The sequence below is a fragment of the Roseobacter sp. GAI101 genome (assembly GCF_000156335.1).
Taxonomy (GTDB): domain Bacteria; phylum Pseudomonadota; class Alphaproteobacteria; order Rhodobacterales; family Rhodobacteraceae; genus Sulfitobacter.
Genome location: NZ_DS999213.1, coordinates 2,929,123 through 3,040,901 on the forward strand (window position 1 = coordinate 2,929,123; position 111,779 = coordinate 3,040,901).

109 protein-coding genes and 1 tRNA gene (2 of these 110 only partly in view) are annotated in these 111,779 nt (G+C 59.5%); 49 read left to right on the top strand and 61 right to left on the bottom strand.

Annotation, left to right across the window (positions count from 1 at the left end):
• From RGAI101_RS13660 to pssA, 4 genes are all read left to right on the top strand, one after another.
• On the top strand, positions 1-94 hold the 3' end of the coding sequence (locus RGAI101_RS13660; protein ID WP_008227765.1) for an NAD(P)/FAD-dependent oxidoreductase. 1,115 nt of this gene lie to the left of the window's left edge; the window shows 94 of its 1,209 coding nt (coding positions 1,116-1,209); its start codon lies off the left edge, out of view; the stop codon is at positions 92-94.
• Positions 91-642 carry a 16S rRNA (guanine(966)-N(2))-methyltransferase RsmD gene (gene rsmD / locus RGAI101_RS13665; RefSeq protein WP_008226710.1) on the top strand — a complete coding sequence of 184 codons (552 nt, stop codon included), beginning with the start codon at positions 91-93 and terminating at the stop codon, positions 640-642. The genes RGAI101_RS13660 and rsmD overlap by 4 nt, the downstream gene beginning before the upstream one ends.
• Positions 643-718: 76 nt before the next feature.
• Positions 719-1,384, top strand: coding sequence for a phosphatidylserine decarboxylase (locus RGAI101_RS13670; RefSeq protein ID WP_037228307.1), 666 nt, complete (start codon positions 719-721; stop codon positions 1,382-1,384).
• Positions 1,385-2,146 carry a CDP-diacylglycerol--serine O-phosphatidyltransferase gene (pssA, locus tag RGAI101_RS13675; RefSeq protein ID WP_008225559.1) on the top strand — a complete coding sequence of 254 codons (762 nt, stop codon included), beginning with the start codon at positions 1,385-1,387 and terminating at the stop codon, positions 2,144-2,146.
• Here the strand turns inward: pssA and map are convergent.
• Together map and sfsA are read right to left on the bottom strand one after the other, a co-directional pair.
• On the bottom strand, positions 2,143-2,958 hold the full coding sequence (gene map, locus RGAI101_RS13680) for a type I methionyl aminopeptidase (RefSeq protein ID WP_008226711.1): 816 nt from the start codon (positions 2,956-2,958) through the stop codon (positions 2,143-2,145). The genes pssA and map overlap by 4 nt on opposite strands.
• Positions 2,959-3,022: 64 nt before the next feature.
• Entirely contained in the window at positions 3,023-3,727 is a 705-nt protein-coding gene (gene sfsA / locus RGAI101_RS13685; RefSeq protein ID WP_008228096.1) for a DNA/RNA nuclease SfsA, read from the bottom strand.
• A 48-nt stretch (positions 3,728-3,775) separates the two neighbouring features.
• On the opposite strand from sfsA, the gene RGAI101_RS13690 reads away from it, so the two are divergent.
• The 4 genes from RGAI101_RS13690 to RGAI101_RS13705 are packed head-to-tail and all read left to right on the top strand — an operon-like array spanning position 3,776 to position 6,722.
• Complete coding sequence (locus RGAI101_RS13690; RefSeq protein ID WP_008225693.1) at positions 3,776-4,495, top strand: competence/damage-inducible protein A; 720 nt, start codon at positions 3,776-3,778, stop codon at positions 4,493-4,495.
• Positions 4,492-5,205: a GNAT family N-acetyltransferase gene (locus RGAI101_RS13695; RefSeq protein WP_008227767.1), complete on the top strand. Its 714-nt coding sequence runs from the start codon at positions 4,492-4,494 to the stop codon at positions 5,203-5,205. Before RGAI101_RS13690 ends, RGAI101_RS13695 begins: the two co-directional genes overlap by 4 nt.
• A gap of 12 nt (positions 5,206-5,217) precedes the next feature.
• Complete coding sequence (locus RGAI101_RS13700) at positions 5,218-5,787, top strand: peroxidase-related enzyme (RefSeq protein WP_008226778.1); 570 nt, start codon at positions 5,218-5,220, stop codon at positions 5,785-5,787.
• Positions 5,784-6,722, top strand: a complete 939-nt coding sequence (locus RGAI101_RS13705; protein ID WP_008227643.1) for an OmpA family protein — start codon at positions 5,784-5,786, stop codon at positions 6,720-6,722. The genes RGAI101_RS13700 and RGAI101_RS13705 overlap by 4 nt, the downstream gene beginning before the upstream one ends.
• Positions 6,723-6,828: 106 nt before the next feature.
• Here the strand turns inward: RGAI101_RS13705 and RGAI101_RS13710 are convergent, their stop codons facing one another.
• Entirely contained in the window at positions 6,829-7,734 is a 906-nt protein-coding gene (locus tag RGAI101_RS13710; protein WP_008227612.1) for a LysR family transcriptional regulator, read from the bottom strand.
• Positions 7,735-7,881: 147 nt separating this feature from the next.
• Positions 7,882-8,823 carry a zinc transporter ZntB gene (locus RGAI101_RS13715; RefSeq protein WP_008227503.1) on the bottom strand — a complete coding sequence of 314 codons (942 nt, stop codon included), beginning with the start codon at positions 8,821-8,823 and terminating at the stop codon, positions 7,882-7,884.
• Positions 8,824-8,974: 151 nt separating this feature from the next.
• On the opposite strand from RGAI101_RS13715, the gene RGAI101_RS13720 reads away from it, so the two are divergent.
• The gene (locus RGAI101_RS13720) at positions 8,975-9,412 is read left to right on the top strand and encodes a DUF4399 domain-containing protein (protein ID WP_008225111.1); all 438 of its coding nucleotides are present in this window, start codon (positions 8,975-8,977) and stop codon (positions 9,410-9,412) included.
• Between the two features lie 46 nt (positions 9,413-9,458).
• Here the strand turns inward: RGAI101_RS13720 and RGAI101_RS13725 are convergent, their stop codons facing one another.
• The gene (locus RGAI101_RS13725) at positions 9,459-11,486 is read right to left on the bottom strand and encodes an NADPH-dependent 2,4-dienoyl-CoA reductase (RefSeq protein ID WP_037228310.1); all 2,028 of its coding nucleotides are present in this window, start codon (positions 11,484-11,486) and stop codon (positions 9,459-9,461) included.
• 153 nt (positions 11,487-11,639) lie between these two features.
• Between RGAI101_RS13725 and RGAI101_RS13730 the strand changes: the two genes are divergently transcribed.
• Positions 11,640-12,131, top strand: coding sequence for an RNA pyrophosphohydrolase (locus RGAI101_RS13730; RefSeq protein ID WP_008227524.1), 492 nt, complete (start codon positions 11,640-11,642; stop codon positions 12,129-12,131).
• 203 nt (positions 12,132-12,334) lie between these two features.
• Positions 12,335-13,219 (top strand): formyltetrahydrofolate deformylase, encoded by an 885-nt coding sequence (gene purU, locus RGAI101_RS13735; RefSeq protein WP_037228312.1) that lies wholly within the window; start codon positions 12,335-12,337, stop codon positions 13,217-13,219.
• 20 nt (positions 13,220-13,239) lie between these two features.
• Here purU and RGAI101_RS13740 read toward each other — a convergent pair whose 3' ends face one another.
• From RGAI101_RS13740 to nth, 3 genes are read right to left on the bottom strand one after another with little or no spacing between them, the layout of a single operon-like run.
• Positions 13,240-13,833 carry a GNAT family N-acetyltransferase gene (locus tag RGAI101_RS13740; RefSeq protein ID WP_008225866.1) on the bottom strand — a complete coding sequence of 198 codons (594 nt, stop codon included), beginning with the start codon at positions 13,831-13,833 and terminating at the stop codon, positions 13,240-13,242.
• Positions 13,834-13,836: 3 nt separating this feature from the next.
• Complete coding sequence (locus RGAI101_RS13745; RefSeq protein WP_008228744.1) at positions 13,837-14,826, bottom strand: adenosine kinase; 990 nt, start codon at positions 14,824-14,826, stop codon at positions 13,837-13,839.
• Complete coding sequence (gene nth / locus RGAI101_RS13750; RefSeq protein ID WP_008228375.1) at positions 14,823-15,467, bottom strand: endonuclease III; 645 nt, start codon at positions 15,465-15,467, stop codon at positions 14,823-14,825. Before nth ends, RGAI101_RS13745 begins: the two co-directional genes overlap by 4 nt.
• Positions 15,468-15,640: 173 nt before the next feature.
• Here nth and RGAI101_RS13755 point away from each other — a divergent pair, with 173 nt between their 5' ends.
• The 4 genes from RGAI101_RS13755 (at position 15,641) to RGAI101_RS13770 (ending at position 18,671) form a co-directional block, all read left to right on the top strand.
• Positions 15,641-16,270, top strand: a complete 630-nt coding sequence (locus RGAI101_RS13755; RefSeq protein ID WP_008228306.1) for a Hint domain-containing protein — start codon at positions 15,641-15,643, stop codon at positions 16,268-16,270.
• A gap of 61 nt (positions 16,271-16,331) precedes the next feature.
• Positions 16,332-17,213: a methylated-DNA--[protein]-cysteine S-methyltransferase gene (locus RGAI101_RS13760; protein ID WP_008227188.1), complete on the top strand. Its 882-nt coding sequence runs from the start codon at positions 16,332-16,334 to the stop codon at positions 17,211-17,213.
• Between the two features lie 125 nt (positions 17,214-17,338).
• Positions 17,339-18,004, top strand: coding sequence for an OmpA family protein (locus RGAI101_RS13765; RefSeq protein WP_008227418.1), 666 nt, complete (start codon positions 17,339-17,341; stop codon positions 18,002-18,004).
• 124 nt (positions 18,005-18,128) lie between these two features.
• The gene (locus RGAI101_RS13770; RefSeq protein WP_008226281.1) at positions 18,129-18,671 is read left to right on the top strand and encodes an NADPH-dependent FMN reductase; all 543 of its coding nucleotides are present in this window, start codon (positions 18,129-18,131) and stop codon (positions 18,669-18,671) included.
• Here RGAI101_RS13770 and RGAI101_RS13775 read toward each other — a convergent pair.
• Positions 18,668-19,084: a VOC family protein gene (locus RGAI101_RS13775; RefSeq protein ID WP_008226633.1), complete on the bottom strand. Its 417-nt coding sequence runs from the start codon at positions 19,082-19,084 to the stop codon at positions 18,668-18,670. The genes RGAI101_RS13770 and RGAI101_RS13775 overlap by 4 nt on opposite strands.
• Before the next feature lie 41 nt (positions 19,085-19,125).
• Here RGAI101_RS13775 and RGAI101_RS13780 point away from each other — a divergent pair, with 41 nt between their 5' ends.
• The gene (locus tag RGAI101_RS13780; RefSeq protein ID WP_008228118.1) at positions 19,126-19,908 is read left to right on the top strand and encodes an acyl dehydratase; all 783 of its coding nucleotides are present in this window, start codon (positions 19,126-19,128) and stop codon (positions 19,906-19,908) included.
• Here the strand turns inward: RGAI101_RS13780 and RGAI101_RS13785 are convergent.
• Positions 19,905-20,936, bottom strand: a complete 1,032-nt coding sequence (locus RGAI101_RS13785; RefSeq protein WP_008225587.1) for an NAD(P)/FAD-dependent oxidoreductase — start codon at positions 20,934-20,936, stop codon at positions 19,905-19,907. The two genes, RGAI101_RS13780 and RGAI101_RS13785, sit on opposite strands and share 4 nt — an antisense overlap.
• Positions 20,937-20,997: 61 nt before the next feature.
• On the opposite strand from RGAI101_RS13785, the gene mnmD reads away from it, so the two are divergent.
• Positions 20,998-21,669 (top strand): tRNA (5-methylaminomethyl-2-thiouridine)(34)-methyltransferase MnmD, encoded by a 672-nt coding sequence (mnmD, locus tag RGAI101_RS13790; protein WP_008228345.1) that lies wholly within the window; start codon positions 20,998-21,000, stop codon positions 21,667-21,669.
• Positions 21,666-22,565: a DMT family transporter gene (locus RGAI101_RS13795; RefSeq protein WP_037228314.1), complete on the top strand. Its 900-nt coding sequence runs from the start codon at positions 21,666-21,668 to the stop codon at positions 22,563-22,565. Before mnmD ends, RGAI101_RS13795 begins: the two co-directional genes overlap by 4 nt.
• On the opposite strand, the gene RGAI101_RS13800 is transcribed toward RGAI101_RS13795, so the two are convergent.
• Positions 22,530-24,503: a lytic transglycosylase domain-containing protein gene (locus RGAI101_RS13800; protein WP_008228886.1), complete on the bottom strand. Its 1,974-nt coding sequence runs from the start codon at positions 24,501-24,503 to the stop codon at positions 22,530-22,532. The genes RGAI101_RS13795 and RGAI101_RS13800 overlap by 36 nt on opposite strands.
• Before the next feature lie 120 nt (positions 24,504-24,623).
• Here RGAI101_RS13800 and dapA point away from each other — a divergent pair, with 120 nt between their 5' ends.
• Positions 24,624-25,499: a 4-hydroxy-tetrahydrodipicolinate synthase gene (gene dapA / locus RGAI101_RS13805; RefSeq protein WP_008225063.1), complete on the top strand. Its 876-nt coding sequence runs from the start codon at positions 24,624-24,626 to the stop codon at positions 25,497-25,499.
• Positions 25,500-25,608: 109 nt separating this feature from the next.
• Positions 25,609-26,772 carry a M20 aminoacylase family protein gene (locus RGAI101_RS13810; protein ID WP_008226601.1) on the top strand — a complete coding sequence of 388 codons (1,164 nt, stop codon included), beginning with the start codon at positions 25,609-25,611 and terminating at the stop codon, positions 26,770-26,772.
• Between the two features lie 3 nt (positions 26,773-26,775).
• On the opposite strand, the gene RGAI101_RS13815 is transcribed toward RGAI101_RS13810, so the two are convergent.
• The 9 genes from RGAI101_RS13815 to RGAI101_RS13855 all read right to left on the bottom strand — a co-directional run bounded on the left by RGAI101_RS13815 (position 26,776) and on the right by RGAI101_RS13855 (position 40,120).
• Positions 26,776-27,648, bottom strand: coding sequence for a dimethyl sulfoxide reductase anchor subunit family protein (locus RGAI101_RS13815; protein ID WP_008227745.1), 873 nt, complete (start codon positions 27,646-27,648; stop codon positions 26,776-26,778).
• Positions 27,648-28,394, bottom strand: coding sequence for a 4Fe-4S dicluster domain-containing protein (locus tag RGAI101_RS13820; RefSeq protein WP_037228317.1), 747 nt, complete (start codon positions 28,392-28,394; stop codon positions 27,648-27,650). The genes RGAI101_RS13815 and RGAI101_RS13820 overlap by 1 nt, the downstream gene beginning before the upstream one ends.
• Before the next feature lie 80 nt (positions 28,395-28,474).
• Positions 28,475-31,306 (bottom strand): molybdopterin oxidoreductase family protein, encoded by a 2,832-nt coding sequence (locus RGAI101_RS13825; RefSeq protein WP_037228320.1) that lies wholly within the window; start codon positions 31,304-31,306, stop codon positions 28,475-28,477.
• A complete protein-coding gene (locus RGAI101_RS13830) occupies positions 31,296-32,402 on the bottom strand; it encodes an acetate/propionate family kinase (RefSeq protein ID WP_008228254.1) in 1,107 nt (368 codons plus the stop codon). The genes RGAI101_RS13825 and RGAI101_RS13830 overlap by 11 nt, the downstream gene beginning before the upstream one ends.
• Before the next feature lie 2 nt (positions 32,403-32,404).
• Entirely contained in the window at positions 32,405-34,183 is a 1,779-nt protein-coding gene (gene xsc / locus RGAI101_RS13835) for a sulfoacetaldehyde acetyltransferase (protein WP_008228387.1), read from the bottom strand.
• Positions 34,184-34,280: 97 nt separating this feature from the next.
• On the bottom strand, positions 34,281-35,744 hold the full coding sequence (gene pdxR / locus RGAI101_RS13840; protein ID WP_008228820.1) for a MocR-like pyridoxine biosynthesis transcription factor PdxR: 1,464 nt from the start codon (positions 35,742-35,744) through the stop codon (positions 34,281-34,283).
• A 120-nt stretch (positions 35,745-35,864) separates the two neighbouring features.
• Positions 35,865-36,122, bottom strand: a complete 258-nt coding sequence (locus RGAI101_RS13845; protein WP_008228328.1) for a YMGG-like glycine zipper-containing protein — start codon at positions 36,120-36,122, stop codon at positions 35,865-35,867.
• Between the two features lie 138 nt (positions 36,123-36,260).
• Complete coding sequence (locus tag RGAI101_RS13850; protein ID WP_008226472.1) at positions 36,261-37,652, bottom strand: aminotransferase family protein; 1,392 nt, start codon at positions 37,650-37,652, stop codon at positions 36,261-36,263.
• Positions 37,653-37,966: 314 nt separating this feature from the next.
• Positions 37,967-40,120 (bottom strand): DEAD/DEAH box helicase, encoded by a 2,154-nt coding sequence (locus RGAI101_RS13855; protein ID WP_008225752.1) that lies wholly within the window; start codon positions 40,118-40,120, stop codon positions 37,967-37,969.
• Between the two features lie 189 nt (positions 40,121-40,309).
• On the opposite strand from RGAI101_RS13855, the gene RGAI101_RS13860 reads away from it, so the two are divergent.
• Positions 40,310-40,822, top strand: coding sequence for a MarR family winged helix-turn-helix transcriptional regulator (locus tag RGAI101_RS13860; protein WP_008227662.1), 513 nt, complete (start codon positions 40,310-40,312; stop codon positions 40,820-40,822).
• A gap of 61 nt (positions 40,823-40,883) precedes the next feature.
• Positions 40,884-41,798: an extracellular catalytic domain type 1 short-chain-length polyhydroxyalkanoate depolymerase gene (locus RGAI101_RS13865; RefSeq protein WP_008226086.1), complete on the top strand. Its 915-nt coding sequence runs from the start codon at positions 40,884-40,886 to the stop codon at positions 41,796-41,798.
• On the opposite strand, the gene RGAI101_RS13870 is transcribed toward RGAI101_RS13865, so the two are convergent.
• On the bottom strand, positions 41,785-43,356 hold the full coding sequence (locus tag RGAI101_RS13870) for a gamma-glutamyltransferase (protein WP_008228241.1): 1,572 nt from the start codon (positions 43,354-43,356) through the stop codon (positions 41,785-41,787). The genes RGAI101_RS13865 and RGAI101_RS13870 overlap by 14 nt on opposite strands.
• A gap of 163 nt (positions 43,357-43,519) precedes the next feature.
• Between RGAI101_RS13870 and RGAI101_RS13875 the strand changes: the two genes are divergently transcribed.
• Genes RGAI101_RS13875 through RGAI101_RS13885 form a run of 3 tightly spaced genes read left to right on the top strand, consistent with a single transcriptional unit; the run spans position 43,520 to position 49,061 of the window.
• Positions 43,520-44,254 carry an ImuA family protein gene (locus RGAI101_RS13875; RefSeq protein ID WP_008227260.1) on the top strand — a complete coding sequence of 245 codons (735 nt, stop codon included), beginning with the start codon at positions 43,520-43,522 and terminating at the stop codon, positions 44,252-44,254.
• Complete coding sequence (locus tag RGAI101_RS13880) at positions 44,145-45,689, top strand: Y-family DNA polymerase (protein ID WP_037228325.1); 1,545 nt, start codon at positions 44,145-44,147, stop codon at positions 45,687-45,689. Before RGAI101_RS13875 ends, RGAI101_RS13880 begins: the two co-directional genes overlap by 110 nt.
• 60 nt (positions 45,690-45,749) lie before the next feature.
• Positions 45,750-49,061, top strand: a complete 3,312-nt coding sequence (locus RGAI101_RS13885; protein ID WP_008227242.1) for an error-prone DNA polymerase — start codon at positions 45,750-45,752, stop codon at positions 49,059-49,061.
• On the opposite strand, the gene RGAI101_RS13890 is transcribed toward RGAI101_RS13885, so the two are convergent.
• The 13 genes from RGAI101_RS13890 to RGAI101_RS13950 form a co-directional block, all read right to left on the bottom strand.
• Positions 49,058-49,675: a CHAP domain-containing protein gene (locus tag RGAI101_RS13890; protein WP_008225400.1), complete on the bottom strand. Its 618-nt coding sequence runs from the start codon at positions 49,673-49,675 to the stop codon at positions 49,058-49,060. The genes RGAI101_RS13885 and RGAI101_RS13890 overlap by 4 nt on opposite strands.
• A 133-nt stretch (positions 49,676-49,808) precedes the next feature.
• Positions 49,809-50,438 (bottom strand): urease accessory protein UreG, encoded by a 630-nt coding sequence (gene ureG, locus RGAI101_RS13895; RefSeq protein ID WP_008226932.1) that lies wholly within the window; start codon positions 50,436-50,438, stop codon positions 49,809-49,811.
• Complete coding sequence (locus tag RGAI101_RS13900; protein WP_008228743.1) at positions 50,435-51,070, bottom strand: urease accessory protein UreF; 636 nt, start codon at positions 51,068-51,070, stop codon at positions 50,435-50,437. The genes ureG and RGAI101_RS13900 overlap by 4 nt, the downstream gene beginning before the upstream one ends.
• The gene (locus RGAI101_RS13905) at positions 51,070-51,522 is read right to left on the bottom strand and encodes an urease accessory protein UreE (RefSeq protein ID WP_008226961.1); all 453 of its coding nucleotides are present in this window, start codon (positions 51,520-51,522) and stop codon (positions 51,070-51,072) included. The genes RGAI101_RS13900 and RGAI101_RS13905 overlap by 1 nt, the downstream gene beginning before the upstream one ends.
• An 8-nt stretch (positions 51,523-51,530) precedes the next feature.
• Positions 51,531-53,240, bottom strand: a complete 1,710-nt coding sequence (gene ureC, locus RGAI101_RS13910; RefSeq protein WP_008227376.1) for an urease subunit alpha — start codon at positions 53,238-53,240, stop codon at positions 51,531-51,533.
• Positions 53,241-53,275: 35 nt separating this feature from the next.
• Positions 53,276-53,581, bottom strand: coding sequence for an urease subunit beta (locus tag RGAI101_RS13915; RefSeq protein ID WP_008225261.1), 306 nt, complete (start codon positions 53,579-53,581; stop codon positions 53,276-53,278).
• Positions 53,578-53,763 carry a hypothetical protein gene (locus RGAI101_RS13920; protein WP_008228388.1) on the bottom strand — a complete coding sequence of 62 codons (186 nt, stop codon included), beginning with the start codon at positions 53,761-53,763 and terminating at the stop codon, positions 53,578-53,580. Before RGAI101_RS13920 ends, RGAI101_RS13915 begins: the two co-directional genes overlap by 4 nt.
• A 12-nt stretch (positions 53,764-53,775) precedes the next feature.
• On the bottom strand, positions 53,776-54,078 hold the full coding sequence (locus RGAI101_RS13925; protein WP_008227618.1) for an urease subunit gamma: 303 nt from the start codon (positions 54,076-54,078) through the stop codon (positions 53,776-53,778).
• A 1-nt stretch (position 54,079) separates the two neighbouring features.
• Positions 54,080-54,862, bottom strand: a complete 783-nt coding sequence (locus tag RGAI101_RS13930) for an urease accessory protein UreD (RefSeq protein WP_008225864.1) — start codon at positions 54,860-54,862, stop codon at positions 54,080-54,082.
• Positions 54,863-55,138: 276 nt separating this feature from the next.
• A complete protein-coding gene (locus RGAI101_RS13935) occupies positions 55,139-56,452 on the bottom strand; it encodes a TRAP transporter large permease (RefSeq protein ID WP_008226469.1) in 1,314 nt (437 codons plus the stop codon).
• Entirely contained in the window at positions 56,449-57,015 is a 567-nt protein-coding gene (locus tag RGAI101_RS13940) for a TRAP transporter small permease subunit (protein WP_037229612.1), read from the bottom strand. The genes RGAI101_RS13935 and RGAI101_RS13940 overlap by 4 nt, the downstream gene beginning before the upstream one ends.
• 112 nt (positions 57,016-57,127) lie before the next feature.
• Entirely contained in the window at positions 57,128-58,165 is a 1,038-nt protein-coding gene (locus RGAI101_RS13945) for a TRAP transporter substrate-binding protein (protein ID WP_008228488.1), read from the bottom strand.
• A gap of 199 nt (positions 58,166-58,364) precedes the next feature.
• Positions 58,365-59,249 (bottom strand): helix-turn-helix domain-containing protein, encoded by an 885-nt coding sequence (locus tag RGAI101_RS13950; RefSeq protein WP_008225189.1) that lies wholly within the window; start codon positions 59,247-59,249, stop codon positions 58,365-58,367.
• Between the two features lie 58 nt (positions 59,250-59,307).
• On the opposite strand from RGAI101_RS13950, the gene pobA reads away from it, so the two are divergent.
• Positions 59,308-60,477, top strand: coding sequence for a 4-hydroxybenzoate 3-monooxygenase (gene pobA / locus RGAI101_RS13955; protein ID WP_037229615.1), 1,170 nt, complete (start codon positions 59,308-59,310; stop codon positions 60,475-60,477).
• An 82-nt stretch (positions 60,478-60,559) separates the two neighbouring features.
• Here pobA and RGAI101_RS13960 read toward each other — a convergent pair whose 3' ends face one another.
• Complete coding sequence (locus RGAI101_RS13960) at positions 60,560-61,540, bottom strand: zinc-binding dehydrogenase (RefSeq protein ID WP_008226497.1); 981 nt, start codon at positions 61,538-61,540, stop codon at positions 60,560-60,562.
• A gap of 21 nt (positions 61,541-61,561) precedes the next feature.
• A complete protein-coding gene (locus tag RGAI101_RS13965; RefSeq protein WP_008226364.1) occupies positions 61,562-62,155 on the bottom strand; it encodes a TetR/AcrR family transcriptional regulator in 594 nt (197 codons plus the stop codon).
• 613 nt (positions 62,156-62,768) lie between these two features.
• Between RGAI101_RS13965 and RGAI101_RS21295 the strand changes: the two genes are divergently transcribed.
• Positions 62,769-63,752, top strand: a complete 984-nt coding sequence (locus tag RGAI101_RS21295) for a hypothetical protein (protein ID WP_157044685.1) — start codon at positions 62,769-62,771, stop codon at positions 63,750-63,752.
• Positions 63,753-64,779: 1,027 nt separating this feature from the next.
• On the opposite strand, the gene RGAI101_RS13980 is transcribed toward RGAI101_RS21295, so the two are convergent.
• The 9 genes from RGAI101_RS13980 to RGAI101_RS14020 form a co-directional block, all read right to left on the bottom strand.
• On the bottom strand, positions 64,780-66,126 hold the full coding sequence (locus tag RGAI101_RS13980; protein WP_008226891.1) for a phospholipase D family protein: 1,347 nt from the start codon (positions 66,124-66,126) through the stop codon (positions 64,780-64,782).
• 358 nt (positions 66,127-66,484) lie between these two features.
• Positions 66,485-70,591 carry a hypothetical protein gene (locus tag RGAI101_RS13985; protein ID WP_157044686.1) on the bottom strand — a complete coding sequence of 1,369 codons (4,107 nt, stop codon included), beginning with the start codon at positions 70,589-70,591 and terminating at the stop codon, positions 66,485-66,487.
• Positions 70,503-71,888 carry an IS1182 family transposase gene (locus tag RGAI101_RS13990; protein WP_008225512.1) on the bottom strand — a complete coding sequence of 462 codons (1,386 nt, stop codon included), beginning with the start codon at positions 71,886-71,888 and terminating at the stop codon, positions 70,503-70,505. Before RGAI101_RS13990 ends, RGAI101_RS13985 begins: the two co-directional genes overlap by 89 nt.
• Positions 71,889-71,973: 85 nt before the next feature.
• The gene (locus tag RGAI101_RS13995) at positions 71,974-72,942 is read right to left on the bottom strand and encodes a site-specific integrase (protein WP_083792053.1); all 969 of its coding nucleotides are present in this window, start codon (positions 72,940-72,942) and stop codon (positions 71,974-71,976) included.
• Entirely contained in the window at positions 72,939-74,039 is a 1,101-nt protein-coding gene (locus RGAI101_RS14000) for a hypothetical protein (protein WP_008228005.1), read from the bottom strand. The genes RGAI101_RS13995 and RGAI101_RS14000 overlap by 4 nt, the downstream gene beginning before the upstream one ends.
• An 849-nt stretch (positions 74,040-74,888) precedes the next feature.
• Complete coding sequence (locus RGAI101_RS14005) at positions 74,889-75,755, bottom strand: hypothetical protein (protein ID WP_037228339.1); 867 nt, start codon at positions 75,753-75,755, stop codon at positions 74,889-74,891.
• Positions 75,752-77,497 (bottom strand): site-specific integrase, encoded by a 1,746-nt coding sequence (locus RGAI101_RS14010; RefSeq protein ID WP_008228792.1) that lies wholly within the window; start codon positions 77,495-77,497, stop codon positions 75,752-75,754. The genes RGAI101_RS14005 and RGAI101_RS14010 overlap by 4 nt, the downstream gene beginning before the upstream one ends.
• A gap of 92 nt (positions 77,498-77,589) precedes the next feature.
• Positions 77,590-77,665 (bottom strand) — tRNA-Ala (locus RGAI101_RS14015).
• A 118-nt stretch (positions 77,666-77,783) separates the two neighbouring features.
• Positions 77,784-78,110 (bottom strand): TIGR02300 family protein, encoded by a 327-nt coding sequence (locus RGAI101_RS14020; protein ID WP_008229401.1) that lies wholly within the window; start codon positions 78,108-78,110, stop codon positions 77,784-77,786.
• Positions 78,111-78,222: 112 nt separating this feature from the next.
• On the opposite strand from RGAI101_RS14020, the gene RGAI101_RS14025 reads away from it, so the two are divergent.
• Complete coding sequence (locus RGAI101_RS14025; protein WP_008229126.1) at positions 78,223-78,912, top strand: M48 family metallopeptidase; 690 nt, start codon at positions 78,223-78,225, stop codon at positions 78,910-78,912.
• A 308-nt stretch (positions 78,913-79,220) separates the two neighbouring features.
• Positions 79,221-79,871, top strand: a complete 651-nt coding sequence (locus RGAI101_RS14030; RefSeq protein WP_008227002.1) for a GntR family transcriptional regulator — start codon at positions 79,221-79,223, stop codon at positions 79,869-79,871.
• A 59-nt stretch (positions 79,872-79,930) separates the two neighbouring features.
• On the opposite strand, the gene RGAI101_RS14035 is transcribed toward RGAI101_RS14030, so the two are convergent.
• The 3 genes from RGAI101_RS14035 to RGAI101_RS14045 form a co-directional block, all read right to left on the bottom strand.
• A complete protein-coding gene (locus RGAI101_RS14035) occupies positions 79,931-80,893 on the bottom strand; it encodes an acetyl-CoA carboxylase carboxyltransferase subunit alpha (RefSeq protein WP_008228448.1) in 963 nt (320 codons plus the stop codon).
• Positions 80,894-80,958: 65 nt separating this feature from the next.
• The gene (locus RGAI101_RS14040; RefSeq protein WP_008228969.1) at positions 80,959-81,558 is read right to left on the bottom strand and encodes a LysE family translocator; all 600 of its coding nucleotides are present in this window, start codon (positions 81,556-81,558) and stop codon (positions 80,959-80,961) included.
• A gap of 101 nt (positions 81,559-81,659) precedes the next feature.
• Complete coding sequence (locus RGAI101_RS14045; protein WP_008227028.1) at positions 81,660-82,619, bottom strand: L-malyl-CoA/beta-methylmalyl-CoA lyase; 960 nt, start codon at positions 82,617-82,619, stop codon at positions 81,660-81,662.
• Positions 82,620-82,869: 250 nt separating this feature from the next.
• Between RGAI101_RS14045 and dgcN the strand changes: the two genes are divergently transcribed.
• The 3 genes from dgcN to RGAI101_RS14060 are packed head-to-tail and all read left to right on the top strand — an operon-like array spanning position 82,870 to position 85,746.
• Entirely contained in the window at positions 82,870-83,871 is a 1,002-nt protein-coding gene (dgcN, locus tag RGAI101_RS14050; RefSeq protein WP_037229623.1) for an N-acetyltransferase DgcN, read from the top strand.
• Between the two features lie 45 nt (positions 83,872-83,916).
• The gene (dgcA, locus tag RGAI101_RS14055; protein ID WP_008225288.1) at positions 83,917-84,882 is read left to right on the top strand and encodes an N-acetyl-D-Glu racemase DgcA; all 966 of its coding nucleotides are present in this window, start codon (positions 83,917-83,919) and stop codon (positions 84,880-84,882) included.
• 3 nt (positions 84,883-84,885) lie between these two features.
• Positions 84,886-85,746, top strand: coding sequence for a D-amino-acid transaminase (locus RGAI101_RS14060; protein WP_008228304.1), 861 nt, complete (start codon positions 84,886-84,888; stop codon positions 85,744-85,746).
• Positions 85,747-85,907: 161 nt separating this feature from the next.
• Here RGAI101_RS14060 and RGAI101_RS14065 read toward each other — a convergent pair whose 3' ends face one another.
• From RGAI101_RS14065 to RGAI101_RS14075, 3 genes are all read right to left on the bottom strand, one after another.
• Positions 85,908-86,354: a BLUF domain-containing protein gene (locus RGAI101_RS14065; protein ID WP_198133702.1), complete on the bottom strand. Its 447-nt coding sequence runs from the start codon at positions 86,352-86,354 to the stop codon at positions 85,908-85,910.
• 309 nt (positions 86,355-86,663) lie between these two features.
• Positions 86,664-86,975: a DUF1244 domain-containing protein gene (locus RGAI101_RS14070; RefSeq protein WP_008226556.1), complete on the bottom strand. Its 312-nt coding sequence runs from the start codon at positions 86,973-86,975 to the stop codon at positions 86,664-86,666.
• Positions 86,976-86,995: 20 nt separating this feature from the next.
• Positions 86,996-87,733 carry an N-formylglutamate amidohydrolase gene (locus tag RGAI101_RS14075; protein WP_008229338.1) on the bottom strand — a complete coding sequence of 246 codons (738 nt, stop codon included), beginning with the start codon at positions 87,731-87,733 and terminating at the stop codon, positions 86,996-86,998.
• Between the two features lie 154 nt (positions 87,734-87,887).
• Between RGAI101_RS14075 and pyk the strand changes: the two genes are divergently transcribed.
• From pyk to rplT, 4 genes are all read left to right on the top strand, one after another.
• A complete protein-coding gene (gene pyk, locus RGAI101_RS14080; RefSeq protein ID WP_037228346.1) occupies positions 87,888-89,333 on the top strand; it encodes a pyruvate kinase in 1,446 nt (481 codons plus the stop codon).
• 49 nt (positions 89,334-89,382) lie between these two features.
• Entirely contained in the window at positions 89,383-89,610 is a 228-nt protein-coding gene (locus RGAI101_RS14085) for a hypothetical protein (RefSeq protein WP_037228349.1), read from the top strand.
• A gap of 129 nt (positions 89,611-89,739) precedes the next feature.
• Positions 89,740-89,940 (top strand): 50S ribosomal protein L35, encoded by a 201-nt coding sequence (gene rpmI, locus RGAI101_RS14090; protein ID WP_008228149.1) that lies wholly within the window; start codon positions 89,740-89,742, stop codon positions 89,938-89,940.
• Between the two features lie 15 nt (positions 89,941-89,955).
• The gene (gene rplT / locus RGAI101_RS14095) at positions 89,956-90,321 is read left to right on the top strand and encodes a 50S ribosomal protein L20 (RefSeq protein ID WP_008229343.1); all 366 of its coding nucleotides are present in this window, start codon (positions 89,956-89,958) and stop codon (positions 90,319-90,321) included.
• Between the two features lie 61 nt (positions 90,322-90,382).
• Here rplT and RGAI101_RS14100 read toward each other — a convergent pair whose 3' ends face one another.
• Both RGAI101_RS14100 and RGAI101_RS14105 read right to left on the bottom strand, forming a co-directional pair.
• The gene (locus RGAI101_RS14100; protein ID WP_008227493.1) at positions 90,383-91,588 is read right to left on the bottom strand and encodes a YbfB/YjiJ family MFS transporter; all 1,206 of its coding nucleotides are present in this window, start codon (positions 91,586-91,588) and stop codon (positions 90,383-90,385) included.
• A 2-nt stretch (positions 91,589-91,590) separates the two neighbouring features.
• Positions 91,591-91,998, bottom strand: coding sequence for a GFA family protein (locus tag RGAI101_RS14105; RefSeq protein WP_037228352.1), 408 nt, complete (start codon positions 91,996-91,998; stop codon positions 91,591-91,593).
• A 245-nt stretch (positions 91,999-92,243) separates the two neighbouring features.
• Between RGAI101_RS14105 and pheS the strand changes: the two genes are divergently transcribed.
• The 6 genes from pheS to RGAI101_RS14135 all read left to right on the top strand — a co-directional run bounded on the left by pheS (position 92,244) and on the right by RGAI101_RS14135 (position 99,061).
• Complete coding sequence (gene pheS, locus RGAI101_RS14110; RefSeq protein WP_008225447.1) at positions 92,244-93,317, top strand: phenylalanine--tRNA ligase subunit alpha; 1,074 nt, start codon at positions 92,244-92,246, stop codon at positions 93,315-93,317.
• Positions 93,318-93,343: 26 nt separating this feature from the next.
• Positions 93,344-93,622: a YrhK family protein gene (locus RGAI101_RS14115; protein WP_008224938.1), complete on the top strand. Its 279-nt coding sequence runs from the start codon at positions 93,344-93,346 to the stop codon at positions 93,620-93,622.
• 51 nt (positions 93,623-93,673) lie between these two features.
• Entirely contained in the window at positions 93,674-94,471 is a 798-nt protein-coding gene (locus RGAI101_RS14120; RefSeq protein WP_008228120.1) for an alpha/beta hydrolase family esterase, read from the top strand.
• A gap of 66 nt (positions 94,472-94,537) precedes the next feature.
• The gene (pheT, locus tag RGAI101_RS14125) at positions 94,538-96,937 is read left to right on the top strand and encodes a phenylalanine--tRNA ligase subunit beta (RefSeq protein ID WP_008228947.1); all 2,400 of its coding nucleotides are present in this window, start codon (positions 94,538-94,540) and stop codon (positions 96,935-96,937) included.
• A 12-nt stretch (positions 96,938-96,949) separates the two neighbouring features.
• A complete protein-coding gene (locus tag RGAI101_RS14130) occupies positions 96,950-97,405 on the top strand; it encodes a YtoQ family protein (RefSeq protein WP_008226302.1) in 456 nt (151 codons plus the stop codon).
• Positions 97,406-97,450: 45 nt separating this feature from the next.
• Positions 97,451-99,061: a GMC family oxidoreductase gene (locus RGAI101_RS14135; RefSeq protein WP_008226894.1), complete on the top strand. Its 1,611-nt coding sequence runs from the start codon at positions 97,451-97,453 to the stop codon at positions 99,059-99,061.
• Here the strand turns inward: RGAI101_RS14135 and RGAI101_RS14140 are convergent.
• Positions 99,058-99,765 (bottom strand): glutathione S-transferase family protein, encoded by a 708-nt coding sequence (locus RGAI101_RS14140; protein ID WP_008228883.1) that lies wholly within the window; start codon positions 99,763-99,765, stop codon positions 99,058-99,060. The genes RGAI101_RS14135 and RGAI101_RS14140 overlap by 4 nt on opposite strands.
• A 152-nt stretch (positions 99,766-99,917) precedes the next feature.
• Here RGAI101_RS14140 and mscL point away from each other — a divergent pair, with 152 nt between their 5' ends.
• Entirely contained in the window at positions 99,918-100,349 is a 432-nt protein-coding gene (mscL, locus tag RGAI101_RS14145; RefSeq protein WP_008226587.1) for a large conductance mechanosensitive channel protein MscL, read from the top strand.
• Between the two features lie 70 nt (positions 100,350-100,419).
• Here the strand turns inward: mscL and ald are convergent, their stop codons facing one another.
• Positions 100,420-101,538 (bottom strand): alanine dehydrogenase, encoded by a 1,119-nt coding sequence (gene ald, locus RGAI101_RS14150; protein ID WP_008228707.1) that lies wholly within the window; start codon positions 101,536-101,538, stop codon positions 100,420-100,422.
• 140 nt (positions 101,539-101,678) lie between these two features.
• On the opposite strand from ald, the gene RGAI101_RS14155 reads away from it, so the two are divergent.
• Complete coding sequence (locus tag RGAI101_RS14155) at positions 101,679-102,140, top strand: Lrp/AsnC family transcriptional regulator (protein ID WP_008226979.1); 462 nt, start codon at positions 101,679-101,681, stop codon at positions 102,138-102,140.
• A gap of 12 nt (positions 102,141-102,152) precedes the next feature.
• Here RGAI101_RS14155 and RGAI101_RS14160 read toward each other — a convergent pair whose 3' ends face one another.
• The 5 genes from RGAI101_RS14160 to dctP form a co-directional block, all read right to left on the bottom strand.
• Complete coding sequence (locus tag RGAI101_RS14160) at positions 102,153-103,667, bottom strand: malonate--CoA ligase (protein ID WP_008227606.1); 1,515 nt, start codon at positions 103,665-103,667, stop codon at positions 102,153-102,155.
• 12 nt (positions 103,668-103,679) lie between these two features.
• A complete protein-coding gene (locus tag RGAI101_RS14165) occupies positions 103,680-104,912 on the bottom strand; it encodes a malonyl-CoA decarboxylase (RefSeq protein ID WP_008229039.1) in 1,233 nt (410 codons plus the stop codon).
• Positions 104,909-106,225 (bottom strand): TRAP transporter large permease, encoded by a 1,317-nt coding sequence (locus RGAI101_RS14170; protein WP_008226846.1) that lies wholly within the window; start codon positions 106,223-106,225, stop codon positions 104,909-104,911. Before RGAI101_RS14170 ends, RGAI101_RS14165 begins: the two co-directional genes overlap by 4 nt.
• Positions 106,225-106,773 (bottom strand): TRAP transporter small permease, encoded by a 549-nt coding sequence (locus tag RGAI101_RS14175; protein WP_008227876.1) that lies wholly within the window; start codon positions 106,771-106,773, stop codon positions 106,225-106,227. The genes RGAI101_RS14170 and RGAI101_RS14175 overlap by 1 nt, the downstream gene beginning before the upstream one ends.
• A gap of 107 nt (positions 106,774-106,880) precedes the next feature.
• Positions 106,881-107,825: a TRAP transporter substrate-binding protein DctP gene (dctP, locus tag RGAI101_RS14180; RefSeq protein ID WP_008227074.1), complete on the bottom strand. Its 945-nt coding sequence runs from the start codon at positions 107,823-107,825 to the stop codon at positions 106,881-106,883.
• A gap of 143 nt (positions 107,826-107,968) precedes the next feature.
• Between dctP and RGAI101_RS14185 the strand changes: the two genes are divergently transcribed.
• Positions 107,969-108,616 (top strand): GntR family transcriptional regulator, encoded by a 648-nt coding sequence (locus RGAI101_RS14185; RefSeq protein ID WP_037229625.1) that lies wholly within the window; start codon positions 107,969-107,971, stop codon positions 108,614-108,616.
• A gap of 162 nt (positions 108,617-108,778) precedes the next feature.
• Here the strand turns inward: RGAI101_RS14185 and rpsU are convergent, their stop codons facing one another.
• A complete protein-coding gene (gene rpsU, locus RGAI101_RS14190; RefSeq protein ID WP_008226826.1) occupies positions 108,779-108,985 on the bottom strand; it encodes a 30S ribosomal protein S21 in 207 nt (68 codons plus the stop codon).
• 115 nt (positions 108,986-109,100) lie between these two features.
• Here rpsU and RGAI101_RS14195 point away from each other — a divergent pair, with 115 nt between their 5' ends.
• The 4 genes from RGAI101_RS14195 to RGAI101_RS14210 form a co-directional block, all read left to right on the top strand.
• Positions 109,101-109,817, top strand: a complete 717-nt coding sequence (locus RGAI101_RS14195; RefSeq protein ID WP_008226623.1) for a COQ9 family protein — start codon at positions 109,101-109,103, stop codon at positions 109,815-109,817.
• Positions 109,818-109,900: 83 nt separating this feature from the next.
• Positions 109,901-110,626, top strand: coding sequence for an energy-coupling factor ABC transporter ATP-binding protein (locus RGAI101_RS14200; protein ID WP_037229628.1), 726 nt, complete (start codon positions 109,901-109,903; stop codon positions 110,624-110,626).
• Positions 110,601-111,197, top strand: coding sequence for an energy-coupling factor transporter transmembrane component T family protein (locus tag RGAI101_RS14205; protein ID WP_008228232.1), 597 nt, complete (start codon positions 110,601-110,603; stop codon positions 111,195-111,197). The genes RGAI101_RS14200 and RGAI101_RS14205 overlap by 26 nt, the downstream gene beginning before the upstream one ends.
• Positions 111,198-111,290: 93 nt before the next feature.
• On the top strand, positions 111,291-111,779 hold the 5' end (the start) of the coding sequence (locus RGAI101_RS14210) for an NAD(P)H-quinone oxidoreductase (protein ID WP_037229631.1). 498 nt of this gene lie beyond the right edge of the window; the window shows 489 of its 987 coding nt (coding positions 1-489); it begins with the start codon at positions 111,291-111,293; its stop codon lies off the right edge, out of view.

The window sequence follows — 111,779 nt, forward strand, 5'->3', positions numbered from 1 at the left end:
GATCGGGCGGCGCCTGATCGAGGCTGGGAAATCCCCCGCGCCCGAATTGGTCGAAAACCCCGATACCGACCTCAAAGCATTGCTGAAGGCATGAGGATCATCGCAGGGAGATCACGCGGCACGAAACTGGCCGAGGTCGGCAGCGGCGATGTCGACGCGCATCTGCGTCCGACATCTGACCGCGTGCGTGAAAGCCTGTTTTCGATGCTTGCGTCGCATAGCGTCATTCAGGGTGCGCGGGTCCTTGACCTGTTTGCCGGGACCGGCGCGCTGGGGCTGGAGGCCCTGTCGCGCGGTGCGCGGCAGGTGGTGTTCGTTGAAAACGGGCGCGTGGCGCAAAAGCTGATCGACGAGAACATCAAGAAGCTGCGGGCAGAGGCCGAGACGACCCTGATGCGCACCGATGCCACATTGCTGGGCGACTGGATTGCGGCCCCCTTTGATCTGGTCTTTGTCGATCCGCCCTATGGCAAGGGGATGGGGCAGGTGGCGTTGTCCAAGGCCCTTGCGGGCGGCTGGCTGACCCCCGACGCGATGATCGTATGGGAGGAAAGCGCCGCTATGGACCCGCCCGACGGTTTCACCCGGATTGATAAACGCAAATACGGCGATACGTGGATCACAGTTTTGCGTGTGAGCTAGGCGCACGTCTTTGCGGCTTTGCATTCTTCTGCGCCAGGGCCTATGAGCAAAGGTATAGTTTACAGAAAGACGCCCCATGAGCCTAAGCATGACGAGTACCTTCATCAAACCGATGCACCCCGAGGGGCGCAAGTTTGTGGCGATCTTTGCCGCGATCACGCTGGTTCTGTTCCTGATCGCGGATGTTCTGGGGTGGATCGGTGTCGGGGCCACGATCTGGTGCTACTACTTCTTTCGCGACCCTGAACGTGTGACGCCCAAGGGCGACAATCTGGTGATCAGCCCTGCGGATGGCATCGTGTCCCTGATCGAACCTGCCGTTCCCCCGGCCGAACTGGGCATGGCCGACACCCCGCTGACCCGCGTCAGCGTTTTCATGAACGTGTTCAACTGCCACGTGAACCGCGCCCCCGTCGCGGGCGAGATTACGGCAATCGCCTACCGTCCCGGCAAATTCCTGAACGCATCGCTGGACAAAGCCAGCGTTGACAATGAACGCAACAGCCTGCGCATCCAGATGTCAGACGGGCGCGACATTGCGGTGGTCCAGATTGCGGGCCTGGTGGCACGGCGTATCGTCTGTTTCACCAAGGCAGGGGCCATGACCCAGGCGGGTCAGCGCTTTGGCCTGATCCGGTTCGGGTCGCGCGTCGACGTGTATCTGCCCGAAGGTGTCACCCCGCGCGTCAGCATCGGCCAGACCATGGTCGCCGGTGAAACCGTGCTGGCAGAGCTTTCATAAATGGCCAATCAAACCCCAGCCCCGGTCGAAAAGACCAAGGTCGAATTCTCGCTGCTTCAGCTGATCCCCAACATGCTGACCATCGCGGCGATCTGCGCGGGCATTTCCGCGATCCGCTTTGCCGCCGAAGGCAATTTTGCGCTGTCGGTCTTTCTGATTACGCTGGCCAGCATCCTGGACGGCATGGACGGGCGCGCTGCGCGCTATCTGGGCAGTGACAGCAAGATCGGTGCCGAACTTGATAGTCTTGCAGACTTCGTCAACTTTGGCGTTGCTCCGTCGCTGGTCGTCTATTTCTGGGGCTTGCAGGATTTCTACCGCGCTGGCTGGTTGGCCGTGCTGGTGTTTTCCATCTGCTGCGTCATGCGTCTGGCGCGGTTCAACGTGGATTCCCGGACCAAGACGACGCTGGACGACAGCGGCTATTTCACCGGTGTGCCGTCACCTGCCGGCGCGATGCTGGTGATGCTGCCGATCTATCTGCCCTATGCGTTCGGCCCGAATGTCGCGATGCCGGATTTCCTGGCCTGCGTCTACATCGTGCTGGTCGGCTGGGTCATGATCAGCCGCATTCCAACATGGTCGTTCAAATCGGTCAGCTTTTCACGCAGCAACGTCACCTATTTCCTGATCTTCTTCACCGGCTTCATCGCCTGTCTGGTCAGCTTTCCCTGGGCCACCTTGGTGATCTGCTGCTTTGCCTATGCGGGCAGCGTCCTTTGGGCAGTGATCGAATTCAAGATGGCCAAGCGCAAAGCCTAGTCCTGGGAGTAGGTCGGGTGGAACTTGCCTGCGGGCGAGAGGGTGAAGATCTCGAAGCCGGTTTCGGTAACGCCGAGGGAATGTTCGAACTGCGCTGACAGGGACTTGTCGCGGGTCACGGCGGTCCAGTCATCGGCCAGCACCTTGGTTTCGGCGCGGCCCAGATTGACCATCGGTTCAATCGTGAAGAACATGCCGGGCTCAAGGACCGATCCGGTACCGGGGCGGCCATAGTGCAGGACGTTCGGCGGGGCGTGGAACACACGGCCCAGACCGTGACCGCAGAAATCGGTGACGACGCTCATCCGGTGGCCTTCGACAAAGCTTTGGATCGCGTGGCCGATGTCGCCGAACGTGTTGCCAGGTTTGACCATGTCGATGCCGCGCATCAACGCGTCATGGGTGATATCAAGCAGGCGTTCGGCCTTGCGCGGCAGCTTGCCTGCGACATACATCCGCGATGTGTCGCCAAACCAGCCATCCACGATCACCGTAACGTCGATGTTCAGGATGTCTCCGTCCTTCAGCTTTTTGTCGCCGGGGATGCCGTGACAGACCACATGGTTGATCGAAATACAGCTCGCGTGTTGATAGCCCTTATAGCCGATCGTGGCAGATTTCGCACCTGCGTCCTCGACCATCTGGGTGATCAGGCCGTCGATGGCCCCTGTTGTCTGACCGACGAAAACATGCGCGGCGACATCATCAAGGATCTGCGCGGCAAGTTTACCGGCAGCATGCATACCCGCGAAATCCGAGGGGTCGTAAATGCGAATGCCATCTTTTGTCTGGCGTCCTCGGTGTTCATTCATCACCGGTATCTCCGTCATATTTTTTCTCTGTCTAGCGCGGGTTGGCCCCAAGGGCCAGTGCAGGTTAGCCGTTTAGTGGCATGCAATTGGCCAGGGTAACCCCTTGGGGGGTGATATGGGTACCGATCACAAGGGTTTCCAGCCCTGCGGCGCGGGCATCTGCAAAGGCTGCCGCATAGGCCGGGTCGATGTCGGCGGCCACGGAAAACGCGGTGCAATCCGTGCGCTGCACCAGATACAGCAGCAGGGCGCGGTTCCCGTTGCGGGCCATCTGCGCCAGTTCGCCAAGGTGCTTTGCTCCGCGCGCCGTGACGCTGTCGGGGAATTCCACCAGACCGGGGCAGCGCGACAGGGTGGCTGATTTCACCTCGATATAGGCGTCGGGCAGGCCGGGGTCGGTCAGCAGAAAGTCTATTCGTGAGTTTTCGCCGTATTTCACCTCGGGCCGCACCGTGCCGTAGTCAGCCAGCGCGTGAATCTTTTGCCCCTCAAGTGCGGCCTTTACCGCCCGGTTGGGCAAAGACGTGTCGACGCCTGTGAAGTGGCCGTTTTCATGGTCTACCAGCCGCCAGCCGTAGCGCAGTTTGCGTTTAGGGTCGTCATTGGGTTCCAGCCATATCTTCATGCCCGGCTCGGCCAGACCCATCATCGACCCGGGGTTGGCGCAGTGGGCCGTCACCTCGCGACCGTCATCAAGCGTGCAGTCGGCCAGAAACCGTTTGTAGCGGCGGATCAGGCGGGCGGGGACAAGTTCAGTTTGAAAGCGCATGGGGTGTGACCTATACCTCAATCAAACTGCCCTCAAGGAGACAGGCACATGCCGAACCCCACAGCCGCAATGATCGTTATCGGTGACGAAATCCTGTCCGGGCGCACCCGCGATTCCAACATGCACCATCTGGCAGGCCAGCTGACCAGCGTGGGTATCGATCTGAAAGAAGTCCGCGTGATCGGCGATGAACACGGCACCATCATTGCGGCGGTCCAGGCCATGTCCAAGGCCTATGACAGCGTCTTTACCAGCGGTGGCATCGGGCCGACCCATGATGACATCACGGCCGACTGCATTGCGGCGGCCTTCAACAAATCCATCGACGTGCGCGAGGACGCCCGCGCCATTCTGGCCGCCCATTATGCCAAGTCCAAGACCGAGCTGAACGAAGCGCGCCTGCGCATGGCCCGCATCCCCCAAGATGCGACGCTGATCGAAAATCCGGTGTCGGCGGCCCCCGGCTTCAAGCTTGAGAACGTCCATGTCATGGCGGGCGTGCCTGCGGTGTTCGAGGCGATGGTCGCCACTGTTCTGCCCACCCTGACAGGGGGTGCCCCGCTGCTGAGCGCCACCTTGCGGATCGAGCGGGGCGAAGGCGACATCGCAGGGCCGTTGGGGCAGGTGGCCAAGGATCACCCGACCCTGTCGATCGGGTCCTACCCCTTTCAGAAAGACGGAAGATACGGCGCGCATATCGTGATCCGTGGCAGTGACCAGACCGAAATTGATATCGCCGTCCAAAAACTCGAAGAGGCTTTTCCGTGACCCCCGATCTTCCCACTCTGTACGAAGCAATTGACCAGACGTGGCCCGCCGCGCGGCGCTGGACGGAACAGGGCTGGACCCTGCGCGACGGGCAGGGCGGTGGCAAGCGTGTATCGGCGGCGTCCCAAGCGGCCCCTGACGCAGATATTGACGTGGCCGAGGCCGCGATGCGCGCCATGGGGCAGACCCCGCTGTTCATGCTGCGTCACGGCGACGATGCCCTGGATGAGGCGCTGGCCGGGCGCGGGTATAGCATCATTGATCCAGTGAACCTTTATGTGCTGCCCGTCGATCAGCTGACCGATGTGCCGATCCCGCCCGTCACGGCCTTCGAGATATGGGAACCGCTGGCGATCATGCTTGATGTCTGGGCCCAAGGGGGCATCGGCCCCGACCGCATCAACGTAATGCACCGTGCCGCGCAGAAGACCGCGATCCTGTCGCGCTGGAAGGAAAAACCCGGCGGGGTCGCGTTTGCTGCGATCCATGACGGTGTGTGCATGGTTCATGCTGTCGAGGTGCTGGAACACCAGCGCGGCATGGGCGTCGGCAAGTGGATGATGCGCCGCGCGGCCCACTGGGCACAGGCCCAAGGCGCGACCCATATGGCGGTTCTTTGCACAAAGGAAAATGTGCCCGCGAACCGGCTGTATCAGGGGCTGGGCTTTGCCCATGTGGGCGATTATCATTACCGCCAATCCCCTGATTGAAGGAGCCCCAAGATGGCCAACGACGCCCCGACCGCCCTTGATCTGCCAATGGTCGATCCGCTGCCCGAAGCGACGCAGAAATATTTTGACGTGTGTCAGGAAAAGCTGGGGATGATCCCGAATGTCCTGCAGACCTATGCGTTCGACATCGACAAGCTGAACAGCTTTACCGCGATGTACAACGATCTGATGCTGGGCGCGTCCAACCTGTCCAAGCTTGAACGCGAGATGATCGCGGTCGTCGTGTCGTCGGTGAACAAGTGCTACTATTGCCTGACCGCGCACGGGGCTGCGGTGCGGCAATTGTCCGGCAACCCGATCTTGGGCGAACAGATGGTGATGAACTGGCGCGTCGCAGATCTGGATGCGCGGCAGACGGCGATGCTGGAATTTTCCGAAAACCTGACCGTCTCAAGCGCCAAGACGACCGAAGCAGACCGTCAGGCGCTGCGCGATGTCGGCTTCACGGACCGCGATATCTTTGACATCGCGTCGGTCGCGGCGTTCTTCAACATGACCAACCGCGTGGCAAGTGCGACCAACATGAAGCCCAACGACGGTTACCACGCGCAAGCCAGATGATCTGGCGCGCGGGCCTTGTCTGGCTGATCTGTACGGGAACAGCCGGCGCGGTTGACCTGTCCTTGCCACCCGCTGCCCGCCAAACCGTGGAACGCAACACCGGCCCCGACAGCTATGCCGCGCCTGTCGGTGTGTTTGCCGATGATGCCGTTGAAACCGTCATTGTCGAAGGCACTGTCGATCGTGCCGTGTGGCGGCTGGATGCGTCGGGGCTGACGCCGCTTCAGGTGGTGCGCCCGCTGCGCAGCCAGCTTGAGGCGGCAGGATATACCGTGGTGCTGGATTGCAGGGCACCAGCCTGTGGCGGTTTCGATTTCCGCTTTGCGACCGAGGTATTGCCCGGTCCGAACATGTACGTGAACATCCGCAACTATCAATTCGTCACGGCGGTGCTGGGACGGGTCGATGCGCCCGAGCATGCCGTGACGGTTCTGGCCAGCACGGCGGCGACGTCGGCTTATGTGCAGATCATACAGGCGCGGTCGCTTTCGGACACCGCGGCAGAGCCTACAGGGGCCGCCGATACGCAGGTTGCGGAAATCCGGCAGCCTGACGCCTTGGCGGCGACTCTGGTCAACACCGGCCGCGTCGTGCTGTCATCGCTTGAGTTTGAAACGGGGACATCAGGGCTGGGACCGGCAAAAGTCGCCGCGTTGGACAGCCTTGCGGCGTTTCTGGCGGGCGACCCCGCACTGCGCGTCGCCCTTGTGGGGCATACGGATACGGTTGGCGGGCTTGAGGATAATGTCGCCCTGTCGCGCAGCCGCGCCGCGTCGGTGCGGCAACGTCTGATCGACGCCTACGGGGTGTCACCGGACCAGCTTGAGGCGCAAGGCATGGGATATCTGGCCCCGATTGCCAGCAACCTCACGGCGCAGGGCCGCGAGGCCAACCGCCGCGTCGAAGCGGTTCTACTGCCCGAACCGGGGCAGTAACCGGCCTTTGGCAGCCGCAATCCCCCCACTTTTGCGGATCGTGGGGGAGCGGGGACCGAAAGGGGGCGATCACGTTCACTGGAGACAGGTATTAGGGCGGTCGTGGTTACCAGTCGGTAGGGCCCTTGTCTGCAAAGGCGTGGACCAGGAAATCAATAAAGGCGCGTACTTTCGGCTGCGTGAAGCGGCCCGGCGGGTAAACGGCGTAAATTCCCTGGGTTTCAAGCGGCAGATCGGGGATGGCGTCTTCGACCAGACCTTTCTCCATCGCGTCGGCGTACAGAAAGCTGGGCAGGTAAGCGATGCCAAGCCCCGATACGGCAGCATTCAGCAGTGATTGGCCGTCATTGACCGACAGCCAGCCAGCGGTGCGCACCTGACGTTTTTCGCCCGAAGGCGACGTCAGTTTCCACATGTTGCCGCTGGATTGGTTCGAATAATGCAGCAGTTTATGGTCATTCAGATCGTCGATCTTTTCGGGGCGACCGTATTTTTCAAAATACCCCGGGGACGCGATCATGCGTTTGGTGGTTTCCGTCAGCTTGCGGGCGCGCAGGGTGCTGTCCTCCAGCTCTCCGATGCGGACGGCCATGTCAAAGCCTTCGCTGATCAGTTCGACATAGCGGTTGTTCAGTACCATGTTGACGGTGATGTCGGGGAATTCTTCCAGAAATCCGGACAGCGCGGGTGACAGATGATTAACCCCGAAATCCGTTGCAACCGAAATGCGCAGCAAACCGGACGGGGCCGATTGCATCGACGTGACCAGCGCATCCGCTTCGCCCGCGTCATTCAGAACACGGCGGGCGCGGTCATAATAGGCCAGGCCGATTTCCGTCGGGCTGACGCGGCGTGTCGTCCGGTTCAGCAGGCGGGCCCCCAAGCGCGCCTCGAGCGAGGACACGTGCTTGGATACGGCTGACTTCGAGATCCCCATCTTCTTTGCGGCGTCCGTAAAACCACCTTGATCCACGACCGTGGCGAATGCTTCCATTTCTGTCAGGCGGTCCATGCCGTCCCCTTTTCAATCATCTGCTTCAAGGGTCGGTATGGCGACCAATTCAGGCAGGATCACGGCAGGGGTGGGACAGTCCTAAGGTAATTGAATGGATCGTTCGCGGCACGGAAACATCGAAATAGTGCTGCGGGTGGCCGGGTTTCAGATCCAGCGCACCAGCCTGAGCACAGCAATCATCACACCCGCCAGCGCCACCATGCCCAGACAGAGCAAGGCAAAAGCCCAAGGATCACCGGTGCCCGGCATGCCCCCGACGTTCACGCCAAACAGGCCGGTCAGAAAACCCAGTGGCAAAAACAGTGCCGCTGCCACGGACAGCACATAGCCATGCCGCGCCTGCCGTTGCGCGACATTGGCGTCATGTTCTTCCTGAACGGACACAAGGCGTTCGCGCAGTTCGTCCAGTTCTTCGACCGCGATCAGGGCACTGTTGGCTTGCTCATGCAGCTCAAGCTGGCTGTCTTGCGGAATCAGCGGCATATCAAGGGTGGCCAGTTTGCTCAGGGCGGCGCGTTGCGGTTCAAGATAGCGGCGCAGGCGGATCACGCTGCGCCTTATCTCGGGCAATTCATGCGGCATCGGGGTTTCTTTGTCTTCAAGGTCAAGCTCGAAGAACTCGGTCTTCTCGTCCAGGGTTTCGACATGTTCCTGAACCCGCTGGGTCAGGCGTAAAATCAGTTCCTCAAGAAACTCTGCCGGGCTTGGCGGCGCTTTCTGCGCCACGGCGGCGTGTCTGATCGCGTCGATCGCAAAGACTTTCTTGCGGCGCACCGTGATCAGCAAGTCGGAATCAACATACATCCGCACCGACACCATTTCATCTGCGGCCTGGCCTACGTTCAGGTTGATGCCTCGCAGGTTCAGGATCAAGCCGCCTTCAAAACGGTCACAGCGCGGGCGGGTCTGCTTCTGGACAAGCGACCCGGCGGGAATTTCATGCAGGTGTTTGCGCACCCAAGGTTCCAGCATCGGGTCCGTCAGATCGAAATGCCACCAGCGATAGACACCAGGCCCCGTGACATTGGTGTCTGCGGGAACGGCGGTCGTCCCATCGGCAAATATATCAAAAACGCAAAGCGGCATGCACGGGATCCGGAACAAAATCAGACAATGCGCATATTCTGACAGACTGCCCCGATGCGCAAGCGCTCCGCGAAAGGACGGCTGGAATATAAATACCCCTTGAACGGGAAAAAACTGTGCTATCATCAAAACTTCCAGAAGGAGAATTTACATGAAACATCTTTTAACCACGGCTGCTATTTTAACCTCGCTTGCCCTGCCGGTTTATGCGGGCGGCCCCACGCCGTCGAACGCTGACGCGGTGCAATATATTATTTCTCCGGCGGACGGGGCGACGGTATCTTCGCCGGTCACCGTTCAATTCGGGCTGAAGGGCATGGGCGTGGCCCCAGCCGGTGTCGAGAAAGACATGACTGGCCATCACCACCTTGTGCTCGACAGTGCGCCATTCGGGTCTGATGACGCCGAAGCGCTGAGCACGGCAATCCCGTCGGACGAGACGCATATTCACTACGGTGGCGGTCAGACCGAAGCCGTGTTGGAATTGGCCCCCGGCACCCACACGCTGCAATTGGTGTTGGGCGACTGGAGCCATACCCCCCACGCGACCCCGATCATGTCCGAAGTGATCACGATCACGGTCGAGTAACGCTGTGAGCTAAACAGTCAGGTGGGCAACTGGCCCACCTGATCCGTTACAGGGTCGCTGCCAGCCGTGTGCCCTGATCAATCGCCCGTTTCGCATCCAGCTCGGCTGCGACATCCGCGCCGCCGATCACGTGGCAGGGAATGCCCTTCGCCTCCAGCGCGTCGGCAAGGGACCGATCCGAGAGCTGTCCTGCGCACAGCACGATGGTGTCCGCCTCGATCAGCTGGGGCGTCTCGCGCGCTTCGCCAAAACTGATGTGCAGCCCGTCCGCATCTATCTTTTCGTAATTTACGCCGCCGATCATCCGGACATTTTTCATGGTCAGCGATGCACGGTGAATCCAGCCTGTCGTCTTGCCCAGACCTTTGCCGACTTTGGTTGTCTTGCGTTGCAGCATTGTGACCTCGCGTGCAGGCGCATGGGGTTGCGGACCTTCGGGGGCCAGACCGCTGCGATGGTCGGCTGGGTCCGTGACGCCCCATTCCTTCATCCATTCGGGCAGGTTGGTGGTGGTGCTGTCACCGTCATGGACCAGATGTTCCGACACATCGAACCCGATGCCGCCTGCGCCGATGACGGCGACTTTCTTGCCCGCTGTCACCTTGCCGTTAAGGATGTCGATGTAGCTGACCACATTGCCCGCGTTCTGCCCGGGTATCTGCGGATCACGCGGGACAACGCCCGTGGCGATGATCACCTCGTCGAAGCCCCCCAGATCGTTGGCGGATACTTCGGTGTTCAGATTGACGGTCACGCCACGTTCTTTGACCATGGCGCGGTACCAGTCGACCAGCCCCCAGAATTCTTCCTTGCCCGCGACCTGCTTGGCAAGGTTCAACTGCCCGCCGATTTCGGACGCGCGGTCAAAGATGGTGACCTTGTGGCCGCGTTCTGCCGCGGTGATGGCCGCCGACAGGCCCGCAGGGCCGGCACCGACGACGGCGATGGTCTTGACGCTGTGTGATGGTTCGACTTTCAGTTCAGTCTCGTAACAGGCGCGCGGGTTCACCAGACAGCTCGATATCTTGCCCCCAAAGGTGTGATCCAGACAGGCCTGATTGCAGGCGATGCAGGGCGCGATCTGGTCAGCCTTGCCTGCTGCGGCCTTGGCCACGAAATCTGCATCGGCCAGCATGGGCCGCGCCATCGACACCATATCGGCGCAGCCTTCGGCCAGCACGTCTTCGGCGACCTGTGGCGTGTTGATCCGGTTCGAGGTGATGATTGGGATACCCACCTGACCCATCAGTTTCTTTGTAACCCACGCGAACGCGGCGCGCGGCACCGATGTGGCAATCGTCGGAATACGCGCCTCGTGCCAGCCGATGCCGGTGTTGATGATGGTCGCCCCGGCGGCCTCGACCGCTTTGGCCAGTTGCACGACTTCGTCAAAGGTCGATCCGTTGGGGATCAGGTCGATCATCGACAGACGATAGATCAGGATGAAATCGGGGCCGACAGCCTCGCGGACGCGGCGCACGACTTCGACAGGCAGCTTCATGCGGTTCTCATAACTGCCGCCCCATTCGTCGGTGCGCTTGTTGGTGTGGGTGACCAGAAACTGGTTCAGGAAATACCCTTCCGACCCCATCACCTCGACCCCGTCATAGCCTGCCTGCTTGGCACGCAGGGCGCAGGCGGCGATGTCGGCGATCTGTTTCTCGATGCCTTCGGCGTCCAGTTCCTTTGGGGCGAACATCGAAATCGGAGACTTGATCGCAGACGGGGCGACGCAATCGGGGCTGAAGGCATATCGGCCTGCATGCAGGATCTGCATCGCGATCTTGCCACCTGCCTCGTGGACACGCTGTGTCACGATGCTGTGGTTGTCGACATCCTTTTGCGAGGTCATCATCGCGGCACCATGGGCCACTGACCCCTCGGGGTTCGGTCCGATCCCACCCGTGACCATCAGCCCCACATCGCCGCGCGCGCGGGTGGCGTAGAATTCGGCGACGCGGTTCCAATCGCCGGTCTCCTCTAGGCCCGTGTGCATCGACCCCATCAGCACGCGGTTCTTCAGCGTGGTAAATCCCAGATCAAGCGGGGCAAGCAGGTGAGGGTAGTCGGACATGGGGCAAACCTTTCGGGTGGACGGGTGCGTTGCGGCCAGCTTCATCCGATGTGCCGGGTTCTGTCACGCACAACGCTGCGTAAGCCAATATACAGGCGGCTGGCTTTTGTGCTAGGTCCCCGCCTGACAGTCCCAAGGAAAAGGCACGCCCCCATGACACCGGAAGAAATCACAAAACTACCCTACCGCCCTTGCGTCGGTGTGATGCTGGTCAACGCGGCGGGCCATGTCTTTGTCGGTCAACGCAAGGACCGCGATATGGATGCGTGGCAGATGCCACAAGGCGGCGTTGAAAAAGGCGAACACGCCGAAGTCGCAGCCCTGCGCGAACTTGAGGAAGAAACTGGCGTGTCGCCCAATTCCGTGTCGGTCGTGACCCAGACCGATGGCTGGCTGCCCTATGAGCTGCCCCATGATCTGGTGCCGAAAATCTGGAAAGGCCGGTACCGCGGGCAGGAACAGAAATGGTTCCTGTTGCGCTTTCACGGCTCCGACTCAGAGATCAACCTTGAGACGGATCACCCCGAGTTCTCGGACTGGCGCTGGTTGCCCGTCGACGATCTGGTCGCCAACATCGTGCCGTTCAAGCGTGACGTGTACGAGGCCGTCGTGGCCGCGTTCCGGCCATATCTTGTGCAAGCCTGAGGCGGCATCGGTTTTCATACTGCCTATTTCGTAGCTGAAGCTGACCAATGTGCATGATCGGAAACCATCGTGCCGAAACGGCTTTGTGCGGTGCGGCATAAGCGGTGGATTTCGCGGCGGACGCATTGACGGCGCAAACGGCATCGGAAAAACATCGCATGTCGGTGCCTAATGCCGATCCCCTTTGTGACAGGACCCCGACCATGAAAAACTACGCCCTGACCGTCACGTGTCCGTCGACCCGTGGGGTCGTCGCTGCGATTGCGAACTACCTTGCCGACAACGCCTGCAACATCACCGACAGTGCCCAGTTTGACGACAAGGAAACGGGGAACTTCTTTATGCGGGTCAGCTTTGAAAGCGATGGCACAGTCGATCTGGCCGCTCTTGCCGAAGGCTTTGTGGCAACGGCCAGCCCGTTCGACATGACCTATGATTTTCATGATCAGACCGAAAAGATGAAGGTCGTCATCATGGTCTCGCGCTTTGGCCATTGCCTGAACGACCTGCTGTACCGCTGGCGCATTGGCGCGCTGCCCATCGACATCGTCGCCGTGGTGTCGAACCATATGGATTATCAGAAGGTCGTCGTGAACAACGATATTCCGTTCCACTGCATCAAGGTGACCGCCGAAAACAAGGCCGAGGCCGAAGCGCGGATCATGGCCGTGGTCGAGGACGCAGGTGCCGATCTGATCGTGCTGGCCCGCTACATGCAAATCCTCTCGGACGAGATGTGCCAAAAGATGTCGGGGCGGATCATCAACATCCACCATTCGTTCCTGCCCAGCTTTAAGGGGGCGAACCCCTACAAGCAGGCGTTCCAGCGCGGGGTAAAGCTGATCGGGGCAACTTCGCATTACGTGACCGCCGATCTGGATGAAGGTCCGATCATCGAACAGGACATCGTCGGCGTGACCCATGCACAATCCGCCAATGACTACGTGTCACTGGGCCGCGATGTGGAAAGCCAGGTGCTGGCCCGCGCCATTCACGCGCATATCCACCGCCGCGTGTTTCTGAATGGCAACAAGACAGTCGTGTTCCCTGCCTCGCCGGGGTCCTATGCATCGGAACGGATGGGGTAAGGCCCCATTCGTCAGGGTGTTCAGTCGATGATCGGCACATGGGGGCCAGCGTCGCCCCCCAGCATACCCGTCAGCCGTGGATCGTCGGCAACTTCGATCTGCCGGCGATAGGGTGTGAACCCGCTGCGGATATAAAAGGACAAGGCCTGCGGGCTGTCTATGGTGCAAGTGTGGACGTGAAAGCGGCTGATGGGCCTGGACCATGCCGTCGTGATCGCGTGGTTCATCAGATAACGGCCCGCGCCCGCGCCGATCAGCGCCGATGTCAGTCCGAAATAGGCCAGCTCGCATTCACCGCTCTGGCGGAAATCCAGTTCAAGCAGGGCCTCGTCCCTGCCATCTTTTGACAGGGTATAGAACGCGACATCGGGGTCGTTCAGGATCGTGCCCAGTTCTGCATCCGACATCTTGAGCCGCCCGAACCACAGCCAGTCCTGTGATCCGACGCGGTTGAAGACATCCCGGTACCACTCAAGCGTCGGGGTCACCTGCCGCAGGGTTACCCCTTCGGGCAAGGCAATGTCCCGCATCGGCGCGGCGGCTTGCATCTCAAGGTGGGTGACCACCATCGCCAGTTTGCCCGCTGGCACATCGTGATAGCCGTCACCCAGCATAGATCACACCAACCCTTGGGCTTTGAACAGCGCCATGATGTCCGCCTCGGGGCGGGGGCCGACGTGGCTGATGACTTCGGCAGCGCAGATGTTGCCCATCTTGCCGCATGTCTCAAGATCGCGGCCCGTGGCCATGCCGTACAGGAACCCGGCGGCGAATTGATCGCCCGCGCCGGTGGCATCGACCGGAGTGATCTTGGTCACCGGGACATCGACACGTTCGCCGTCGCGGATCAGCGTGACGCCATCGCCCGACCGCGTACAGACGACCGTGCCGCACATCGCGGCGGTTCTGGCCAGAGCGTCTTCCAGATCGTCGGTTTCAAACAGGGATCTGATCTCGGCCTCGTTGCCGATGACGTAATCCAGTTCGTCGGCGATCATGCGCAGGAAATCGGCGCGGTGACGGTCAACGCAGAACGGGTCGGAAATCGCGATGCCGGCCTTGCCGCCCGCAGCGCGGGTCAGGCGGGATGCCTCAAGGAAGGCTTGCTTGCCCTGATCCTTGTCGAACAGATACCCTTCGAGGAACATGATCTTGGCCGAGGACGCCACGGCATCCGGCACATCCGCAGGCCCCAGATCGGTCGAGATGCCCAGATAGGTGTTCATCGACCGTTCGCCGTCGGGCGACACAAAGATCATCGACCGCGAGGTCGGCAGATCGCCACCCGGGACGGGGGCATTCACGAAATCGGTGCCGCCGTCGATCATGGATTGCGCATAGAACTTGCCCAAAGCGTCGTCATTCACCCGACCGATGAAAGCTGTCGGCAGCCCAAGCGCGCCAATCCCGGCGATCGAATTCGCCACCGATCCGCCGGGCGTTTGCAGCCGTTCCGTCATCTCGCCATAGAGTTCTTCGGCGCGGTCACGTTCGATCAGTTGCATGATGCCTTTTTCGATCTTCATGTCGCCAAGAAACACGTCATCGGCATGCGAGATTACATCGACAACGGCGTTGCCGATGCCAACCACTTCATATTGGGTCATTCAGTTTTGTCCTCATAGGGGCAGAGATCACGGATGATGCAGGTCCGGCACAAGGGCTTGCGCGCCTTGCAATGGTAACGACCGTGCAGGATCATCCAGTGATGGGCGTGTTGTTGGAAATCAACGGGAATGTTGTCTTCGATGGCGCGTTCGACCGCATCCACCGTCTTGCCGGGGCAAATGTTGGTGCGGTTTCCAACGCGAAAGATATGGGTATCAACCGCCTGCGCGGGGTAGTGCCACCACATGTTCAGCACGACGTTGGCCGTCTTGCGGCCCACACCGGGCAGCGATTGCAGTGCCGCGCGGCTGTTGGGCACGACACCTTCATAATCATCGACCAGAATCTGGCTAAGCTTAATGACATTCTTGGCCTTCTGGCGGAACAGGCCGATCGTCTTGATGTGTTCGATCAGCCCTTCAAGCCCAAGGTCCAACATCTGCTGGGGTGTCTCGACCACCTCGAACAAGGATTTCGTCGCCTTGTTGACGCCGGAATCGGTCGCCTGCGCGCTCAGCGCTACAGCCACCAAAAGCGTGTAGACATTGGTGTGATCCAGTTCGCCCTTGGGCTCGGGATCGACGGCGTGAAAGCGGGTGAAGATCTCGCGGATCGTGTGATAATCAAGTGGTTTGGCCATATCCAAGGGTATGCGGGGATTTTCCCGCCAGAGCAAGAACAAGAGCAGGACGGCGCGCGTCTTTATGATCTGTTTACCGCGAATCCAGATTCCCGTCGCTACAAGGCACGGTCAGTCGCTAAGCTGGTAACGTAGCTGTTATGCAAGTGCCCAGACGGCGAAAGTGAGGGACGATGTCGGTCGAATTGACTTTTTCAAAAGCTTCGGGCTTCGGCCCGGGCGCAATGATCATGACGATGGAGGGCGAATTGCCCGTCGAGTGGTTGGAATCGGGCGACCGATTGATCACCCGCGATCATGGGGCACAGCCGATTCTGGCGATCAAGCGGTCGCGCGCCATCGGGCCGGACGGCCTGCCATTGTTGCCACCGCTGCGTTTGCGCCCCCGTGAAAATGCCGCGACGGACGGCTTGCAGGAACCTTTGCGTCTGTCGCCGCATCATCAGGTCTTGGTGAATTCGCCCCATGTACCGCTGCATCTGGGCAAGCACGAGGTGATGGCGGAAATCGGGGCATTGTCACGGCGCATCGCACCAAGGCCGGAACCGGACGCGCCCGCCATCAGCTATCATCATATCATCATGGAACATCACGAACTGATCCTGACCTGCGGGATCTGGGCGGAAACGACAGGTCTGGAAACGGCTGCCATGCTGTCCGTACCGCCGGAAATCCGCCGCGCCAGCAAGGTGTTCATAGAGGATGCAAAAGCCCCGCGCATGTGTCTGAACCGGGTCGAATCCCGAATGATCCGTGACTTGCTGGGCCCTGACGAAACGATTTTGCATCTTCTGGCGGCCTAGCTGGGCGCTTTGGCGCATGTTTCGGGTCGCACGGATGACCCGCAGTGATTAGCTTGGGGGCATGACTCAAGGTATCGCCCCCCCGCCCCCCACGACTGATTCCGCGACGGAACATGGCTACCATTACGGCATCATGCGCCGGGCCATCGACCTGATCGATCACGCCACCGACCCCATGGCGCTGGACCAGATCGCCAGCGAAATGAACATGAGCACTGCCCATTTCCAGCGTCTGTTTTCCCGCTGGGTCGGTGTCTCGCCGAAACGCTACCAGCAATATCTGATGCTGGACCATGCCAAGACCCTATTGCGCGACCGGTTCACGACGCTTGGCACCGCCCATGCCGTTGGTCTGTCCGGGTCCAGCCGCCTGCATGATCTTTTCCTGCGATGGGAGGCGATGAGCCCCGGTGAGTTTGCCCGCAAAGGCGAGGGGCTGGTGATTTCTTGGGGATGGTTCGACAGCCCCTTCGGCCCGTCCCTGGTCATGGGGACGGACCGGGGCATCTGCGGCTTGGCGTTCGCGGCCGAAACCGGCGAAGCACCCGCGATGGACGACATGCGCCGCCGCTGGCCCGGTGCGACATTCCGCGAAAATTCAGACCTGTTGCGGGACTGGGTGCAGATCGCCTTTGCCACGCAGGATGGCAGCGGTGCAAAGGCCCCCCTGTATCTGATCGGCGCGCCCTTTCAGATCAAGGTGTGGGAGGCTTTGCTGAGCATCCCGTCGGGCCACGTCACGACCTATTCCGAAATTGCCCAGACCATCGGCACCCCCAAGGCCGTGCGCGCCGTGGGCACGGCTGTCGGGCGCAATCCGATCAGCTGGCTGATCCCGTGCCACCGCGCCCTGCGCAAATCAGGCGGGTTGGGGGGCTATCACTGGGGCCTGCCGGTCAAACGCGCGATGCTGGCCTTTGAATCCGCCCGTGCCGATGCCTGACCGATAAGCGATTTCCGGCCTATCTATCGTGCCAATGCGGTTCTCTGGGAACCGAACCCATTGTAAAGAAGTTATGCAACGAGACGCCTCGCCCGAACGGGGCCCAAACCAAAGGCAAACTAGACATGACTTTTTCGAAGATGACCATCGCCGCAGCCCTGACCAGCGTTCTTGCGCTTAGCGCTTGTGAACCCGGCCCGATTGGCGGCAACCCCAATGACCCCAACGCCAAGACCCGCAACGGTGCATTGATCGGTGCAGGTGCCGGTGCTGTAATCGGTGCCCTGTCCAAAGGTGACGGCAACCGCGCTGAGGGCGCGTTGGCAGGTGCCCTTGCAGGTGGCGCGGTTGGCGCTGGTGTGGGCTACACGCTGGATCAGCAAGAGGCAGATCTGCGCCGCCAGCTGGATTCGAACGTCATCATCACCAACACAGGCGACCGCCTGATCGTAACGCTGCCACAGGACATCCTGTTCGCGACCGACAGCACCACTGTCCAGTCTGGCATGCAAAGCGATCTGGCTGCTCTGGCGCGCAATGTTAACGTCTACAGCAACTCCACGCTGCAGGTTATCGGCCACACCGACAGCGTCGGCGACGCCAGCTATAACCAGCAACTGTCCGAAGGGCGCGCCAATGCCGTGGCGAATGTGCTGATCGGCAACGGTGTACCGCGCAACCGCATTCAGGCCGTCGGTCGCGGCGAAAGCCAGCCGGTCGCCAGCAACCTGAACGCATCTGGCAAGGCGCAAAACCGCCGCGTCGAGATTGTTATTCTGCCCAACGCCTGAACCACGCCAGACATACAGGCAGGGTGAAAATTGTAGCAGGCCCCGGCATCGCGCCGGGGCCTCTTGCTTTTGTACCGGGACGCCACAGGTCTTGGGGTAACAGAGAGTTATAAAGGAAAAGAAAATGGCCAAACAAAAACTGATCGGCATCTCGGGGTCTTTGCGCAAGGCGTCCACAAATTCAAAGCTGCTGGCCGAGGCCGCGCGCCTGTTCGGCGACTGCGATTATACAGAGGCCGACATTCGTTTTCCGCTGTATGATGCAGACGAGGAGCAGGCGAATGGCGTTCCCGCCGCAGTGCAAAAGGTGGCGGATCAGATTGCCGACGCCGATGCCGTTCTTATCTCGACCGTGGAATACAACAAGGGCCCGTCAGGTGTTCTGAAGAACGCGCTGGACTGGATCAGCCGGGTGGACGGCACGCCGTGGTCGGGCAAGCCGCTTGCCGTCATGTCCGCCGCCGCAGGGCGTGCGGGGGGCGAGCGCGCGCAGTTGATCCTGCGCAGCTTCATGGTGCCGTTCCGCCCCCGGATATTGCAGGGGCCGGAAATTCACCTGGCCAACAGCAGCAATGCTTTCGATGACAACGACCGTTTGACCGGTGAGATGTATGTAAAAGAGCTGACCGAACTCATGACATCGCTGCGCGCCGAGATTGGCCGCTAAAGCGCGGGCACGCTGACCTCGATCAGGTTTCGGTCGGGGTCGCGCAGATAAAGCGACGTGATCGGCCCGGTTGCCCCTGAACGCGCAACCGGGCCGTCTTCGATTTTTATGCCGTGGATGGTCAGATGCTTGACCCAGTCTTCGATCGGGGCATCGGTCAGAAAACAAAGATCGGCGGTGCCGGTACCGGGGTTGGCGGCCTTGGGGTCAAATTCGCGCCCCTTTTGATGCAGGTTGATTTTGGACTGACCAAAGCGCAAGGCCCAGCGTTTGCTGCCATCTGCGACTTCGAACTGCTGGCCACGCATGCCCAGCACCTGCGTGTAGAATCGTACGGTTTCGGGGATGCTGGAAACCGTGAGCACAAGATGATCCAGTTCGCGCACGCGGCATTGAATATCGGACTGTGCCATGGCACCCCCTTGGTTAACGTTCCTGACCACAGATTGATGCTATGACCGAGCAACGTAAACAAGATATGATCGACCCTGCCCGTGCTGCCGCTTTTCGCGTTGCCCTTGGGCAAAAAGAGGCAGTGAAGACGGGCGATCCATTGCCGCCGTTCTTTCATCAACTCTATTTCTGGGAACCCGAACCGCCCGTGTCCCTTGGTCGTGACGGTCATCCCCGTGTGGGCGGGCTGATTCCCGATATGGGGCTGCCGCGGCGCATGTGGGCCGGGGGGCGTCTGGCCTTTGAACGACCGCTTCTGGCAGGGATCGCGGCGGAAAAACGCACCATCTGCGAAAACCAGAACCGCAAGGACGGGCGGTCCGGGCCGTTGGGCTTTGTCACCTTGCGGCATGAAATCTGGCAGGACGGCGCGCTGTGCCTGACCGAATGGCAGGATCTGGTCTATCGCGAGGACGCGACACCGGATGCGCCCAAGCCAAGGCCCCCCATGGCCCGGACCGACGCGGAAACGATCACGGCGGTGGATTTCACCTCGACCCTGCTGTTTCGCTATTCGGCGCTGACCTTCAATGGGCACCGTATCCATTACGATCTGGACTATGCCCGCGATGTCGAAGGCTATGGCGGACTGGTCGTGCATGGCCCGCTGCTGGCGCAGCTCTTGATGCTGAAGGCCGAAGATGACTTGGGGCCGCTGACCACTTTCAGCTTCCGCGCCACATCGCCCTTGATGCATTTTGAAACGGCATCCTTGTGCCGCAACGGTCGGGATCTGTGGGTCGCAGGGCCGGATGGCCGGCAGTGCATGGTGGCCAAAGCCTAGAAGTTATCCTCGACCCGAAAGCCGTCGGGGATCGCGTCGCGGCCTTCCAGCATCAGATCAGCCATGACCTGCGCCACTTTCGGGGCCATGCCAAAGCCGATCTTGAAGCCGCCGTTTGCGATGAAATGACCTGGCTTGCCGGGCCAAGCCCCCAGCATGGGCGCGCGGCTGCGGCTGCGCGGGCGCACACCGGCCCAGCGGTCGATCACCTGCGCCTGCGCAAGGGCAGGCACAGCGGCGCGGGCGGCGGCAATCACGGCGTCAAGCTGCGCGTCGGTCTGGTCAGGGGTGTCATAGTCACGTTCAGAGGTTGATCCGATCGCGACCGTGCCGTCGCCATGGGGGATGACATGCACACCGCCCGCGAAAAGCTGCGGCAGCCCGCGCGCATCATGTGCCAGCAGCGCGGCCTGTCCCTTGACGCCATTGCCGACCATCCGGCTGTGACCGGCGGTCATTTGCTCCAACCCGGCTACACCCGTCGCCCACAGTACCGCGCCCCGATCGGGGCTTTCCGGCGTCACGTGGACGCCCTTGGGGCGCAAGGCCTGCACCAATGCCGCGCAAGCCATCCGGGGGTGGATCAGCGCGCTAAGCGTGTCATGGATCAACCGGCCCGAGGGACTTTGCGGTTCCCATGGCGCGCCTGTTGCCTGCACGACCTGCCAAGTTGCATTGCCCTGCCACAAAGCCTGCGCGGTTTCGGCGCGGCGCTGCGCCAGGGCCAGACCTGCATCATCGGCGATGGGTTGCAGCCGGCCCTTGCGCGCATACCCTGACACGCCACCCCCTGCGGTTTCGACGTCGCGCCAAAAGGCTTCGGCCATCAAAAGGCTGTCCAGCTGAAACGCCTTCTTGGCGTTCCAGTTTTCCGGCACGTGCGGGGCCAAGGCACCGACGATGCCGCCGCTGCTGCCCGACGCAGGGCCGTTGGGGTCGATTACCTGTACCGATGCGCCGCGCTGGGCACAGGCCCATGCGACCGACAGCCCGAATATCCCAGCCCCCCGTATCGTGATTTCGGCCATTGCCAATCCTCGCCCTTTTTGCGCAGTGTTTCCGAAAGCCCCGATAACACAAGGTCGCCACGTGGAGAACCAGACAGCACAGATTGAATGGAAAGACAGCGGCGTGCCGGTGTCATCCCAATTTGATGATCCGTATTTCAGCCTTGAGAACGGGGTTGAGGAAACGCGTTATGTTTTCCTTCAGGGAAATGATCTGCCCACCCGCTTTCGCGACGGCTTTCGCATTGGCGAACTGGGGTTTGGCACCGGCCTGAACCTGTTGGTCGCCTGGGATGCCTGGGCGCAAAAGGGCTGCAACGGCACACTGCAATTCACCTCGTTCGAGGCGTTCCCCATGTCGCGCGAGGATATGGCCCAAGCACATCAGGCCTTTCCGGAATTCAACGGCAAGCGCGACGCCCTGCTTGAGGCCTGGACCCCCGAGGGCGGAAACATGACCTTTCCCGGTCTTGACCTGACAGTGGTCATCGGTGACGCACGCCAAACGGTACCCGCTTGGGATGGCGTGGCTGATGCGTGGTTCCTGGACGGATTTTCGCCCGCGAAAAACCCCGAGCTGTGGGAACCTGACCTGCTTGAGGATGTCGCCCGCCACACGGCGCATTTCGGCACTGCGGCGACCTATACCGCAGCGGGTGCCGTGCGCCGTGCGCTGGAGTCAGTGGGCTTTGCGGTTGAACGCACCAAGGGCTATGGCCGCAAGCGCCACATGACACGGGCGGTGCGTGTATGAGCCGCGCAACCAATCGCGCTGCAGCGGCTGCACAGTCCAACAACATTCCGCTGGGCATCACCCTGATGGTGCTGACGACGTTCGTGTTCGCGGTCCAGGACGGGCTGTCACGGCATCTGGCGTCCGAATACAACGTGCTGATGGTGGTGATGATCCGTTATTGGTTCTTTGCGGCCTTCGTGATTGCGATCGCAAAGCGCAGCGCAGGCGGGCTTCGGGCTGTGGCCAAGACCAGCCAGCCGGTACTGCAGGCGCTGCGGGGGCTGCTGCTGGCCGCCGAGATTTGCGTGATGATCGTGGGCTTTACCATCCTTGGGCTGGTGGAAAGCCACGCAGTCTTTACCTGCTATCCGCTGCTGGTTGCGGCGCTGTCCGGCCCGGTGCTGGGCGAAAGCGTGGGCTGGCGCCGCTGGGCGGCGATCGGCGTGGGGTTCATTGGGGTTCTGATCATCCTGCAACCGGGCATGAACGTCTTTGACCCCGCTGCCATCCTGCCGCTGGTCGCGGCGGCGATGTTTGCGATCTACGGGCTGCTGACGCGCTATGTGGGGCGCAAGGACAAGACCGCCACCAGCTTTTTCTGGACCGGCGTCACCGGGTCCATCGCCATGACCGCCACGGGCATCTGGTTTTGGGAACCGATGATCGCCAGCGACTGGATTTACATGGGGTTCCTGTGCATTACCGGCGTCACGGGGCACTGGCTGCTGATCCGCTGTTACGAGGTTGCGGCGGCGAGCGCCGTGCAGCCTTTTGCCTATCTGCAACTGGTGTTCGCCAGCATCATCGGCATCTCTATTTTCGGCGAAGACGTGCGCACCAATGTTGCCATCGGTGCGGCCTTGATCGTGGCCGCCGGCCTATTCACCTTTTGGAGAGAACGGCAACAGCGTTGAGCCGGTCAGCTCTTCCGTGAAAGGGCGCGGCAACGGGTCCAGCCCAAGACGCGCACGGTAGATCGGCAGGCTTTCGGTCACCCGCATGACGTAGTTCTGGGTTTCGCGAAACGGGATCATCTCGATCCAGTCGACCACGTCGATATCGCCTTCGCGCGGGTCGCCGTACGCGTCCATCCAGCGGGGCGGGCGGGAAGGGCCAGCGTTATAGGCGGCGGAGACCATGACGACGTTGCCGTTGAAACGCCCTGCCATCTGCGCCAGATATACCGACCCCAACAGCGCGTTGTAATCCGGGTCGGCGGTCAGACGGTCGGTGGTGTGCAGGGCGCTGACCTCCAGATCACGCGCGACATCCTTGGCGGTGGCGGGCATCAGCTGCATCAGACCGCGGGCCCCGACGCTGCTTTGCACGATGGGGTCAAATTCGCTTTCGCGCCGGGCAATCGCCAGCACCATTTCGGGGGCCATGTTCAGGTCCAGCTTGATCGCCGGGTGCAGCGGGTAATAGGGCGCGGCGATGGTGATGCCGCGTTGCGCCACGCGCTTGCCGATCATCACGGCAAGATGCGGTTGGTCCACGTCGATCGCGGCCTGTCCGAGCAAGGCAGCATCATCGGCCAACAGCTGCTCGGCCAGATGGGTCCAGAACCGCTCTGCCAGGCTCAACTCGCCCGAGGCCTGCAGCAGCATACCCGCCTGAAACAGGGGGGCTTGGGCCAGGGCGGAACTGCGCCAATCCTGCTTTTGGGCTAAGCCGCCCAGCGTGGTGTCAAACGGCAGCCCGCCCCGTTCTGCGGCAAGCAAGCCATAGAAGGACGACTGGTATTTCGCCCCTTCGGCATAGGCTTTGGCCGCCCCTTCGGCATCGCCCATGGCCTGCAGGGCACGCCCCTGCCAATACCCTGCGCGCCCCTGGCTGATGGGCGACGCGACGGCGCTGTCATGCGCCTTGAAATGGGCCAGGGCCAGCTTGGGGTCCTTCAGGAACCGCAGCGCAATATAGCCCGACAGCCATTCCAGATCGGCGTAATGCGACCCGTCGTCCAGAAAATGCCGCGCGGCCATCTGGTAGGCGCGTTCCGGATCGCCGCTGCGCATTTCGTCGCGCGCCAGAGCGCGGCGGCGATTGGCCCATGCGGCTGGCTGGCCAAGGGCGGCGGCGCTGACGGATTGCGACAGCAGCAGGTCCTTGGCGCTGTCTTCGAACCCCTTGCGAATGCGCCATTCGAACCGGTCCTTTTGCAGGCCGGGATCGGTCGCCTTGGCCGGGGACAGGGCGTCTATCATCTCGTTCACGTCGCCGTTGCGGTTCTGCAATGCGATCCGGGTTTCGGCCAACGCCTTGTCCGCGGCGCTGACCAGATCGAACATCTGCCGCGCTTCGCCATGGTTGCGCTGCCATAACATCTCGTCCAGCCGCGCGGCGTGATGCGGTTTCAGCAATGCATCATGCTGTGTCAGGAACAAAGCCTGCGAGGCCCTATCCATCGGCATGGTGCGCCAGGCCAGAACCAGACGCGCCTGCGCTTCACCAAGGCGGTCTGCGCGGGTCAGAGCGGCGGCATGGGCCAACACCCCGCGCGCGGTCTGCGGGGAACGGCCCTCGAAAAACTCCAGAATGGCGGTGTCGTCCTCTGCGATCACGGCATCCTCTGATTGCTTGCGCAGATAGTCCTCGCCGGGCCAATCGGGGCGGCGGGCCAGAAAATCCATGACCTCGCCGTATGTTCCCCGCCCCGCCCGCAAGCGGTGCCATTCGACGACGTCCACGGCCACGGCCCCATCGCGCTGCGCGATCAGGGCGGCGGTGTCCCAATTGCCCGCCCGGACGGCATCCATCGCCCATCCAAGCGGGCGGGGGCGTTCGGCCAAGGCAGGAAGCGCAAGGCTGAAAACCAGTATCAGCGTCGCAAAGGCGCGTGTCATCACTTGCATTTCCTAGTGTTCAAGGGCTACAGCCTTGCAACATACGGCAAGGCGCATGGGTTTCAACTCACGTTGCCGCCAGTCAGCAATCGGGCGCCTGCCCAGCAACGCAAGAAAAGGAGCGTGCATATGTTACAAGGTTCTCTGCCTGCACTCGTCACGCCGTTCACGAACGGCGCGCTGGATTTGGACACGCTCAAGAAACTGGTGGACTGGCACATCGCCGAAGGGTCGAATGGGCTGGTTCCCGTCGGGACAACGGGTGAATCGCCCACGCTGACCCATGCCGAACACGAGACCGTCGTAGCCGAGGTGGTCAAGGCCGCCGCCGGACGCATCCCCGTCGTCGCCGGCGCAGGATCGAACAACACGGTCGAAAGCATCCGTCTGGCCAAGCACGCCGAATCTGTCGGGGCCGATGCCGTGCTGGTCGTCACACCCTATTACAACAAGCCAAGCCAAGCCGGACTGATCGCGCATTTCACCGCCGTTCACGAAGCCTGCGGCCTGCCGATCATCATCTACAACATCCCCGGCCGTTCCGTCGTGGACATGACACCCGAGACCATGGCGACACTGGCCGAATTGCCGCGCATCGTCGGTGTCAAGGATGCGACCGGTGATCTGGCGCGGGTCTGTGACCAGCGGATGCTGTGCGGGCCGGATTTCATCCAGCTTTCGGGCGAAGACGCGACCGCGCACGGGTTCAATGCGCAGGGCGGCGTGGGTTGCATTTCGGTGACGGCGAATGTCGCACCCAAGCTGCTGAGCCAGATGCAGGCCCATTGCCTGGCGGGCGACTATGCCGCCGCGCTGAAAATCCAGGATGCCTTGATGCCGCTGCACAAGGCGATCTTTACCGAGCCGGGGTTGGTGGGCGTGAAATACGCGATGTCGCGTCTGGGTCTGTGCGCGCCTGATGTGCGCCTGCCGCTGGTACCACTGACCGACGCGACGATGGCGCTGGTCGACAACGCGCTGCGCCACGCAGGGCTGATGGATTAAGCAAGCCTTTGGCGGGGACGCAACTGCGCACCCCGCCACACCGACAGGGGTTGATGTGGTGCAGATTGCAGACCACCATGGCTGCACATCTTAGCGGAGCCATATCCCCATGAATATCCTGCCCCTCATCGCCGACAGTGTCCCCGAGCTTGAAGCGATCTTTCGCGATCTGCACACCCATCCCGAAATCGGCTTTACCGAGACGCGCACCAGCGCCATCGTCGCAGACCACCTTCGCAGCTTTGGCGTCGACGAGGTGCACACCGGGCTGGGTAAAACCGGCGTTGTGGCGTTGATTGAAGGCAAAGGGCAGGGCAACCGGCGCATCGGACTGCGCGCCGACATGGATGCCCTGCCGATCCACGAAACGACGGGGCTGGACTATGGGTCGGTCAATGCGGGCGTGATGCATGCCTGTGGTCACGACGGACACACGACGATGCTGCTGGGGGCGGCAAAACATCTGGCGGCCACCCGTGATTTTGACGGCACCGCCGTCATCGTGTTCCAACCCGCCGAAGAAGGTTTGGGCGGTGCGCGACAGATGCTGGCGGACGGTCTGTTCGAGCTTTTCCCCTGCGATGAAATCTATGGCATGCACAACGTGCCCAACGGCCAACCCGGCAAGGTCGGCATCTGCAAAGGCGAGGCGATGGCGGGTGCCGCCTTTTTCGACATCGAGGTCAAAGGTCAGGGCAGCCACGCCGCGCAACCGCAGAATTCGAAAGACGCGCTGATGATTGCCGCGTCGCTGGCGACTGAATTGCAGACGATCCTCAGCCGGAATATGGCCCCGCTTGAGGTGTGCGTGCTGTCGATCACCCAGATCCACGCCGGGGCGGCCTATAACGTGGTTCCTCAGACGGCGACGCTGGCGGGGACGATCCGCTATTTCAAGGACGAGATCTATGAACTGGCAGCGGGCCGGATGCAGGCGATCTGCGCCGGCATGGCCTTGGCCCATGAGGTCGAAATTACCTGCGAGCTGCGCGATGTCTTTGACGTGTTGATCAACGACCACGACCTGTCTGATGCGTATATGGAGGCTGCCGCCGATATCGTCGGTGCCGATAACCTGAATTACAAGACGGTCCCCGCGACGGGATCGGAGGACTTTGCCGATATGCTGAAGGTTGTGCCGGGTGCCTATTGCACCGTGGGCCACGCGGGTACCGTGGCGTTGCACAATCCGGGGTTCGTGCTGGACACGTCGATCCTGCCGGTGGGCGCGTCGATCATGGCGCGGATCGTGGAGCGGCGGCTGGCCCTTTGAGGGTCAGCGTTTGCCGTAATACAGGCCGACGACATGTTCGGCCTGGGCAAAGAACAACCAGCGCGCCGTGAACACTCCTGCGACATGCGCCAGTAAGGCAAGTCCCCCCGCGATGTGAGAAAAGGGGACAAGCAGCAGGATTACGGGCACCACGACCATAAGCCCAAGCGCGATGACCCGTAGCTTGGTCGCGTGTCTGCGTCCGATCACATGGACGAATTCACGCAGCAGATAATTGGTCCCGGTATGCGGCGGCTCGAAGGCGCGGACCTGGCCGATCCCGCCAAGCTGTGTGGCCGTGGCGAGGGTGGTGCCTGACGCAGCAAAGCGGGTGTCGCCGATGATCCATGTGGCCAGCTGGACGCCGCCCGCGATCAGGATCAGCCAAAGCGCCCACGTCACCTGCCCTGCCAGCAATGCGCCACCCGCGACCGAGAGCGACAGGAAGTTCAACGGGGTCAGGGGCATGTGCCAGCGCGGCACAGTCCTGAGCTGGGCGTAAATCATCGACGTGGTGAAAACGGTGCCGAGCGACAGCAGCGCCCCAAGCACGCCGATTACGCGCCAGTGTTGGCCATAGAAAACGGCCCCGGCCCCGTAGATTGCCATCAGGAACAATGCCGCCACCGCGCAGATCGCCTCGCGGCTCAGCCAGCTTGTCTTCCATTGGCTGAAGGCCTTGAGCGCGCGCTTGGGCTGGCCAAGATGGAAGGTCGAGGCGATCAATCCGCCCACCGCCAGCACATAGGCGATGGCGAAAAAGACAAAAGCGACGATGCCGGTGGCGGAGGGCCAGCCCAGACCCAGCCAGAACAAAAGGCCAAAGCCCAAGCCTGAGAAGACGCTGAAAAAGATGACGGACGGGGCGGGATGCATCAGATTTTATCCAAAGTGCGGTCAAGCCAGCCGAGAAAGCCCTTGGGTTCCTGGTCGATCGGGGCAAGAAACGGGGCCAGCACGTCAAGGTCGGGCGGTTGATCCTTGGGGCGGGGCGGCAGATATTTGTTCACCGGCTTTGTACCCATTTCCGGCATCAGATCAACGCCCCCCCGTTGCGCGACCAACTGGCTGACCTCGCTTTCAGGATCGCCCAGATCACCAAAGTGACGTGCCCCCGACGGACAGGTGCGGACACATGCGGGAATGTGGTCTTCCTGAGGCAGGTTGTCGTTATAGATGCGGTCGACGCAGAGCGTGCATTTTTTCATGACGCCTGCGGCCTGGTCCAGTTCGCGGGCACCGTAGGGGCAGGCCCAGGCGCAAAGCCCGCATCCGATGCAGTCGGATTCGTTAACCAACACGATGCCGTCTTCGACCCGCTTGTAGCTCGCCCCCGTCGGGCAGACGGTGACGCAGGGCGCGTCCTCGCAATGCAGGCAGGATTTGGGAAAGTGCACCAGTTGGGCCGGACCGGTATCGGGCTGGACTTCGTAGCTGTGCACACGGTTGAGGAAGGTGCCTGACGGGGCCGCGCCGTAGGCGTCCTGGTCGGACAACGGAGCCCCGTAGTTTTCCGTGTTCCAGCCTTTGCACGAGATCACACAGGCGTGGCAGCCGACACAGGTATCCAGATCAATCACGAGGCCGAGTTTTTTCTGGGTGCTTTGGGGCAGTTCGGTCATGGGCGGTGTGCTTTGCTGGTGTCGGAGTGGGGGCCAGCCCCCATACCCCCGGGATATTTGGGAGCCAGAGAAGGGGCGGTTTACGTCGTGATCTTCCAGGCGAGGTGTTTGGGGGCGGGAGGGACTGGCGATTTTTGTTTCGGAGCGGTCGGTCTGGATTCCGCCGGGGCGGGGGCCTTTTCGATTTTTACCTTGAGGTCGAACCACGCAGCCTGGCCGGTGATCGGGTCTGCGTTGGACCAGCGCAAGCCGTCGCCTTTGGGGGGCAGCAATTCATGGATCAGGTGATTGAGCAGGAAGCCCTTGGTGGCCTCGGGGGCGGTAACATCAAGCGCCCAAGCGCCTTTGCGTTTGCCGATCGCGTTCCACGTCCAGACGGTATTGTCATTCAGCGCCGCCATTTCGAGGACCGGCACCGTGATTTCGCCGTGGGGGGAGGTGACGGTGGCCCAGTCACCATCTGTCAGGCCATGGGCGCGCATCAATTTGGTGGGGACATAGAGAGGGTTGTGGCCGTGGAGTTGCCGCAGCCACGCGTTCTGGCTGCCCCAACTGTGGTACATCGCCATGGGCCGTTGGGTCAGCGCGGTGATCGTGAAGCCGTCATTGCCGTGTTGATCGCTTTCGTTCCAGATCGGCAGGGGCGACATGGTGCGTTTGATCTGGTCGCGCAGGCGGTCGGGGGGCTGGTGGTCGCCATGGCCTTCGGCAGCAAGCTGGAAGCGGCGCAGCGGTTCGTTGTAGAGCGAAAACAGATAGGGTTGCGGCGCGTCGAACAGGCCGGTTTGCACGGCCCAATCCTGGTAGGCGCTGTTCCACGGTTTGTAATATTGTGCGCCGTCGGGGATGTGATGGGTGAAGAAACCGCCGTTCTTGATGTAGCTGTCCAGCTGATCCGGGTTTGGCGCACCGCGTCCGGTATCGGTGCCATCCGCGCCGCGAAATCCCGCCAGCGGGCCGATGCCCGGTCGGCGTTCGTGGTTCACGATGTAGTCGGCGTAGTCATCGTATTTCTGGCGGCCTTCATCGTCGACAAAGCCGGGCAGGCCAAGCCGTGCGCCCAGGTCGCAGAGCACCGATTGAAAGCCGCGCACGTCACGGTCGGGTTCCACCACGGGCCAGCGGATCGCGTCGGCTGCGGCGTCGGCCTCGCAGATCGGGCGGTCCAGGAGGCTGATGCAGTCGTGGCGTTCCAGATAGGTTGTGTCGGGCAGGATCAGATCGGCAAAGGCCACCATTTCCGAGCTATAAGCGTCGGAGTAGATGATATGCGGGATCACGTAATCGCCGCTGGCGTCCTTGTCGGTCAGCATCTGCATCACGCCGCCGGTGTTCATCGACGAGTTCCACGACATATTCGCCATATACAGGAACAGCGTGTCGATCTTGTAGGGGTCGCCTGCATGGGCGTTCGAAATCACCATATGCATCAGGCCATGGGCGCTCATCGGGTTTTCCCAGGTGAAGGCCTTGTCGATGCGGGCGGGGCTTCCGTCGGGTTTCAGCGCCAGATCGGCGGGGCCTTGGACAAACCCCAGATGCGGGCCGTCCAACGGTTTGCCGGGCGTCACGCCGCAATGGGGTTTGGGATGCGCGGATGCTGGCTTGGGGTAGGGCGGTTTGAAGCGAAAGCCGCCGGGAACCTCGACCGTCCCGAGGATGATCTGGAGGGTGTGCAGCGCGCGGCAGGTCTGAAACCCGTTGGCATGGGCCGAGATCCCGCGCATGGCGTGGAATGACACCGGGCGGCCTGTCATGGTATTGTGGACGTCGCCGCGAAAGTCGGTCCATTCGTGGTCCAGTTCGAACGCCTCTTCGAACGCCACACGGGCGATTTCCGCGGCGATGGCGCGGATGCGGGGGGCGGGGATACCGCAGCGATCAGCGACAGCTTCGGGCGCGTAATCGTCGGTCAGGTATTTCTCGGCCATGTGGTGAAAGACCGGGCGGTGGGTGATGTCGCCGACCACATGAGTGGCAGACAGATCAGGGCGCACGCCGGGTTGGTCAAAGGCGGTCAGCTTGCCCGTCTTGCGGCAGATCACCTGTTGCTTGCCGCTTGCATCGCGCAGCAGCAGGCCAAAGTCGGGGGATGCAGGGTCGCCGTTGACCAGCACAGGCGCATCGGTGAACCGTGCGAGGTAATCAAGGTCCATGCGCCCCGCCTTCATCAGGCAATGCACCAGTGACAGGATAAACAGCCCGTCCGTGCCCGGCGTGATTCCGACCCAATCATCCGCCACGGCGTTATAGCCGGTGCGGATCGGGTTGACGCCTATGACACGCGCGCCGCGTGCCTTGATCTTGCCGATGCCCATCTTGATCGGGTTGCTGTCGTGATCTTCGGCCACGCCAAACAGCATGAACAGCTTGGTATGGTCCCAGTCGGGTTGGCCGAATTCCCAGAACGCACCGCCCATCGTATAGATGCCTGCCGCCGCCATGTTGACCGAACAGAACCCGCCATGCGCCGCGTAATTCGGCGTGCCAAAGTTTTGCGCCCAGTAGGATGTGAAGCTTTGCGATTGATCACGTCCGGTAAAAAACGCCAGCTTTTCGGGGGCCGTGGAACGGATCGGGGCCAGCCAGTCGGTCGCGATCTGCAAGGCCTCGTCCCACTCGATTTCTTCGAACTCACCCGATCCGCGTTCGCCGACGCGTTTGAGCGGTTTGCGCAGCCGCGCGGGGGCATTGTGCTGCATGATGCCGGCGCTGCCCTTGGCGCACAGCACGCCTTTGTTGATGGGGTGGTCGCGGTTGCCTTCGATATAGGCGACCTTCATGTCGCCATCAGCGTTGGCTTTCATATGGACGTTGATGCCGCAGCGGCAGGCGCACATGTAGCAGGTGGTTTTGCGGATCTCGTCAGACACAGGCGGGCTAAGGTTGAGAACGGGTTGCTTATGCGTCATCCTTGTCCTCTTGATTGGCGTTCAGCACGGTGCTGGCTTCGCGGGCGATCTGAATTTCTTCCTGCGCCTTGACTGTGTAGCTGGGAAAGTTTCCCATCCACGATAGCTTGTCAAGAATGGCATTCCTGATCTGTGCTGAATTTTCCCCGATGCCGCCCGTGAAGGCTATGGCATCCAGCCCGCCCATGGCCGCGATCATCGACCCCGCCTGCCGTGCGGCCCAATAGCAGAAATGGTCGATGGCAAACTGCGCTTTGGGGCCGTCATTCTTTTCAAGCTGCCGCATGTCGGAGCTGATGCCGGATAGCCCCAGAAGGCCGGAGTGATGATTAAGGAGCGTCTCGGCCTCATCCAGCCCAAGCTGCCGGACCAGGCGAAGCACGGCCCCTGCGTCGATCTCTCCGGCTCGGGTCCCCATGGTAAGGCCGGAAAGGGGCGAATAGCCCATTGTCGTGGCCACGCTTTGGCCGTCAAGGATCGCACAGATTGAAGCACCGTTGCCAAGGTGAAAGGCCAGCAGCCGCTTGGGCAGGGTGCCGATGTGCCGGGGAAGGACGCGGACAAGGGCGGCGTAGCTGGTGCCGTGAAAGCCGTAGCGTTGCAGGCCGGCCAGATCGGAGCGATCAGGCAGGGCATAGCGGCGGGCGACGTCGGGGATCGTGGCGTGAAAGGCCGTGTCGAAACTTGCGCATTGCGGCAGGTCGGGTGCAAGGGCGGTGACTGCGTCGATGGCTGACAGATGATGCGGGTTATGCAGCGGGGCAAGCGGGATGCAATCGGCGATGGCCTGGCGGATTTGCGGCGTGATGCGACAAGGGGCAATCAGGGCGGTGCCGCCATGCACGACGCGGTGCGCAACCGCGCGCAGCGCCGTAACGGCGATCCCTTGCCGTGACAGCGTGTCAAAGATCGCGGCCAGCGCTGCGGCATTGTCGGGGAGAGCGACAGGTTGACGGCTGTCTCCGGTCGTGACGGTGCCCGTGCCGCCGATGCCTGTCGCTTCGACCCGCAGGGTTTCGTTCAGATCAGCGTCAAACAGGGCGGTCTTGATCGAAGACGACCCTGCGTTCATCACAAGGATGTGGCTGCCCGACACCCCTAGACCGTCTGGGGGCGCATGTCGTCTTTGCTGATTCCCGCGACCGAGACCGGTTTTTTCATCGCATCGCGGCGGAAGGGTTCGCCCAGTTCCTGATTGATCATCGCCTCGATCAGGGTGGTTTTGCCATGATTCATCTGGTCGTCGATGGCCTTGTTCAGCGCGGCGGTCAGTTCGTCCATAGTGCGCGCCACGACGCCCTGCAAACCGCAAGATTGCGCGATGCCTGCATAGGACACCTGTTCGTCCAGTTCTGTCCCGACAAAGTTGTCATCGAACCACAGGGTCGAATTGCGCTTTTCCGCGCCCCATTGATAGTTGCGGAACACGACCTGGGTCACCGCAGGCCATTCGCCACGGCCAATCGCCGTCAGTTCATTGACCGAAATGCCAAAGGCCCCGTCGCCGGCAAAACCCACGACGGGGACATTACGGCAGCCGATCTTGGCACCCACGATGGCGGGCAGGCCATAGCCACAGGGGCCGAACAGACCGGGGGCCAGATATTTGCGCCCCTCGTCAAAAGACGGATAGGCGTTGCCGATGGCACAATTGTTCCCGATGTCAGATGATATGATCGCATTGGCAGGCAGCGCGGATTGGATCGCGCGCCACGCCATGCGGGGGCTCATCCAGTCAGGCTTGTCCGCGCGGGCACGTTCGTTCCAGGTTGTGCCGGGGTCGTCGTCTTCGTGGTCCATGCCGGACAGTTGCTGCGCCCATTTCGATTTGGTTGCGCCAATGGTTGCTTTCCGGTCCTCGCGCCCCTCATCGCCGGCGGTTTCGGACAGGTTGGTCAGCAGCGCGCTGGCGACCTTTGTCGCGTCGCCGACGATGCCGACGCTGACCTTTTTGGTCAGGCCGATGCGGTCGGGGTTGATGTCCACCTGGATGATCTTGGCGTCCTTGGGCCAGTAATCCATGCCATAGCCCGGCAGGGTCGAAAACGGATTCAGCCGCGTGCCAAGGGCCAGCACGACATCCGCCTTCGCAATCAGCTCCATCCCTGCCTTTGACCCGTTATAGCCCAAGGGACCCGCGAATAGGGGGTGCCCGCCGGGGAAGGCATCGTTGTGCTGATAGCCGACGCAAACAGGCGCGGAGAGGCGTTCGGCCAGCTGTTTGCTTGCCTCGATCCCGCCTTGCGCCAGCACCACGCCGGCACCGTTCAGGATCACGGGGAACTTGGCGTCCGACAGCAGGGCGGCGGCCTTGGCAATCGCGGCTTCACCGCCCGAGGGGCGCTCGAAGGCGACGATTTCGGGCAGGTCGATGTCGATCACCTGGGTCCAGAAATCGCGCGGCACGTTGATCTGCGCCGGGGCCGAGGCGCGTTTGGCCTGCATGATCACGCGGTTCAGGGTCTCGGCGATGCGGGACGGGTCGCGGACTTCTTCCTGATAGGCGACGCAATCGGCGAACAGGTTCATCTGCTCCATCTCCTGAAAGCCGCCTTGGCCGATGGTCTTGTTCGCGGCTTGCGGGGTGACCAGAAGACAGGGCGTGTGGTTCCAATAGGCGGTTTTCACAGCCGTCACAAAGTTGGTGATGCCGGGGCCGTTCTGCGCGATCATCATCGACATCTTGCCGGTCGCGCGGGTGAAACCGTCTGCCATCATGCCGGCGCTGCCTTCGTGGGCGCAGTCCCAGAATGTGATGCCCGCATCGGGAAAGATGTCGGAAATCGGCATCATGGCCGACCCGATGATGCCGAATGCGTTGTCGATGCCGTGCATCTGAAGGGTTTTCACAAATGCTTCTTCGGTGGTCATCTTCATTTGGGGGCATCCTTGGAAGTGATTTTTAGGTCCTGGCACAGTAGGCGCTGGAATGGGCGCGGGTTAGGGCCAGCAAGGACGGCTGGATAAGGCCAGTTCAACCGCAGCTTTTTATTGCTTGGGCCACATGGGCAATGCCGGTCGAAATTTGCGCTGATGGGATCGAAGAATAGGCAAGCCGGTAATAGTTTTGCGGCGGCGCGTCGCCGTTGAAGAACGGAGCACCGGGTTCGATCAGCACGGATTTCGCCTGCAGCCTTCCGGCCAGATCGCCTGTGTCAACGTGATCGGGCGCGCGCATCCAGAAGGAAGACCCCCCATAAGCCCCCCGTCCGGCGATTTGCAGCCCGTTCGCCTTGATCGCATCCTCCATCACGCTGCGGCGTTTGTGCAGGGCGTTGCTCATCCTGCGGACCAGCGCGTCGTAGTGGCCCAGCGACAGGAAATAGGCGGCCGTGCGCTGGATATGCCCCGGCGGATGCCGCAGAACCGAAGCCCGCAGGGCGCGCGCCTCGCGGATGAACGGCTCGGAGCCGACCAGATAACCAAGGCGCAGACCGGGAAACAGCGATTTCGAAAAGCTGCCGACATAGATCACGCGCCCGTCCTGATCGAGCGATTTAAGCGACGGTGAAGGGGATTTCAGGAACGACATCTCGAATTCGTAGTCATCCTCGACGATCAGCGCATCGAGTGCCCGCGCGCGGTCCAGCAGTTCCCGCCGCCGCGCCATCGGCATTGTCGCTGTGGTGGGGCATTGGTGGCTGGGGGTGGTGAATATCACATCGGTATCGTCGGGAATGGCATCGGGGATCAGCCCTTCCTGGTCCACCTGCACGGGCGACATGTGGCAGCGCGATTGCGTCAGAATATCCCGAAGCGCGGGATAGCACGGGTCCTCAAGCGCTGCGCGGCGGCGTTGGGTCAATAGAACCTGTGCGGTAAGCCACAAGGCATTCTGTGCGCCAAGCGTGATCAGTATCTGTTCAGGGCGCGCCGATATGCCCCGCCGTGGCAGGGAATGACGGGCGATGAATTCGATCAGCTTGGGATCGTCCTGATCATAGTAATCGGTCGTCAGAGCCGTAAAATCCCGCTGCCCCAAGGCCTGAAGAGCGCAGAGCCGCCAGTTGGCATGATCAAATAGCGTCGGGTCCGCCTGTCCATAGATGAACGGATACCGGTAGGTCGCCCAATCCTGCGGCTTGATCGGGGTGACGCCGCCGCTGAACCGCTGCCCGATCGCGCGTGTCCAGTCTACTGCATCGGGCGTATTCTCGGCCGGGGTAAATTGCGGCGGGGCGGGCGCGTTTTCCGAAACATAGTAGCCAGAGCGCCCCCTGGAGCTTAGGTAGTCGTTCGCCAAAAGCTCTGTATAGGCGATCGTCACGGTGATCCGGCTGATCCCCAGGTGCGCTGCCAGTTTCCGGGTGGAGGGTAATTTCTCGCCTGTGTCAAAGCGCCCGGTCAGAATCCCTTGGGCAATCATCTGCTGGATCTGCTGTTGCAGCGTGCCCTGTGCGTCGGGATGCAGGAAAAATGTTTCAACAGGAAGTGCCACGCTGTTCAGCCTAGGCTGGACTTAGGCGCGGTGCAATCTGGCATTACTCATAAGGCCCATAAAAAAGGCCCCGGTAAATGCCGAGGCCTGATTATTCGTCTGTTCTCTAAGCAGGAGAGCTTATGGGCAAGCAGCCGTGTAGCGCTGACCGGCAGAGTTTTGGTAGACGCACTGGCCATTTGCACCGCGACCGATGTAGGCACCTGCGGCTGCACCAGCCAAGCCACCCATAACCGCACCTTTGGTACGGTCGCTGTCGTTCGACACGACGGCACCCAATGCGGCACCGGCTGCGGCACCTGTCAACGCGGACTGGTTTTGTGTATCACAGGCCGAGATTGCGCCAATCAGTGGCAGGATCAACAAGAACTTTTTCATGACTTACTCCAAAAACTAATCATTACGTGGTTAACGCATCTAACCGAAAAGAGTTCCAGAAAAATTCGGGTGATCGGCGGGAAGCGGCCTGTCAGGCATGTGACCCGGCCCTGATCGGGCCGGGATATGCAACGATCCTTAACCGAAAACACGACCCAACGCGCCATCGACAGACGTGATGATCTGGTCGATGTCGTCCTTGCTGGCGATCAAGGCTGGGCTGAAGCACAGCGTGTTGTTCTTGCCCGGCAGCGACCGGTTGGTCGCCCCGATGATGACGCCTTGGGCCATACAATCGGCCACAACCGCCTGCACCATCTTTTCAATGACCGGCGCGCGTGTGCTGCGGTCCTGAACCAGTTCGGCCCCAAGGAACAGACCCTTCCCACGCACCTGGCCGATGACCGAATGCTTGTCCGACAACTCTTCTAGTTGCTCAAGCATGTAGTGGCCCATGTCAGTGGTGTTCTGCAGCAGGTTTTCACGCTCGATGATCGCCATGTTTTCGAGGCCCGCAGTGGGGCCTGCGGTACATCCGCCAAAGGTCGAAATATCGCGGAAATAGTTCAGCGGATCGTTGGCATCGTCCTTGAACATGTTGAACACCTCTTCGGTGGTCACGAGGCAGGCAATCGCCGCATAGCCCGAGGCGACACCTTTGGCCATCGTCACCAAGTCGGGTTTGATGCCGTAATGCTGATAACCGAACCATTCGCCCGTGCGCCCTACGCCGCAGACGACTTCGTCGATGTGCAGCAGGATATCATACTTGCGGCAGATTTCCTGAACGCGCTCCCAATAGCCGTCGGGGGGCGTGATCACGCCACCGCCTGCGGTCACAGGTTCAAGGCACAGCCCGCCAACGGTATCGGGGCCTTCGGCAAGGATGATCTTTTCGATCTGATCCGCAGCCCAAACGCCGTAATTGTCCTCGGGGGCACCGTCTTGTTCGAACTTGCGATACTCAAGGCAATGGGGCACGCGCACGAAGCCATCGGTGAAGGGGCCGTATTGCGCGTTCCGCTCATCCTGCCCGCCAGCGGACAGGCAGGCGATGGTGGTGCCGTGGTAATCGCGGTCGCGGTACAGGATCTTGTGCTTCTTGCCGCCATAGCGCTTGTGGGCGATCTGGCGGACCATCTTGAAGCCCTTTTCGTTCGCCTCGGAGCCCGAGTTGCAATAGTAGACGCGGCTCATCCCCGGCATCTTTTCGATCAGCTTTTCAGCAAAGTTCGATCCGGGGATCGACCCGGCGGAGCCTGCAAAATAGTTCAGCTTGATCAGCTGGTCCCGCACTGCATTGGCGATGCTTTCACGGCCATAGCCGACGTTTACGGTCCAGACGCCACCGGACACGGCATCCAGATGCTCTTTGCCCTTTTGATCCCAGACGCGCATGCCCTTGCCTTCGACAATGATGCGGGGGTCTGTCGTCTCGTAGGGTTTGTGCTGGCTCAGGTGGTGCCAGATATGGGCGCGATCCGCCTCGACCACACGGGAGATGTCGTTTTCATTGAATGTACCGTCCATGGGGCAGACCTTTCGGGATGTTTGGGGTGGTTTCGGGCGCAAGTATAGCGCCGCTTTGCAAGGACCACACCGCAAAAAGCGACGTTTCGCTAGGGCCAGCTGGCACTTGTCGTTAAGTCCAATGCGCGGTGGGTGCCCGATGGAAATGCACAATGCCGTCGTATCGCATCGAATTCTTCGAAGGAAACGGCGCGGGTTTTTGAACGTTCCGGGGCACGACGCCGGTGTTGGCGGTTGAATTCATGGCGCTGGAAACGCAATCAGGGCAGCCCGATAGGCCGCCCTGATCATAGAATTACTGTCGTGGGAAAGACTTACTTAGGCCGAAAGCTTGTCTTGGGCCGCTTTGGCGCGCCTTCGCCGCCACCTGCAGACTTGCCGCCTTTTGGCTTGCCGCCGGGTTTGCCCAGCTTGTTCGGTGGCACAAAACGCTTTGACGGATCGGCGGCACGCGCCTTGAACGGTTTGTCGGCCGCCGGTTTGGCATCGCCACGCGGGGCGTCGCCGCGCGGGCCTGCGGGCTTGTCCTTTTTCCAGACGGCCTTTGCCTTGGGCTTGTCAAAGCTGTCGGGCTTGGGGTTCGATTTTGGCTTGGGGGCCGCGCCTGCCTTCATGGGCGTGCGTTCGGTCTTGTGCGACTTTGGCGGGCGTTCACCCTTGGGCGCGCGGGGTTTTTCGAACTTGGGTTTGTCGCCGCGTGGCTTGTCGCCATAGGGCTTCGGGCTGCGGGGCTTGTCGCTGACCGCGACAGATGCCTCTTCGGCTGCTGCTGCACGGGGCTTGCGCGGGGCCGTTGGCGCGTCGGGGTCATAGGCCGGACGGGGCGCACGTTCGGGGCGGGGGCCGCGATCCGGCTTTGGCCCGCGTCCGCCGGGCTTGGGACCGCGCGACAGATCGGGGGCCTTGTCGAGCTTGGTGACGATTGCGCCGTCTTCGACCTTCATGTCTGGGCCAAGCGCGTTGGTGAATTTCGCAGCTGACGTGGCAAGGATCTCCACGAATGTATGGCTGGGCTGCACACGGATCGCACCGACGTCATCCTTGGTCAGATCGCCCATGCGGCAGATCATCGGCAGGATGGTGCGCGGTTCGGCGTCTTGGTTGCGGCCGACCGATATCGAGAACCAGACCGACGGGCCAAAATCGCCGCGGGGCTTTTCATCGGCAGGTGTGCCGGGTTCTGCCAACTGCTCCGGTGCGGACTGACGCGCGCGGTACAGGTTGACGAAAGCGGTTGCCAGCTGCTCTGCGCTGAATTGGTCCACCAGATTGGCGACAAAACCCTTTGCGTCATCGGGGATCGGATCCGACCATGCGGAATCGGCCAGCAAACGCTTTTCATCCTCGGCGTTGACCTCTTCAGCCGACGGCGGGTTGGCCCATTCGACTTTCAGCTTGGCACCACCGATCAGGCGGTTCGCTTTGCTGCGCAGTTTTGCAGGCACGATCAGGGCGGAAACGCCTTTACGACCGGCGCGGCCCGTGCGGCCCGACCGGTGCAGCAATGTATCCGAGTTCGATGGGAGATCGGCGTGGATCACCAGTTCGAGATTGGGCAAATCGATGCCGCGCGCGGCGACATCCGTGGCGATACACACACGCGCACGGCCATCACGCAGCGCTTGCAGCGCGTTGGTACGCTCGGATTGCGACAGCTCGCCTGACAACGCCACGACCGAGAAGCCACGGTTGGTGAACCGCGTGGTCAGACGCGCCACGGCAGCGCGGGTGTTGCAAAAGACGATGGCGTTCTTGGCTTCGTAGAAGCGCAGCACGTTGATGATCGCGTTTTCGGTGTCACGCGGATGCACGGTCAGGGCGCGGTATTCGATATCCGTGTGCTGTTTGGCCTCGCCGATGGTTTCGACGCGCTGCGCATTGCGCTGGTAGGATTTCGCCAGCTTGGCGATGGCCGCAGGTACTGTCGCGGAAAACAGCAAGGTGCGGCGGTCTTCGGGGGCCTCGGACAGGATGAACTCAAGCTCTTCGCGAAAGCCGAGGTCCAGCATTTCGTCGGCTTCGTCCAGCACCACGGCGCGGATGTCATTCAGGTTGATGTTGTTACGCTTGATGTGGTCGCACAGACGCCCCGGCGTGGCGACGACGACATGCGCGCCACGGTCCAATGCGCGGCGTTCGGTGCGCGTGTCCATGCCGCCCACGCAGGTGGTCACGACGGCCCCCGCAGGGCCATACAGCCACGTCAATTCGCGGCTGACCTGCATGGCCAGTTCGCGGGTCGGTGCGATGACCAGCGCCAGGGGCGCACCTGCATGGCCGAATGTTTCGGACTCACCCAGCAGGGTGGGGGCGATGGCCAGACCGAAGCCAACAGTCTTGCCCGATCCGGTTTGTGCGGATACCAATAGGTCAGCGTCGGCCAGGGCCGGGTCGGTTACAGCCTCCTGGACGGGGGTTAGAGAATCATAGCCTTGTTTGGCAAGCGCGTCGGCAATAGTCTGGATCAAGGGATTGTCCTGTCTGAATAAATGCGCGTCTGAAAATGCGCGCGGCTAGGCAATGGCGCTTACGCCGGCCTAAGTATTGCGCCCGTCCGTAATCGTTCGCGGCGTGAATGTACATGGCTTTGTGATCTTGCGTTTCGCAGAGTTAATTCAGTCACAGGGTGAAGGGGTTCCGAAGAACGGGAGAAATGCATGACCCAAGGCAGTCGTGAACCGCATCCACAAGCATCGACCAAGCATCCGGCCGTCAGTTCGATCATGGATGTCGTGACGTTCCGCATGGCCCGTCTGGTGGCGATCAACACGCGGGCCGGGCAACATTGGTCAGAACGGCTTTTTGATCTGAGCCTGAACGAATGGTGGCTGTTGGCCGCCACCCACGCCCATAAATCCATCAGGGCGGGGGATATGGCCGAACTGCTGGTGATGGACAAAAGCCAGCTAAGCCGGTTGATCAGAGCGCTGGTCGACAAGAAGTTGATAAGAAGCACGCAGGACCCCGATGATGCCCGCGCCACCATTCTGGATGTGACCAGCAGGGGGCATCTGCTGCATGAGCGGGTTCTGGCCGAGGTCTTGCGCCGCAATGAAAACGTGCTGGCCCCGTTGTCTCCCGAGGAAGTTCTTCAATTGAACGATTTGTTGGCACGGCTGACCGATCACAACATGATGTTGCTGCAAAAGAACAAGGGCGGCGCTGCGTGATGGTTTGAAGGGCCATTTCATGGTAGGCGGGTGCAACGCGCACCTTCACAAGGCCAACAGCATGAGTGATATGAAATTTGGCAAGGTGGGCCAGCCCTTCTTCAAGCCCCGTCTGCGCAAGGGGATTGCGCGTTTGTTCCCTGGCAGGCGGCGGCGTTTTACCTGCATGGCGGGCACACGCGGGTATGTGCTGCATCTGCCGGCAGGGCGTATGCAGGCTCCCACAGGGTTGATCGTCATGCTGCATGGCTGCGGTCAATCACCCGAGGATTTTGCCAAGGGCACCGGCATGAACGGGCTGGCGGACAGCCACGGTTTCGCCGTGCTTTACCCCGCGCAATCACGCCGCGCCAATATTCAGGGCTGCTGGCGCTGGTACGATGAGAAACACCAGCAGGCGGACAGCGGGGAGCCTGCGATCATTGCCGCCATGACCCGCCAGATCATCACCGATCACGCCATCCCGCCAAGCCATGTGTTTGTCGCGGGCCTGTCCGCCGGGGCGGCCATGTCGGTGGTGATGGGGCAGACCTACGGCGACCTGTTCGCGGCCGTGGGTGCCCATGCGGGTCTGCCCTTCAAGGCGGCGCAGGATGCGTCGGGGGCCTTTGCCGCGATGGGCGGGGCTGCGCAGGTGCACGGGCCGGACCGGCCCAAACGCACGATTACCTTTCACGGCACTGCGGACAAGACTGTCCATCTGTCCAACAGCGTGGCCATCGCCCGCGCACAGGTGCAGCCAGACGGCGCGCATCGGATCAGCGAAGTCATCGACATCGCCAGACACACGGCCAAGCGGGATGTAAGCTTTGACGCGGATCGCCGCCCGGTTCTGGAAAACTGGACGGTTGCCGGGCTGGGCCATACATGGTCCGGCGGCACACCCGATGGCAGCTATACCGATGCGGACGGCCCCGATGCCAGCGCTGCCATCGTGCGTTTCTTCTTTGACGGGCCTGACCCTAGCCTGCGCTGATGGCGTCCCCCCATGCCGACATGACCTCGGTCGCGCCTGCGTTTTCGCCATCCTGTCGCGCCACGGCCGAGGGGCAGGCGAAGTGATACGGGAATATCGTGCGCGGTGCGGTGACGACATGTGCCAGCGTGTCTTTCAGTGTGGTGATTACGTCTTGGGGCAGCGCCTGATCGACGATGGTGACATCTGCCATGCTCATGTCCGTGCGGGGGCTGTGGAACGCGGTGTTCAGGTCCATGCCGTAATCCAGCAGCAACGACGTAAGCTCGGCCACTGCAGGCATTATCTTGCGCCCGCCGGATGCGCCAAGGGCGAATTGCGCGCCATCTGACCGTTCCAGCAGGGTCGGGCACATATTGGCCAGGCAACGTTTGTTCGGGGCCAGTGAATTCGGCTTGCCCGGTTCGGGGTCGAACCACATGATCCCGTTGTTCATCAGGATACCCGATTGCGGCAACATCATCCGCGACCCAAAGATCGACAGCAGCGTTTGCGTGACCGCGACCATGTTGCCCTGCGCATCGACGACACTGAAATGCGTGGTGCAGCTTGGGTCGGGCTCGTGTTCCGTGTCGCCCATCGTGTCATAGCGTTCCTGATTCGCCTGCCGGATCGCGCGGTCATAAGCGATGAATGCCTCAGCGTCCGGCGTATCACCTGTCGGCTGCCAGTCCGACATGATCTCAAGCGCGCGGCGCATGGTGGGGCCGGCTGTCAGGGTAGGCGTGGCGATGATTTCGTGGTCGCGGTAAGGATAGTGCATCGCATCGACCAATGTCGCCTGATACTGCGCCAGATCCGCCATGGCATGACGCCCGCCCGCCGCTTGCAGATCGTCGATGATCGATTGCGCCAGGGGGCCTTCGTAAAATGCCCGCGGGCCGTTTTCGGCAACTGTGCGCAAGGACGCGGCAAGACGGCTTAGGTCGCATTTGGTTTCGCCCAGGGCCGTCCAGCCCGACGCCTTGGGAAAGCCGCCTTCGTCCAGAAATGTCTCGGCCGAGGCGGGAAAGGGGGCCAGGTCTTTGGCCGATCCGCCCAGAATCAGCTGCGCGTACCAGTCCACCGGCAGCCCAGCATCTGCCAGCGCAATCGCGGGGGCCATCAAATCGGCCCAGGGTTTCGTGGCAAAGGTTTCATGCGCCAGCCCCATGCCCGCGACCTGACCGGGGATCGCGATGGCCTTGGGGCCAAAGACGTTGCGGTCCTCCAGAACCATGGGCCAGGGGAACAGATCCCCCGCCTTGCCGCCCACGATCGGGTAATCCTCGACCTCAAGTCCGATCGGTGATTTCATTCCGAATTCGACCACCTTGGCGGTCTTTTCACCCGCCATCCGCACGACCATATAGCCACCGCCGCCCATCCCGCTCATCCACGGTTCGGCAGCGCCCAAGGCAAAGGACGTGGCAATCGCGGCATCCACGGCATTGCCGCCCTGCGCCATGATATCCGCGCCGACCTGTGCCGCGACCCGGCTTTGCGAGGCGACGATGCCGTGGCGGCTGCGTGTGGCGGGCTTGGTGATTTGCCAGGATGTGTTTTGCTGCTGGGTCATGGGGGGGCGTTCCTGAAATTGTGATGATCCCATCCAACGCCACCGCGGACCAATTTGCAAATCATTGCTTGGGCTTAGCTGATATTGGGCGGTCGGCTTGAAATCAGCCTCGTCAAACGTGGCCTTTTCATGTAGAACAAAAAGTGAACATATGGAGGCATGCATGACACCCGATTCCCAACTTGCCCAAGTGATTTCCCTGTCCGACAAGCGTCTGGTCAAGGATGTGCCCAACCTGCATATGGCCCCGCATATGGGGTCTGCGATTTTGCGCGATGCGCTGCCGGACGCACCCTTCGATGCGGCGGCGACGGGGTTTGTGCTGGCGTGCCTGCCCGACAGCAAGGACCCCGTGCTGTGGATTCAGGATCGTATGTCGCGGCGCGAGAACGGACGGTTATATGGGCCGGCGTTGCGGCGCTTTGGCTTCAACGGCCACATCCTGCGGGTCGAGGTCAGCCATCCCCGCGATGTGCTTTGGGCGATGGAGGAAGGGGCGAGTTGCGCAGGCCTGTCTGCCGTGGTGGGCGAAATTCACGGTGCGCCCGAGGTGCTGAGCTTCACCGCCACAAAACGGCTGGCGCTGCGGGCCGAAAGTTCGGGGGTCCCTTTGTGGCTGATCCGGTCCGGCGATCATGGCGCGCTCAGTGCGGCGCGCGAACGCTGGCGGCTGCGGTCGGTTCCGTCCGGCCCCAACCGGTACAACGCCCAAGCCCCCGGCACACCGATGTGGGAGGCGGATTTGTTCCGCGCCCGTGGCCTTGCCCCCGGTGTCTGGACGGCAAGCTATGACGGGGCAGCAGGGCGCAGCACGGATCGTCTCAGTCTACTTCCCCGATCTGGCGATGGAGCGCTGGCGGCGGATCACCGTCCGGCATCGCACGCCCCCGGCGGATGACGTGGCAGTGGTGCTGACACGCGACGGGACGCATGGCCCGGTCATCCACGCGATGAATGCAGCGGCGCGCGCGTGCGGGATTGATGTCGGTGCGCGGGTGGTCGACGTGCAGGCGATCTTTCCCGACCTGCATGTGGAACGCGCCGATCCTGCGGGGGATTACAAGCTGTTGGAACGGCTGGCCCATTGGGCGCGACGCTGGTGCCCGTGGACGGTGCGCGACGGGCAGGATGGCATCGTGATGGATGTGACAGGGGCGGCGCATCTGTTCGGCGGCGAAGCTGCGATGCTGCGTGACATGGCGACACGGTTCAAGATGCAGGGGCTTAGCGTGCGGCTGGCCATGGCCCCCACGCGCGGTGCCGCGCAAATGCTGGCGCGCCATGGGCCTGCGTCTGTGGTGTGTGACAGGGATACGATGATGGCGCAGCTTGCCCCGCTGCCCGTGGCGGCGTTGCGGTTAAGCGACGATATGCTGCGGCTGCTGACGCGGCTGGGGCTCAAGACCGTCGGCGCGCTGGCGGATGTGCCGCGCGTGGCGCTGATGCGGCGGTTTTCGGGGCTGGCAGAGGATCGCAATCCGCTGGTGCTGCTGGACCGTGTCACGGGCCGCGCCGCCGATCCGCTGAACGCGCCGCCGGATGCGCAGGTGTGGCTGGCCCGCGTGCGCCTGGCCGAACCGGTGATTGATCCGGTGCCGCAACTGCCAGCGCTGGCCGAAGCATTATGCGCCGACCTGGCCAGGGCAGAGCAGGGTGCGCGGGTGTTGCGGCTGACGATCTACCGCGTCGACGGCGAATGGCGCAGCCGCGATGTAAGGACTGCCAGTGCCACCCGCGATCCGGCGCATCTGCTGCGGCTGCTGACCGGCAAGCTGGACGGGATTGACCCCGGTTTCGGTTTCGACCTGCTGACGCTTGAGGCGCTGAGGATTGAGCCGTTGTCGCTGCATCAGGATCACCTGGACGGCAGCCGCGATGCGGGGCGCGATGTGGCGGCTTTACTGGATCGCCTGACGGCGCGGCTGGGGCCGGAGAAAATCACATGGTCCGCGTGGGTGCAAAGCCATCTGCCCGAACGGGTCGAAAGCCGCGTGCCCGCGATTTCCCATAGGGCTGCGGCGGCCCCGGTGATGACCCACGAGCGCCCCTTGCGCCTGCTGGACCCGGCCGAGGAGGTGACGGTTCTGTATGCCGTACCCGAAGGCCCGCCCGCGCGGTTTCAGTGGCGGCGCGTGGCCTATCACATGGCGCGGTTCGAGGGGCCGGAAAGGATCGCGCCGGAATGGTGGCGCGACAAGCCCGGTACGCGGCTGCGCGATTATTACAAGGTCGAGGTGCAGGACGGGCGGCGGTTCTGGATCTATCGGCAAGGCGTTTTGGGCGACAGGCGCGGGGGGGACCCGCTGTGGTTTCTGCATGGGGTCTTCGCATGAGGACGGCAGACGTGCGCCTGCGGCGACACCCCTCCCGCCCTCTCGTCAGAGGACAAGGCGATGCCGCAGAATGACGCCCTGCCGCGCCGCACGATCGAGACGGAGGACCCGTTTCACTGGCATCCCCCCAGCCCCTATGTGGAACTGGGGGTGGCCAGTTGTTTCTCGTTCCTGCGTGCAGCATCTGATGCGGTCGATCTGACGGCGACTGCCAATCTGCTGGGCTATGACGCAATGGGGATTGCGGACCGCAACACTCTGGCCGGTGTGGTACGGGTGTATTCCGAAGCGTCGAAGGCCAAGATACGGCCCATCGTTGGCGCGCGGTTGGTGCTGATGTGTGGCACCGATCTGCTGGCTTATCCCCGCGACCGCGACGCCTATGCGCGGCTGTCTACGTTGCTGTCAAAGGGCAAGATGGCCGATGTCGATGGCGGCTGGCAGGAAAAGGGCACCACCCATCTGACGCTTGAGATGGTGGCGGATCACGCCGAGGACCTTGAACTGATCGTGATGCCGCCCGAGGAGTTGCAGGTGTTCGAAGCCGGATTGCCGCGCCTTCTGAGGGCCTTGCCCGGTTTGCGCCACATGGGGGCCGCGTATCTGTACCGTGGCGATGACGTGGCGCGGATCAACCAGCTTGACCGCCTCGCAAAGGCGCACGGGCTGGGGATACTGGCAACCAATGACGTGCTGTATCACGGCCCCAGCCGCCGCCCCTTGCAGGATGTGATGACCTGTATCCGCGAGGGGCGCACGATCGAAACGGCGGGGTTTCTGCTTGAGGCGAATGCCGAACGCTATCTGAAACCGCCGTCCGAGATGTGTCGCCTTTTCGCCGCCTGGCCCCATGCGATTGCGGCGACGCGCAAGCTGGCGGATGCCTGCACCTTCAGCTTGGGTGATCTGAAATATGAATACCCGCACGAGATCGTGCCGGAAGGGCGCACCGCCCAAGAGGAATTGGAGCGCCTGACGTGGAAAGGGGCTGCAGAACGCTATCCGCAGGGTGTCCCCGACCGGATCGAGGCGGTCATCGAAAAGGAATTTGCCCTGATCCGGTCCAAGAAGATCGCGCGGTATTTCCTGACCATCAACGATATCGTGCGCTTTGCCCGCCAGGATGCGCAGCCGCCGATCCTGTGTCAGGGGCGGGGGTCTGCCGCGAATTCCACCGTTTGTTTCTGCCTTGGGATCACTGCCGTGGACCCTGCCGAGCATGATGTGCTGTTTGAACGCTTTCTGAGCGAGGAGCGTGATGAACCCCCTGATATCGACGTCGATTTCGAACATGAGCGGCGCGAGGAGGTGATCCAGTACATGTATGCCAAATACGGTCGCCACCGCGCGGGCCTGTGCGCCACCGTGATCCACTACCGCCCCCGTTCCGCCATCCGCGAGGTGGGTAAGGCGATGGGGCTGTCCGAGGATGTGACCAGCAAGCTGGCCAGCACTGTCTGGGGCAGTTTCGAGGCATCGGTGGGCGATGACCGCGTCAAAGAGGCGGGGATGGACCTGTCGGACCCGTACCTGCGCCGCGTATTGATGTTGGCGCGGGAGATGACCGGCATGCCGCGCCACCTGAGCCAGCATGTGGGTGGGTTCATCCTGACCGAACGCCCCCTGACCGAGATGGTGCCAATTGGCAACGGGGCCATGCCCGACCGCAGTTTCATCGAATGGGACAAGGATGACATCGACGCGCTTGGGATTTTCAAGGTCGATATCCTCGCGCTTGGGATGCTGACCTGCATCGCCAAATGCTTTGACCTGATGCGCGCGCATTACAACGATGACAAGGAACTGGCGACGGTCCCGCCGGATGATGATGCGACCTACGACATGCTGTGCGCCGGCGACAGTCTGGGGGTGTTTCAGGTGGAAAGTCGCGCGCAGATGGCGATGCTGCCAAAGCTGCGGCCGCGTGTGTTCTATGATCTGGTGATCGAGGTGGCCATCGTGCGCCCCGGCCCCATTCAGGGCGACATGGTGCATCCGTTCCTGCGCCGTCGCCAACGGCAGGAAGGTGTCAGCTATCCTGCACCGGGGCCGGAGCATCCGCAGGACGAGTTGCTGAAAATTCTGGGCCGGACCTTGGGTGTGCCGATCTTTCAGGAACAGGCGATGAAGATCGCGATTGATGCGGCGCAATTCACGCCCACGGAAGCGAATGAATTGCGCAAGGCGATGGCGACGTTCCGGTCGCGTGGCACGATTGAAACGCTGCAAACCAAAATGGTGGGGCGCATGACCAAACGCGGCTACGACCCGGAATTCGCGCAGCGCTGTTTTGACCAGATCAAGGGATTCGGTGAATATGGTTTCCCCGAAAGCCACGCGGCGAGCTTTGCCAAGCTGGTCTATGTCTCGAGCTGGATGAAATGCCATTATCCTGCGGCCTTTGCCTGTGCGCTGCTGAACAGCCAGCCGATGGGGTTTTATGCGCCCGCGCAGATCGTGCGCGACGCCCGTGAACACGGGGTCGAGGTGCGCGGCGTCGATGTGGATTTCTCGGATTGGAACTGCACGCTGGAACCGTCGTCCGATGGCTTTGCCCTGCGGTTGGGGATGCGGCAGGTTGATGGCATGCGCGAAGACGCGGCGGCACGGATCATGGATGCCCGCGACCGGCCCTATGTCGATGTGGCCGACTTGAAAACCCGCGCGCGGTTGGATCGTGGACAGATCCGCAAACTGGCCGAGGCTGACGCGATGCGCACCATGGGCATCGACCGGCGTCAGGCACTATGGCAGGCGCAGGCGCTGAAGGATGCGCCCGATCTGCCGATTTTCACCTATGCCGACGCGGTGGATGAGGGGGCGGAACCGCCGGTGCTGCTGCCCGCGATGCCGCAAGCCGAACAGGTGGTGGCCGACTACCAGACGCTGCGCCTGTCGCTCAAGGCGCATCCGATCAGTTTTTTCCGCAGCAGTCTGCGCAAGCAGGGGTTCATTGCTGCGGGGGATTTGCCGGGCCTGAACCACGGGCGCAAGGTGTCGCTCGCCGGGTTGGTGCTGGTGCGGCAAAAACCGGGGAGCGCCAAGGGCGTGTGCTTTATCACTTTGGAGGATGAAACCGGCGTGGCCAATCTGGTGATCTGGCCCAAGCTGTTTGAACATTACCGTCCCGTCATCATGTCGGCGCGGTTGCTGGTGGTGCATGGCCGGATGCAGACGGACGGGCGGGTGATCCACGTGGTTGCCGACCGGCTTGAGAACCGGACCGACCGGCTGGACCGGCTAAGCACGGAACGGGTGCCGCAGACGACGGTGCGGGGCGATCATCCGACCCATCCGATCCCCGGACAGGTCGCCCCCCGGCAACACCCGCGCGATGTGCGGGTGATCCCGAAATCACGTGATTTTCATTAGGATTTGGCTGGCGTGCTCATGAATGCGAACACAGGGGCGGTACCGTAAGGCGCTTTGGGGTGAAGCGTGTTGTCGGGGTAGATGAACCCGTTAACCGGATAGACGCTGCCGTATGTGTCTGCCTGGCTTTCCAGACGGACATCGGACCAATCATTCGCCTTGGACACGTCAATGACGCTCATCCGGAGGGAAATCTTGTTGCGCTTCCAGTTGGCGTGGTCGACCAGCACTTCGCGTGGTGACACCACTTGCGAGACCACGGCGACATGACCCATCGGATTGCGGCGTGTTGCCTTGAACGCCATGACGGCACCCACCTTGGGGTCCGTCCCGCGTGAATACTGCCCCTTGGCCTTACCCCACCACGTGTTTGCGTTGCCACGGATGTTCACGCCACTGGCGTTGCGCGCAAACGGCACGCACCAGACGCGCTGGCCCTTGGATTGCAGAACCCGCACTTCCTGAATCGCCATTGCGTGCAGGTCAGGGTTAATGCCCGCTGACGAAATTGTCTGAAGTTCTGCCGGTGCGCGTGCGCAACCGGCAGCGAAAAGCAGCCCTAAACATAGAAATGGAATGCCGAGTTTTGCCGCCAAGGCGTTTTTCACGCTCATTATCTGTCCCCGATAGTTGTTTGCCCGTACTTTACGGTCCCTGTAAAGTTGGACAGACCTTTGACGATTTTGAGAAACAATCAAAGCAATCGGTTAACCAGCGGCAAAAATCCGCCACTTTCGTTACAAATTGTTAATCGGCGGGAACTTTTTGCAACCCGCCAATTTGGACAATCAGGTCCAGCACGTCGGCCACGCCCTTGTCCGATTTCATGGCGGCAAAGACGAACGGGCGGTCGCCGCGCATCCGCTTGGCATCCCTGTCCATTACATCAAGAGAAGCCCCGACATAAGGTGCGAGGTCTGTTTTATTGATGATAAGGATGTCCGACTTGGTGATCGCTGGGCCGCCCTTGCGGGGGATTTCTTCGCCCGCGGCGACGTCGATCACATAGAGCGTGATGTCGGCAAGTTCGGGGCTGAAGGTTGCAGAAAGGTTATCTCCGCCCGATTCGATCAGAATGCAGTCCAGATCGGCATGGCGTTCCTGCATCCGTGCGACAGCGGCCAGATTGATCGACGCATCCTCGCGAATCGCGGTGTGCGGGCAGCCGCCGGTTTCGACTCCGATGATTCTGTCCTGGGGCAGCACCTGCATGCGCATCAGGGCTTCGGCGTCTTCCTGGGTGTAGATGTCGTTGGTGATCACGGCGATGGACCAGCGGTCGCGCATGGCCCGGCACAGGGCGGCCGTCAGCGTGGTCTTGCCCGCGCCCACGGGGCCACCGATTCCGATCCGCAAAGGGCCATGGGGTGAGGTCATGTCTGGAACATCCTTGAGTAAAGCGTTTCGTGTTGCATCGAAGCAATGTCGGCCAGAAAGCAGGCGCTGCCGATATCGTCAATGGTCTGGGTCAGCGCGATTTCCACGGTCTGCCGGCACAGGGGGGCCAGGGCGGTGATCACCCGCTGCCCATCGGTTTGACCCAAAGGAACAGCCCGGATCGCGGCAGAGACAAGCGCGCTTACGAAAGCATGCAGGAACATCTGGGCGGCATCTTTCAGGGGCAATCCTTGCGCGGCACAGGCCGCACCGAAGGCCACGGGCAATGTCAGGTCAGGCAGATCATGCCCCCAGACGTCATTGACCACCCGCACAAAGGCAGCGCCCTGTTGTGCGGTTTCAGTCAACCGTTCCGAGGAGGGGGCCAAGGCACGCGCCAGCGCATCAACATCTGCCACCCCCTCGCCGTGATAGCCAGCGCCAAGCAGGATCGCATCGGTCCGGCCAGCACCACGAGTGATAATGTCGGCAAGCCACGCTTGCAGGGATGTGGCATCATGGACCGTGCCATCATGCACGGCCATTTCCAGCCCGTGGCTATAGCTGAACGCGCCAATGGGAAAACTGGGCGACAGCCATTGTGCCAGCGTTATCAGCGCCTGTGTCTGCATCAATGCGCGTGGCTGTGGGTGCGCCCGTGGCCATAGGCCCCGCCTTCGGGAATAAAGGGTTCGGACACATCGCGCAGGGTCGCGCCCAGCTTGCCTAACATGTCGCGGATCACGTGGTCGTTCTGGATCAGAAGACGTGTCGGTTCGACCTGACAGGGGCAATGCCTGTTCCCGATATGCCATGCCAGCCGCCCCAGATCGTCGCCGGTGATCTCAAGCAAGGCTTCCTCGGCCGCGATGACCTCGATCAGTTTGCCGTCTTGCAGTTGGAAAGCATCCCCGTGGTTGAGGGATTCCGTATGCGGCAGATCGACAAGGAAGCCTTCGTTATGGGCGGTTAGCAGGCGTTTGCGGCGCAGGAACCGTTCGTCATAGGTCAGCACACAGCAGTCATGGGCATTGTCCCAGTGGCCGCTGCGTTTGATTGTGTGGGCGGGGGTAAGGTCGGTCATATCGGGCCTCAGAACATAAAGTAGCGTTGCGCCATGGGCAGGGTTTCGGCGGGTTCGCAGGTCAGCAATTCGCCGTCCGCGCGCACCTCGTAGGTCTCGGGGTTCACCTCGACCTTGGGGGTGGCCGAGTTGTGGATAAGATCCGATTTTCCGATATTGCGGGTGTTCTTGACCGCGATGGTCTGCTTGGACAGGCCGAGTTGATCGCGCAAGCCGTTTGATTGCGCGGCCTCAGAGATGAACGTCACGGCGCAATGTTGAAGTGCGCTGCCATAGGCCCCGAACATGGGGCGGGTGTAGACGGGCTGCGGCGTGGGGATCGACGCATTCGGATCGCCCATCTGCGCTACGACGATCATGCCCGACATCAGTACCATCTCGGGTTTTACGCCAAAGAAGGCGGGGTTCCACAGCACCAGATCGGCCTTTTTACCGACCTCGACGGACCCGATTTCGCGGCTGACCCCGTGGGCAATTGCGGGGTTGATGGTGTATTTCGCGATGTAGCGTTTGACGCGGAAGTTGTCGTTATCGCCGGTTTCTTCGGGCAGACGTCCGCGCTGTTTGCGCATCTTGTCGGCGGTTTGCCATGTGCGGATCAAAACCTCTCCCACGCGCCCCATGGCCTGACTGTCGCTGGCGATGATCGAAAACGCGCCGATGTCATGCAGGATATCTTCGGCGGCAATCGTTTCGCGCCTGATCCGGCTTTCGGCAAAGGCAACGTCTTCGGGGATGGATTTATCAAGGTGGTGACAGACCATGAGCATGTCCAGATGCTCTTCCAAAGTGTTCACCGTGAAGGGGCGTGTCGGGTTGGTGGACGAGGGCAAGACGTGTTCTTCGCCGCAAATCTTGATGATGTCAGGTGCGTGGCCGCCACCCGCACCTTCGGTGTGGAAGGCGTGGATCGTGCGGCCTTTCATGGCGGCGAGCGTATGTTCGACAAAACCGGATTCGTTCAACGTATCGGTGTGGATCATCACCTGCACATCCATGTCATCGGCTACCGACAGGCAGCAGTCGATGGCAGCTGGTGTGGTGCCCCAATCCTCGTGCAGTTTTAGCGAACAGGCCCCGCCGTTGACCATTTCGACCAAGGCACCGGGCTGGCTGGCGTTGCCCTTGCCGGACAGGCCGATGTTCATCACGACGCCGTCCATGGCCTGCAACATGCGCCCGATGTGCCACGGGCCGGGGGTGCAGGTGGTGGCAAGTGTGCCATGAGCAGGGCCGGTGCCGCCGCCGAAACAGGTGGTCACGCCGGAATGCAGCGAATCCTCCATCTGCTGGGGGGCGATAAAGTGGATGTGGCTGTCAAACCCGCCTGTGGTCAGGATGCGGCCCTCGCCGGCGATAATCTCGGTTCCCGGCCCGATGATGATATCGACGTTGGGCTGCGTATCGGGGTTACCCGCCTTGCCGATGCCCGCGATACGGCCATCTTTCAGCGCGACGTCGGCCTTGTAGATGCCGGAATGGTCGACGATCAGCGCGTTGGTGATCACGGTATCGACCGCGCCATTCGCGCGCGTCACCTGAGACTGCCCCATCCCGTCGCGGATCACCTTGCCCCCGCCGAATTTTACCTCTTCGCCGTAGGTGGTCAGGTCGCGCTCGACCTCGATGATCAGATCGGTATCGGCAAGGCGCAGGCGGTCGCCCGTGGTCGGCCCATACATCGCGGCATATTCAGAGCGGGGGAGTTTGGTGGTCATGTCATATCTCTTTTTTCTGCGGCGTCGTGGGCCGCTTAAAGCGCGCCCATCACGGCACCGTTGAAACCAAACACCTTGCGGTCGCCGCCAAGCGCAATCAGTTGCACCTCGCGGCGCTGGCCGGGCTCAAAGCGGACGGCGGTGCCTGCGGCGATGTCCAGGCGGCAGCCATGCGCAGCGGCGCGGTCGAAATCCAAAGCGGGGTTCGTTTCGGCGAAATGGTAGTGGCTACCCACTTGAACGGGGCGGTCGCCGGTGTTGGCGACCATCAGCGTGATCGCATCGCGGCCCGCGTTCAGGGTGATGTCACCGTCGGCGCAAAAGACTTCGCCGGGGATCATTTGCGGGCCGCCGCTTTGGCTTTGACGCGGGCGCGCAGGGCGATGGCGGCGGCGGTGCCGATCACGGCCAGACCCATGAACACCGGCATCCATTCGGCACCGTGGGGTGCAAGGTGCAGACCGGGGTGGGCAAGGGCAGGAGAGGCCAAAAGCAGCGCGGGCAGGATCATCAGGTGTTTCATATCGGGGCCTTTCTAGCGGATCGGGTTGTGGACGGTGACCAGCTTGGTACCGTCGGGAAATGTGGCTTCGACTTGCACGTCGTGGATCATCTCGGGGATGCCTTCCATGCATTGGTCGCGGGTAATGACCTGCGCGCCGGCCTGCATCATGTCGGCCACGCTGCGGCCATCACGCGCGCCTTCGACGACCGTGTCGGTGATCAGGGCAATCGCCTCGGGGTGGTTCAGCTTGACGCCACGGGCAAGGCGCTTGCGGGCAACCTCGGCGGCCATGGCGATCAGCAGTTTGTCTTTTTCACGGGGGGTCAGCTGCATGTCAAAGCATCCATGTTTTGGGTGGGGCCGCGCCCTGCAGGCGGGCAATGATGGGCACCAACGACTGGCGCAGGATGTAACTGTCGGGGGCAAGCAGGCGGGCATAAAGCACGCCGGGCCGGACCAGACTGGCACCTGCGGTCTTTGGAAGCAATGCGCGCAGTGGTTTCAGCAACGCGTCGGCATCGGCGGCGGCATAGATCACGCTGGCCATGGCAAACTGGCCGCGTGCGGTGGCGGGGCCGGATAGCTGCGCCGCGATATCGCCAGACAGGCGCACGGCATCTGCAAAGACCGGCACGCCATCGCGGCGGATCGTGATGTTGTCTGCAAAGCTGCCGGAGGTTAGCGTTTCGCCCATGGAGACGCGGCCAAAGACCAGCGGTTCGACGCCCAGGAATGTCGCATCGGGGGCCAGTTCAACGTCAAGTCGCCGGTGCAGCGCCGCGCCGTTGAACAGGATCGTTTCCTGCGGCAGCCAGTCGATCCGGGCACCTTTGGCAACGTTCAGGGTTGTTGTCAGCCGTGCGGGGGGGCCGGGTTGCGCGAGATACACCCGTTCGGCTGCCTGGGATGTCAGGGTAAGGCGGCTATCGGTACCCGCCTCTGCCGCGATGGTCAGGCGGTCACCGCCTGTCATTCCGCCAGAAGTGTTGAGGAAAACACCTGTCAGCTCTGCTGTAGCGGCGCGCGGAAACAGCGCCTTGAGGCAGCCGGACTGGTACAGATCACCGATGACGGACGCCGTGCCATAGGTCTTGCTGGCAATGCGCAACGCACCCACGGCACGGGGCTGTAATGGTGCCTGTGCTGCCAGATCAATATGGGATGCGATGTTAATGGGCCCCTCCGCCGAATGTCGTTAATCCGTTTTTAATGGATAACGCGTTTCCATCAAACTGCGATGGCAAACGGGACGGGTGCGGGGAAAATTTAGGCTATCTGCCGTGCGGTGCCTAAATTTTAGGCGGCTGTTTTCGGGCGATTGGCAGGGGTGTCTCCGACCCGCCTGTCAGGGGCGGATCAGAGAGGTTTGGCATGGCCTTAGCCGTAGAAGTACTTAGCCGTAGAAGTACTTAGGCAGGTAGGTCGCGATTTCCGGGATCAGGATGATCAGCAATACCCCGATCAAGGTCACGATCACATAGGGCGTCACCGAGGCATAGATGTCCCCCATGGTGACGTCCGGCGGGGCGACCCCCTTGAGGTAGAACAGGTTGAACCCGAAGGGCGGTGTCATATAGCCGACCTCCATCATGATGATGAACAGGATGCCGAACCAGATCGGATCAAAGCCGTAGCTTTGCACCACAGGCAGGAACACGGGCAACGTGATCAGCATGATGCCGACGGGATCCAGCACCATGCCAAGCACGAACAGAACCGCCAGCATAAAGATCAACGACCCCCAGCGACCGCCGGGCACGAGGTTCATCCACTCCTGAATCAGGCTTTGCGCGCCAAGCGCGGTGTAGGCCGTGCTGAAGGCGTGGGCCGCGAACAGGATCCAGATGATCAGCGCCGTCAGCTTGAGCGTGGAAACCGAAGCGTCACGGATCACGGGCCAGGACAGTTGCCGGTTCACGGCGGTCGCGAACAAGGCACCGAAAACGCCGATGGCGGCCGCTTCGGTCGGGGTGGCGAAGCCGCCAAAGATGGCCCCGAGCACGATGACCACAATCATAATCGGCAGGATCACGGCCTTGAGCGACCGGAACTTTTGCGCCCAGCTGGCCCGCTCATCAACGGGCAGGGCCGGGCCCAGTTCAGGCTGCAACCAGCAGCGCCCGCCGATATAGACCGACACAAGGAAGAACAGCAGCAGACCCGGCCCGATGCCGGCGGCAAACAGACGCCCGACAGATACTTCGGTCAACAGCGCATAAAGCACCATCAGGATCGACGGCGGAATAAGGATGCCCCATCCGCCCCCCGCATTGATGGCCCCGAGGGCAAGTTTCTTGTCGTACCCCCGTTCCAGCATCTTGGGCAGCGCGATCGTACCCATCGTCACCACGGCCGCGCCCGAGATGCCCGACATCGCGGCAAAGATCACGCAGATCAGCACGGTGCCGATGGCCAGACCGCCGCGCAGGCCGCCCCACCACTGGTGCATCATATCGTAAAGGTCATTCGCGACCCCCGATTTCTCGAGCAGGATCGCCATGAACACGAACAGCGGAATTGCCATCAGCGTGGGCGATTGCATCGTCTCCCACATCTTGGTGGCCAGCAGATAAAAGCCCAGTTCGCCCATTTCGGCGTACAGGAAGATGACCGAGATGCCACCCAGGGCGAAGGCCAGCGGTGTGCCCAGCATGACAAACAGCAGCAGCGCCCCGAAAAACAGCATGGTCAGGATTTCGATGCTCATGATTTGCCTCCTGCGGCTTGGTCGGCTTCGCTTTCATCCTTGGCGGGGACACCAAAGATATCGGGATCGTTGGGCAGGCCCATCAAGGTGCGTACATCCGCCCAAAGGCGCACGACGCCCTGCAGCAACAGCAAGATCGCCGCGACGGGGATAAGGGATTTCGTTGGCCACAGCGGGGCCTTCCAAACAGAATTTGACCGCTCGAGGTCGGCAATCGCTTCGGAGGCGATGTCATAGCCCTGCCATAGCAGGACGCCGACAAAGACAGCGAAAAGCGGCCAGGTCACGATATCAACCAGCGCTTTGCGCTTGGGCGAAAACTGCCCGTAGATGATATCGACGTTCACATGGCCACGCTCGGCCAAAAGGAAACCGCCCCCCAGGATGGCATAGACGCCAAAGATCAGCGTTGCCAGTTCGGCCGTCCAGATCGCCGGTTGGCCGATCAGATAGCGCATGACCACGTCGGCCAGCAGCAAGGCAAAGATGATCAGCACGCAAAAGCTGATCCAGTAACCGATGAACCGGTTTGTTCGGGTGATAAGACGTGCAAGTTGAAGCAAAACAGGACCCCCATAGACAAAAAGGGGCCGCCCGGTGCGCAACGGCAAACACAAGGCGGCCACGATGAAGTTTGTCGAACGACGCGCAGGCCGGAACCTGCGCGGGCTGTTCTTAGAGGTAGCCCAGATCGGTCATCAGGGTGCGGTAGATGTCCGCTGCCTTTGCCGCCCGCTCGCCCTTCTGGGCCTCGGTTTCGAGGATCTTTGAAGATGCCTCTGCCAGGATCGCCAGCACGTCATCGGGCAGTTGGATCACTTCGACGCCGTTTTCCGCGATACCGGACGACAGGGCAATCGCCTCGGCGTGCTGGTATTCGGCAGAGCGTTGGTAGAAACGGTTTTCCATCGTGTCGGTCAGCGCGATGCGCATGTCATCGTCAAGGCTTTCCATCGCTTCCATGTTGACGATATAGGCATCGGTCGTTTGGCCCAGACCCGGCTTGTAGTGGTATTTGCAGACCTCCCAAAGCGACATGGATTTCGCGCCCACTGCGGCACCCCAATGCGCGCCATCCACGACGCCAGAGCTAAGCGATTGGTACAGCTCGGAACCCGCGATGTACTGTGGTGCAGCACCGGCAGATTGCAGATAGTCCAACATCGTCCCGGAGGACCGGATTTTCAGACCGCGGAAATCATCGGCGGATTCGATCTTTTTGGATACGACGATTTCAACTGGCAGAACCTTGTCGGCCATCATCATCACGCCTTCGGCGTTCAGGTCTTCGTTTACCAGGTCCTCAAGGCCAAGGTTCTTGACGGCGTGTTCCATTTCCCAAGCCTGACGGAAGGTGCCGGGGATGCCGAACATGAATGCCGCGGCCTGCGCCTGATCCTGCACATAGGACGGGCTGATAGAGCCCATGGGCACAACGCCCTTGCGCACGATGTTGTAGATGTCGGGACCTTTGGCGAATTCACCGGCGCCCAGAAGCTCCATCTTGAACGCCCCATCGGTGCGCTCTTCCAGATCGGACGCAAGTTTGCCAAGGCTGTCGGTGAAGGAGCTGGACGCTTTGGGCCAATGCGCTTGAACGCGCCAGTTTACCGCACCCTGTGCGATCCCTTTGCCTACCAACGCAGGCGTGGCAAGCATGCCAACGGCGGCACCGCGCAAAAGCGTGCGACGGTTCAGGTTACCTTTTGTCATTTCGAGTTCCTCCCAGAGACGTTCAATTTCAGGCGTGATACATGAGTATGCATATTGCTTTCGGCACCATCCCTGAAAGAACCCCCCTCGTCAAACGCCTGTTGGCGCTAACATTGCAAATTTCTGACGATTGTCAGGGGCATTTCCGAAGATGTTTTGCAGAGCGGTCCGGATGGCCATTTAGGGCCGCTCCGGTCCGTCAGTTCGTGAACTTCTGGCGATACACGGAAGGGGTTTGCCCCTGCACGGATTTGAACCTGCGCGAGAAATATGACGGGTCGCCGAACCCCAGCCGGTAGCCGATTTCGGCAACCGAAAGCTGCGTGAACGCCAACAGGCGGCAGGCTTCCTGCACGGTCGTTGCCTCGATATAGGCAGAAGCGGAAACCCCCTTGGCTGCGCGGCATAGACGGCTCAGATGTCCGGTGCTCAGCGTCATTTCAGCGGCGTAATCCCGTGCGGTCCAGTTTTGGCCCTGATGCTGCGCGATCAAGCGATCCAGTCGAGCCAAGCGCCCGTCCGGTGCGGGTCCGTTCCCGGCTGGGCTGTCATTCAGGCTTGCGGTCATGGACAACACCGCATGGGCCAGCCCGACGGCGATTTGTGCGCGAAACGGACCGTTTTGCGCCAGGGCGTCATCCAGTAGCGCCATCTGGGCGATCAGCGCTTGCGCGGGCCTGCCGACAAAGGGGCGGGACAGGGCGCGGGCGATATCGCCACTGACCGGGCCAATGCTGGTGAGGATGGACAGCGGGAAAGATTGCACGATGCCTTGGGTCTGGGGCGCGAAGGCAAAGCTGTGCACGACCTGCGCGGGCACGAATAACATCATTCCGTCGCGCAGATCAAAGGACTGCCCGTCCGCCGTCGCTTTGGCGCTGCCTGCTTCGATAAAGAAAACCTGTGCCAGTTGCGCATGGCGGTGGGGCGCGATGATCCAGCCATGATCGGGCGCGCGGTCGCGGATATGTTCGCAATGTACCACATCGGGAAAGGTGTCGGTTTCGCCAAAAAGGGAGTAGTCCGGGATATGTGCGGGTTTGGTCATGCACGAATAGTACCAGTCTTTGCGCTGTTGGTCCATTCACGCGCGGCCACGCGGGCTTTAACGTGTCACGACAACCATTCAAGGGATGTGGATCATGAAAGCCGAAGTCGTCATTATCGGGGGAGGGCCGTCGGGCTTGCTGTTGTCGCAACTGCTGAACCGGGCAGGTGTCGATACCGTCATTCTTGAACGGACGTCGCGCACGCGCGTGCTGGATCGGATCCGCGCGGGCGTGTTGGAAGACGGCACCGTGCAATTGCTGCGCGAGGCCGGCGTTGGCCACCGGATGGACCGCGAAGGGATTCCCCACGAAGGCTGTTATCTGACAGATGACGATCTGATGGTGCGGATCAATTTCCACGAGCTGACGGCCAAGAAGGTCATGGTGTACGGCCAGACCGAAGTCACGGCTGATCTATACGCAGCGCAGGACGCCATGGGCACGAACATCATCCACAATGTCGAAGATGTGGTGATCAACGATGTCAAAACCGACGCGCCTTATGTTGAATACACGCTTGAAGGTGAACGCAAGCGCATCGACTGCAAATTTGTGGCGGGCTGCGACGGTTTTCACGGGGTCAGCCGCCAGACGATCCCTGCCGACAAGCGCACTGAATTCGAGCGGGTCTATCCCTTTGGCTGGCTGGGCGTGCTGTCGCGCACACCGCCCGCCAATCACGAACTGATCTACGCCAACTCGCGCCACGGCTTTGCGCTGGCATCCATGCGCAATGAAAAGCTGTCGCGGTACTATGTGCAGGTCCCTCTGACCGACAAGGTCGAAGACTGGAGCGACGATCGCTTTTGGGAGGCCCTGAAAATGCGCCTGCCACAGGAAACGGCCGATGCCATGGTGACGGGCCCGGCGATCGAGAAATCCATCGCGCCGCTGCGGTCTTTCGTCAGCGAGCCCTTGCGTTGGGGCAGCCTGTTTCTGGTCGGCGATTCCGCGCATATCGTGCCGCCTACGGGGGCCAAGGGGCTGAACCTGGCGGTGTCGGATGTGTACTATCTGCATGACGCACTGATTGCGGCGCTGAAAAAGAAGGATCCGTCCGGCATAGACAGCTATGCCGACCGCGCGCTGGCCCGCATCTGGAAGGCCATGCGGTTCAGTTGGCAAATGACGACGATGCTGCACCAGTTTGATGGCGAAGACAGCTTTGCCGCGCAAATGCGCAAGGCAACCCTAAGCCACCTGTCGCAAAGCGAAACAGCGCGGCGCGATTTGGCCGAGAATTACATCGGCCTGCCGTTCTAGGTTGATGCCCGAAGCGTTGACGTAAAAACCCCGGCCTTTGAGGATTTCAAAGGCCGGGGTTTGGCATGTGCTGGCTCAAAGCTTAGCCGCGGATCATGACCTTGCCCGCACGTCCCGGCGTCAGCGCGGCGGTCATCGCCTGGGCAACGTCATCCAGTGCAAAGGCCCCGCCGTCTTCCAGTACCAGTTCACCCTTTGCCGTCAGGGTGACCAGTTCGGTGATCAGGCGTTTGCGCTCTTCCGGGTCCATATCCTTGCTGACGCGCGCGCCCCAAAATCCTTTGACAGTGATGTGCTTCATGATCAACGCGCCCGACGACAGCGGCATGGGCGCGCCTGTCGCGGTACCGAAAACCACCAGCTCGCCATCAGTGCCCAACAGATCGACCAGATCGGCGGACACATCCCCGCCAACGGAATCAATCGCCGATACGGCACCGCCGGCACCGACGATGTCGCGCGCTTTCTTCTGCCAGTCGGCGTCGGATGTGGACAGCACGTTTTCAATGCCCATGTCCGTCAGTTCCTTTGCGGCCTCCTGGCGGCGCACAAGGCTCAGCAAGTTGATGCCACGCGCCTTGGCCAACGTTACCATGATTTTGCCAACGGCACCGTTTGCGGCGGTCTGGATGATCCAGTCGCCTTTTTTGGCTTTCAGCGTTTCCAGAAGGGAAATGGCGCTGAACGGCATCGCGATCAGCTGCGCACCAGCCGTATCGGAGATCGCATCGGGCAGGGGCAACACGCCATCGGCAGGGGCTACGAAATACTCGGCCCAAGTCCCGTGAACGCCGGCGATTGTCACCCGTTTGCCAATCATGGCCGCGTCGACACCTTCGCCGACTGCTTCGATCGTGCCAAGCGCTTCGGACCCGCCGATGACACCTGGCAATTCAGGCTTGTAGCCATAGGTCCCACGGATCGTCCAAAGGTCGTGGTTGTGGATTGGCGACAGGGTCATCTTGACCAACACCTCGCCCGCAGCCGGTGTCGGCTTGTCGGTTTCAGTGGTTTTCAGAACGTCAATCGGTTCGCCGAATGTGTCGTGTAGTGCTGCTTTCATCGGAGTATCTCTCTTTTCTATTCAGGATGTTGAAAGGGTTGAATTCGTTTCGGACAAAGCCCGCCGCAGCGGCGTTTCATCGCGCGACAGTTTGGAGAGAATCGCGGCCCCCAGCCATTTCGCATAAAGCATCTGCGCCGTTGCCTGCGGATCATCGACCGGTATCAGCGACCCGTCTTTCGCCCCCTGCACCAGCAGGGCGGCGATTTTGTCGACCAGCTTGGCGACGCCATCGTCCAGCACGCACCGCATGTCTTCTGACAGGTCGGCCACTTCGGCACCCAGCTTGACGACAAGGCATTGGCTGGCAATGCCTTCCGATCCTGCCTGGGCCAACCAGGCGGTCCAGAATGCGGTCAGCTTGTCCCGGGCAGACCCCGGACCGGCACAAAGCGCGTCGATTCGGGCGAGGTAGTCGGACACATAGTCGGTCAGCAGGGCGTGCCCGAATGCTTCCTTTGAGGGGAAGTAATAATAGAACGACCCCTTGGGCACACCGCTTTCCTTGAGGATTCGCGCCAGCCCGACAGCGCCAAAGCCATGCTTGCTGATAAGCGCACGGCCCGCCGTCAGTATTTTCTGTCGTGTCTGATCTGATTTCTTTTGCTCTGTCATGAGGGGCAGATAGGAACTAATAGACCAGTCGTCTAGTATTGATCGCAAAAGCGTGAACAGCGATGACCTGCGAAGCTATCGGCGAGCAATGCGATTCCGCTGATCATTCGAAAAGCCCGTTGGAAATCCGGACCAAGCTGATGTTTCAGACACAAGGGCCCGCGCCACTCAGTCAACCGGATGGATCATCTAATTGTTATTGGTAAATTGAGTATTTGGTGGAGCCTAGCGGGTGATCCGCCAAAAATCCCAAAACTTATATTTTCCAGTGTGTTAAGCCAGCATGGTCACATTAAAGTTAACCAGTTTTGTATACCACTTCAAGGACGAATTCAAAAAGTACATCCGAGGAGCTTAAAGCAAGTATTTGTCGGATGGATTGTCCTCCTCAGTCCCTCTGAGCAGGCCTGAGTGCGCCAGTCAAACTGTTGCGATAATTGTGATGCGCGATGCTTGCGGCCTCTCCCGTTAGTCAGTGAAAACTTGCTAGCAGGAGAGCGATGCAAAGTTTGACAAAAAATGTGGGCTTTGCTCCGTCAGCAGGTTTATGCAAATATCATTTTATTCGAGATAGAGTAATGCCTGTCATGTCGATCTTTGTGGGGGAAAAAGTTTGAAAATATTGATGCCGCTAGCGTTTGCGGTCGTGGTCTCTTTCCCTGTTGGAGCTCAGGATCTGGGGAGAAGCCTGCTTTTGGGTCTGGGTAGCAGCGCAATGGAGAAGGGTGGGGAGCTAATCGAGGGTGCTCCTGAGAAATTCGATGATTTCATGAAGTCGACTGTAGAAGGTAGAGAGTTCTCTTCGAACAGTGCGTGCCTTGGTTTCCTACAAGTATCGATTAACGCTGGAACGGTGATGGCAAACATACTTTCCTTCTCTTCCGTCAAAATTTTTGAGGACAGCCGAGGGCCAGTCGCTCAGTTCAGAATGCTGATAAACGGAGAAAAGCTTCACGTTGAAGCATTTTGTAGCGATAGCGCAATGAAAGCTGCCATTCTGCCTTGGGGCAGCGGGTCTGAATCTCCCCGGAAGGTTTCGAAATCGTCTCTCGATGCCGTAGCTGGCTTGCTTCTGCTATTAGAAGCCCAAGGAGCTTTTGATAGAGAAGCTTCGTCCTCTGAGCCTATCCAATCTGCTGAAACGCCAAAGCCAAAGCCCATCAGTCCTGGGCTCTCAGAACCTGCAAAAGGGCGAAACTTAGAAACAAATGGCGTACCTGATGAGTTGGATCACCGGTTGGCAGCACCGACTGCGCCATATCTGCCTAGCGAGGCTTCGTTGTCTCCTGAAGAAAAGCAAGCGTTCCTATTAGCGGTGTCTGCTTGCTGGAACGTAGGATCCCTTTCGTCCGAGGCACTCCGCACCACGGTGACGGTCGAGATGGCTATGAAACCGGACGGTACGCCTATCGCTGGTTCCATACAACTTGCTAGCAGTTTTGGCGGCTCAGAAGCTGCCGTAACCCAAGCTTTCGAAGCTGCCCGTCGCAGTATTATAAGATGTGGTGCTAGGGGCTTCCAACTACCGGCTGAGAAGTTTGACGCCTGGAAGGAAATGACTTTAATGTTCAATGCAGAGAGGATGCGGATTGAGTAAGAGAGTCCGTTTCATGTATATAATACATATTCTTGTCGGTTTCGCACTCCTCACCTTGAGGCCAAATTTTGCTTATCCGGATGAGGTTCCAGAAAGTGCCGTGGGTGAGGTCAAATTGGCCCAAGCCTACTCCTGCGGGAAAACTTGCGGGCAGGTAAGCAGCTGCAAGGAAGCCGTTTATCAATGGTGTATATGTGGGTACGCTCGCGCTGATGGTGATAACGATGGTGTGCCATGCGAAAAGCAGTGTGGGCAGAGCTCAAGTAAAAACCTTGAACGGGTGAACGCTTTCCGAAAGGAGCTTGGTTGTCGTTAGCCCCAAAAACACATTTCCAATGTGGCAGTAAGTCCGGTCTGCATCCCGATGTTCTTATCGCTTCATCTCAAGCTGGATATACATTCGCCGTAAAAGTTCAGTTGGTTGCTGGCACCCTGCTGCCAGACATCAACGTTCGCTGGTTCGCGCAACACGTACTGATACATAGTGCCTGTTCGATCATCAGTAGCGGATATGAACATGGACCCAATCGTTAGGGGCAACGGGACTCGGTCGCCAATCTGAACAGTGCTAATTTCTTCGGAAGAGTTTCCTCGAAATATAAACTGCATCAGTGGAAGGTTTTGAAACTTACAGGAAACTACCACGGGGTCTTGAGCCGCCCAGCTCGGTGACGCCAGTGTTATGAACACCGCGATCTTGGATAGCCATGTGACTTTCAATTCGTATCCAGCCTTTCCAGCATCTACATTTATTCCACCTAACGTATCAATTACTACCAGCTCATCGCAATGTTGAACAGTTTGCCATCGTTTTTTTCCCACCAATTTCCGTGCGTATTGCGCTTCCGTTTCCGAAGCAGAACCATGTCATGGTCAGGATTCATGAGGCGAGGGGTTGTCCACGCCGTCGTTGTTGGAAACGGTCCTAACCGAACATTGATCCAGCAGCATCACGCTGCATTGCAGCTTCGCCGAAGCAGTCATGCAAAATCGATAGAGCCGCGTCGAAGATCTGTTGTAGCTTAAGTCATCTAACGTGGACTGTGGCGTCATAGCCCAAAGACATAAGAGATTTCGATGTTCGTCCGTTCCGGGGTGGGAAACGATCCGGTAGTGCCCAACCGACGAGTTCGCCCAAAGCGCTGATTCCTAGGCCTTCGATTTTCCATTTCGGGTCATGAACAGCGGTCCAGAGGCGCTCCGGCAATTGCGCCTCTGAACCGCCATACAGGATGAAGTTCAGGAGCTGCTTAACGTCGTTGCCGCCTGCGGACTTGTCGCCCCAAATCCGTTTCGAGAGCGCGTCGACCTTTTCTGGTATCGTGTACTTTGTCCCGTCTTCTCGAAGACCGACAGCTTTGTTGGCCACTCGTCGGGCGTAATCCTTGATGGAATGTATGCCCATGCAGACCTCACGGAAATCGCTATAGTCCATTTCGTCGATGGCCTCGGCAGTGAGCGCCTCCCGAAGCATAGGGGCGGTAGAATTCAACATTACGTCTTCTTCCCAAGGTGCTTTTGAGAGGCTACGCCACCAGCTGATGGCTTCGGCGACCGCAGTATCAGGGTTCTTCCTGTTCCGTTCGAAATGCTCTGTATAGAGTGCTCTGCGTCCATCAAAAGTGCGTTGGTAATAATGTGCATGTAGGAATTGGTCGCCTTGAGCACCTGCTGGCGCATCCGCGTCGACCCATGAAGGTCTGTTCTCAGGCTTGCTCACAAGATTTCCGATGTCACGAAGCTGTTGAAGCGTTGAATGCCACTCCTCCAGAAATGCGGCGCGTCGGCGGTCCGTGGCCTTTTTCTTCCCGGTTTGAACGAGCCCCGACCATTTGTTGAAACTGGGGCTATTCCAGAACTCCTCAGAAGGCGGCTTCGAGCTGGCTATCTGCTTTGCACGCTTCAGCATGACGGCGAGCAACTCCTCCGTCAGCGGCGTCGAGTTCCGATTGAGCACGTTGAAGAGTTCAAGTATATCGTCCGCCATCTCGTCGGTGATTTCTGCTTCCGGAAAGAAGCACCCTGCTTCGACGTTCTTGTACCAGGCACTCGCGGTGAGGTTCGCAGAGCCGATATACAGGCCGTATTCGCGCCACCAGATTACCTTTGCATGGTGATGCTGAACGAGACGGCATTGGAACCTTGCAGATTTCCGATCCAGGAACGTCGATAGGATGGAAGGTTTGACTGGAACGCCTTCGTCGAGGCGACCGTAAAACTTAAGCGGGATACCGTTGTTCCAACACCAGTCGAACAGAAGGTCCATTTCCGTAACGTATGCGACCGCTGCCAAAACCTCTTGCGTCTCAGTCGCCGCATTCAGCGTGATGTTGGTGAGATAGTTTCCGTTAATGCCGCCCATCATCAGTTGCATGTTGACCTCATATCAGTGGTTATTTGTTCTGACTGACCTGAGCCGACCGTCCAAGTGTCGTGTTGGATGCTGCGGCACGCCCCGTCAAACCGGACCTTGGTCATTTGCGTAGGATTTTCAAAATGCGAATGAGGGCAGCGAGGACGCGGCTGCTGTGGGACAGCGGAGGATGAGTATGCAAAATGTTTGGATGAGTTGACAGCGGCCTCGAAATTGGCCCTTGTGCGCTCTTGCAAGTGCACGAAGTCGAGGTGCATCAGTCTTTCGCAAAGGCCACAATAAAGACGTTGGGGCCGGTCAACGGTTCCGAAGTTGTCCAGAATAGTTTTTTCGGTCATAGCTTTACTCACTATGCATTTTATGTGTTCAAAGCTAGGGTGCCTATTTGATCGAAAAGCAACATATTTGCCTTGCTGCGGATACCCTCTTTTGCGTACCCCATGGGGACCTGACCGCTAAAAAGGAGGCAATCCTCCAAAGTAGGATCGGATATCCCTGTGAATTTTCTTAGTTCATCAAGATTTCCGCGCAGGGCGGATGCTCGGTTGAGATGCTTAAGCAAGAGGTCCGGTTTGCCCTTTGCATCCAATTCACCTCGAAAACTTGACAACTGTTCGGCGATTTCTCCAGGCGTCTTTCGGTACATAAGATCCTTGCACTCAATAGCAATCACGCGGCGACTTTGTTCGTCCCATGCAAGAACATCCACGTCACCTAGTCGCTTGATGTTGCCGAACTTCTCATCCTCAGATCGACCCAAAATCTGTGTAACGCCAACATCTGACTTTGCTGTCCAACCCAATTCACGGAGCCTTCCAGCCACTTGATCGTTGAAGCTACTTTTATCCTTCACCGAACCATTCCAACGCAGCATTTCCTTCGTGCGAATTTGAATTTCGCGGAATTCGGCTTCCCAGTACCGAACGAAAGTATACTCACCACCATCGCCGACCATCCCTGGCCAAAGATAGATTTCAGGATCCTCTACGTCGTTAAGTTGGATCAATGGACGCCGAAGGACACTTAGCAAACGACGGAACTTCCAAGGTTGGCGATCAAGATCAGTAAATCCTTCAGGAGCGATCCTCCAGTCTGATCTTGGGAGCAGAGAGAGTTCATGAAAAATTTGATCCAAATGCTGCTCCAGTTCCGGTTTTAGGTCCAGAACCCTCCGGGTAAGCTCCGACTTTCGAACCACAAAGCACGCTTTCTCCTCGGCCAGCCCCACCTCTTCACAAGCAGCTACAAAAGCTCCATGTGCTTCAATAGGGAAGCCAAGCTCGCATTCCCATGCCTTTGAAAACTGTTCTTTTTCGGCCAAAAACCCCTTATCCAGCTCGCCAGTCTTTTCCTTAGGTGCCAAAAAGTGATCCCCATAACCTTGAATGCTTCGCTCAACTCTGGATTTCATACCAGCTTGACCGAACGGGACGACAACCTCCTCGAAAAAGTCATGGTTAGCTAGAACATCGCCGAGCGCCGCCACCACAAGTGTTGGTTCCATCGCGCCGTAGTGGATTGCGTCAGACCATCCCCCAAATTCAATAATCTCAATCATCATCGCCATGGACTGTGCGAGATCAAATTCGCCAAACGCATCGCCATCGTCGAGGCTGCAAACGCAGTTAGCAACTTCGACTAGAACACGCGATGACTGAAAAACTGCGTTAAGCTTCGACTGGTGCTTGAGTATTTCCTCCAATGCGCGTCCTTTCTCCTCGTGCAATGCACTGACAGCAGCGGCGGTTCTTTTCCAAGTCTCTTGGTCGCACATTGCAGCTTCATGGTTAGTGATAAGCCTTTGCAAAACAGACTTCTTCTCAAATTTTCTTAAGAAATCGATCAGCTTATTCTCGAGAAGTTCAACCAATTGGCGCAGATAGGCCGTACACTCTGCTTTTCCTTGTATGGTTGCGCCCAGTTTGCGGTCACGGACCTTCCAACCAAGGAAAAGCTTGAGAGTGCTCGTGTCGGCATCGTTTATGAATACTGGTTTTCGAGGGAGTTTGTGATGAACAAAATCGCGAAAACTCGCTGCAGGGAAGGCGTGCGTTTGACGCACACGGTTGTTCGGAACAATTAAGTTTAGCAGATCCTCAAATTGCTCTGGGGCCAACGGCTCAGCTGCGAGTTGAGAAACTCCGAGGCAAGCTGCCCTCACCCACGCTCTTTCGGCAACATTATCTTCATTGAAGAAGGCATCTTCAAATCTGCGATTGGCTTTCACGGTTACCACCGCTTTCTCGGTTTGAACACTTACTGAAAGAGTTTCCCTCAGCTCATTTTCTGAGAACGGCTTAGGCTGCTCTGCCAGGCCAGCCATTGCACCATCAAAGGTTGCATTGATTTGCAATCGATTTGGCGGTTTGTGCTGTCGTTCAAGTGCACCAAATGCTTGGGCAATTCGAGGCAACCATGTAGACAGCATCCTCCAACGTTCAAAGATCGCATCTCTCGGACTACCCTCAACACCACTTACCTGGGTCCACCATTCGATGCCGCGATCCTCGAACAGTAACGCCGGAAGGCTCTCGTTGCTTAGCATGTCTGCATATAGAGAAATGGATCGATCTTCTTCGCTCAACGAGCTGGACGTGCGTCTGACCAAAGTCCAACTGCCATCAAGCTTGCAGGCAGAATGAACATCGGCTTCTTGTTTCGATTGATGTCGCAATGTGCGCAGCGCGTTCTGATCGACCATGATCAAACCGGCACCTCCGTCCCCGAAGGTATCTGGAACCTGATTGTGTGGTACCAAGTGGCCGCCAAGTTGCTCTCGCCAAGCAATCAGATTGAGCAGACCATTGATATTGAAGAGTTCAATTCCAGCTTCCGAAACCTGCCGTTCAGCATCCTTCAGCCGCCATAGTGAAATCGGTGAAAAGCTGTGCTTGTTAGAAAGAACTTCAAAGTCGTGCACAGAGAGAAAGTCTACGTCCCAGTCTTCAACTTCGAACACGCTGGCAGCAAGATTGATGCCTCGCCCGACGCCACAGTTTACTATTATGCTTATGCCAGATTTAAAGTCATCGCTTTCTTCAGCTTTCGCTTTAGCCAGTTTAATGTGATCGAGGATCGCGGCGGATGTATTGGGCTGGTCCTTGTGCCACCCGCCAAACCCTGTTTCTTCAAAGCCCCGCAGATTGTCCATGAAAAACAGAATGTGAAGCGCTCTCCCGTCGTCCACCCAGCGGAACACACTTGCCATTAGAGTGTCACCGGCGGGCGTGAATTCTAGCTGAATTCGACCAAATTCTCCGAGAAAAGGTATCAAGTTCAGTCGCTTTGAGTACTCATAGGCTAAAGCCTTTAAGAAGGTGTCCAGCCCGTAGGCTTTGACAATCATCTCGAAAACAAAGCGACGAATGCTGCCGCTGACTGCGGTCGGAAGCAGCAGGAAAGTATTGCCGTCCTTATGGCCTACGGGGCAACGTTCGAGGTCGTTGTGAAGAAGGTTCTGTTTGAGGAGTTTTGCTCTTGCTGATGGACCAAATCCAAACTCGCCAAGGTCGTCGAGCTTTATACCCAGATCATCAAGATCTGCCGAGCTAAACGTAAGACATTTTCTCAGCTCCGGTATTCGTTCAGCATCTTGTGGTGTGAGCTTTGCCTGTGGTCTCTCGTTCCCCAGCTGGTTTCTGGACAAACCGGCGCGTTTGCAGGCTTCATTTGACAAGGTCAACAGTGCGTAGACTGGATCCCTAATCACATCGTAGCTTTCGTTTTTGGGAAGACTGTCGACCAATTGCATGAATACCTGCAGGAAGTATCCAGTTCCTTCACTTAGCCCCTCAAGTACGAGGAAATTGCCACGCATAGTGCTGATGTTACTTACGAACACATCTTCAGCTGGATCTTCTTGTCTAGCGACGATGCCATTTTCCATGTCCCCATAAAGTCTGCGGAAATCCTTCTGTTTGAGCCTGTTTTTGTCGCGACCAAGCGCCAAAGCTAAATTGACCAAGGTCTCGATCCGATAAGTGGAACTTTGGAGGTTTTCATTCAGCAAAAGAGCGGCGAAGGAAAGTGCAGTAGCGAGCGGGTCCGAATCTTCCAAAACAGCAAAGGTACCTTTGTATTGCTTTCTTAAGTCTTCAAACGCTCCAGTGTTTTGGTTCTCTTCAAGGTTTTTGGGCATTGGCGATATAGGGAACATGAATTCTGCCACTAGGTTGGAGGATACGGGCACTACCCTTACGCGAGTGCTTGAAAAAAAATAAGCTCTTTGTAGGTATATTTTTTCGCCCGCATTCTTCGCGCTGCTCTTTAGATCTTGCACTTGCAGCGAATGGCCGCAATCCGCCGATTCTGTGGAAAAACACCGTGTTGCCGGTGCAGAAAGTGGTGCTCCAAACTGGGAGCAAGCACCTTTCTTATCAGGCTTTGCGCGTTTGCTGCGGTGCAGGAAAGATCTTGGCCAGTTTGCGGAGGTTTTGGGCGGTTGCGGCGAGTAGGAATTCGTCATTTGCACCGCATGGTCCACGTAATCGGAGCCTTCCGAGGCCGAGAATGCGTTTGAGGTGTGCGAAGAGCATCTCGACCTTCTTTCGCAACCTCATTGAGATCGCATATTGCTTGGTCTTGGCAATGTCGCGGGCAACCTGGCGGGCATCTTCATGTTCTTCGCGAGTGATCTTGCGGGCATCAGCATTCGGGCAGCATTTCATCTTTGATTGGCAGGCCTGACAGGTATGCTTCAGAGCCTGATACTTGGCGACGCCTTTGCCGGTGGGCCCACGGTTGGGGTCAGAATAGTTTCGGCGGAACTGCTTCAGGGGTTCACCCTCTGGGCAGATGTATTGGTTGTTCTCGGCGTCCCATTCAAAATCTGCGCGAGACCAGGTGCCGTCGGTGCGACCAGCTTTATCCAGGACCGGAATATGGGGATTGATTTTGCGATCTACAAGCCAGCCGAGCATGGGCCCTGATCCATAAGCGCTGTCCGCGATGAGACGTTCGGGTGCCAGATCATGCCGGTCTTTGATCCTATCCAACATGGTGCGCACAGATCGAACTTCCGCCTGCCGGATCGATCTGGTCGCTTCAACGTCCACGATGACACTGTGATCGGTATCGATCAGATAATTGGTGGAATAGGCAAAGAACGCAGGGCCTTTTCGGGCTGCAGTCCACTGGCTGCTTGGGTCGGAGTGGGACGTGAACTTTGGCTCAACTTCAGATGCAGCACCGAATGCCGCATCGTCCAGGACGTCCAGATACTCTTTGACCGCGCGGGGCGCATCGCTCGGGTCAATTGCCCTGTGATCCCAGTCCTCCTTTGGTGTGGAGTTCTGTTTGTTGGCGTCGGCCTCAATTAGACTGGCGTCCGCTGCGAGGCGCTGGCCACTCACCAAACCGTCTGCAATGCAGCGCGCAACGGTCTTCTCAAACAGATGCCGCAGCAGAGCGCTCTCACGAAAACGCCCATGTCTGTTCTTTGAAAAAGTCGAATGGCTTGGTATCGGATCTGACAGATCAAGGCGACAGAACCAGCGATACGCCAAGTTCAAATGAATCTCCTCGCACAGCCGCCGCTCGGACCGAATGCCAAAGCAATAACCAACCAGTAGCATGCGGATTAACAGCTCAGGGTCAATCGATGGACGGCCAGTGTGACTGTAAAACTCTGCGAGATATTGCCTAATGTCACTCAAATCGACAAACCGATCAATCGACCGCAATAGGTGATCTTGCGGGACATGATCCTCAAGTGAAAACTCATAAAACAGCGCCGCCTGTGCTTCCTGCTTCGGTCCCATCATTGACCAGTCCCCCGCTTTTATGGGGAAATTGAATCACCCGAAGACCCTCAAATCAAGAAGAGTTTTTCAACAGAATTAGCCCAACTCACAACAAAGCCCCAGCTGCATTCCCATCAAACAATCCAGCATCCCGAACATATCGGGCCAGCATCACGTCGGACGCATGACCTGTCTGTGCGCGGACCTTGTATGTGGGAACCCCAGCTTTGATGGCGCTTGTGGCAAGACCCGCGCGGAGACTGTGGCCGCTGTAACCCTCAGATTCGATCCCCGCCGTAGCCAGCCGATCCCGAAGAATTGTCGAAACGGCATCAGGTCTCAGCATGGGACCTCGCACATTGCCGTGACGGTCTACGGGACGGAACACCCTGCCATCTGGCTCTGGGAGGGCTTGCCGCCAGCCAGAGAGAGCCGCCACAGGGCAGTGACGTGTCCTCCCTAGGGGGATGCCGATCTTGCGGCCTTGGCCCGTCTGATCAGTCTTAGATTTGCGCAGGTGCAGGATCAGGCCTTCGCGCACCTCTTCAATGTCTGAGAGGTCCAGCCCGGTCAGTTCTGAGGACCGAAAGCCCCCAGCCCAGCCGACCAACAGCAATGCGCGATCTCTGAGAGAGCGAGGGTCATCATCTAAGGCGTCCAGAACCAAGAATAGGTCTTCACGCAGCAATGGCCGTGCTTGAGCTTGCGCTGTGCCTTTGACCCGCTTGATCCCTCGCAGCGTCGCGCGCACCAACTCCTTGCGGCAGGGGTTCGGCCAGCCGTTTGCCTCGTGAGCCTTGCTTAGGGTAGCAACACGGCGGGAAAGAGTGGCAGGGGCAAGTATTTCAGCGTGTTCGGCAAGGTATCGTGCAATTGTTTCGGGTGAAGCCGGGAGCGTACCGCCCCAAACTGTGAAGTGGGCCAGATCAGCCCGATAGGCCTGACGTGTGTTCTCCGAAAGGCTTTCGCGGATGAAGTGCTCGACTGCTTCATCACCCGTCAAAGTCGGGCCATCTGCCGCCTTTGTAGGGCGGGATAAGAAAGGATTATGCCGGGTTAGGGTTAGATCGTTCATATCAGGCCCTCCGCAGCAATATCAGCCCGGATCGCATTGAGGTCGGGCAAGACGTTCCGTAATACCGCTAAGCCATGCTCTACGGCCTCCGGTGAGACGCCCGCACATTCTTGCTCCCAGCGTTCGCGCAGCTCGGTTCCGAATGCCCCATCGGCACGGCGAGAAAGGCATTGGCCTTCGATGCGAAACAGCAACTCCCCCAAAATCTGAACCCGCCCGTGTTTCGGCAGGAAATCAGCAGCCCAAGCCGCCAAGCCTGCATTCCGCAAAAGCAATCTGTGCAGTGCCGCACGACCGGGGCGCGTGTACATGTCAAAACCCCACGAAGGATTGCAATTGATTGCAATCTCAACCGGGGTTGGATCGTCTTTGACCCGGTCTGAAACGACATCGTTTTGGAGGGACAGCAGGGACATATAGGGGGCGAGCATGGTCACGGTCTTGGTAAAATTCTCACGAGCAATCAGCAGCATTGTTGGCGCAATGCCTAACTCTGCCAATGTGTCCCACGCCATGTCTGGATTACCCTTTCGGAAAAGCAAGTGATCGCTGGCGCAGCGCTTGGTCCCGAACAGATACCACAGTGCCAAGGCCCTCTGATCCAGTGACGGGCAACCCAAAATAATCTGGCGAAGACGCGCGTCTGAGTACTGGGCAAAGTTGATACGATCCGGGGCAAGCCGGGGGAGACGTTCTACCGTCATCAGCAGATCATCCGCAGAACGGGATTTTCGTGCCGCGCACATGCGCCGGATGAGATAGTCGGTCACAATGACCTCCCCACCAAGATCGCGGCGGACTTTTGCGCTTTTCAAGCAGGCGGCAGTGATAGCCACAGTTTCGATGTCCGCGAGGCCAATGTCTTCTGAGGCAATGGCATTGAGACGGCGCAGAAGGTGTTCCCTTTTGACCTCCAGCAAAAACCGTCCGGCTTGACCCGCAACGTGCGGAAGGTTCCTGCGGATCGCTTTCTGCAACAATGAGCTTGCGACCCACTGTGTGCCCGGGAATGGGGTGATCCTTCCCCCCAAATTGAGACGCGCGATCTCCTGCGCAGCTATCGTTTGAAATCTGGTGAATGCAGTTTTGTCTGTCATCTGACCCTCCTTGGTCTGGAGGGGGTCGGAAACGTCTAACCTCTTTTAGAATACCCTATGGTACCGACAGGGGAAGGGTAATCGAACCTTTTGGAGTACATTTTGAGTGAAGTTAACTGCAAACCGCTACAAATCGACAACGGGCCAGCCTTTGGTGTCAAAATGTCTCCAGCAAAATGTCTAGTTTGTTTCCACTTTTGCTCATCCCGCAACGCCAAGCGCAGCAGGGTCAAAGTGAGGTTTTGAAATTGTCTCAAAAAGTGTCTTCAGTCCGTGAGGCATGCTCGATATCGCTTGAGTTCTGTTCTTTGTTGAGCGCTTACCCTGCACCGGGTTATTCAAAATTTTAAGCATCTGCGCTTGGCTATTTTGTTCTTTACTTGTTTGAAATTGACTCAACAGTTCGAACCGCAGTTACTTTTGATTGTGACCTGAGCTCCTACAATTGAATTCTCAGTGCGCACACAGATTGCTGCGATTTTAGCGGTGCGGCAAAATAGCGCCCTCTGAGCGGGTCAGAGTGCCATTCTCTAGGGTAGGGTGCTTGGTCGTTCTAGTTGCTGCCCTCAGGGTCCGCTCCGGGGCCCTTGAGGGCTTTTTGGGACTGGACTTGATGGCTGAGTTTTAGGTCGGCGGTCAGAAAGAAGTCAATTTTTCGCTATCTAAGCGCCCGTATCGACCAGGAATGTAATTTCACCTAGAACCGATGCGCTGTCCGAAAATTCATAGCGGTAAAATTAGAAGGCGCTGTGTTCGTTCTTTCCGTGAGCTCTTTCGCCCGTGTTGTAGCTCAACATGAGCGCAGCGAGTGTTGAACTATCATCATGTCGCTTTCTTTGTGTCTACTGACTATAATGATGATAGTTTATTTATATTGTTTAATTCTTTAAGTATGCGGTGACAAAGATCTGGGCATTTTGTCTCCGAAAGCTGACCTTGAACTGCCATGCTGTAGTAATCCAGCGCAACATATGTGAACCTTCGGAATAGGCTGATACTTGGAAACCGCAAAAACCTAGTATAAAAATTTTCTTTGTTTTGGTCATAGGCATCGCCATCGTGTTGACCAATGAACTGCGCAACTTTCACGCAAGCCATGAAGGGTGACCAGTTAGAGACAATGGTTCTGAAAATATCGAAAGCAAGGGCCGGAGGGCACTCTTTTGCGATGCCAACAAGGAGGCCAAACTGTTTCTTGTCAACGTTGCGTCCGGTGGCGTTTCTCCAAAATTTGGCCATCATTCGTGCTTGGTCTTCGTGTGTGAGATCCGAAGCGAGCCCAATGCGGATCAAAGTGGTTTTTTTCCCTTTGCGCATTTTTATCACATGCCTAAAGGGCGAGCCCCTGTAAAGTCTTCGGGCATGATCGGGTGAGATTGCAAGTGAAGCAGCAATTTTTTCAGCGGGGAGGTCCGCCCACGTTCGCCCTTCAGCTTCTATGGGAAACTCGTCAATTTCATTGATTACAAGCTGATACAGCGCTTGCTTCGTGGGGTTGAGTTTATCCTTTGTTTTCGTCGGAGATTCTAGGTCTTTGAGGTATTTTTCAAATCCTCCAGAAAAGAATTTTCCTGTGGGATTTGGGGGCGCGATCCAAGGCTTGGCTGGGTCGTGGGCTGTTATCTCGCCATCAATGACCATGTCTGCGCGCAGAATTGCTTTTCCTACTGCCGTCGAGCCTAATAGCCAGCCGATATTCTTGTTTTGCACGCTCATTTTTCCGACCCTGATGGAACTGGCCCGTCTATATGCAAGAAGCTGAGGTCAAGACCAGAATAGGCAATTTTTTCGACAGAATTGATGTGAAAATCTGGATTCCCTGGGGTTCCGTAATCATCGCTCACCGATGTCGATCCAGGTGACCACCCGGCTATCGCCCGAAGAGTTTCTGGTGGAGCCTTGATGCGCCTTAGAGCGTCCCTGACATTGTGGCGAAGGCTGTAAAGTGTTTGGCGATTATCGAGAATTATTTCTTCTGGGATGAATTTTTCACGCAGCCGCCTCGTTGCGTAGTGGGCAGTGTTGCCGTTCTGATCGGGCGTGAGATTGGGAAAAAGGCGTCCGGTTGGATTAACTGACTTTATTTTATCAACAAACTGCAGGAAGCCAATTTTTACTAGCTCAGGGTGAAGCGGGATCATCCTCCGGCTGCTCAACGTTTTTATGGATTTTTCGTGATCATCTTCGCTTTCCAGAACATCGATATACCAAGTACCATTTTCGGTTCTCTTCACGTCCCCTACTAACAACTGGCTGATTTCATTTGGACGTGCTCCCGTGAAAAGCATTACGAGCGGTATCCAAAATCGCCAGTCTCTATCGAGCTTTTTGTATGGATTTTGAGAATCTGGACGGCAGGACTGATAAAATTTGCCTGTGAAGAACTTGATTATCTGATCCTCCCTCCACGGAAGCCTTTTCTCAGAAGCCGCGAGCGTTTGTCTTTTGATGGGCTTCACTCCTGCAGCAGGGTTGTGACGTAAAAAACCTTTGCGGACACCAACGTCCAATACGTTTACCAATGTGTTCAAATATTGACTTTGCGTAGTGGGATCGAGAGTTGGATGGCCATCTTTTTGGGCTGCCTCAACGGCTGCTGGAATTGTAAGCTTTTTGTACAGTTTGTTCCTGTTTTTAGGAAGCCTACCCAGTATCCGTCTTATGCCTTGAACGACGTCGTCGTTGAGCTTGGATAGGGGGAGATTTTCGCCGATCGCCTCGCGTAATAAGCTTAAGTTTGATTGAATTTTATCGACCCATTTTCTGCTTACGGAATTCTGGTCGTACTCCTCCAGCTTCTCTTCCCAGAAGATGTCTGTCAGTTTACCGAAAGTGATTTCAGGATGTCGGTCTGGGTCAAAGAGCACATCGTGGAAAGTCTTGGCAAAATTATGTTCAAGACGATCCAGTGCTCGGGATTGTATCTCAATTAGCCCGCGGCGAATGAGCTCGGCAAACTCTGCAATCAAGGCCTTGTCCTCGAGATGAGCTCCTGCACGCTCGAGAAGCTCATTTGAAACAGAATATAACCATTGTTGACCGTTGGGGTCTTCGTGGGTTTTGAGAACTTGCAGCGCTATTTCGTTCTCTTTGAGCATTTCCCGGCGTTGCTCTTCGTCTTCAGGCGGCTTCTGAACAAGGTGCCTTGCAGCTAACTCATCGGATTCAGCCACATACTGGCGCAAGTAATTAATCAAATCTCTTAGGGACGCCTGTGGTAGCGCTGAACTATCTCCATCCGTTGATATTTTGTGTTCAGATGCGGCAAACCGAGCATCGACTTGGATGGAGTAAATGTTCCGAAGTCGCCGTGCTTCCTTTACATCACTGACCCCTAGCGATTTTTTGATGAACTGCGTGCCAATATATTTCCTAGCATTTTGGGGAACCCTTCGGGAATAATGCCATATATTTCCTCGACGAACTAAATATTGGTTTTTTGGGGACAAGATATTCATCCTTCATGTTTACCACAATTGTGACCACCATGCGGGATGTAACTATCTGAAATGACATAAGTTTAAGGTTTCCCGCAACTTATATTCGAATTTGGTGGAGCCTAGCGGGATCGAACCGCTGACCTCCTGCATGCCATGCAGGCGCTCTCCCAGCTGAGCTAAGGCCCCATCGTGGATCAGTGATCCGGGTAACGTGTCGACCTTGGGAAGGCCGATGCGCCGCTGAATAGGCGCAACCGAAGGCGGGATCAAGGGGAAAATCCACTCCCGCCTTCGTAAAATTCAATCAGTCGTCGTCATTCGCTGCGACATCGACGATTTCTTCCAATGGAACAGTATCATCGTCGTCATCGTCGTCGTCCAGAATGTCGTCGTCCAGATCCACATCGACATCGTCGTCATCAACCAGGTTCTCGTCGTCATCGACATCGGACTTCTTGGCTTTTGCTGTCACTGCGTCTTCGGCATCGGCGGCGATCATGCGGGATTTGGAGCTATCCACCTCGACCACTTCGCCGCTGTAAGGGCTGATGATCGGGCTTTTGTTCAGGTCGTAGAACCGCTTGCCCGTTGTGGGGCACAGGCGCTTGGTTCCCCATTCTTCATTGGGCATCGAAGTCCCCTTTTTGAAAGTGTTGTTGCGTATAGATGATTCAGGCCAAGTGCCATATGAGATAGGAACTGTCAAAGGCAATCGCCACCCCCTGTTTGTCCGGAACCCCGAAATGCCCGATCCCGTCCTGCCCGGCAATCCGCCTATCCCGCTTATCTTGCGCCGGTCTGCGCGGGCGAAACGCATATCCTTGCGCATCTCGCAGTTGGACGGGCGTGTGACGCTGACCATGCCCAAGCGGCTGAAGGAATCCGAAGGGATCGCATTCGCTCGCGAGAAAGAGGACTGGATTCGCGGACATCTGGACGCGCGCGGCGAAGACGTGGCCATCGGTATCGGTGCCGAATTTCCCTTGGGCGGGCGCATGGTCCGTGTCGTGCAAGGGCAGGGACGGCGTGTACAGCTGGGCAATGATACAATCGCCGTTCCGGGCAGCGAAGACCGAGTACCGGCAACTCTTGCGGCGCATTTGAAGGAACTGGCCCGCGACAGGCTGGCAGGGGCGTGCGATGATTATGCAGCCGCTCTGGGGCGGCCCTACAGCAGACTGACCCTGCGCGATACGCGGTCGCGGTGGGGGTCGTGCACGTCAGACGGCGGATTGATGTTTTCATGGCGGCTGATCCTGACCCCGCCAGAGGTGCTGGATTACGTTGCGGCCCACGAGGTCGCGCATCTGGCGCAAATGAACCATTCGCCCGCCTTCTGGGCCGAGGTGGAGCGGATCTATGGCCCCTACAAGGACGCCCGTGGCTGGCTGCGCCAAAACGGCAGCGATCTGCACCGCTACCGGTTTGCTTAAAAGGCGATCCATATCGGGAAACTCGTTTGTGTCGGGAACCTTGGGGTGGGCAATTGTCGTGCAGGACTGAAGACGGTGGTTAATGGGCAAGGCGCTAGGCAGGGTGCCTCCGTGGTTAGGTGCGGACCGTGTTCATCGCTGCGTGCGAATCGGCAATCTTCGGTGCAGTCGCTTGCCGTGGTCACGCGCCGCTGCCGGCCTTGCCGCTCGATGTGAATTCCATAGATCCGGGATCAATATTGGCCCCTGACACGCCGCCGATCTGATGTGTTATTGACGCGAAGCGCCATTGTGATCACAACGGAAACATGAACCTGAATCCTCGCCCTCTTGATGCCAACCCGCTTGCGCATGACCGTGTCTATCGACAGTTGCGCAGCCGGATCATGCATGGTGACCTGCCCCCCGGACATGCGCTGACTTTGCGAGGGATCGGCAAGGAATACGAGGTGTCGATGACGCCCGCGCGCGAAGCGGTGCGGCGGCTTGCGGCCGAGGGGGCGTTGACCATGTCCACTTCCGGCCGCATCTCTACACCCGAACTCAGCAATGAACGGATTGAAGAACTGGCTGCCCTGCGCGCCTTGATCGAAGTCGAATTGGCGAGCCGCGCCTTGCCACGGGCCCATATGGCCCTGATCGAACGGCTGCAAACCATCAATAATACGGTATCGGAAGCGGTCGCCCACCGCGACGCGGTAAGCTACATCCGGTCCAACCTTGAGTTTCACCGCACGCTCTATCTGCGCGCACAGGCCCCGGCGATGCTGGCGATGGCCGAAACGGTCTGGCTGCAGATGGGCCCCACGATGTGTGCGCTTTACGGACGGTTGCGGCGGACCGAGCCACCGCATTTCCACAAACTTATCATCGCAGCGCTGCGGGCCGGGGATGAACCGGGCCTGCGCCTCGCCGTACGATCAGACGTCACTCAGGGATTGCGCATGTTGGCGACGTAGGACGGACTTTTCACAAAGTCCGATCCGTTTTCTTCGAAGCAATCGGTCAGCCCCTCGAATTACGTCGCAAGACCTTTCGCGCCCAAGTCCATGAACTTGTTGCGCCGGTCAGCGATCAGCGCCTTGCCGTCCTTGCCGCCCAGATCATCAAGCATAGCGGCAATCGCCTTGCCGACCGATGCGATCGCGGTTGCGGGGTCACGGTGCGCGCCGCCACGTGGTTCGGTTATGATGCGATCATTCACGCCAAGCTGTTTGAGGTCCTGCGCGGTCAGGCGCAAGGCTTCAGCCGCTTCGCGCATCTTTTCGGCGTCTTTCCACAGGATCGATGCGCAGCCTTCGGGCGAAATAACCGAATAGACCGAATGCTCAAGCATCGCCACACGGTTGGCCGTTGCAAAGGCCACAGCCCCGCCAGACCCGCCCTCGCCAATGATGACAGACACCAAAGGCACGCCGATCTGCAAACATTTCTCTGTTGCGCGTGCAATCGCTTCGGATTGGCCGCGCTCTTCTGCACCCTTGCCGGGATATGCACCGGGTGTGTCCACCAGGGTAATTACCGGCAACCCGAACTTGCCCGCCAGATCCATCAACCGCACGGCCTTGCGATACCCTTCGGGCCGGGCCATGCCGAAATTGCGTTCGATCCGCGACTTGGTATCATTGCCCTTCTCATGGCCGATCACGACCACGGGCATGTCATTGAACCGCGCCAATCCACCCATCACAGCCAGATCATCGGCAAAGTTGCGGTCGCCGGCCAGCGGTGTGTAATCCGTGAACAGCGCGTCAATATAATCTTTGCAATGCGGGCGCTCAGGATGGCGCGCGACCTGACACTTGCGCCAGGGCGTCAGGGATTTGTACAGATCATCCAGCATCTGATGGGCTTTTTTGTCCAGGGCCTGCGCCTCGGCGCTGACATCCATCCCTTCTGAAGACCGTGCGAGGGCGCGCAATTCTTCCGCCTTGCCTTCGATCTCTGCCAGTGGTTTTTCAAAATCCAGATACTGTGTCATCACATGCTCCGCGCTTGGGTCACCGCTATATGGCTGTGATTTATCGGCTTTGCAACGCAGCCTGTTCAGCTGTCGGGCCAAAGGATCGGCAAAAGGGATGCAATCAGTAACAGGGCCATGGTGCCGTTGAACACTCTCAGGCGGACGGTGCTGGTCAGAAACCTCGACATCTGCCCGCCCATGACCGTCCAGAGCGTGACCGATGGAAGCGCCATGACCGCGACCACCACGGCGGTCAGCATCAATGGTGCAAAGCCCGACACCGGCACATAGATTGTGATGATGCTCAGGCCAAAGGCCCAGGCCTTGGGATTCACCCACTGAAATCCCGCTGCCTGAAGAAAGCTCATCGGATTGCCGGCTGATTTCGAGGTGACGACAGGCGCAGCCGTCGCGATCTTGTAGGCAAGAAACAAAAGGTAAAGCACGCTCAATACCTTCAGGACCGTATAAATCACCGGATAGGCGTCAAACACCCTGATCAGCCCCAGTCCGACCAAAAGCAGCATGGACATGAAACCGAAGGTAATCCCGAGCATATGCGGCAACGTGCGCCTGAACCCGAAATTCGCCCCCGATGCCATCAGCATCAAGTTATTCGGCCCCGGTGTCAGCGAGGTGATCAGGCTGAAAAGGGCCAGCGCAGAAAGGACATCAATATTCATCCTGCTCTGATGCCCGAACTCAAGGCGCGCGCCAAGCCCCCTTCTCTGGCTCGAAAATATCCCGGGGGGTACGGGGGGCTGGCCCCCCGCCTGGCCAACGCCTAGCGCGCAGCAATCATCTCGGACTGGCGCACAACGACCTCTGCCTGCTTGATGCTGGCGATATCCACCAGACGTCCCTTGTAGACAGTGGCTCCTTCGCCTTTTGCCTTTGCCTCTTCCATCGCGGCCAAAATCTCGCGGGCCTCTGCGACGGCAGCTTCGGAGGGGGTGAACACCTCGTTCGCGATCACGACCTGTTTGGGGTGAATGGCCCACTTTCCGACCATGCCCAATGTCGCCGACCGCCGCGCCTGCGCCCGGAAACCTTCGTCATCCGAGAAGTCGCCAAAGGGGCCATCGACCGGCAAGACGCCGTGGGTCCGGCAGGCCGCGACGATTGCGGCTTGGGCCCAATGCCATGGATCGGACCAGTGCTTGGCACCGTCTTGCAGCATATAGTAGTTTTCCTGCGTTCCCCCGATCCCGGTTGTCTGCATACCCATGGAGGCCGCGAAATCTGCCGCCCCCAGGCTCATCGCCTGCAAGCGCGGGCTGGAGGCCGCGATTTCTTCGACATGCGCGATGCCGGCGGCAGATTCGATAATCACCTCGAACGAAATCTTCTTGTTGCGCCCCTTGGCCGTTTCAATCGCCGTGACCAGCGCATCGACGGCATAGACATCCGACGCACAGCCGACCTTGGGGATCATGATCTGGTCCAGGCGTTCGCCCGCCTGTTCCAGCAGGTCGACCACGTCGCGGTACCAATAAGGGGTGTCGAGCCCGTTGATGCGCACGGACAGAAGCTTGTTGCCCCAATCCAAATCACTGATCGCCGCAATAATATTCTGTCGCGCGCTGTCCTTGTCGGACGGGGCGACGCTGTCTTCGAGGTCAAGGTTGATCACATCTGCGTCGGACTTTGCCATCTTTTCAAAGATCGCAGGGCGCGAACCGGGGCCGAACAGCTGACAACGGTTCGGGCGGGCGGGCGCAGTGGGCTGGATGCGAAAGCTCATGGGGGTGGCTCCTTGAGTAATAAAGTTACGAATTGGTTGATTGTTCAGGTATTAAATTACGCCGCGGCGTGCAAGCTTGATTTCGCAGCTGCAGCATTCTGCGCCAATCGTTGATGCACAATTATCCTGCGGAAACCAGAAACTGCGCAGCTTCCTTGCACCAATTCTTGTTAATCCCTTCAAATTGAAACCTCTTTGCGGGATAAGGCTGCGAAAATGGGCCAAAGCCAAACGGATGGAGTATGCCACGATGATCGAAACACCTTATCTTCTTTTTCTCGGCGACGCGCCGGATCAACTGGCTGTCAAAGTTGCCCAGGGCATCAAGGACTGGCGGCCAGATAACGCCGTCGGCCAATTCAGGATGGACGGCTGCAAGGCCGATGTCGGTCTGGCCGATATGACCCTGGCGCAAGCGAAGGACACTGGTGCAAAGACGCTGGTCATCGGCGTGGCCAATCGCGGCGGTGTTATCAGTGCCGCCTGGAAGGCCGTGCTGCTTGAAGCGCTGGAGGCGGGGTTCGATCTGGCATCCGGCCTGCACAACCTGTTGCGCAATGAACCTGACCTGGCGGCCGCCGCGCAGGAACATGGGCGCAACCTGCATGACGTGCGGGTGCCGTCGGTAGAGTATCCCATTGCCAATGGCGTCAAGCGCAGCGGCAAGCGGGTGCTGGCCGTGGGCACGGATTGCTCTGTCGGCAAGATGTATACGGCGTTGGCACTGGATGCGGCGATGCAGGAAAAGGGCATGAAAAGCAGCTTTCGTGCCACGGGCCAGACTGGCATTCTGATCACCGGCGAAGGCGTCCCGTTGGATGCGGTCGTTGCCGATTTCATGGCAGGGTCGATCGAGTATCTCACGCCTGACAACGATGATGACCACTGGGATGTGATCGAAGGACAGGGCAGCCTGTTCCACGTGTCCTACTCCGGCGTGACGCTTGCCTTGATCCACGGTGGTCAACCGGATGCTTTGATCCTGTGCCATGAACCTACGCGCAAGACGATGCGCGGTTTGCCCGACTATGCTTTGCCCAGTTTGGAGGATGTCCGCGATACGGCACTGACGCTGGCCAGGTTCGCCAACCCGGCCTGCAAGGTCGTGGGCATTTCGATCAACACGCAGCACATGTCCGAGAGCGAGGCGGAAACCTATCTGGCCGAGGTCGAAACCCGTCTTGGCCTGCCCGCGGTTGATCCGTTCCGGCAGGGCGCTGCCAAGCTGGCGGATGCTTTGGCAGCCCTCTGACCGGCCCTTCGGGGAGAGTTTATCTGGCAAAATGAAGGAGCGGGTATGCGCATAGAAGTAAGCCGTGATGTGTTTCGACTGGCGCAGGTGTTCACCATTTCGCGCGGGTCGCGGACCGAAGCGCAAGTGTTGACGGTGCGAGTTTCCGATGGCGGCGTGACGGGGTGGGGCGAATGTGTGCCCTACGCCCGTTATGACGAGACGCTTGAGAGTGTGACAGCCGAGATCGAGGGGTTGCCAGGCGCGTTTACGCGTACGGACCTTTATGATCTGCTGCCCGCTGGCGCGGCGCGCAATGCCGTAGATTGCGCATTGTGGGATCTTGAGGCCAAGCAGGCGGGGAAGCGGGTTTGGGAATTGGCAGGCCTTGCCGCGCCGGGGCCTGAAATTACGGCTTATACGCTTTCCCTCGATACGCCGGAGAAGATGCAGACGCAGGCAGCGTTGCACGCACACAGGCCGTTGTTGAAGATCAAGTTGGGCACGCCTGACGACATGCCACGGCTTGAGGCCGTGCGGGCCGGGGCACCTGACGCACAGATTATCATCGATGCGAACGAGGGTTGGTCAGCAGAGGTTTATGCCGATCTGGCCCAGCATCTGGTACGGCTTGGCGTCGCGCTGGTCGAGCAGCCTTTGCCCGCTGGCGAGGATGACGCGCTGATCGGGATGGACCGGCCTGTGCCGGTTTGTGCAGACGAAAGCTGTCATGACCGAAACAGTCTGCCCAAGTTGAAGGGCAAGTATGACGTCGTGAACATCAAGCTGGACAAGACCGGTGGCCTGACCGAAGCGCTTTCGCTGCGGGATGCGGCGCTTGCACAGGGGTATGAGGTGATGGTCGGCTGCATGGTCGGATCGTCCCTTGCCATGGCCCCTGCCACCTTGGTCGCGCAAGGTGCAAAGGTTGTTGATCTTGACGGCCCGCTTCTTCTGGCCGAAGACCGTGAGAATGCTTTGACATTTGACGCAGCCGGGGTGCATCCACCTTTGGCCAAGCTTTGGGGATAAGAGATGCGGACTGTTTATGTGAATGGCGAATACCTGCCCGAGAATGAAGCCAAGGTTTCGATCTTTGATCGCGGGTTCCTGATGGCGGACGGTGTGTACGAAGTGACCTCGGTTCTGGGTGGCAAGTTGATCGACTTCGAAGGTCACGCCATCCGTCTGAGCCGTTCGCTGAACGAACTGGACATGCGCAACCCGATCTCGAAGGAGGATCTGCTTGAGGTTCACCGCGAACTGGTGCGTGTGAACGAGATCGATGAGGGGTTGATCTATTTGCAGGTCACGCGCGGGTCTGACGGCGACCGCGATTTTGCCTTTCCCGACCCCGAAACGACCGAACCGACGATTGTTCTTTTCACCCAGTCCAAGCCCGGCATGGCCGACAGCCCTGCCGCCAAGAAGGGGGCCAAAATCATCAGCATCGAAGACATCCGCTGGGGTCGTCGCGACATCAAGACGGTGCAGTTGCTGTACCCGTCAATGGGCAAGATGATGGCCAAGAAGGCGGGGTGCGACGACGCGTGGATGGTCGAGGATGGTTTCGTCACCGAAGGTACCAGCAACAATGCCTATATCGTCAAGGGCAACAAGATCATCACCCGCGCGTTGAGCCACGACATCCTGCACGGCATCACCCGCGCCGCTGTTCTGCGTTTCGCCAAAGAGGCGCAGATGGAGGTCGAAGAGCGCAACTTTACCATCGACGAGGCTAAAGAGGCGGATGAGGCGTTCACCACGTCCGCCAGCGCGTTCGTGATGCCGGTGGTCGAGATTGACGGCGTGATGCTGGGGGATGGCACACCGGGGCGGATCGCACCGCGCCTGCGCGAGATCTATCTTGACGAGATGCGCAAGGCGGCGGTTTAGGCCAGCGTTGAGGGCGCTCTAACCGGAAAAATCCATTTCTGGTTAGAGCCGTCTGATGCGATCGCGGTGGGTTTCGCTGTGCATGACCATCGTTTTAATCTGGATCGTAGGGGCCGGTGCGCAGGCGTGACGCGTTCAACGCCGAGTGCTTTTTTATTGGCTTAATAAGTATAGGACATGGACGGATACTTCTGCTGTCCGGAGGTCACCAAAAACTGGCATGCAATGTTGGCTTGGGCTTTTGAATAATCGTCTCTCTTCGGGTGAAAGCCGTTATCGATTGCGCCACTTCTGAGGTCTGCATCGTCTATGTAGCCCATCGGAAGTTCAGTTCGAAAACTTCGCCGCGCGACCGGCTGGTAAGATTCCCAGATTACCGCGTGCCGGGCATCAAGTCTGATTGAATCCATGAGCTTCAGAACGTTTTTTTCCGAGCCCTCAATCATTTGAAAATAGGCTACGGGACTGAAATACAGCATCCCGCTTACACCCAATTTATGATTGTTTACTTCTGATAGCCGCACGATGTCCAAAATTACTGTCTTGGGGTCGGCAATCGGCGTGCTGCGGTAACATGCTTGATAAACAGGCTGGTCAGGTAAAGACAAACACCGTCTCCGTATTTTTAAAATGATATCTGCTGCTGAAAAACCTGCGGTCGGATATGCTGATTAGCTGAGATACGTAGATGTTATATTCGGAAGACTTCCCGATGAAATTCAATCTATACAAAGGGCCTTATTTACACAAAGCCTTTGATACCCGAAGGTCTTCTTTCCACGGGATCGCCCATCCTAAACCTCTGTGACCGCGCGCCCGACCGAAGTGCCGCCGTCCGTGCCGGTCATGCGAACCGCGGCATCAGTCACTTGGGGCTTGAAGGCGGTCAACTTTGTTCGAGGCGTAATTTCGGTTGCTTACCCTTTCCCGACGTTCTCCTCAAACGCGACCTTGAACGCTTCTTCCTGCTCGGGCTTGGCATCGGTCTGATAGTTGGCTTTCCATTCATCCATCGTCATGCCGTAGAACAGTTCGCGGGCTTCCTCCTTGCCCATCTCGATGCCGCGCTCGTTGGCAGCTTCTTGGTACCAGCGCGACAGGCAGTTGCGGCAAAATCCGGCAAGGTTCATCATGTCGATATTCTGAACGTCCGTGCGGTCCTGCATCAGGTGCTGTTGCAGGCGGCGGAAGGCGGCGGCTTGCAGTTCGATCTCGGTTTGTGTGGGCATGATGTCTCTCCTGTTTGAGATCAAAGTTGGGTCCGGGCCAGCGCGGTTTCAAGGATCGGAGCCAGACGACCCGCCCAGTCCCGTTGGCCTGCGGGGTCCGCGATCAGGTCATTGCGCAGTTCGATCAATACATTGGGGCGGCCATGTTGCAAGGCGTGGCGGTCCACCGCGTCGCCGGGCAGGTGGCCGGAATAAGGCTCATTGTCGCCCACGGTCAGATCCGTTTCCGCGCGCAACAGGTCCAGCAGGGGCAGGGCCAGCCGCATGTCATGGGCATATAATACGCCAATTTCCCAAGGCCGCGGCGCACGACCGCGCAGTTGTGGCGTAAAGCTGTGGATGGATACGATCACGGTTGCGGGGCGCGCCGCCAGTTCGGTCAGGGCGTCGTGATAAGGGCGGTAGCAGGTGGTCAGGCGGTGTTCGCGTTCTGCGGCATTGGCGTGGCGGTTGGCGGGAATGATCGTGCCGTCGTATAGCTTCATCAGCAGGGTCGGGTCATCTTCGCCCCGGTTCGGGTCGATCACCAGCCGCGAGAAGTTACTGAAGATCGCGGGCGCGTTCAGCCGTTCGGCAAGCGCTGCTGTCACCCCGGCGGCCCCGATGTCAAAGGCGATATGGCGTGCCATGTCCTGTGGGTCCAGCCCCAGGTCGCCGCCAGCCACAGTCGGTGGCACCGTATTTGCGGCATGATCGCAGGTCACCAGCCAGCGTCCGGGGCGGCTTGCTCCATCAATTGAAAAGGGGGAATATGTCATCAATTTGCAACCTTTCGCGCCGCATACCTAAGTCAGGGGCGGCAAAATGCAAAGACGCTGTTATCGCTAACACTTTTGCACTCTACTCTGCTCCTTAGTCATGATAGACAGAACCCGAATTTAACTGACCGGCCCGGACGAAGGAAACCACAGCATGAAACGCACGCGGAACGTAAAGATAGTCGCCACTCTCGGGCCTGCCTCTGACACGCATGAAATGATCTCGGCGCTGCACCTTGCGGGGGCGGACGTGTTTCGCCTGAACATGAGCCACGGCAGCCATGATGAAATCCGGATCAAGCACAAGATTATCCGCCAGATCGAAGAGGAAACAGGGTCGACCATCGGCATCCTTGCCGACCTTCAGGGGCCAAAGCTGCGGGTCGGCGTGTTTGCGGGCGACAGTGAACAGCTGGTCGAAGGGGCCTCGTTCCGTCTGGATCTGGACGAGGCCGAAGGCGACGCCAGCCGCGTTTGCCTGCCCCACCCCGAGATTTTCGCCGCGCTAGAACCCGGTGCCAGCCTGCTGGTCAACGACGGTAAGATCCGGCTCAAGGTCAAGGAGTGCGGCCCCGATTTCGCCAATTGCGAAGTCATCATCGGCGGCGTCATTTCGAACCGCAAGGGCGTGAATGTGCCGGATGTGGTGCTGCCGCTGGCAGCGTTGTCCGACAAGGATCGCGCCGACCTTGAATTTGTCTGCGAACTTGGCGTTGACTGGCTGGCGCTCAGCTTTGTTCAGCGTCCCGAGGATGTGCTTGAGGCGCGGGACCTGGCCAAAGGCCGTGCCGCGTTGTTGTCGAAGATCGAAAAGCCGTCAGCTGTGGCGCGGTTCGATGATATCCTGTCGGTCAGTGACGGGATCATGGTCGCGCGCGGCGATCTGGGGGTCGAATTGCCCGTGCAGAATGTGCCACCGATCCAGAAGCGGCTGGTGCGCAAGTGCCGTGCCGCCGCCAAGCCTGTGATCGTCGCCACCCAGATGCTGGAATCGATGATCGAAAGCCCGATGCCCACCCGTGCCGAAGTCTCTGATGTGGCCACGGCCATCTATGAAGGTGCGGATGCGGTCATGCTGTCGGCTGAATCCGCTGCCGGGTCCTATCCGATTGAAGCGGTCAAGACGATGGACAATGTCGCGACCGAGGTCGAGATGGACCCGACCTATACCCAGATCATCGAATCCTCGCGCACTGCAGACCGCATGACGGTTGCCGATGGCATCGTCGCCGCGGCCCGCGAGATCGCGGAGACGACCAACATCAGGGCGATCTGCTGTTTTACCCAAAGCGGCACCACCGGTTTGCTGATCGCCCGCGAACGTCCCCGCGTGCCGATCATCGCCCTGACCCCGCTGGTAAAGACTGCGCGGCGTCTGGCGCTTAGCTGGGGCACGAACTGCATCATCACCGACCGGCTGGACCGCTTCAAGATGGCGGTCGTCAGTGCCGCACGCGCCGCCCGTGAGGAAGGCTATGCCGGTCCCGAGGACCTGATCGTCGTGATTGCCGGCGTGCCGTTCAATGTCGAAGGCAGCACCAACATTCTGCGGGTTGCCCCTTGCGACGAACGTTTGATCTTCAACACCGATCCGGAGTAAATGTCGGCCAGTTGGGGAAAAACATAGCAGGGCAAAGGCGCGCTTTCACATGGACACTGATCTAGCACTTGTTTTGGGAATCGCGCTTGCGGCGTTGTCTATCCCTTCACTTGTATCGGCGTTTTCTGATTCCCGGGCTCCGCGCGCCTCTGTCTTGACGATCCTGATCGCGGGCGGGTTGATCGTCTATGCCGTCCTGTCCCATCCGGGGGGCTATGCGCTGGCGGATATTCCCGATGCCGTTGTGCATGTGATCGCGCGCTATAGGTTCTGGTAAACCTCTGGTGTGGTCTTTTGGGCTTGCCATGCCCGCCAGTCCCTCCTATACGCCAGCTTCGTTCCGCGCGTCCGGCCTACGTGGCATGCCGAGTCGCGCATCTACCGAACTCAAGTCAAGGAGACGGAAATGCCCAAGATGAAGACCAAGTCGAGCGCTAAAAAGCGCTTTAAAGTATCGGCGACCGGTAAGGTCATCGGCAGTCAGGCCGGCAAGCAGCACGGCATGATCAAGCGGAGCAATAAGTTCCTGCGCAACGCACGCGGCACGACAGCATTGTCTGCGCCAGATGCAAAGATCATCAAGGGCTTCATGCCCTACGACCGCTAAGATAGGAGAGCCGATATGTCCCGTACAAAAGGTGGTGTCGTCACCCACGCCCGTCACAAGAAGGTAATCAAAGCAGCCAAAGGTTATTATGGCCGCCGCAAGAATACCTTTAAAGTCGCGCGTCAAGCCGTCGACAAAGCAAACCAATATGCAACCCGTGACCGCAAGAATCGCAAGCGCAACTTCCGCGCATTGTGGATCCAGCGGATCAACGCTGCGGTGCGCAGCCATGACGAAGCGCTGACATACAGCCGTTTCATCAATGGTCTGTCCCTTGCAGGCATCGAAGTAGACCGTAAGGTTCTGGCCGATCTGGCCGTGAACGAACCTGAATCGTTCGGTGCGATTGTTAAGCAAGCACAAGACGCACTGGCCGCATAAGCGCCCGACGCTTCTTGGAATTACAAAACGCCGCTCTGATATCAGGGCGGCGTTTTGCGTTTCAGTCGAGAGGTCTTTGAAAGGCTGCCAGCGCCGCGCCTGTCAGCAAGATGCAGGCCGCTACCAGCAAGCCTGATCCGATATTGCCTGTCGCATCGCCGATGGCCCCGGCCGTAAAGGGGCCGATTGTCTGGGCGACGGCAAAGACAACGGTAAACAGGCTCATCGCGGCGGCCCAGCTTGCGGGCGGCAGGTTCTGGCGGATAAAGCTGGTGATCGCACCGGGGGCCATGAACACGCACAGCCCGAAGACGATGGCCGATATCACAACCGCGCCCCCCGCGGGCAACACGACGGGCAGGGCCGACCCTACCGCGATTCCGGTCAGGATCATCGCCAGGGGGCGGCCGGAATTGTGCCGCGCCAAGACGCCGCGCCAGACAAATGGGGACAGGACCAGCGCAACGCCCAGGATGATCCAGACCCCGGCGATCAAGCCGGCCGACGCTTGTTGATCCGCCATCCAGGCCCCGAGGAACGTGAGGTAGACGATATACCCCATGGCAAACCCGGCATAGCCCGCCAATTCGCGCCAGATGCGCCGCAGCGGTAACCCTCCGGTTGCGGTGTTGCGCGGCGCGGGCACGTGCAGCGCGCGGGCAGACCACAAGCCAAGCGGGATGGCGATCACACTGAGCCCGCCGATGATGTACCAGCCAAAACGCCACGAGGACGGGCCCCATGCCTCGAGCATCAGGGGCAGGGATGCGCCAGCCAGCATGATGCCAAGACCGCCGCCAGTGCCAAACAGGATCGCAATCGCCAGCGCATTGCGTTTCGGATCGCCGGGAAACAACCGCGCGGTCAATACGCTGGCGGTGGAAAAGGACATCGCCCCGAACACCCCCGCGGCAATCCGCCAGAACGTCTGCCAGCCCATCGTCGCCTCGACCCCCGTGGCCAGCAGGCTGGCCGTGGTGGCGACAAGGCCAAAGCTGAACAACTGTGACGGTGCCACACGCCCGATCAGCAGCAACGTCAGCACGGCCCCCACCACATAGCCAAGCGCATTGGCCGTGTTCAGCCAACCGGCTTGCGCATAGCTCCACCCCAGCTCGGATTTCATTGCGGGCAGGATCAGGCCGTAGGCAAACCGTGCAAAACCATTGGTGACCATGACCCCCAGGGTCAGCCCCGCAAGCGCCAGCCAGGGCCGGTTAACGGGGCGGGGCCGGTCAACGGGACGGGGCAGGGCGCTGTGTGCCAAGGTTAGCCCTGCGGCCGTTGCGGCACGCTTGGCATACCATCGGCAATCAGATGGAACGGCTGTTGATCTTGCGTCCAGATCGCCATCTGCGGCCCGCCATAGGCCGTCGGATCATCCAGCGACCCGACCTTGAGCACGATGAACGGTCGCGACGGCAACCGCGTCAGGACATGGGTGCCGCAGTCGCCGCAAAATTCGCGCGTGACGGGGTTGTCCAGATCGCTCCGCGTGAACTGCCTGGGCGTGCCTTTGGTGAACGAAAACCCTTCCGCCGGCATCAGCATGAAATAATTTGGCCCCCCTCCCGAGATGTACTGACACTCTCGGCAATGGCACTGTGCCTTGAACGCGGGATTCCCGCTGGTCTCGTAGCGCAACGCGCCGCAATAGCATCCGCCTGATAGTGTCATCGTCAAACCCTCCCGTGTTGGGGGCACTATGTGCGCGGGTATCGGGGCGCGCAAGGGCCGGGGCGACGTGATCCGCCCCGGTCTTCGATCTCTTGCAACGCTTCGTGCGCGCCCTCGCCTATCAACGGTCAGTGGCCTTTCGACACTAGGCTCATGATCAAAAACGCCAACCCATCCGGCGTTGCGCTTGTAATCACGGGCGGTTCTGGTAGCACGTCAGCGGGCTAGCAAACGGCAGGTGCGACATGGATGATCTCAAGCAAAAATACATTGGACAGATTGCGAATGCAGCGGACGAGGCGGCATTGGAAGATATCCGTCTGGCCGCTGTCGGCAAAAAGGGCGAAGTTGCGCTGAAAATGCGCGAACTGGGCAAGATGACGCCCGAAGAACGCCAGACCGCCGGTCCCGCGCTGAATGCCTTGAAGGACGAGATCAACTCGGCCCTTGCCGCCAAGAAGGCCGCCCTGGGCGACGCCGCGTTGGATGAACGCCTGCGCAGCGAATGGCTGGACGTTACGCTGCCGACCCGTGCCACCCGCCAAGGCACGATCCACCCGGTCAGCCAGGTGACGGAAGAGGTGACTGCGATCTTTGCCGAACTTGGATTTTCCGTTGCCGAAGGCCCGCGCATCGACACCGACTGGTATAACTTCGACGCGTTGAACATTCCCGGACACCATTCTGCCCGCGCCGAGATGGACACGTTTTACATGGCCCGCGCCGAAGGCGACGACCGCCCGCCGCATGTCTTGCGCACGCACACTTCGCCGGTACAAATCCGCACGATGGAAGCACAAGGCGCGCCGCTGCGCATCATTTGCCCCGGTGGTGTGTACCGCGCCGATTACGACCAGACCCACACGCCGATGTTCCATCAGGTCGAAGGTCTGGCGATCGACAAAGACATCTCGATGGCGAACCTGAAATGGACGCTGGAAGAATTCTTTGCCGCGTTCTTTGAAGTTGACGGCATCAAGACCCGTTTCCGCGCCTCGCATTTCCCGTTCACCGAGCCCTCCGCCGAGGTCGACATCCAGTGTTCATGGGTCGATGGCCAGTTGCGCATCGGTGAAGGCGACGGCTGGATGGAAGTCCTTGGGTCCGGCATGGTCCACCCCAAGGTGCTGCAAGCGGGCGGGATCGACCCGAACGAATGGCAGGGCTTTGCCTTTGGCATGGGCATCGACCGCATCGCGATGCTGAAATACGGCATTCCCGACCTGCGCGCGTTCTTTGATTCAGACCTGCGCTGGCTGCGTCACTACGGGTTCGCCGGCCTCGACCAGCCGAACTTGCATGGCGGTTTGAGCAGGTAGGTCACGCCTGTCCCGGAGGCCGTGCAGTGAAGCTGTTTGATCATAAAAACCGCGAGGCATCGGAGGCCAGTCGAACCCTGTATGCGCGGTTCGAACTGGCGCATACCTTTGTGGATTTCATGGCGGCAGTGTGCTTTATCGTCGGTTCGATCCTGTTCTTTTTCGAGTCAGAGCAGATTCCCGCAACATGGCTTTTCCTGATCGGATCGTTTCTGTTTGCGGCAAAACCGACCTTGCGGTTGGTGCGGGAAATCAAGCTGTACCGGATGGGCGATGTCAAAGATCTGGCGAAAAGAGCAAAGTGAAGCCACGGCGTCACGTTCGGATAAACTGATACTCAAGGGTGGGCTGCCGTCATGATGCGCTGGTTGTTGTTGGTTCTGCTCGCGTTGCCGGCTTTCGCGGGATCCTCTGCCGCCCAGACATGCGGCGGCGACATCCCCTGCAGGATCGGCGACCGCGAGTACAACATCCTGCTGCCCGATAACTGGGACGGCACCTCGCCACTGCCGGTGATGATGCATTTTCACGCCTTCCTGCGCCGTGGCAAAACCGTGGTCAACCATCCCCGCATCGGTATTGAAACCAAACCGCGCGGGGTGATGCTGATCGCGCCTTCGGCCCAGAACCGCGCATGGCGGTTCTGGCAGGATGCGCCTGCGGACATCGCCTTTGCTGATGCGATCCTTGCGGATGTCGCCAAACGCTTTCCGGTGGACCCAAGCCAGATTTACATCTCGGGGTTTTCTTTCGGGGCAGCGATGGCGTGGCGCTATGCCTGTGCGCGGGGCGACAGGATCGCAGGGCTGATGACCATGTCGGGCACGATCCCCCAAGCGACATCCTGCCCCAATCCGCCGAAACAGGTGCGCCATGTCCACGGCCTGAACGACATCTGGATGAGCCTGCCGCGCGGTCCCGGCCATGACGCGACCAATGCGGTCGCCCTGTGGCGCAAGGCGTTTGACTGTGGCCAGGGCCGGATCACGCAAAACTACGAGATCAGGGCGGGCATCGGTGCCACGCATCTGGTCTGGGACACCTGCACCCAAGGCCGCAGCGTCACCCTGGATGTACATAGCGGCGGCCATTTCATTCCCGAACGCTGGCTGGGGGTGCAGCTGGACGACCTTATGCCGAAAACGCCGGACTAACCGCATTGAAACCGCCCTGATTAAACGCTAGGCCCTAGCCCAAGCATTTGCACGAGGATAAGCCCCATGAAATTCACACTGTCCTGGCTGAAAGAACATCTGGATACCACCGCGTCGCTGGATGAAATTACCTATGCGCTGACCGATCTGGGGCTCGAGGTGGAAGGCGTCGAAGACCGCGGTGCCAAGCTGGCGAATTTCACGCTGGGCTACGTCAAATCTGCCGAAAAGCACCCTGATGCCGACCGTCTGCGCGTCTGTCAGGTTGAAACCGACGAAGGCGTTCAGCAGATCATTTGCGGTGCGCCGAACGCACGCGAAGGCATCACCGTTGTCGTGGCCAAGCCGGGCGTCTACGTGCCGGGCATCGACACCACCATCGGCGTCGGCACGATCCGCGGGATCGAAAGCTTTGGCATGATGGCCTCCGAGCGCGAACTGGAGCTGTCCGAGGAACATGACGGCATCATCGAACTGCCCTCGGGCGAGGTCGGGGATCGTTTCATCGACTGGCTGGCCAAGAACGACCCCGCCAAGGTCGATCCCGTGATCGAAATCGCCATCACTCCCAACCGCCCCGATGCCTTGGGTGTGCGCGGCATTGCCCGCGATCTGGCCGCCCGTGGTCTGGGCACGCTGAAACCGCGTGATATGCCCGCCGTCGAGGGTACCTTCCCCTGTCCGATCAGCGTGTCGATCGACGAAGATACGCTGGACCAGTGCCCGGTGTTCTATGGCCGTGTGATCCGTGGCGTGACGAACGGCCCTTCGCCTGCATGGCTTCAAGACAAGCTGCGCGCCATTGGCCTGCGTCCGATTTCGTTCCTTGTCGATGTCACGAACTTCTTCACCTATGACCGCAATCGCCCCTTGCACGTTTTTGATGCCGACAAGGTCGCGGGCAATACGCTGCGCGTTCACCGTGCCAAGGGTGGCGAAACGCTGATGGGGCTGGACGAAAAGGAATATACCTTCACCGAAGGCATGACCGTGATCTCTGACGCCGAAAAGGTGGAGAGCATCGCGGGCGTGATGGGTGGCCTTGAAACTGGCTGCACCATGGAAACCGTGAACGTCTTTGTCGAAGCGGCTTATTTCGATCCGGTGCGCACCGCTTACACGGGTCGCGCGCTCAAGATCAACTCGGATGCGCGGTACCGGTTCGAACGCGGGATCGACCCCGAATGGACGCCTTACGCGATCGAACACGCGACGCAGATGATCCTGGATATTGCAGGCGGCGAAGCGTCCGACGTGGTGATCGCAGGCAAGGTGCCGGATTTCTCGCGCGCCTACAAACTGGACGCTGCCCGCGTGCAATCGCTGGTTGGCATGACCATTTCCGAGGCCGACCAGCGCAAGACGCTGACCGCGCTTGGGTTCCGCCTTGAGGGCAACATGGCCCACGTCCCCAGCTGGCGTCCCGATGTCCAGGGCGAGGCCGACCTTGTCGAGGAAGTCGCGCGCATTGCGTCCCTGACCAAGCTTGAGGGGCGTCCCCTGCCGCGTTTGACCGCCGGTGTGCCCAAGCCCGTCTTGTCGCCCATCCAGCGTCGCGAATCCTTTGCGCGCCGTGCCTGTGCCGCCTTGGGCTACAACGAATGCGTCAGCTACAGCTTTATCGATCAGGCCTCGGCGGCGCTGTTCGGCGGCGGGACGGATGAAACCCGTCTGGAAAACCCCATCAGCTCCGACATGAGCCACATGCGCCCCGCGCTTTTGCCTGCGTTGTTGCAGGCGGCAGCGCGCAATCAGGCGCGCGGTTTCCCCGACATGGCGTTGTTCGAAGTCGGCCCGGTGTTCACCGGCGGCGAACCGGGCGAACAGCACATGCAGGTCAGCGGTCTGCTGGTGGGGCGCACCGGCCCCAAGGATGTGCACGGGTCTTCGCGCCCCGTCGACGTCTTTGACGTCAAGGCGGATGTCGAGGCGGTGTTGTCCGCCATCGGTGCTCCGGCCAAGGTGCAGATCAACCGCAACGGTGCGGAGTGGTGGCATCCCGGCCGTCACGGGCAGATTTGCCTTGGCCCGAAAAAGGTGCTGGCCGTCTTTGGTGAAATTCACCCGCGCGTGCTGGCCGCGATGGACGTCAAAGGCCCTGCCATGGGCTTTACCATCTGGCCCGCCGAAGTCCCCCTGCCGCGCAAGACCGGATCGTCCCGGCCCGCGTTGCAGATCAGCAGCTTGCAGGCCGTTGAACGTGACTTTGCCTTTGTCGTGGATGCCGATGTCGACGCGATGACCCTGGTGAATGCGGCGATGGGGGCCGACAAGGCGTTGATCGACGATGTGCGTGTCTTTGACGAATTCATCGGTGGTGCCTTGGGCGAGGGCAAGAAATCCCTTGCCCTGACGGTCCGCATGCAACCCAGCGACAAGACGTTGAAAGATGCCGATATCGAAGCCGTCGGGGCCAAGGTGATCGAGAAGGTCACCAAGGCCACAGGCGGCGTTCTGCGCGGCTAAGAGGAGATTAGAATGACGCTGAATGTCTATCTTTCGGGTGAAATTCACACCGACTGGCGCGAACAGATCACCGAAGGTGCTGCTGGCCTGGGCGTCACGTTTTCCGGGCCTGTGACCGATCACGCCGCAAGCGATGATTGCGGCGTGGCGATCATGGGGCCCGAAACGGACAAGTTCTGGCATGACCGCAAAGGCGCGCAGCTGAACGCGATCCGCACCCGTCGCGGGATCGAGATGGCGGATGTGGTCGTCGTGCGCTTTGGCGATCAGTACAAGCAGTGGAACGCCGCGTTTGACGCAGGATACGCTGCGGCCTTGGGCAAATCGCTGGTGATCCTGCATGGCCCGGACCACGCCCATGCGCTGAAGGAAGTCGATGCAGCAGCCTTGGCCGTCGCGCAGGAGCCCGCGCAGGTCGTCGACATTTTGCGCTATGTCCTGACAGGGGCCTTGCCCGCCGCTGATTGATTGTGGCGTAGCCCCCGACTAGGCTTTGACCGGGGGGGCTGCACAATGGAATTTGACTATATCATCGCGGGTGGCGGGTCGGCGGGATGCGTCATGGCATCACGGCTGTCCGAAGATCCCGATGTCTCGGTCTGCCTGATCGAAGCTGGCGGCAAAGGGCGCAGTATTCTGGTGCGCGCACCCGCCTTGGTCGCGACGATGGTGCCGGGCCGTCCGAAAATCAACAACTGGGCGTTTCACACCACCCCGCAACCCGGTCTGAACAACCGCAAGGGGTTCCAGCCGCGTGGCAAAACGCTGGGCGGGACAAGTGCGATCAACGCAATGCTTTATGTACGCGGCCACGCCGGGGATTACGATGAATGGGCCAATCTGGGCTGTGACGGTTGGGATTGGCAAAGCGTCCTGCCGTGGTTCAAGCGCGCAGAAAACAACGTGCGCGGAGGTTGCGACCTTCACGGGGCGGGCGGGCCGCTGCAGGTGTCCGACCAGTCCGAACCGCGCGCGATATCCCACGCTTTCGTTGGTGCGGCGGGCCAGCAACAGATCCGCCACACCTCTGATTTTAACGGCCCCCGTCAGGAAGGGGCTGGCCTTTATCAGGTGACCCAGTTCCACGAAGGCGCACGGCGCGGCGAACGCTGTTCTGCTGCGGCTGGGTATCTGCCGGATGCCGTGCAGGCGCGGCCCAACCTGACGGTGCTGACCCGGTGTCAGGCGCGCAGGGTGATCCTGAGGGATGGCCGCGCCGTTGGCCTTGAGGTGCGCCAAGGCGGTGAGATGCGAACGCCCAAGGCCAATCGAGAGGTGATCCTGTCGGCTGGCGCATTCGGGTCGCCGCAGCTGTTGATGCTGTCAGGCATTGGCCCGCGTGACGAACTGGCTGCCCACGGGATCGACTGCCACCACGAACTGCCCGGCGTTGGCCAGAACCTTCAGGACCATCTGGATTACGTCGTCAGCTATAAATCGAAACGCAAGGATGTGATCAGTCTGGGACCACGCGGGCTGCTTGATCTGGCAAGGGCCGGGGTGCGCTGGCGGCGGGACGGGGCGGGGTTGTTCGCGACGCCGTTCGGCGAAGGCGGCGCGTTCCTGCGCTCAGATCCCGGTCTTGACCGGCCCGATCTGCAACTCCATTTCGTCATCGGGATTGTCGACGATCACTTGCGCAAGATCCATCTGAGCCATGGGTATTCCTGCCACGTTTGCGTACTGCGCCCTCATAGCCGCGGGACCTTGGGCCTGACATCTGCTGACCCGAACGCGGCCCCACGCATTGATCCGCAATACTTGAGCGACCCGCGCGATCTGGAGCTGCTGAAGAAGGGTGCCCGGATGATGCAAGATATCCTGGATGCACCGCCGCTGGACCCGTGGCGCGGCAAGAAGCTGTATGACCACGACGGGTCCGACAGCGCCCTTGAGGCTGATATCCGCAGCCGCGCGGATTCAATCTATCACCCCGCCGGAACGTGCCGGATGGGCGTCGATGATATGGCAGTGGTTGATCCTGCGGCGCGTGTGCACGGCATTGAAGGGCTGCGCGTCGTGGATGCGTCGGTCATGCCGCGCTTGCCGGGGGGCAACACGAATGCGCCCACGATCATGATCGCGGAAAAGATCGCGGGCGGGATGCGGGGTGTTCCGGCCTAGGACAAAGGCCGCGCTGGTATGTTCAGGCCCTTCTGAACGGCGGGCCGGTCTTCGAAGCGCTGGACGTAATCCACCAGATTGCGGTGGTCCGACCAGCCGACGGCGTCTTGCGCCCCGTAGAAATCAAGCGCTCGCAACCACGGGGCCACTGCGATGTCGGCAATGGAATAGTGTGGCCCCGCGACCCAGTCCTTGCCCGCAAGCGCAAGGTCCAGCACTGCCAGTAGGCGCTTGGCCTCGGCAATGTAGCGCTGCTGGGGGCGCTTGTCCTCCCACTCGGAGCCCGCGAATTTATAGAAAAAACCAAGCTGGCCCAGCATCGGCCCCAGCCCGCCCATCTGGAACATGACCCATTGGATGATCTCGGCCTTTTCCGAAGCCGTGCTGCCCATCAGCTTGCCGGATTTTTCCGCCAGATAGATCAGGATCGCACCGCTTTCGAACAGCCCGACCGGGGTGCCGTCCGGTCCGTTGGGGTCGATGATGGCAGGGATCTTGTTGTTGGGGTTCAGTGACAGGAATTCCGGGCTTTTCACGTCTTCGTCTTTCAACGTCACCAGATGTGGCTCGTAGGGGATGCCCATTTCCTCGAGCGCAATCGAGGCTTTGACCCCGTTCGGCGTGGGAAAGGAATAAAGTTGCAGAATATCGGAATTCTGCGCGGGCCATTTTTTCGTAATGGGAAAGGCGGTCAAATCGGCCATTGGGGCGGGCTCCTTGCTAAAGTTTCCTTTGTACTTAGCGAGCGAAACGTCAGAAAACAGGCTAGATCGGCAGAAAAGCTGTGTTAACGGAGAACATCGGCACGTTACGATTCGTAAACAGCGCCTTAAGAAAACTCCACGAGGGACAAAATATGCTTCAAGAATTCAAGGACTTCATTGCCAAAGGCAACGTCATGGATCTGGCCGTCGGTATCATCATCGGTGCCGCATTCACTGCAATTGTCAGTTCATTGGTCAGCGACCTGATCAACCCGATCATCGGTCTGGTGCTGGGCGGCGTCGATTTCACCGACATGTATGTTGTGCTGTCGGGCACCGTCCCCGCCGGTGCCGGTCTGGATATCGCGCGCGACTCCGGTGCGGCCATTTTCGCCTATGGTGCCTTTATCACTGCGTGCATCAACTTCTTTATCATCGCTTTCGTCGTGTTCATGCTGGTCAAGATGGTGAACCGTCTGAAATCGATCGCTGAAAAACCGGATGACATCGCACCCGAGGTCAAAACTGGCCCAAGCCAGTTGGACGTGTTGCTGCAAATCCGCGACGAGCTTGCGAAAAAGTGACCGGCAACCTGACCTCCGGAACAAAAAAAGGCCCGCAGCGATTGCGGGCCTTTTGTATCTGTCGGTCTGCCTAGCCTGTGATCGCTTCGTCTGCTGTGATCGCATCCATGCCCAAGGCCTCGGCAACGGCGGCATAGGTCAGTTGACCGGCATGTACGTTCAACCCGGCCTTAAGGTGCGGATCATCGGCGCAGGCTTTTTTCCAACCCTTGTCGGCCAGCGCCAGCATGAAGGGCATCGTCGCATTGCCAAGCGCGATGGTCGAGGTCCGCGCAACAGCCCCCGGCATGTTGGCCACACAATAATGCATGATGCCGTCAACCTCGTAGATCGGGTCGTGGTGGGTGGTGGCCTTTGATGTTTCAAAGCAGCCGCCCTGGTCAATCGCCACGTCGACAAGCACGGCACCTGGTTTCAGTTCGGACAGCTGTGCCCGGCTGATCAGTTTGGGGGCCGCGGCACCGGGGACAAGCACGGCACCGATGATCATATCGGCCTGACGCGCCAGTTCGATGGTATTGCCGGCAGAGGCGTAGGATGTCTTGAACACGCCGCCATAGATGTCGTCCAGATAGCGCAGACGGGGCAGGGAGCGGTCGAGTACGGTCACATCCGCACCCATTCCGGCCGCGATGCGCGCGGCATGGGTGCCGACGACACCGCCGCCGATGACCACGACATGGGCGGGGCCAACGCCCGGAACGCCGCCCATCAATACACCACGTCCGCCATTTGCCTTTTGCAAGGTCCACGCCCCGACCTGAGGGGCGAGCCGCCCGGCTACCTCTGACATCGGTGCCAGCAGCGGTAGGCCGCCCGCGCGGTCCGTCACGGTTTCATAGGCGATGCAGGTCGCGCCCGAGGCGATCAGATCATTGGTCTGGGCGGCATCGGGGGCAAGGTGCAGGTAGGTGAACAGGATTTGCCCTTCGCGCAGCATCTTGCGCTCGGCGGCCTGGGGTTCCTTGACCTTGACGATCATGTCGGCGCTGGCGAAAATCTCGGCGGCAGTGGCGATGATGGTGGCACCGGCCTGAATATAATCGGCGTCTTCGAAACCTGCGCCGATGCCGGCTCCTGTTTCGATGATCACCTCATGGCCGTGCTTTACAGCCTCGAAGGCGGCGTTTGGGGTCATGCCAACGCGGTATTCTTGTGGTTTGATCTCTTTGGGGCAGCCAATTTTCATGATTCAAATCCTGTTGGGGTGTCTTTGCGCCACGATACGCCCCTCAAAGCGCAAAAAGGCACGAAATACGGGTCGCCAATGGGGCCGTTCTTCGAATAGTATTCGAAGATTGTTCACAAACACGCGAAAGTATCGCACGAATGACCCTAGACGAGATTGATCGACGCATCCTGACGGCCCTGCAACAATCAGGGCGCATGTCGAATTCCGAACTGTCGGAAAAGGTGCATCTGTCTCCGTCAGCCTGTCACCGTCGCGTGCAACGGCTGGAATCCGACGGCTATATTCGGGGCTATGTCGCGCTGTTGGATGCGCGCAAGATGGGTGTGCCCACGACGGTGTTTGTCGAGATAACCTTGCAAGGACAAGCCGACGAAGTGCTGGACGCCTTTGAAAAGGCCGTCGCGCGCATCCCCGATGTATTGGAATGCCATTTGATGGCAGGCTCCGCCGATTACCTGCTGAAGGTCGTCGCCGAAAACACCGAAGATTTCGCGCGCATCCACCGCCAGTATCTGGCGCGTCTGCCCGGGGTCGGACAGATGCAATCCAGCTTTGCCTTGCGCACGGTAAGCAACACGACGGCGCTGCCCGTGGGCTAGGTGCCGTTTAGGTTACGCTGAAAACAGCCCCTGAAACTGATCCCGCAGCGCTTTTTTCTGCACTTTGCCCATCGTGTTGCGCGGCAGTTCCGGCAGGACGATCAACTTTTGCGGATGCTTGAACCGTGCAAGCGACTTGGCGATGTTGGTCATGATCTGCTCAAGGTTGGGGTCCGTATCCCCCTGCGGCACGATGATCCCGACAACCGTTTCGCCGAAATCAGGGTGCGGCACGCCGATCACGGCGCTTTCCAGGACGCCTTCTTCTTGATCCAGCAGCAGTTCGATTTCTTTGGGGTAGATGTTGTAGCCGCCCGAAATGATCAGATCCTTGTTGCGGCCCACGATATGCACATAGCCGTCCGGATCAATCTGCCCCAGATCCCCGGTGATAAAGAACCCGTCCGCGCGCAGTTCTTCGGCGGTCTTTTCGGGCATCTGCCAATAGCCCTTGAACACGTTGGGCCCTCTGACTTCGATCTCTCCGATCTCGCCTTGGGGCAGGGTTTCGCCGGTCTTGCTGTCGGTAATCTTGAGCTCGGTACCCGGTAGCGGAAAGCCGACTGTTCCCGCGCGCCGTTCCCCGTCATAGGGGTTCGAGGTGTTCATGTTGGTTTCGGTCATCCCGTAGCGTTCAAGAATGCGCATGCCGGTGCGCTTTTCGAACTGCACATGGGTTTCGGCCAGCAAAGGCGCGCTGCCGGACACGAACAGGCGCATATGCGAGACCAGTTCCCTGGTGAACCGCGGGTCGCCCAGCAGGCGCGTGTAAAAGGTCGGCACACCCATCATGGTCGTGGCCTGGGGTAGGTGGTCAATCACCTGATCCAGCTTGAAGCCGGGCAGAAAGATCATGCTGCCGCCAGCCAGAAGCGTTATGTTCGACGCAACGAACAGACCATGCGTGTGAAAGATCGGCAGGGCATGCAGCAGGACATCTTGGGATGTGAACCGCCATTGCGCCATCAGGACCTGCGCGTTCGACAGCAGGTTGTTCTGCGTCAGCATCGCGCCTTTGGATCGCCCCGTTGTCCCCGAGGTATAAAGGAAAGCGGCCAGATCGTCGCCGTCACGTGTGACGGTTTCAAAGCTGGTGGGCATCGCCTTGGCCTGATCTGTGAAGCTGCCCGAGCCGTCTGCGTTCAACGTCTCGAGCGTGGCACCGCAGGCCTTGGCGACAGGGGCGAGGCCATCGGCACCGGCCTGATCGCACAGGACCAACCGCGCACCGCTGTTTTCGACAAAATAGGACACCTCGTCCGGGGTGTAGGCCGTGTTCAGGGGCAAGAACACCACGCCAGCCTGGGCGCAGGCGGCGTAGACCGCCAATGCCTGAGGAGATTTGGCGATTTGCACGGCAAGCCTGTCACCCGGTTCCAACCCCATCCGGGTCAGCAGGCCCGCGTATTGCGCAGCCGTCTGCAAGAAAGCGGCATAGGTGATCGCGCTGCCGTCGGGCAGGTGCAGGAACACCGCGTCATTATTAAGATGCTGCCCGAAGAGGCTGTCAAAAAGAGGGTTGGCCATGGCGATATTCCCTTAGGTGTCTGACTTGAACGACGCGCTTAGGGCACGGACGTCTGGCGACGCGATGACCGTTTTTTCAGCGACAAACTGTTCGTGATTCTTAGTGATTTGCGACAGGTCGTAAAGGTAATTCACCATCGCGCCATTTGATTGCGCCATGCCCTTGTCCGACAGGTCGGCATTGCCGTGCACGGCATGGACCATCGCGCCGTTGCCAAGGTGGAACCGCGCAACAGGGTCCGCAGGCATCCCGTCGGGGCGCTTTGCCTCAAGCAGGTAATGGGCGGCAAGGTTGACGGGGTTGGCGTCTGGAACCGCATCGGTTTTCTTGAGCCATGCGTTCAAGCCGGGGATCGGTGACAGCGTGACGAAATTCTTGAGCATCGGCAGGTCGCGCGACAGGTCGGCGGCAACCTGTTTGATCAGCGAATTGCCAAAGGAAATCCCCGCCAACCCTGCCTGACAGTTCGAGATTGAATAGAAAACGGCGGTGTCTGCATCTTGGGGATGGATCGCGTCGCGGCCATCGGCCAGCAGGCTTTGAATGGAATCAGGGATGCCTTGGGTCAGGGCAACCTCGACGAAAATAAGCGGCTCTCCTGCCATGGCGGGATGAAAGAACCCAAAGCAGCGTCTGTCAGCCGGTTGCAGACGGCGCTGCAGGTCTTCCCAGCTGTCGATGGCGTGTACGGCCTCGTAAGCGATGATTTTTTCCAGGATTTCAGCAGGGCTGGACCAGTTCAGGGGCCGCAGTACCAGAAATCCGCGGTTGAACCAGGACGAGAACAGATGCTGGAAATCGACGTCCAGAGGGGCCAGATCGGGATGCTTGCGCAGGAAATCCAGCAGGTCCTTGCGCATCGCCACCAGCTGCGCGGTGGCACCGGGAACCTGGTTCAGCCTGCGGATCAACTCTTGCCGTGGGGGTTCGCATGCTTTGGCGAAGGCGCGGTAACTGTCTTTGGACGGGGTATCCTGGTAGGACTGAAGGGCATCCGTGACCTTTTGCGGGTCGATCTCGAGGTCATGGGTCATGAACACGAAGAACGCCAGTTTCTCGTCGGTATCCATGGCGGCATACCGATCAAGGATCAAGCGCGCCAAGGTACTGCCGGACACTTCGCCGTGGCTGCCCAGCAGATCACTGGCCAGCTCGGTTATGCTCCGCCCGGCAGCCTCGTCTGACAGGGCGCTGCGATAACGCCGTTCGAATACGGTTGAAATCAAACCTGCGAAAAAGCTCATCTTGCTGCCCCCATAACGGTATCGGGCAGCCATGTCGCCAGCCCCGGAAAGACGCAAAGCAGCACGATGGCCAGCACCATGCAGGCCACGAAGGGCATTGATCCGGTCAGGATCGTCCTCAGCGAGATATCCGGCGCGATGCCGTTGATGACGTAAAGGTTCAGGCCGACGGGTGGCGAGATCAGGCCGATTTCCATGTTGATGGTCAGCACGACGGCGAACCAGATCGGGTCGAACCCCGCAGTGGTGATGATTGGCAGCAAGATCGGTGCCGCCATCAGGATCACCGCGACCGGTGGCAGAAAGAAGCCCGCGATCAGCAAGAATACGTTGACGAAGCCCATCAGCACCCAGGGGTTCACATCCAGCGTGCCGATCCAGTTGGCGATGGATTGCGTGATGTAGAGGCTTGAAAGCATGTAGGAAAACACACCGGCGGCGGCGATGATGAACAGGATCATCACGCTTTCCTTGGTGCTGTCGCGCAGGACGACCCACAGGTCTTTGGGGTTCCACAGCTTGTAGATCACCATCGCGATGATCAGGCACAGCAACGCGCCGACGGCGGCGGTTTCCGAAGGCGTGGCGACGCCGCCATACATGGCATAAAGCACACCAAGGATGATCAGCAGGAAGGGGATGACACGTGGCAGGATCTCGAACTTTTCCTTCCACGTGTAGTTGCCCGAAGACAGCAATTCGCGGTCGCCGGATTTCCATGTGGAATATAGCGACCATACCATGAACAGCGCCACCAGCAGCAGGCCGGGGATGACCCCCGCCAGAAACAGTCGCCCGATCGAGGTTTCCGTGGCGATGCCGTAGACGATCATGGTGACCGATGGCGGGATCAGAATGCCTAGGGTGCCGCCGGCAGCGATCGACCCTGCGGCGACCCCGTCAGGATAGCCGCGTTTGCGCATTTCGGGGATGCCCATCTTGCCGATGGCGGCGCAGGTGGCCGGGCTTGATCCCGACATGGCCGCGAACAGGGCGCAGGCCCCGAGGTTCGAGATCACGAGCCCGCCGGGCACACGCGTCAACCAGCGCTCGAGTGCTTCGTAAAGGTCGGCCCCCGCGCGGGTCGAGGCGATGGAGGACCCCATGATGATGAACATCGGGATCGACAGCAGGGCAAAGTTATCAAGCTTGCCGAACAGGATTTCAGGAAGCAATTCAAGCGACCGCATGCCGTCGAAGATCATCAGGAATCCGGTCGAGACGATCAAAAGGCCAAGGGCGACCGAAACCCCTGAAAACAAAACGATGATCGTGGATATGGCGACAAACGCGCCTAAAGTGAGCGGATCCATTAAGCGTCCTCCAGCCCGAAGGGCTTATCAATTTTTAGAATGACAGCGACCAGATCCGCGATCAACTGTAGGAAAAACAGGGCAAAGCCAACAGGAAGGGACGCATAGGGTATCCACAGACGCACCCCCCATACCGTATCCGACTTCCAGTTCCTCTCGAACGCCAGATGCCAGAATTCAAAGCCGTACCAAAGCATGATCGCGACCATGACGATGGACAGGGACAGTGTAAAAATCGCCATGTTATAGCGCAGCTTCGGCCCCATCGTCAGCGGGATCAGGTCGACATTCACATGCCCGCGCAGCCGTTGAACATAGGGCAGGCCCACGAGGGTCGAACTGATGGCAAGGTAAATCACCGCTTCGGTCTGCCAGATGGTCGAACCATTCAGGACAAAACGGATAAAGATCATCTGGCAGGTGATCAGGACAGCGGCGACGATCATCGCGGCGGAAAACCAACCGGCCACAGTGGAAAGAGCCGCAACAGCTTTCAAGAACGGATTACCGCCCGTACGGGATACGACGGCAGCGCTTTGGCCAGCCATATGGGGTCTCCTCGGGATATTTTGGGGATTTTGGTGGTGAGAGGGGCGCACACTCCCCCACTCTTTTTGATTCTCGACGCGAGGGCCATGTCCAAAGCGCTTGTCCATCAGGCACTTCGTCGGTGAAGGCTTGTAGGATGTTTCTGCGCAAGGGCGCGCCATGCTTCGAAGTCGGCCTGCGACATTTGGGCGATTTCTACGCCCGCGTCACGAAAGACCTGCTCGGATGAGGCATCTTCCTTCTTGGCTTCTTCCAGATAGAACGCCTGGGCCTTTTCTGCCGCTGCCAAAAGGGCCGCCTGCTGCTCTTCGGTCAGGGACTCAAACTTGGATTTGTTGATCAGCATCGGCTGATACATGAACCACAAGGCGACGTCGCCCGCAGGCGTGTAGCATTTGACCTGCTCGTAAATCCGGTAGGACACGAAGGACGAAGACGACGTGTTCGCCGCTGTCAGAACACCGGTTTGCAGGCCGTTATAAAGCTCGGAGGACGCCATGGAGGCGATAGACGCCCCGGCACCGGCCAACATCTGTTCGAACGACTTGCCTGCCGCGCGAATTTGCGAACCGGCGACGTCTTCGGGCTTGGTGATGCATTTGTCTTTGCCGACAAAGCCGCCGGCCAGATAGCCATGCACCAGAACCATGACGTCATCATCGGCCATCTTTTCCTCGAGCGCGGCCATGAAGGGCGATTCGCTAAGACGGGCGGCGTGATCGTGGTTTTTAACCAGACCGGGCATCAGGGTCAGGTTGAACGCAGGTTGCTGGCCGCCGGCATAGCTAAGCGGCAGTACGGTCATGTCCAGCTGGCCGCGGCTGAGCGGGCGATACTGTTCGCGCGCCTTGAACAAGGATTGCGAACCAAAAATCTGGATTTCAAGATCGACATCAGCTTCGGCAACGCCATTCGCGACGATTTCGGCAACCTTGTTGCGCACATCCGTGTTCGACCATTGATGCGACAGGCGCAGCGTTTCCGCATGGGCTGCCGTGCCAAGTGTCAGGCATGCCAAAGCGGCCGCCGTGGTTAAAAACTTCAACTTCATGTTTCCCTCCCTGGGTGTGATCGGGGTCTAGTGCCCTAATTCAACTGAACCGGTTTTTTCACATGTTGTATTCCAAGTCAAATTTATTGTATACAAGAATGGAAGCTTTGCACTTTGAGCATTTGACATGTTGGAAATACTCCATGGAAATAAGACGCGCCGACAAGATCGCAGAGTTGCTTGAGCAAGCTTTGTTTGCTGGACAGTACCAGGATGGAGAGCGTCTGGACGAGATCAAGCTGGCCGAGCAATTCGAGGTCTCCCGCACCCCCATTCGCGAAGCGCTTCAGGTGCTTGTGTCCTCGGGGTTGGCCGAACAGATCCCCCGCCGCGGTGTCTTTGTGCGCCAGCCCGGCCCGGTCGAGTTGATGGAGATGTTCGAGACGATGGCCGAACTCGAGGCCTCTTGCGGCCGGTTGGCGGCGACGCGTATTTCGGAAAGCGGCTTGGCGCAACTGGTCGAGGCGAATGTGAAATGCCAGCAGGCGATCGAGAATTCAGACCACGATACCTACTATCTGGAGAACGAGAAATTCCACCAGATCATCTACCGTGGTGCGGCCAACAGCTATCTTGAAAAGCAGGCACTTCAGTTGCAGAACAAGCTGCGCGCCTACCGGAAAATGCAACTGCGGTTTCGCGGGCGGATGGATCAATCCATGGCCGAACACCTTGAGATTGTGGCTGCCCTGCAAGGCGAAGACGCAGAGCGCGCAGCACATGTCCTGCGCAGCCACGTCGCTGTGCAAGGCGAGAAATTCCACCGTCTGCTGGCGAGCCTGAAGAACTAGGCACAGGCGGCAGTGTTTCCCCGCTACCGCTGCGGTCCGTTATGCTGACGGGTGGCTGGTCCGGATGTCACAGCCGTGCCAGACTTGGCAAAGCCGCAAAATAAAACCCCCGGCACCATCAGGTATCGGGGGTCTCTATTCTTTTGCATCGCTGGCGTTGATTTACATCATGCCTTCGCGCTGCAGTTTTTTCCGTGCCAGTTTTCTGGAACGGCGGATCGCTTCAGCTTGCTGACGCACGCGTTTTTCGGAAGGTTTCTCGAAATGTTGCTTGAGCTTCATCTCACGAAACACACCTTCGCGTTGTAGCTTTTTCTTCAAAGCCCGAAGGGCTTGATCGACGTTATTGTCGCGAACACTAACCTGCATGTGGTTTTCACCACCTTTCTGGTTGGAAGTTGCAAGGATTTGCAGGAACTGGGCTTATAGCCACCGTGAGCTATATTGTCTAGTGTATAGCCAATGACCGCTCAGGAGGCACGCCATGACCGACCCCGCACAAACCCCTTATCCGGCACACGACCCGAAAGAACAGCTGCTGGACGCCGCATTGGTTCACGTTGCTTTTGACGGCTGGTCAGAGGCGACATTCCAGGCCGCAATCAAGGATGCAGGGCTGGATGCAACCGTGGCGCGTGCGGTGTGCCCGCGCGGTGCGGTTGATCTGGCGGTTGCCTATCACAAGCGGGGCGATGATCAGATGATTGCGCGTATGAAGTCCGAAGACCTGAGCGAGATGAAATTCCGCGACAAGATCGCGGCGATGGTGCGCTTCCGGCTTGAAACCGTGAACGACAAGGAAGCGGTGCGCCGGGGCACCACCTTGTTCGCCCTGCCGCAATATGCCGCTGATGGGGCAAAGCTGGTTTGGGGTACCTGTGACGCGATCTGGAATGCGCTTGGCGACACCTCCGACGACGTGAACTGGTACACAAAACGCGCCACGCTGAGCGCGGTTTATTCATCGACCGTGCTGTATTGGCTGGGCGACACCAGCGAGGGCCACGCGGACACATGGGAATTTTTGGACCGTCGCATCGACAACGTCATGCAGATCGAAAAGCTCAAGTCGCAGGTGAACAACAGCCCAACGCTAAGCAAGCTGATGGCGGGGCCGAACTGGCTGCTGTCGCACGTCAAGGCCCCGTCGCGGATGCCCAAGATGGGTCTGCCGGGCAGTTGGACCAGCCCGCGCAACTAGGCTGACTTTCCTAAAGGCTCAAGACCTGATAGCCCACCGCTGGCCCGTGCTTTTTGCGGGTGACAGCCTTTGGTATCGCCATCATGCCCGCCCCCTTGATCCTGCTCGATGATGTTTCATACGCTCCCGAAGGGGTCCCCGTTCTGAACGGCATTTCCCTTGAGGCGTGCGAGCGCCGGATCGGAATTGTTGGCCGCAACGGGTCGGGCAAGACGTCGCTGGCGCGGGTGCTGGCCGGTCTGGTTGCGGCAACATCCGGCACGGTGCGGATCGCCGGTGTCGATGTCGTCAAAGACCGCAAGGCCGCGCTGCGCCACGTCGGTATCCTGTTCCAGAACCCTGACCACCAGATTATTTTCCCCACGGTTGAAGAAGAAATCAGCTTTGGCCTGACCCAATTGGGCCAGACCGCTGCCGATGCCGCAGGTGAAACGGCACAGATGCTGGCCCGCTTCAACCGCAGCCATTGGGCAAAGGCAGCCATTCATCAACTGTCGCAGGGGCAGCGGCAACTGGTCTGTCTGATGTCGATCCTCGCCATGCAGCCCAAGGTGATTATCCTGGACGAACCCTTTGCGGGGCTTGATATCCCGACGACACTGCACCTGACCCGCGTGTTGGAGGGGCTTGACGCGCATCTGGTCCACATCACCCACGACCCGGCGCATCTGGCCACCTATGACCGCGTGATCTGGATCGAAGAGGGCCGTATTCATCGCGATGGCAGTGCCGAGGGTGTGTCACATGCCTTTGTCAGCCGGATGCAACACCTGGGGGCTGAAGATGATTTCGCTGACATCTCCGGTTGAAACCCGTGCCCACGGATGGCCCGTAGGCGCAAAGCTGGCCGGGCTTTGCGCGGCGACACTGGTGCTGTTCAGCATCGGGTCGGTCTGGGCGCAGGCCCTGATATGCGGCCTGACCCTGTTGATCTACGCGGCACCGGGGTGGCGGTTTTTCAAAAGTGGCATGCTGCGGCTGAAAATCCTCTGGCCCTTTGTCGTCCTGATTCTGGTCTGGCATGGCCTGACCGCTGATTTGACCAACGGGGCGGTGATCGTCTTGCGCATGGTGTCAGCCGTCGCGTTGGCCAATCTGGTGACGATGACCACGAAGCTGTCGCAGATGGTGGCGGTCGTCATGTGGGCGACGACCCCGTTGCGCTGGATCGGGTTCAACACACGCGGCATCGAATTGGGCATAGCTCTCGTCATCCGCTTTACCCCTGTGTTTGTGCAAAAAGGGCAGATGCTGGCGCTGTCATGGCGCGCGCGGTCGGTCAAGCGGCTGGGCTGGCGGATCGTGATCCCCTTTGCTGTGCTGGCGATTGACGACGCCGAACATGTCGCCGAAGCGCTGCGCGCCCGTGGCGGTCTTTGACGCGATCCTGACATCTATCAGTTCGGGCTGTACGCCACAGGATTGAAGCCTATGTTGATCCCAACAGGAGAGATCAAAGGGAGATTTGGATCCATGTCAGACACAATGCGCGCAATCGAGATTACCAAGGCCGGCGGCCCCGAGGTCCTGCAACCGACCCAGCGGCCGATGCCCACACCAGCCCACGGGCAGGTGGTGATCAAGGTCGCCTATGCAGGCGTCAACCGCCCTGATGCGTTGCAGCGCGCGGGCATGTACGCACCGCCCCCCACCGCCAGCGATCTGCCGGGTCTTGAAGCGTCGGGCGAAATCCACGCGATCGGTGACGGCGTGTCGGGCCTGTCGGTCGGCGACAAGGTTTGCGCCCTGCTGCCCGGTGGCGGCTATGCCGAATACGTTGCGACCCCGGCGGCCCATTGCCTGCCTGTACCAGAAGGCATGGGGATGAAGGAAGCGGCCTGCCTGCCGGAAACCTTCTTTACCGTATGGTCGAACGTCTTCATGCGCGGCGGGTTGAAGGCGGGCGAACGTTTCCTGGTACATGGTGGGTCGTCCGGGATCGGAACGACAGCAATTCAGCTG

What these genes read in the sequence shown, in the direction of transcription:
- rsmD (WP_008226710.1), top strand. Translation starts at nt 91, where the DNA reads ATGAGGATCATCGCAGGGAGATCACGCGGCACGAAACTGGCCGAGGTC.
- RGAI101_RS13670 (WP_037228307.1), top strand. Translation starts at nt 719, where the DNA reads ATGAGCCTAAGCATGACGAGTACCTTCATCAAACCGATGCACCCCGAG.
- pssA (WP_008225559.1), top strand. Translation starts at nt 1,385, where the DNA reads ATGGCCAATCAAACCCCAGCCCCGGTCGAAAAGACCAAGGTCGAATTC.
- map (WP_008226711.1), bottom strand. Translation starts at nt 2,958, where the DNA reads ATGAATGAACACCGAGGACGCCAGACAAAAGATGGCATTCGCATTTAC.
- sfsA (WP_008228096.1), bottom strand. Translation starts at nt 3,727, where the DNA reads ATGCGCTTTCAAACTGAACTTGTCCCCGCCCGCCTGATCCGCCGCTAC.
- RGAI101_RS13690 (WP_008225693.1), top strand. Translation starts at nt 3,776, where the DNA reads ATGCCGAACCCCACAGCCGCAATGATCGTTATCGGTGACGAAATCCTG.
- RGAI101_RS13700 (WP_008226778.1), top strand. Translation starts at nt 5,218, where the DNA reads ATGGCCAACGACGCCCCGACCGCCCTTGATCTGCCAATGGTCGATCCG.
- RGAI101_RS13705 (WP_008227643.1), top strand. Translation starts at nt 5,784, where the DNA reads ATGATCTGGCGCGCGGGCCTTGTCTGGCTGATCTGTACGGGAACAGCC.
- RGAI101_RS13710 (WP_008227612.1), bottom strand. Translation starts at nt 7,734, where the DNA reads ATGGACCGCCTGACAGAAATGGAAGCATTCGCCACGGTCGTGGATCAA.
- RGAI101_RS13715 (WP_008227503.1), bottom strand. Translation starts at nt 8,823, where the DNA reads ATGCCGCTTTGCGTTTTTGATATATTTGCCGATGGGACGACCGCCGTT.
- RGAI101_RS13720 (WP_008225111.1), top strand. Translation starts at nt 8,975, where the DNA reads ATGAAACATCTTTTAACCACGGCTGCTATTTTAACCTCGCTTGCCCTG.
- RGAI101_RS13725 (WP_037228310.1), bottom strand. Translation starts at nt 11,486, where the DNA reads ATGTCCGACTACCCTCACCTGCTTGCCCCGCTTGATCTGGGATTTACC.
- RGAI101_RS13730 (WP_008227524.1), top strand. Translation starts at nt 11,640, where the DNA reads ATGACACCGGAAGAAATCACAAAACTACCCTACCGCCCTTGCGTCGGT.
- purU (WP_037228312.1), top strand. Translation starts at nt 12,335, where the DNA reads ATGAAAAACTACGCCCTGACCGTCACGTGTCCGTCGACCCGTGGGGTC.
- RGAI101_RS13740 (WP_008225866.1), bottom strand. Translation starts at nt 13,833, where the DNA reads ATGCTGGGTGACGGCTATCACGATGTGCCAGCGGGCAAACTGGCGATG.
- RGAI101_RS13745 (WP_008228744.1), bottom strand. Translation starts at nt 14,826, where the DNA reads ATGACCCAATATGAAGTGGTTGGCATCGGCAACGCCGTTGTCGATGTA.
- nth (WP_008228375.1), bottom strand. Translation starts at nt 15,467, where the DNA reads ATGGCCAAACCACTTGATTATCACACGATCCGCGAGATCTTCACCCGC.
- RGAI101_RS13755 (WP_008228306.1), top strand. Translation starts at nt 15,641, where the DNA reads ATGTCGGTCGAATTGACTTTTTCAAAAGCTTCGGGCTTCGGCCCGGGC.
- RGAI101_RS13760 (WP_008227188.1), top strand. Translation starts at nt 16,332, where the DNA reads ATGACTCAAGGTATCGCCCCCCCGCCCCCCACGACTGATTCCGCGACG.
- RGAI101_RS13765 (WP_008227418.1), top strand. Translation starts at nt 17,339, where the DNA reads ATGACTTTTTCGAAGATGACCATCGCCGCAGCCCTGACCAGCGTTCTT.
- RGAI101_RS13770 (WP_008226281.1), top strand. Translation starts at nt 18,129, where the DNA reads ATGGCCAAACAAAAACTGATCGGCATCTCGGGGTCTTTGCGCAAGGCG.
- RGAI101_RS13775 (WP_008226633.1), bottom strand. Translation starts at nt 19,084, where the DNA reads ATGGCACAGTCCGATATTCAATGCCGCGTGCGCGAACTGGATCATCTT.
- RGAI101_RS13780 (WP_008228118.1), top strand. Translation starts at nt 19,126, where the DNA reads ATGACCGAGCAACGTAAACAAGATATGATCGACCCTGCCCGTGCTGCC.
- RGAI101_RS13785 (WP_008225587.1), bottom strand. Translation starts at nt 20,936, where the DNA reads ATGGCCGAAATCACGATACGGGGGGCTGGGATATTCGGGCTGTCGGTC.
- RGAI101_RS13795 (WP_037228314.1), top strand. Translation starts at nt 21,666, where the DNA reads ATGAGCCGCGCAACCAATCGCGCTGCAGCGGCTGCACAGTCCAACAAC.
- RGAI101_RS13800 (WP_008228886.1), bottom strand. Translation starts at nt 24,503, where the DNA reads ATGCAAGTGATGACACGCGCCTTTGCGACGCTGATACTGGTTTTCAGC.
- dapA (WP_008225063.1), top strand. Translation starts at nt 24,624, where the DNA reads ATGTTACAAGGTTCTCTGCCTGCACTCGTCACGCCGTTCACGAACGGC.
- RGAI101_RS13810 (WP_008226601.1), top strand. Translation starts at nt 25,609, where the DNA reads ATGAATATCCTGCCCCTCATCGCCGACAGTGTCCCCGAGCTTGAAGCG.
- RGAI101_RS13815 (WP_008227745.1), bottom strand. Translation starts at nt 27,648, where the DNA reads ATGCATCCCGCCCCGTCCGTCATCTTTTTCAGCGTCTTCTCAGGCTTG.
- RGAI101_RS13820 (WP_037228317.1), bottom strand. Translation starts at nt 28,394, where the DNA reads ATGACCGAACTGCCCCAAAGCACCCAGAAAAAACTCGGCCTCGTGATT.
- RGAI101_RS13825 (WP_037228320.1), bottom strand. Translation starts at nt 31,306, where the DNA reads ATGACGCATAAGCAACCCGTTCTCAACCTTAGCCCGCCTGTGTCTGAC.
- xsc (WP_008228387.1), bottom strand. Translation starts at nt 34,183, where the DNA reads ATGAAGATGACCACCGAAGAAGCATTTGTGAAAACCCTTCAGATGCAC.
- RGAI101_RS13845 (WP_008228328.1), bottom strand. Translation starts at nt 36,122, where the DNA reads ATGAAAAAGTTCTTGTTGATCCTGCCACTGATTGGCGCAATCTCGGCC.
- RGAI101_RS13850 (WP_008226472.1), bottom strand. Translation starts at nt 37,652, where the DNA reads ATGGACGGTACATTCAATGAAAACGACATCTCCCGTGTGGTCGAGGCG.
- RGAI101_RS13860 (WP_008227662.1), top strand. Translation starts at nt 40,310, where the DNA reads ATGACCCAAGGCAGTCGTGAACCGCATCCACAAGCATCGACCAAGCAT.
- RGAI101_RS13865 (WP_008226086.1), top strand. Translation starts at nt 40,884, where the DNA reads ATGAGTGATATGAAATTTGGCAAGGTGGGCCAGCCCTTCTTCAAGCCC.
- RGAI101_RS13870 (WP_008228241.1), bottom strand. Translation starts at nt 43,356, where the DNA reads ATGACCCAGCAGCAAAACACATCCTGGCAAATCACCAAGCCCGCCACA.
- RGAI101_RS13875 (WP_008227260.1), top strand. Translation starts at nt 43,520, where the DNA reads ATGACACCCGATTCCCAACTTGCCCAAGTGATTTCCCTGTCCGACAAG.
- RGAI101_RS13880 (WP_037228325.1), top strand. Translation starts at nt 44,145, where the DNA reads ATGACGGGGCAGCAGGGCGCAGCACGGATCGTCTCAGTCTACTTCCCC.
- RGAI101_RS13885 (WP_008227242.1), top strand. Translation starts at nt 45,750, where the DNA reads ATGCCGCAGAATGACGCCCTGCCGCGCCGCACGATCGAGACGGAGGAC.
- RGAI101_RS13890 (WP_008225400.1), bottom strand. Translation starts at nt 49,675, where the DNA reads ATGAGCGTGAAAAACGCCTTGGCGGCAAAACTCGGCATTCCATTTCTA.
- ureG (WP_008226932.1), bottom strand. Translation starts at nt 50,438, where the DNA reads ATGACCTCACCCCATGGCCCTTTGCGGATCGGAATCGGTGGCCCCGTG.
- RGAI101_RS13900 (WP_008228743.1), bottom strand. Translation starts at nt 51,070, where the DNA reads ATGCAGACACAGGCGCTGATAACGCTGGCACAATGGCTGTCGCCCAGT.
- RGAI101_RS13905 (WP_008226961.1), bottom strand. Translation starts at nt 51,522, where the DNA reads ATGACCGACCTTACCCCCGCCCACACAATCAAACGCAGCGGCCACTGG.
- ureC (WP_008227376.1), bottom strand. Translation starts at nt 53,240, where the DNA reads ATGACCACCAAACTCCCCCGCTCTGAATATGCCGCGATGTATGGGCCG.
- RGAI101_RS13915 (WP_008225261.1), bottom strand. Translation starts at nt 53,581, where the DNA reads ATGATCCCCGGCGAAGTCTTTTGCGCCGACGGTGACATCACCCTGAAC.
- RGAI101_RS13920 (WP_008228388.1), bottom strand. Translation starts at nt 53,763, where the DNA reads ATGAAACACCTGATGATCCTGCCCGCGCTGCTTTTGGCCTCTCCTGCC.
- RGAI101_RS13925 (WP_008227618.1), bottom strand. Translation starts at nt 54,078, where the DNA reads ATGCAGCTGACCCCCCGTGAAAAAGACAAACTGCTGATCGCCATGGCC.
- RGAI101_RS13935 (WP_008226469.1), bottom strand. Translation starts at nt 56,452, where the DNA reads ATGAGCATCGAAATCCTGACCATGCTGTTTTTCGGGGCGCTGCTGCTG.
- RGAI101_RS13945 (WP_008228488.1), bottom strand. Translation starts at nt 58,165, where the DNA reads ATGACAAAAGGTAACCTGAACCGTCGCACGCTTTTGCGCGGTGCCGCC.
- RGAI101_RS13950 (WP_008225189.1), bottom strand. Translation starts at nt 59,249, where the DNA reads ATGGACCAACAGCGCAAAGACTGGTACTATTCGTGCATGACCAAACCC.
- pobA (WP_037229615.1), top strand. Translation starts at nt 59,308, where the DNA reads ATGAAAGCCGAAGTCGTCATTATCGGGGGAGGGCCGTCGGGCTTGCTG.
- RGAI101_RS13960 (WP_008226497.1), bottom strand. Translation starts at nt 61,540, where the DNA reads ATGAAAGCAGCACTACACGACACATTCGGCGAACCGATTGACGTTCTG.
- RGAI101_RS13965 (WP_008226364.1), bottom strand. Translation starts at nt 62,155, where the DNA reads ATGACAGAGCAAAAGAAATCAGATCAGACACGACAGAAAATACTGACG.
- RGAI101_RS13980 (WP_008226891.1), bottom strand. Translation starts at nt 66,126, where the DNA reads ATGCAACTGATGATGGGCGGCATTAACGGAAACTATCTCACCAACATC.
- RGAI101_RS13985 (WP_157044686.1), bottom strand. Translation starts at nt 70,591, where the DNA reads ATGACGAATTCCTACTCGCCGCAACCGCCCAAAACCTCCGCAAACTGG.
- RGAI101_RS13990 (WP_008225512.1), bottom strand. Translation starts at nt 71,888, where the DNA reads ATGATGGGACCGAAGCAGGAAGCACAGGCGGCGCTGTTTTATGAGTTT.
- RGAI101_RS13995 (WP_083792053.1), bottom strand. Translation starts at nt 72,942, where the DNA reads ATGAACGATCTAACCCTAACCCGGCATAATCCTTTCTTATCCCGCCCT.
- RGAI101_RS14000 (WP_008228005.1), bottom strand. Translation starts at nt 74,039, where the DNA reads ATGACAGACAAAACTGCATTCACCAGATTTCAAACGATAGCTGCGCAG.
- RGAI101_RS14005 (WP_037228339.1), bottom strand. Translation starts at nt 75,755, where the DNA reads ATGAGCGTGCAAAACAAGAATATCGGCTGGCTATTAGGCTCGACGGCA.
- RGAI101_RS14010 (WP_008228792.1), bottom strand. Translation starts at nt 77,497, where the DNA reads ATGAATATCTTGTCCCCAAAAAACCAATATTTAGTTCGTCGAGGAAAT.
- RGAI101_RS14020 (WP_008229401.1), bottom strand. Translation starts at nt 78,110, where the DNA reads ATGCCCAATGAAGAATGGGGAACCAAGCGCCTGTGCCCCACAACGGGC.
- RGAI101_RS14025 (WP_008229126.1), top strand. Translation starts at nt 78,223, where the DNA reads ATGCCCGATCCCGTCCTGCCCGGCAATCCGCCTATCCCGCTTATCTTG.
- RGAI101_RS14030 (WP_008227002.1), top strand. Translation starts at nt 79,221, where the DNA reads ATGAACCTGAATCCTCGCCCTCTTGATGCCAACCCGCTTGCGCATGAC.
- RGAI101_RS14035 (WP_008228448.1), bottom strand. Translation starts at nt 80,893, where the DNA reads ATGACACAGTATCTGGATTTTGAAAAACCACTGGCAGAGATCGAAGGC.
- RGAI101_RS14040 (WP_008228969.1), bottom strand. Translation starts at nt 81,558, where the DNA reads ATGAATATTGATGTCCTTTCTGCGCTGGCCCTTTTCAGCCTGATCACC.
- RGAI101_RS14045 (WP_008227028.1), bottom strand. Translation starts at nt 82,619, where the DNA reads ATGAGCTTTCGCATCCAGCCCACTGCGCCCGCCCGCCCGAACCGTTGT.
- dgcN (WP_037229623.1), top strand. Translation starts at nt 82,870, where the DNA reads ATGATCGAAACACCTTATCTTCTTTTTCTCGGCGACGCGCCGGATCAA.
- dgcA (WP_008225288.1), top strand. Translation starts at nt 83,917, where the DNA reads ATGCGCATAGAAGTAAGCCGTGATGTGTTTCGACTGGCGCAGGTGTTC.
- RGAI101_RS14060 (WP_008228304.1), top strand. Translation starts at nt 84,886, where the DNA reads ATGCGGACTGTTTATGTGAATGGCGAATACCTGCCCGAGAATGAAGCC.
- RGAI101_RS14070 (WP_008226556.1), bottom strand. Translation starts at nt 86,975, where the DNA reads ATGCCCACACAAACCGAGATCGAACTGCAAGCCGCCGCCTTCCGCCGC.
- RGAI101_RS14075 (WP_008229338.1), bottom strand. Translation starts at nt 87,733, where the DNA reads ATGACATATTCCCCCTTTTCAATTGATGGAGCAAGCCGCCCCGGACGC.
- pyk (WP_037228346.1), top strand. Translation starts at nt 87,888, where the DNA reads ATGAAACGCACGCGGAACGTAAAGATAGTCGCCACTCTCGGGCCTGCC.
- RGAI101_RS14085 (WP_037228349.1), top strand. Translation starts at nt 89,383, where the DNA reads ATGGACACTGATCTAGCACTTGTTTTGGGAATCGCGCTTGCGGCGTTG.
- rpmI (WP_008228149.1), top strand. Translation starts at nt 89,740, where the DNA reads ATGCCCAAGATGAAGACCAAGTCGAGCGCTAAAAAGCGCTTTAAAGTA.
- rplT (WP_008229343.1), top strand. Translation starts at nt 89,956, where the DNA reads ATGTCCCGTACAAAAGGTGGTGTCGTCACCCACGCCCGTCACAAGAAG.
- RGAI101_RS14105 (WP_037228352.1), bottom strand. Translation starts at nt 91,998, where the DNA reads ATGACACTATCAGGCGGATGCTATTGCGGCGCGTTGCGCTACGAGACC.
- pheS (WP_008225447.1), top strand. Translation starts at nt 92,244, where the DNA reads ATGGATGATCTCAAGCAAAAATACATTGGACAGATTGCGAATGCAGCG.
- RGAI101_RS14120 (WP_008228120.1), top strand. Translation starts at nt 93,674, where the DNA reads ATGATGCGCTGGTTGTTGTTGGTTCTGCTCGCGTTGCCGGCTTTCGCG.
- pheT (WP_008228947.1), top strand. Translation starts at nt 94,538, where the DNA reads ATGAAATTCACACTGTCCTGGCTGAAAGAACATCTGGATACCACCGCG.
- RGAI101_RS14130 (WP_008226302.1), top strand. Translation starts at nt 96,950, where the DNA reads ATGACGCTGAATGTCTATCTTTCGGGTGAAATTCACACCGACTGGCGC.
- RGAI101_RS14135 (WP_008226894.1), top strand. Translation starts at nt 97,451, where the DNA reads ATGGAATTTGACTATATCATCGCGGGTGGCGGGTCGGCGGGATGCGTC.
- RGAI101_RS14140 (WP_008228883.1), bottom strand. Translation starts at nt 99,765, where the DNA reads ATGGCCGATTTGACCGCCTTTCCCATTACGAAAAAATGGCCCGCGCAG.
- mscL (WP_008226587.1), top strand. Translation starts at nt 99,918, where the DNA reads ATGCTTCAAGAATTCAAGGACTTCATTGCCAAAGGCAACGTCATGGAT.
- ald (WP_008228707.1), bottom strand. Translation starts at nt 101,538, where the DNA reads ATGAAAATTGGCTGCCCCAAAGAGATCAAACCACAAGAATACCGCGTT.
- RGAI101_RS14155 (WP_008226979.1), top strand. Translation starts at nt 101,679, where the DNA reads ATGACCCTAGACGAGATTGATCGACGCATCCTGACGGCCCTGCAACAA.
- RGAI101_RS14160 (WP_008227606.1), bottom strand. Translation starts at nt 103,667, where the DNA reads ATGGCCAACCCTCTTTTTGACAGCCTCTTCGGGCAGCATCTTAATAAT.
- RGAI101_RS14165 (WP_008229039.1), bottom strand. Translation starts at nt 104,912, where the DNA reads ATGAGCTTTTTCGCAGGTTTGATTTCAACCGTATTCGAACGGCGTTAT.
- RGAI101_RS14170 (WP_008226846.1), bottom strand. Translation starts at nt 106,225, where the DNA reads ATGGATCCGCTCACTTTAGGCGCGTTTGTCGCCATATCCACGATCATC.
- RGAI101_RS14175 (WP_008227876.1), bottom strand. Translation starts at nt 106,773, where the DNA reads ATGGCTGGCCAAAGCGCTGCCGTCGTATCCCGTACGGGCGGTAATCCG.
- dctP (WP_008227074.1), bottom strand. Translation starts at nt 107,825, where the DNA reads ATGAAGTTGAAGTTTTTAACCACGGCGGCCGCTTTGGCATGCCTGACA.
- RGAI101_RS14185 (WP_037229625.1), top strand. Translation starts at nt 107,969, where the DNA reads ATGGAAATAAGACGCGCCGACAAGATCGCAGAGTTGCTTGAGCAAGCT.
- rpsU (WP_008226826.1), bottom strand. Translation starts at nt 108,985, where the DNA reads ATGCAGGTTAGTGTTCGCGACAATAACGTCGATCAAGCCCTTCGGGCT.
- RGAI101_RS14195 (WP_008226623.1), top strand. Translation starts at nt 109,101, where the DNA reads ATGACCGACCCCGCACAAACCCCTTATCCGGCACACGACCCGAAAGAA.
- RGAI101_RS14200 (WP_037229628.1), top strand. Translation starts at nt 109,901, where the DNA reads ATGCCCGCCCCCTTGATCCTGCTCGATGATGTTTCATACGCTCCCGAA.
- RGAI101_RS14205 (WP_008228232.1), top strand. Translation starts at nt 110,601, where the DNA reads ATGATTTCGCTGACATCTCCGGTTGAAACCCGTGCCCACGGATGGCCC.